Annotated in this window: 106 protein-coding genes and 1 riboswitch (2 of these 107 cut by a window edge); of the genes, 55 read left to right on the forward strand and 51 right to left on the reverse strand. The window is 67.3% G+C overall.

Annotated features, from left to right (window positions below):
* Positions 1-370 carry the end of a 2,3,4,5-tetrahydropyridine-2,6-dicarboxylate N-succinyltransferase gene (dapD, locus tag BMZ21_RS13180; RefSeq protein WP_091834750.1) on the forward strand. The gene continues 473 nt to the left of window position 1, outside the view, so 370 of the gene's 843 nt are visible here — the last part of the coding sequence; the start codon falls outside the window, past its left edge; the stop codon is at positions 368-370.
* 19 nt (positions 371-389) lie between these two features.
* Positions 390-983: a hypothetical protein gene (locus tag BMZ21_RS13185; RefSeq protein WP_091834751.1), complete on the forward strand. Its 594-nt coding sequence runs from the start codon at positions 390-392 to the stop codon at positions 981-983.
* A 9-nt stretch (positions 984-992) separates the two neighbouring features.
* Here the strand turns inward: BMZ21_RS13185 and BMZ21_RS13190 are convergent, their stop codons facing one another.
* Positions 993-1,547, reverse strand: a complete 555-nt coding sequence (locus tag BMZ21_RS13190) for a DUF1269 domain-containing protein (RefSeq protein ID WP_091834752.1) — start codon at positions 1,545-1,547, stop codon at positions 993-995.
* A gap of 85 nt (positions 1,548-1,632) precedes the next feature.
* Positions 1,633-3,126: an MDR family MFS transporter gene (locus BMZ21_RS13195; RefSeq protein WP_091834756.1), complete on the reverse strand. Its 1,494-nt coding sequence runs from the start codon at positions 3,124-3,126 to the stop codon at positions 1,633-1,635.
* A gap of 161 nt (positions 3,127-3,287) precedes the next feature.
* Here BMZ21_RS13195 and BMZ21_RS13200 point away from each other — a divergent pair, with 161 nt between their 5' ends.
* Together BMZ21_RS13200 and BMZ21_RS13205 are read left to right on the forward strand one after the other, a co-directional pair.
* Complete coding sequence (locus BMZ21_RS13200; protein ID WP_091834759.1) at positions 3,288-3,665, forward strand: hypothetical protein; 378 nt, start codon at positions 3,288-3,290, stop codon at positions 3,663-3,665.
* Complete coding sequence (locus BMZ21_RS13205) at positions 3,665-4,162, forward strand: hypothetical protein (RefSeq protein WP_143079704.1); 498 nt, start codon at positions 3,665-3,667, stop codon at positions 4,160-4,162. The genes BMZ21_RS13200 and BMZ21_RS13205 overlap by 1 nt, the downstream gene beginning before the upstream one ends.
* 98 nt (positions 4,163-4,260) lie before the next feature.
* Here BMZ21_RS13205 and BMZ21_RS13210 read toward each other — a convergent pair whose 3' ends face one another.
* Positions 4,261-4,731 carry a winged helix-turn-helix transcriptional regulator gene (locus BMZ21_RS13210; RefSeq protein WP_091834765.1) on the reverse strand — a complete coding sequence of 157 codons (471 nt, stop codon included), beginning with the start codon at positions 4,729-4,731 and terminating at the stop codon, positions 4,261-4,263.
* Between the two features lie 114 nt (positions 4,732-4,845).
* On the opposite strand from BMZ21_RS13210, the gene BMZ21_RS13215 reads away from it, so the two are divergent.
* Complete coding sequence (locus BMZ21_RS13215) at positions 4,846-6,123, forward strand: MFS transporter (protein ID WP_091834768.1); 1,278 nt, start codon at positions 4,846-4,848, stop codon at positions 6,121-6,123.
* A 58-nt stretch (positions 6,124-6,181) separates the two neighbouring features.
* Here the strand turns inward: BMZ21_RS13215 and BMZ21_RS30830 are convergent, their stop codons facing one another.
* Positions 6,182-6,391 (reverse strand): heme-binding protein, encoded by a 210-nt coding sequence (locus tag BMZ21_RS30830; RefSeq protein ID WP_244543835.1) that lies wholly within the window; start codon positions 6,389-6,391, stop codon positions 6,182-6,184.
* 113 nt (positions 6,392-6,504) lie between these two features.
* The gene (locus BMZ21_RS13225; RefSeq protein WP_167561632.1) at positions 6,505-7,479 is read right to left on the reverse strand and encodes a sensor histidine kinase; all 975 of its coding nucleotides are present in this window, start codon (positions 7,477-7,479) and stop codon (positions 6,505-6,507) included.
* 197 nt (positions 7,480-7,676) lie between these two features.
* Here BMZ21_RS13225 and BMZ21_RS13230 point away from each other — a divergent pair, with 197 nt between their 5' ends.
* From BMZ21_RS13230 to BMZ21_RS13265, 8 genes are all read left to right on the forward strand, one after another.
* Positions 7,677-8,480 (forward strand): DeoR/GlpR family DNA-binding transcription regulator, encoded by an 804-nt coding sequence (locus tag BMZ21_RS13230; RefSeq protein WP_091834774.1) that lies wholly within the window; start codon positions 7,677-7,679, stop codon positions 8,478-8,480.
* 100 nt (positions 8,481-8,580) lie between these two features.
* Positions 8,581-10,116: a glycerol-3-phosphate dehydrogenase gene (gene glpD, locus BMZ21_RS13235; protein ID WP_091834778.1), complete on the forward strand. Its 1,536-nt coding sequence runs from the start codon at positions 8,581-8,583 to the stop codon at positions 10,114-10,116.
* Positions 10,113-11,198, forward strand: a complete 1,086-nt coding sequence (locus tag BMZ21_RS13240; RefSeq protein WP_091834781.1) for an ABC transporter ATP-binding protein — start codon at positions 10,113-10,115, stop codon at positions 11,196-11,198. The genes glpD and BMZ21_RS13240 overlap by 4 nt, the downstream gene beginning before the upstream one ends.
* 1 nt (position 11,199) lies before the next feature.
* A complete protein-coding gene (locus BMZ21_RS13245; RefSeq protein ID WP_091834784.1) occupies positions 11,200-12,294 on the forward strand; it encodes an ABC transporter ATP-binding protein in 1,095 nt (364 codons plus the stop codon).
* The gene (locus BMZ21_RS13250) at positions 12,291-13,190 is read left to right on the forward strand and encodes a carbohydrate ABC transporter permease (RefSeq protein WP_091834788.1); all 900 of its coding nucleotides are present in this window, start codon (positions 12,291-12,293) and stop codon (positions 13,188-13,190) included. The genes BMZ21_RS13245 and BMZ21_RS13250 overlap by 4 nt, the downstream gene beginning before the upstream one ends.
* On the forward strand, positions 13,190-13,987 hold the full coding sequence (locus BMZ21_RS13255; RefSeq protein WP_091834791.1) for a carbohydrate ABC transporter permease: 798 nt from the start codon (positions 13,190-13,192) through the stop codon (positions 13,985-13,987). The genes BMZ21_RS13250 and BMZ21_RS13255 overlap by 1 nt, the downstream gene beginning before the upstream one ends.
* A complete protein-coding gene (locus BMZ21_RS13260; RefSeq protein WP_091834795.1) occupies positions 13,987-14,265 on the forward strand; it encodes a DUF2160 domain-containing protein in 279 nt (92 codons plus the stop codon). Before BMZ21_RS13255 ends, BMZ21_RS13260 begins: the two co-directional genes overlap by 1 nt.
* Positions 14,266-14,342: 77 nt before the next feature.
* Entirely contained in the window at positions 14,343-16,100 is a 1,758-nt protein-coding gene (locus tag BMZ21_RS13265; protein WP_091834798.1) for an ABC transporter substrate-binding protein, read from the forward strand.
* A gap of 85 nt (positions 16,101-16,185) precedes the next feature.
* On the opposite strand, the gene BMZ21_RS13270 is transcribed toward BMZ21_RS13265, so the two are convergent.
* Positions 16,186-16,590, reverse strand: coding sequence for a VOC family protein (locus BMZ21_RS13270; protein WP_091834801.1), 405 nt, complete (start codon positions 16,588-16,590; stop codon positions 16,186-16,188).
* Positions 16,591-16,657: 67 nt separating this feature from the next.
* Positions 16,658-17,122 (reverse strand): MarR family winged helix-turn-helix transcriptional regulator, encoded by a 465-nt coding sequence (locus tag BMZ21_RS13275; protein WP_091834804.1) that lies wholly within the window; start codon positions 17,120-17,122, stop codon positions 16,658-16,660.
* Positions 17,123-17,190: 68 nt separating this feature from the next.
* Between BMZ21_RS13275 and BMZ21_RS13280 the strand changes: the two genes are divergently transcribed.
* Positions 17,191-17,922, forward strand: a complete 732-nt coding sequence (locus BMZ21_RS13280; protein ID WP_091834807.1) for a DUF899 domain-containing protein — start codon at positions 17,191-17,193, stop codon at positions 17,920-17,922.
* A 129-nt stretch (positions 17,923-18,051) separates the two neighbouring features.
* Here BMZ21_RS13280 and rfbB read toward each other — a convergent pair whose 3' ends face one another.
* The 3 genes from rfbB to BMZ21_RS13295 all read right to left on the reverse strand — a co-directional run bounded on the left by rfbB (position 18,052) and on the right by BMZ21_RS13295 (position 20,880).
* Positions 18,052-19,107, reverse strand: coding sequence for a dTDP-glucose 4,6-dehydratase (rfbB, locus tag BMZ21_RS13285; RefSeq protein WP_091834810.1), 1,056 nt, complete (start codon positions 19,105-19,107; stop codon positions 18,052-18,054).
* Positions 19,104-19,682 carry a dTDP-4-dehydrorhamnose 3,5-epimerase gene (gene rfbC, locus BMZ21_RS13290; protein ID WP_091834813.1) on the reverse strand — a complete coding sequence of 193 codons (579 nt, stop codon included), beginning with the start codon at positions 19,680-19,682 and terminating at the stop codon, positions 19,104-19,106. The genes rfbB and rfbC overlap by 4 nt, the downstream gene beginning before the upstream one ends.
* A 67-nt stretch (positions 19,683-19,749) precedes the next feature.
* Positions 19,750-20,880, reverse strand: a complete 1,131-nt coding sequence (locus BMZ21_RS13295) for an anhydro-N-acetylmuramic acid kinase (RefSeq protein WP_091836017.1) — start codon at positions 20,878-20,880, stop codon at positions 19,750-19,752.
* A gap of 176 nt (positions 20,881-21,056) precedes the next feature.
* Here BMZ21_RS13295 and BMZ21_RS13300 point away from each other — a divergent pair, with 176 nt between their 5' ends.
* Positions 21,057-21,455 (forward strand): hypothetical protein, encoded by a 399-nt coding sequence (locus BMZ21_RS13300; protein WP_091834816.1) that lies wholly within the window; start codon positions 21,057-21,059, stop codon positions 21,453-21,455.
* Positions 21,456-21,457: 2 nt separating this feature from the next.
* On the opposite strand, the gene BMZ21_RS13305 is transcribed toward BMZ21_RS13300, so the two are convergent.
* The 3 genes from BMZ21_RS13305 to BMZ21_RS13315 all read right to left on the reverse strand — a co-directional run bounded on the left by BMZ21_RS13305 (position 21,458) and on the right by BMZ21_RS13315 (position 24,881).
* On the reverse strand, positions 21,458-21,640 hold the full coding sequence (locus tag BMZ21_RS13305; RefSeq protein ID WP_143079705.1) for a hypothetical protein: 183 nt from the start codon (positions 21,638-21,640) through the stop codon (positions 21,458-21,460).
* 137 nt (positions 21,641-21,777) lie between these two features.
* Entirely contained in the window at positions 21,778-23,361 is a 1,584-nt protein-coding gene (locus tag BMZ21_RS13310) for an ABC transporter substrate-binding protein (RefSeq protein ID WP_091834821.1), read from the reverse strand.
* On the reverse strand, positions 23,358-24,881 hold the full coding sequence (locus tag BMZ21_RS13315; protein WP_091834825.1) for a serine hydrolase domain-containing protein: 1,524 nt from the start codon (positions 24,879-24,881) through the stop codon (positions 23,358-23,360). Before BMZ21_RS13315 ends, BMZ21_RS13310 begins: the two co-directional genes overlap by 4 nt.
* A gap of 221 nt (positions 24,882-25,102) precedes the next feature.
* Between BMZ21_RS13315 and BMZ21_RS29925 the strand changes: the two genes are divergently transcribed.
* The gene (locus BMZ21_RS29925; protein WP_143079706.1) at positions 25,103-25,426 is read left to right on the forward strand and encodes a hypothetical protein; all 324 of its coding nucleotides are present in this window, start codon (positions 25,103-25,105) and stop codon (positions 25,424-25,426) included.
* Positions 25,427-25,438: 12 nt separating this feature from the next.
* Here the strand turns inward: BMZ21_RS29925 and BMZ21_RS13325 are convergent, their stop codons facing one another.
* The 5 genes from BMZ21_RS13325 to BMZ21_RS13345 form a co-directional block, all read right to left on the reverse strand.
* Positions 25,439-26,725, reverse strand: a complete 1,287-nt coding sequence (locus BMZ21_RS13325) for a four-carbon acid sugar kinase family protein (protein WP_091834831.1) — start codon at positions 26,723-26,725, stop codon at positions 25,439-25,441.
* A gap of 2 nt (positions 26,726-26,727) precedes the next feature.
* Positions 26,728-28,005, reverse strand: coding sequence for a ribulose-bisphosphate carboxylase large subunit family protein (locus BMZ21_RS13330; RefSeq protein WP_091834834.1), 1,278 nt, complete (start codon positions 28,003-28,005; stop codon positions 26,728-26,730).
* 65 nt (positions 28,006-28,070) lie between these two features.
* Positions 28,071-28,610, reverse strand: a complete 540-nt coding sequence (locus BMZ21_RS13335) for a VOC family protein (protein WP_091834837.1) — start codon at positions 28,608-28,610, stop codon at positions 28,071-28,073.
* A 25-nt stretch (positions 28,611-28,635) separates the two neighbouring features.
* Positions 28,636-30,513, reverse strand: coding sequence for a TRAP transporter large permease (locus tag BMZ21_RS13340; RefSeq protein WP_091834840.1), 1,878 nt, complete (start codon positions 30,511-30,513; stop codon positions 28,636-28,638).
* A 36-nt stretch (positions 30,514-30,549) separates the two neighbouring features.
* Positions 30,550-31,566 carry a TRAP transporter substrate-binding protein gene (locus tag BMZ21_RS13345; protein ID WP_091836020.1) on the reverse strand — a complete coding sequence of 339 codons (1,017 nt, stop codon included), beginning with the start codon at positions 31,564-31,566 and terminating at the stop codon, positions 30,550-30,552.
* A gap of 112 nt (positions 31,567-31,678) precedes the next feature.
* Between BMZ21_RS13345 and BMZ21_RS13350 the strand changes: the two genes are divergently transcribed.
* Positions 31,679-32,749 (forward strand): LacI family DNA-binding transcriptional regulator, encoded by a 1,071-nt coding sequence (locus BMZ21_RS13350; protein ID WP_091834843.1) that lies wholly within the window; start codon positions 31,679-31,681, stop codon positions 32,747-32,749.
* Between the two features lie 20 nt (positions 32,750-32,769).
* On the opposite strand, the gene BMZ21_RS13355 is transcribed toward BMZ21_RS13350, so the two are convergent.
* Together BMZ21_RS13355 and BMZ21_RS13360 are read right to left on the reverse strand one after the other, a co-directional pair.
* Positions 32,770-34,419 (reverse strand): acyl-CoA dehydrogenase family protein, encoded by a 1,650-nt coding sequence (locus BMZ21_RS13355; RefSeq protein ID WP_091834846.1) that lies wholly within the window; start codon positions 34,417-34,419, stop codon positions 32,770-32,772.
* Positions 34,416-35,948, reverse strand: coding sequence for a 4-hydroxyphenylacetate 3-hydroxylase family protein (locus BMZ21_RS13360; RefSeq protein WP_091834848.1), 1,533 nt, complete (start codon positions 35,946-35,948; stop codon positions 34,416-34,418). The genes BMZ21_RS13355 and BMZ21_RS13360 overlap by 4 nt, the downstream gene beginning before the upstream one ends.
* A gap of 81 nt (positions 35,949-36,029) precedes the next feature.
* On the opposite strand from BMZ21_RS13360, the gene BMZ21_RS13365 reads away from it, so the two are divergent.
* The 5 genes from BMZ21_RS13365 (at position 36,030) to BMZ21_RS13385 (ending at position 39,328) form a co-directional block, all read left to right on the forward strand.
* Positions 36,030-36,662, forward strand: coding sequence for a TetR/AcrR family transcriptional regulator (locus tag BMZ21_RS13365; RefSeq protein WP_091834851.1), 633 nt, complete (start codon positions 36,030-36,032; stop codon positions 36,660-36,662).
* 5 nt (positions 36,663-36,667) lie between these two features.
* Positions 36,668-37,198, forward strand: coding sequence for a hydrolase (locus BMZ21_RS13370; RefSeq protein ID WP_091836023.1), 531 nt, complete (start codon positions 36,668-36,670; stop codon positions 37,196-37,198).
* An 8-nt stretch (positions 37,199-37,206) separates the two neighbouring features.
* Complete coding sequence (locus BMZ21_RS13375) at positions 37,207-37,842, forward strand: 2-hydroxychromene-2-carboxylate isomerase (RefSeq protein ID WP_091834854.1); 636 nt, start codon at positions 37,207-37,209, stop codon at positions 37,840-37,842.
* 110 nt (positions 37,843-37,952) lie between these two features.
* The gene (locus tag BMZ21_RS13380; RefSeq protein ID WP_091834856.1) at positions 37,953-38,960 is read left to right on the forward strand and encodes a Vgb family protein; all 1,008 of its coding nucleotides are present in this window, start codon (positions 37,953-37,955) and stop codon (positions 38,958-38,960) included.
* A complete protein-coding gene (locus tag BMZ21_RS13385) occupies positions 38,957-39,328 on the forward strand; it encodes a c-type cytochrome (protein ID WP_167561633.1) in 372 nt (123 codons plus the stop codon). Before BMZ21_RS13380 ends, BMZ21_RS13385 begins: the two co-directional genes overlap by 4 nt.
* 9 nt (positions 39,329-39,337) lie before the next feature.
* Here BMZ21_RS13385 and BMZ21_RS13390 read toward each other — a convergent pair whose 3' ends face one another.
* The 6 genes from BMZ21_RS13390 to BMZ21_RS13415 all read right to left on the reverse strand — a co-directional run bounded on the left by BMZ21_RS13390 (position 39,338) and on the right by BMZ21_RS13415 (position 44,923).
* On the reverse strand, positions 39,338-40,330 hold the full coding sequence (locus tag BMZ21_RS13390; protein WP_091834862.1) for a branched-chain amino acid ABC transporter permease: 993 nt from the start codon (positions 40,328-40,330) through the stop codon (positions 39,338-39,340).
* A gap of 9 nt (positions 40,331-40,339) precedes the next feature.
* Positions 40,340-41,227, reverse strand: a complete 888-nt coding sequence (locus BMZ21_RS13395) for a branched-chain amino acid ABC transporter permease (RefSeq protein WP_091834865.1) — start codon at positions 41,225-41,227, stop codon at positions 40,340-40,342.
* Positions 41,228-41,304: 77 nt separating this feature from the next.
* Positions 41,305-42,510, reverse strand: coding sequence for an ABC transporter substrate-binding protein (locus BMZ21_RS13400; RefSeq protein WP_091834868.1), 1,206 nt, complete (start codon positions 42,508-42,510; stop codon positions 41,305-41,307).
* A 56-nt stretch (positions 42,511-42,566) separates the two neighbouring features.
* On the reverse strand, positions 42,567-43,325 hold the full coding sequence (locus BMZ21_RS13405) for an ABC transporter ATP-binding protein (RefSeq protein WP_091834871.1): 759 nt from the start codon (positions 43,323-43,325) through the stop codon (positions 42,567-42,569).
* Positions 43,315-44,079 (reverse strand): ABC transporter ATP-binding protein, encoded by a 765-nt coding sequence (locus BMZ21_RS13410; protein WP_091834874.1) that lies wholly within the window; start codon positions 44,077-44,079, stop codon positions 43,315-43,317. Before BMZ21_RS13410 ends, BMZ21_RS13405 begins: the two co-directional genes overlap by 11 nt.
* Positions 44,080-44,287: 208 nt before the next feature.
* On the reverse strand, positions 44,288-44,923 hold the full coding sequence (locus tag BMZ21_RS13415; protein WP_091834877.1) for a TetR/AcrR family transcriptional regulator: 636 nt from the start codon (positions 44,921-44,923) through the stop codon (positions 44,288-44,290).
* Between the two features lie 194 nt (positions 44,924-45,117).
* On the opposite strand from BMZ21_RS13415, the gene BMZ21_RS13420 reads away from it, so the two are divergent.
* The 3 genes from BMZ21_RS13420 to BMZ21_RS13430 are packed head-to-tail and all read left to right on the forward strand — an operon-like array spanning position 45,118 to position 48,379.
* A complete protein-coding gene (locus BMZ21_RS13420) occupies positions 45,118-45,579 on the forward strand; it encodes a (2Fe-2S)-binding protein (protein ID WP_091834880.1) in 462 nt (153 codons plus the stop codon).
* Positions 45,580-45,581: 2 nt separating this feature from the next.
* Positions 45,582-47,759, forward strand: a complete 2,178-nt coding sequence (locus BMZ21_RS13425; protein WP_091834883.1) for a xanthine dehydrogenase family protein molybdopterin-binding subunit — start codon at positions 45,582-45,584, stop codon at positions 47,757-47,759.
* Positions 47,759-48,379 carry an Isoquinoline 1-oxidoreductase subunit gene (locus BMZ21_RS13430; RefSeq protein ID WP_091834886.1) on the forward strand — a complete coding sequence of 207 codons (621 nt, stop codon included), beginning with the start codon at positions 47,759-47,761 and terminating at the stop codon, positions 48,377-48,379. The genes BMZ21_RS13425 and BMZ21_RS13430 overlap by 1 nt, the downstream gene beginning before the upstream one ends.
* Before the next feature lie 120 nt (positions 48,380-48,499).
* Here the strand turns inward: BMZ21_RS13430 and BMZ21_RS13435 are convergent, their stop codons facing one another.
* A complete protein-coding gene (locus BMZ21_RS13435) occupies positions 48,500-49,954 on the reverse strand; it encodes an AMP nucleosidase (RefSeq protein WP_091834889.1) in 1,455 nt (484 codons plus the stop codon).
* A 190-nt stretch (positions 49,955-50,144) separates the two neighbouring features.
* Here BMZ21_RS13435 and BMZ21_RS13440 point away from each other — a divergent pair, with 190 nt between their 5' ends.
* The 3 genes from BMZ21_RS13440 to BMZ21_RS13450 all read left to right on the forward strand — a co-directional run bounded on the left by BMZ21_RS13440 (position 50,145) and on the right by BMZ21_RS13450 (position 51,923).
* Complete coding sequence (locus BMZ21_RS13440) at positions 50,145-50,558, forward strand: VOC family protein (protein WP_091834893.1); 414 nt, start codon at positions 50,145-50,147, stop codon at positions 50,556-50,558.
* Positions 50,559-50,781: 223 nt separating this feature from the next.
* Entirely contained in the window at positions 50,782-51,441 is a 660-nt protein-coding gene (locus BMZ21_RS13445; protein WP_091834897.1) for a GntR family transcriptional regulator, read from the forward strand.
* Positions 51,441-51,923, forward strand: a complete 483-nt coding sequence (locus BMZ21_RS13450; protein ID WP_091834900.1) for an OsmC family protein — start codon at positions 51,441-51,443, stop codon at positions 51,921-51,923. Before BMZ21_RS13445 ends, BMZ21_RS13450 begins: the two co-directional genes overlap by 1 nt.
* Before the next feature lie 11 nt (positions 51,924-51,934).
* On the opposite strand, the gene BMZ21_RS13455 is transcribed toward BMZ21_RS13450, so the two are convergent.
* Together BMZ21_RS13455 and BMZ21_RS13460 are read right to left on the reverse strand one after the other, a co-directional pair.
* Positions 51,935-53,152, reverse strand: a complete 1,218-nt coding sequence (locus BMZ21_RS13455; protein WP_091834903.1) for a glycosyltransferase — start codon at positions 53,150-53,152, stop codon at positions 51,935-51,937.
* Entirely contained in the window at positions 53,101-53,586 is a 486-nt protein-coding gene (locus tag BMZ21_RS13460; protein WP_199777573.1) for a MarR family transcriptional regulator, read from the reverse strand. Before BMZ21_RS13460 ends, BMZ21_RS13455 begins: the two co-directional genes overlap by 52 nt.
* Before the next feature lie 459 nt (positions 53,587-54,045).
* Here BMZ21_RS13460 and BMZ21_RS13465 point away from each other — a divergent pair, with 459 nt between their 5' ends.
* The 16 genes from BMZ21_RS13465 (at position 54,046) to BMZ21_RS13540 (ending at position 75,350) form a co-directional block, all read left to right on the forward strand.
* Positions 54,046-55,785 carry a type I secretion system permease/ATPase gene (locus BMZ21_RS13465; RefSeq protein WP_091834909.1) on the forward strand — a complete coding sequence of 580 codons (1,740 nt, stop codon included), beginning with the start codon at positions 54,046-54,048 and terminating at the stop codon, positions 55,783-55,785.
* Entirely contained in the window at positions 55,782-57,137 is a 1,356-nt protein-coding gene (locus tag BMZ21_RS13470) for an HlyD family type I secretion periplasmic adaptor subunit (RefSeq protein ID WP_091834913.1), read from the forward strand. The genes BMZ21_RS13465 and BMZ21_RS13470 overlap by 4 nt, the downstream gene beginning before the upstream one ends.
* 313 nt (positions 57,138-57,450) lie before the next feature.
* Entirely contained in the window at positions 57,451-58,245 is a 795-nt protein-coding gene (locus tag BMZ21_RS13475) for a calcium-binding protein (protein WP_091834916.1), read from the forward strand.
* Positions 58,246-58,314: 69 nt separating this feature from the next.
* Positions 58,315-60,621, forward strand: coding sequence for a glycosyltransferase (locus BMZ21_RS13480; protein WP_091834921.1), 2,307 nt, complete (start codon positions 58,315-58,317; stop codon positions 60,619-60,621).
* The gene (locus BMZ21_RS13485; RefSeq protein WP_091834924.1) at positions 60,618-61,451 is read left to right on the forward strand and encodes a class I SAM-dependent methyltransferase; all 834 of its coding nucleotides are present in this window, start codon (positions 60,618-60,620) and stop codon (positions 61,449-61,451) included. Before BMZ21_RS13480 ends, BMZ21_RS13485 begins: the two co-directional genes overlap by 4 nt.
* Positions 61,448-62,701: a glycosyltransferase family 4 protein gene (locus tag BMZ21_RS13490; protein ID WP_091834927.1), complete on the forward strand. Its 1,254-nt coding sequence runs from the start codon at positions 61,448-61,450 to the stop codon at positions 62,699-62,701. The genes BMZ21_RS13485 and BMZ21_RS13490 overlap by 4 nt, the downstream gene beginning before the upstream one ends.
* Positions 62,698-63,465, forward strand: coding sequence for a hypothetical protein (locus tag BMZ21_RS13495; protein WP_091834930.1), 768 nt, complete (start codon positions 62,698-62,700; stop codon positions 63,463-63,465). Before BMZ21_RS13490 ends, BMZ21_RS13495 begins: the two co-directional genes overlap by 4 nt.
* Before the next feature lie 4 nt (positions 63,466-63,469).
* Positions 63,470-65,650: a glycosyltransferase family 2 protein gene (locus BMZ21_RS13500; RefSeq protein WP_091834933.1), complete on the forward strand. Its 2,181-nt coding sequence runs from the start codon at positions 63,470-63,472 to the stop codon at positions 65,648-65,650.
* Entirely contained in the window at positions 65,647-66,957 is a 1,311-nt protein-coding gene (locus BMZ21_RS13505; protein ID WP_091834936.1) for a glycosyltransferase family 4 protein, read from the forward strand. Before BMZ21_RS13500 ends, BMZ21_RS13505 begins: the two co-directional genes overlap by 4 nt.
* A gap of 32 nt (positions 66,958-66,989) precedes the next feature.
* Positions 66,990-68,195: a polysaccharide pyruvyl transferase family protein gene (locus tag BMZ21_RS13510; protein WP_091834940.1), complete on the forward strand. Its 1,206-nt coding sequence runs from the start codon at positions 66,990-66,992 to the stop codon at positions 68,193-68,195.
* Positions 68,192-69,394: a hypothetical protein gene (locus BMZ21_RS13515; protein WP_091834943.1), complete on the forward strand. Its 1,203-nt coding sequence runs from the start codon at positions 68,192-68,194 to the stop codon at positions 69,392-69,394. The genes BMZ21_RS13510 and BMZ21_RS13515 overlap by 4 nt, the downstream gene beginning before the upstream one ends.
* Positions 69,391-70,851, forward strand: coding sequence for a polysaccharide pyruvyl transferase family protein (locus tag BMZ21_RS13520; RefSeq protein ID WP_091834947.1), 1,461 nt, complete (start codon positions 69,391-69,393; stop codon positions 70,849-70,851). Before BMZ21_RS13515 ends, BMZ21_RS13520 begins: the two co-directional genes overlap by 4 nt.
* A 142-nt stretch (positions 70,852-70,993) precedes the next feature.
* Complete coding sequence (locus BMZ21_RS13525) at positions 70,994-72,028, forward strand: GSCFA domain-containing protein (protein WP_167561634.1); 1,035 nt, start codon at positions 70,994-70,996, stop codon at positions 72,026-72,028.
* Between the two features lie 121 nt (positions 72,029-72,149).
* Positions 72,150-72,431, forward strand: coding sequence for a hypothetical protein (locus BMZ21_RS13530; protein WP_091834954.1), 282 nt, complete (start codon positions 72,150-72,152; stop codon positions 72,429-72,431).
* A gap of 128 nt (positions 72,432-72,559) precedes the next feature.
* On the forward strand, positions 72,560-74,638 hold the full coding sequence (locus BMZ21_RS13535) for a protein-disulfide reductase DsbD family protein (protein WP_091836026.1): 2,079 nt from the start codon (positions 72,560-72,562) through the stop codon (positions 74,636-74,638).
* 73 nt (positions 74,639-74,711) lie between these two features.
* A complete protein-coding gene (locus BMZ21_RS13540) occupies positions 74,712-75,350 on the forward strand; it encodes a redoxin domain-containing protein (protein ID WP_091834957.1) in 639 nt (212 codons plus the stop codon).
* A gap of 190 nt (positions 75,351-75,540) precedes the next feature.
* Here BMZ21_RS13540 and BMZ21_RS13545 read toward each other — a convergent pair whose 3' ends face one another.
* From BMZ21_RS13545 to ugpB, 5 genes are all read right to left on the reverse strand, one after another.
* Complete coding sequence (locus BMZ21_RS13545) at positions 75,541-76,620, reverse strand: sn-glycerol-3-phosphate import ATP-binding protein UgpC (protein ID WP_091834960.1); 1,080 nt, start codon at positions 76,618-76,620, stop codon at positions 75,541-75,543.
* 7 nt (positions 76,621-76,627) lie between these two features.
* Entirely contained in the window at positions 76,628-77,476 is an 849-nt protein-coding gene (gene ugpE, locus BMZ21_RS13550; protein ID WP_091834963.1) for a sn-glycerol-3-phosphate ABC transporter permease UgpE, read from the reverse strand.
* Positions 77,476-78,234, reverse strand: a complete 759-nt coding sequence (locus tag BMZ21_RS13555; protein ID WP_091834965.1) for a creatininase family protein — start codon at positions 78,232-78,234, stop codon at positions 77,476-77,478. Before BMZ21_RS13555 ends, ugpE begins: the two co-directional genes overlap by 1 nt.
* Before the next feature lie 139 nt (positions 78,235-78,373).
* Positions 78,374-79,255 carry a sn-glycerol-3-phosphate ABC transporter permease UgpA gene (ugpA, locus tag BMZ21_RS13560; RefSeq protein WP_091836031.1) on the reverse strand — a complete coding sequence of 294 codons (882 nt, stop codon included), beginning with the start codon at positions 79,253-79,255 and terminating at the stop codon, positions 78,374-78,376.
* A 60-nt stretch (positions 79,256-79,315) separates the two neighbouring features.
* Positions 79,316-80,632 carry a sn-glycerol-3-phosphate ABC transporter substrate-binding protein UgpB gene (ugpB, locus tag BMZ21_RS13565; RefSeq protein WP_091834968.1) on the reverse strand — a complete coding sequence of 439 codons (1,317 nt, stop codon included), beginning with the start codon at positions 80,630-80,632 and terminating at the stop codon, positions 79,316-79,318.
* A gap of 204 nt (positions 80,633-80,836) precedes the next feature.
* Between ugpB and BMZ21_RS13570 the strand changes: the two genes are divergently transcribed.
* Positions 80,837-82,015, forward strand: a complete 1,179-nt coding sequence (locus tag BMZ21_RS13570; RefSeq protein WP_091834971.1) for a fumarylacetoacetate hydrolase family protein — start codon at positions 80,837-80,839, stop codon at positions 82,013-82,015.
* The gene (locus BMZ21_RS13575) at positions 82,012-83,043 is read left to right on the forward strand and encodes a proline racemase family protein (RefSeq protein WP_244543837.1); all 1,032 of its coding nucleotides are present in this window, start codon (positions 82,012-82,014) and stop codon (positions 83,041-83,043) included. The genes BMZ21_RS13570 and BMZ21_RS13575 overlap by 4 nt, the downstream gene beginning before the upstream one ends.
* Position 83,044: 1 nt before the next feature.
* Here the strand turns inward: BMZ21_RS13575 and thiE are convergent, their stop codons facing one another.
* The 15 genes from thiE to BMZ21_RS13650 form a co-directional block, all read right to left on the reverse strand.
* Positions 83,045-83,713, reverse strand: coding sequence for a thiamine phosphate synthase (gene thiE, locus BMZ21_RS13580; protein ID WP_091834974.1), 669 nt, complete (start codon positions 83,711-83,713; stop codon positions 83,045-83,047).
* A 2-nt stretch (positions 83,714-83,715) separates the two neighbouring features.
* Entirely contained in the window at positions 83,716-84,477 is a 762-nt protein-coding gene (locus BMZ21_RS13585) for a hydroxyethylthiazole kinase (RefSeq protein ID WP_091834977.1), read from the reverse strand.
* Positions 84,478-84,516: 39 nt separating this feature from the next.
* Positions 84,517-85,488, reverse strand: a complete 972-nt coding sequence (locus tag BMZ21_RS13590; protein ID WP_091834980.1) for a HesA/MoeB/ThiF family protein — start codon at positions 85,486-85,488, stop codon at positions 84,517-84,519.
* Positions 85,489-85,502: 14 nt separating this feature from the next.
* Positions 85,503-86,273 carry a thiazole synthase gene (locus BMZ21_RS13595; protein ID WP_091834984.1) on the reverse strand — a complete coding sequence of 257 codons (771 nt, stop codon included), beginning with the start codon at positions 86,271-86,273 and terminating at the stop codon, positions 85,503-85,505.
* A 4-nt stretch (positions 86,274-86,277) separates the two neighbouring features.
* On the reverse strand, positions 86,278-86,475 hold the full coding sequence (thiS, locus tag BMZ21_RS13600; protein WP_091834987.1) for a sulfur carrier protein ThiS: 198 nt from the start codon (positions 86,473-86,475) through the stop codon (positions 86,278-86,280).
* Positions 86,444-87,445: a glycine oxidase ThiO gene (thiO, locus tag BMZ21_RS13605; RefSeq protein ID WP_091834990.1), complete on the reverse strand. Its 1,002-nt coding sequence runs from the start codon at positions 87,443-87,445 to the stop codon at positions 86,444-86,446. The genes thiS and thiO overlap by 32 nt, the downstream gene beginning before the upstream one ends.
* A 5-nt stretch (positions 87,446-87,450) precedes the next feature.
* Positions 87,451-89,328: a phosphomethylpyrimidine synthase ThiC gene (gene thiC, locus BMZ21_RS13610; protein WP_091834993.1), complete on the reverse strand. Its 1,878-nt coding sequence runs from the start codon at positions 89,326-89,328 to the stop codon at positions 87,451-87,453.
* A gap of 78 nt (positions 89,329-89,406) precedes the next feature.
* A riboswitch (TPP riboswitch) is annotated at positions 89,407-89,511 on the reverse strand.
* A gap of 104 nt (positions 89,512-89,615) precedes the next feature.
* Complete coding sequence (locus BMZ21_RS13615) at positions 89,616-89,816, reverse strand: hypothetical protein (RefSeq protein ID WP_091834996.1); 201 nt, start codon at positions 89,814-89,816, stop codon at positions 89,616-89,618.
* A 69-nt stretch (positions 89,817-89,885) separates the two neighbouring features.
* Entirely contained in the window at positions 89,886-90,134 is a 249-nt protein-coding gene (locus BMZ21_RS13620; protein ID WP_143079707.1) for a hypothetical protein, read from the reverse strand.
* Positions 90,135-90,296: 162 nt separating this feature from the next.
* Positions 90,297-91,667, reverse strand: coding sequence for an OmpA family protein (locus BMZ21_RS30835; RefSeq protein WP_244543838.1), 1,371 nt, complete (start codon positions 91,665-91,667; stop codon positions 90,297-90,299).
* Positions 91,668-92,539: 872 nt separating this feature from the next.
* Positions 92,540-93,433: a polysaccharide deacetylase family protein gene (locus BMZ21_RS13630; protein WP_091835005.1), complete on the reverse strand. Its 894-nt coding sequence runs from the start codon at positions 93,431-93,433 to the stop codon at positions 92,540-92,542.
* Positions 93,434-93,449: 16 nt separating this feature from the next.
* Positions 93,450-95,156 (reverse strand): dipeptide ABC transporter ATP-binding protein, encoded by a 1,707-nt coding sequence (locus tag BMZ21_RS13635; protein WP_091835009.1) that lies wholly within the window; start codon positions 95,154-95,156, stop codon positions 93,450-93,452.
* Between the two features lie 127 nt (positions 95,157-95,283).
* Positions 95,284-96,162, reverse strand: a complete 879-nt coding sequence (locus BMZ21_RS13640) for an ABC transporter permease (RefSeq protein ID WP_091835012.1) — start codon at positions 96,160-96,162, stop codon at positions 95,284-95,286.
* The gene (locus BMZ21_RS13645; protein WP_091835015.1) at positions 96,162-97,133 is read right to left on the reverse strand and encodes an ABC transporter permease; all 972 of its coding nucleotides are present in this window, start codon (positions 97,131-97,133) and stop codon (positions 96,162-96,164) included. The genes BMZ21_RS13640 and BMZ21_RS13645 overlap by 1 nt, the downstream gene beginning before the upstream one ends.
* Positions 97,134-97,230: 97 nt before the next feature.
* Positions 97,231-97,932 carry a creatininase family protein gene (locus BMZ21_RS13650; RefSeq protein WP_091836037.1) on the reverse strand — a complete coding sequence of 234 codons (702 nt, stop codon included), beginning with the start codon at positions 97,930-97,932 and terminating at the stop codon, positions 97,231-97,233.
* 94 nt (positions 97,933-98,026) lie between these two features.
* Here BMZ21_RS13650 and BMZ21_RS13655 point away from each other — a divergent pair, with 94 nt between their 5' ends.
* The 9 genes from BMZ21_RS13655 to BMZ21_RS13695 all read left to right on the forward strand — a co-directional run bounded on the left by BMZ21_RS13655 (position 98,027) and on the right by BMZ21_RS13695 (position 108,176).
* Positions 98,027-98,578 (forward strand): MarR family winged helix-turn-helix transcriptional regulator, encoded by a 552-nt coding sequence (locus tag BMZ21_RS13655; RefSeq protein ID WP_167561635.1) that lies wholly within the window; start codon positions 98,027-98,029, stop codon positions 98,576-98,578.
* Positions 98,575-100,179 (forward strand): ABC transporter substrate-binding protein, encoded by a 1,605-nt coding sequence (locus BMZ21_RS13660; RefSeq protein ID WP_091835021.1) that lies wholly within the window; start codon positions 98,575-98,577, stop codon positions 100,177-100,179. The genes BMZ21_RS13655 and BMZ21_RS13660 overlap by 4 nt, the downstream gene beginning before the upstream one ends.
* A 174-nt stretch (positions 100,180-100,353) precedes the next feature.
* Entirely contained in the window at positions 100,354-101,301 is a 948-nt protein-coding gene (locus BMZ21_RS13665; protein ID WP_091835024.1) for an isoaspartyl peptidase/L-asparaginase family protein, read from the forward strand.
* Positions 101,298-102,338, forward strand: a complete 1,041-nt coding sequence (locus BMZ21_RS13670) for a ketopantoate reductase family protein (protein WP_091835027.1) — start codon at positions 101,298-101,300, stop codon at positions 102,336-102,338. The genes BMZ21_RS13665 and BMZ21_RS13670 overlap by 4 nt, the downstream gene beginning before the upstream one ends.
* Positions 102,311-103,066 (forward strand): SDR family NAD(P)-dependent oxidoreductase, encoded by a 756-nt coding sequence (locus BMZ21_RS13675; protein ID WP_091835030.1) that lies wholly within the window; start codon positions 102,311-102,313, stop codon positions 103,064-103,066. Before BMZ21_RS13670 ends, BMZ21_RS13675 begins: the two co-directional genes overlap by 28 nt.
* 268 nt (positions 103,067-103,334) lie before the next feature.
* Positions 103,335-104,543 carry an ABC transporter substrate-binding protein gene (locus BMZ21_RS13680; protein ID WP_091835033.1) on the forward strand — a complete coding sequence of 403 codons (1,209 nt, stop codon included), beginning with the start codon at positions 103,335-103,337 and terminating at the stop codon, positions 104,541-104,543.
* 108 nt (positions 104,544-104,651) lie between these two features.
* Positions 104,652-106,541, forward strand: a complete 1,890-nt coding sequence (locus BMZ21_RS13685) for an ABC transporter permease (protein WP_425285445.1) — start codon at positions 104,652-104,654, stop codon at positions 106,539-106,541.
* Positions 106,538-107,299: an ABC transporter ATP-binding protein gene (locus tag BMZ21_RS13690; RefSeq protein WP_091835039.1), complete on the forward strand. Its 762-nt coding sequence runs from the start codon at positions 106,538-106,540 to the stop codon at positions 107,297-107,299. The genes BMZ21_RS13685 and BMZ21_RS13690 overlap by 4 nt, the downstream gene beginning before the upstream one ends.
* Positions 107,300-107,462: 163 nt before the next feature.
* On the forward strand, positions 107,463-108,176 hold the full coding sequence (locus BMZ21_RS13695) for an ABC transporter ATP-binding protein (RefSeq protein WP_091835042.1): 714 nt from the start codon (positions 107,463-107,465) through the stop codon (positions 108,174-108,176).
* A gap of 275 nt (positions 108,177-108,451) precedes the next feature.
* On the opposite strand, the gene BMZ21_RS13700 is transcribed toward BMZ21_RS13695, so the two are convergent.
* Both BMZ21_RS13700 and BMZ21_RS13705 read right to left on the reverse strand, forming a co-directional pair.
* Positions 108,452-109,249, reverse strand: coding sequence for a MetQ/NlpA family ABC transporter substrate-binding protein (locus BMZ21_RS13700; RefSeq protein WP_091835045.1), 798 nt, complete (start codon positions 109,247-109,249; stop codon positions 108,452-108,454).
* A gap of 43 nt (positions 109,250-109,292) precedes the next feature.
* Positions 109,293-109,731, reverse strand: the 3' portion of a protein-coding gene (locus BMZ21_RS13705) for a methionine ABC transporter permease (RefSeq protein WP_091835048.1). It continues 227 nt past the right edge of the window; 439 of the gene's 666 nt are visible here — the last part of the coding sequence; its start codon lies off the right edge, out of view; its stop codon occupies positions 109,293-109,295.

Raw genomic sequence — 109,731 nt, forward strand, 5'->3', positions numbered from 1 at the left:
CGTCCACCTCTCGGGCGGCGTCGGCATCGGCGGCGTGCTCGAGCCGCTGCAGGCCAACCCGACGATCATCGAGGACAACTGCTTCATCGGCGCCCGCTCCGAGGTGGTCGAGGGCGTGGTCGTCGGCGAAGGTTCGGTACTGGCCATGGGCGTCTTCATCTCGGCGACCACCAAGATCGTCGACCGCGCCACCGGCCAGGTCCACGTCGGCAAGGTGCCGCCCTATTCGGTCGTCGTGGCCGGCTCGCTGCCGGGCAAGCCTCTGAACGACGGCACGCCCGGCCCCTCGCTCTACTGCGCCGTGATCGTCAAGACGGTCGACGCCCAGACCCGCGCCAAGACCGGCATCAACGAATTGCTGCGCGACTGAGGATGGCGGGGCGGAGCCGATGAAGACGCTTCTGAGCGCCGCTTTCCTCTCACTATTCTCGCTGGCATCGACAACTGCGCAGGCCGAACCGGTCGCGTTGACGCTGAAGCTCGTCGACGAAGCCGGCAAGCCGCTGGCCGGCCTCGGCGTGCGCGTCGCGATCGGCTCCGACGCCGAGATCAGCGCGCCCGGTGCAGGGCAGCAGCTCGCCACCGATGCGGGCGGCGTCATCCGCATGCGGGCCGAGGCGACGATCGATCGCCGCAGCGTCTCCTCGACCGGCATCTACACGCGTCACCCGGCCGAGCATCTCCTCGTCGGGGTCGAGCTCGACCTGATCGGCCGGCGCGCGCTCTACAGGGTCAGGCTCGACCAGACCAAGGCCGGCACGGTCGGCCAGATCAACGCCTTCCTGGCCAGTGCAGGCGGGCGCTTCGACCTGCCGCTGGCTTTCCATGCCGACACGCAGAGCTGGAGCCTGCCCGACGATCCCGCGGGCCTGCGCCTCACCGGCATCGGCGCCGAACTCGAGGCGCAAAGCATGACAGGTTCGGCCGAGACCGGCCGCGCCATCGCCCTCACCATCGCCAAGCAGAGCTTCAAGCGGCGGTGAGCAGAAGCCTCAGACGCCCGGCAGCGGATTCGGCGTCGGCTCGGTCGAACCGGTCGCCAGCTCCTGCCGCTGCGCAGCCGGCGAGGCGGCAAGCGCATCGCGCAGGGCCTGCTCCTGCGAATGGTCGAGCGAGGTCTTGAGCACGACGCCGCCGGTGCCCTTGATCGCCTCGAGCACCTTGTCGCCGGTCATCTTCTGGATCAGCACGAAGAGCGCGGCATTGCCCGGCTGCAGATTGGCGGCAAGCTCCTTCATGAAGCCGTCATTGACGCCGTAATCGGTCAGCGCCCCGCCGAGCGCACCGGAAGCCGCGCCGATCGCCGCGCCGAAGATCGGCATCAGGAAGATCGCGCCGATCAGCAGGCCCCAGAAGCCGCCGGAAGCCGCTCCGAGCGCGGTGGTATTGAGCAACTGGTTGAGCTTGACCTTGCCGTCCTCGTGCATCACCGCGATCGCGGCGTCGCTGATCTGGATCAGGTATTCCTTCTGCAGGCCGAAGAGCTTCTGCCGCATTTCCTCGGCCCTGGCTTCGGTCGGGTAGACGATGACGACGAGATCGGACATGGCGCACTCCTCTGACGCGACGAGACAAGCTGCCGCCGCTCTGTGACGGGCTTGCGGCAAACGCGCGACGAATGCGGGCGTTCCGCTACTCGCCCGCCACCTCCTTCGCAGCCGCGAGGGCAGAACCCCGCAGCGGCAGCTCCTTCATGCGTAGCAGGAAGATGAGCGCGAATGCGAATCCGGCGAAGGTCGCGGCGAAAACGTACTGGAAAAGGCGGATCATCGTCTCGCGATCGACCGCTCCGGCCTTGAGCGTCTCGGCCGAAAGGCCGGCACCGCTCGCGCCGATGCCCCCCAGCACGATCGCGCCGAAGATCGCGACGATCAGCGCTCCGCCGATCTGGCGGAAGAAGTTCGCAGTCCCGGTCGCGGTGCCGAGCTGGTGCGGAGCGACGGCGTTCTGAATCGAGACCGTGGCGACCGGCAGCAGCGTGCCGAAGCAGATGCTGATCAGGCCGAGCAACAGGGAAAAGGGTATCAGCGGCAGGCGGCCGGCGGTTGCGATCAGGATCGCGGTGCCGACGAGCGCCAGCGCAAGCCCGATCACCGGCACGCGCTTGTAGTGATTGAGCCGCGTCATCGCCCGCCCGGACGCCGTGGCGCCAAGCACCGTGCCGCAGGTCAGGGGAAGCAGGCCCATGCCGGAATTGGCTGCCGAGAGCCCGGCGACGGTCTCGAAGTAGAGCGGCAGATAGATGGTCAGGCCGATGAACGTGCCCATGCCGAAGCCGGCGGCGATGGTGCCGTCGCGAACCACGGGGTTGGCGAGCAGCGCCAGCGGGATGAGCGGCTCGGCAGCGGTGCGCAGGCGCCAGGCGAAGCAAAGCCAGAGCAGGACCGAACCGGCGACCAGCCCGAGAATCGGGGGCGAGCCCCACGGATAATGCGTACCGCCCCAGGACAGCGCCAGCAGCAAGGTCATCGTCGCGCTGGTCATCAAGAGCGCGCCGAGCACGTCGAGCTTGTGCGGCCGCTCATGCCGCGGCAGGCGTTTCAGCGCGGTATGCGTCATCCAGTAGGCGCCGAGACCCAGTGGCAGGTTGATCCAGAAGATCACCGACCAATGCAGCGCCTCCGAGATCACCCCGCCAAGCACCGGGCCGAGCAGCGAGGACGAGAAGAACACGCTGGCGATGTAGACCTGGTACTTGCCGCGCTCCTTGGGCGGGACCATGTCGGCGATGATGGTCTGCGCCATGGCGATCAGTCCGCCGCCGCCGAGCCCCTGCACGAACCGCGCGACCACCAGCAGCCAGAGCGACGGCGCGAGCGCGCAGGCGAGAGAGCCGAGTACGAAGATGGCGATTCCGCCAAGCAAGGTGACACGGCGTCCATGGATGTCGGCAAACTTGCCGTAGAGCGGCGTTACCGCGGTCGAGGCGAGCAGATAGGAGGTCACGATCCAGGGCAGGTGGGCGACGTCTCCGAGCTCGCGGCCGATCGTCGGCATCGCGGTCGCGACGATGGTCTGGTCGAGCGCCGCCAGGAACATGGCGAGCATGATTCCAATCAGGATCGACCGAATGTCGGCATGAGAAAGCGCCGCCTGCGTCGGCGGCGTCTCGACCCGCTTGTCCATCGGCACCTGTCCGTCCTGTGCTTGGGGAATGCCCGAGGATAAGGCTCGGCTTGGCCATGCGCCAGAGTCGGGGACGCAAGGCCGCCGCGAAGTGGGTGCAGCCCTGGATTGGCGCGAGCCGCAGGCTGCGGCTAGCATGGCGCCTTCCGCTGCGAGGGACCATGCGCGCGCATCTGCTCCTTGTCCTGCTGCCGATGCTGCCGACCGCGGCCACGGCGCTCGAGCTGACCGGCCGCTATGGCTATGCCGGCGAATGGGCGCTGACGGCGACACTCGCCGAGGCGGAGCCTTCCGCCTCCAAGCGCAAGCGCGATTTCGCCGGCCCGGTCAAACTGAAGCATCTCGCCTTGTGCGGGCCGGGTGAGGTCGCCGAGAAAACCGGCACCCTCAACCTGCGGCGCGATGGCCGGCGCTATGCCGCGATGCTGGCGATCGGCGAAGAGAATTGCGCGGTGACCGGCACCCTGACCGAGGACGGCGTCGCCTTCGCCGATTGCGGCAAGGCCGGAAAGATTCCGCTCAGGCTCTGGCTGAAATGATGCTTTCGCGCTTTCCGGCTGCCCTCCTCGCCACCCTCATCTGCAACGCCGCCCGAGCCGATACGCGTCCTTCGCTGTGCCAGGCTAGCGAGGTCGCGATCTTCTCCTGCGCGATCGGCAGCAAGATCGCCTCGCTCTGCGCTTCCCCAGACCTCGGCCCGAGCCAGGGCAGCCTCGCCTATCGCTTCGGCCGCAAGGGCGCGATCGAGCTGATCCATCCGGAGGCGCCCATGCCGCCGGACCAGGCCTTCAACACCGCGGTCGTCGGCGATGCCGGATTCGCCGGCGACATCGTCCGCTTCAGCCGCGGCGAGACCCGCTACACGCTCTACTCGATCATCGTCAGGGGCCAGGGTGACCGCGACGGCATCCTCGTCTCCAGAGCCGGCCGCAAGCTCGCCGACCTCAAATGCAAGGATTTCGCGCTCGGGACGGACGCCTGGAAGCTGCTCTACCGCGCCAAGCTGCCCCAGGCGGAGCCGGCCTCGCTCGACTAGATCAATTCCGCAATTCTTCGAATCGCAAAATTGCTCCAAGTCCTTGTTTTATAGCATTTTCTTCATGCGAGCCGATGTCCACTTCGCTCGAAAATGCTCTAGGATGGAGAGCGCTGCTTTTCCGACTCCGGCACCTTCAGGATCACCGCGCCATCGGCATCGATCGGGCGGCCATCGTCGGTCTGCACGGTCAGGGTGACCTTGCGGCCGCTGTCGCGCTCGATCAGCGAGGAGTGGCGCTCGCCGGGCCCGAACAGATGCTGCTCGCCCCATTGCCGAAGCGCCACCATCACCGGGAAGAGATCACGGCCCTTGGCAGTCAGCCGGTATTCCTGGCGCGCGCCTCCAGCCGCAGCCGGGACGGCTTCGAGGATGCCGCGGGCCGTCAGCGTGCGCAGCCGCTCGGACAGGATGTTGCGGGCGATGCCGAGGCTCTTCTGGAACTCGCCGAAGCGGGTCATGCCGTCGAAGGCGTCGCGCACGATCAGCAGCGACCACCAGTCGCCGATCGCATCCAGCGCCCGGGCGCTCGGGCAATAATCGCTGACCAGGCTGCGGCGCTTCACCATCGCTGCGCTGCTCTCCTCAAAAGCTTCGTGATCGACCTTTCAGTTGCAAGATAAAACCGATACCGCTACACCACAATAAGTTTCATTATGAAACTTATCTAGCGGAGCTTCGCCATGCGACTGGACCTTGAGGCGGCGCCGGCCGGCGCCGCGAGCGTTGACGCACGCCCATCGCCTCCCCCTCCGACAGCACCGCTTTCCGCCGGCATGATCCTGCTCTTTGCAGTGGCGAGCGGGCTCGCCGTCGCCAACGTCTATTTCGCGCAGCCGCTGCTCGACATTATCGCCGATGATCTCGGGCTCTCGCGGGCCACGGTCGGCCTGGTCATCGGAGCGACGCAGCTCGGCTACGGGCTCGGGCTGATCCTGCTGGTGCCGCTCGGCGACCTCCTCGACCGCCGCAAGCTCGTCGTGCTGCAATCGCTGCTTTCGGTCGCAGCACTGATCTGCGTCGCGTTCTCCGTCTCGGGCGCGATGCTGCTGGCGGCGATGGCGGCGATGGGCTTCCTCGCCGTCGTAACGCAGGCCTTCGTCGCCTATGCGGCGAGCCTGGCGAGGCCGGAAGAGCGCGGCCAGGTCGTCGGCTCGGTCACCAGCGGTATCGTGCTCGGCATCCTGCTGGCCCGCGCCATCGCCGGCGCGATGGCCGATCTCTCGGGCTGGCGAGCGGTCTATCTGCTGTCGGCGGGAGCGACGCTGGTCATCGCCATCGTCCTGTTCAGGGTCTTGCCAGCCGAAAGCAAGGCAGCGGCACAATTCTCCTATCCGCGCCTGATCGGCTCGCTCTTCACCCTGTTTCGCGACGAGAAGGTGCTGCGCATCCGGGCGGTGATCGGCATGCTGATCTTCGCCGACGTCACCACGCTGCTGACGCCCCTGGTATTGCCGCTCGCGGCCCCACCTTTCTCGCTGTCGCATACGGCGATCGGCCTGTTCGGCCTCGCCGGAGCTGCGGGTGCGCTGGGTGCGGCGCGGGCCGGCGCCTGGACCGATCGCGGCCATGGCCAGCGCCTCACCGGCATCGCGCTCGCGCTGATGCTCATCGCCTGGCTGCCAATCGGGCTTCTGCCGCAGTCGATCCTGTTCCTGATCGCCGGCGTGCTGATCCTCGATTTCGGCCTGCAGGCGGTGCACGTCACCAACCAGGCCATGATCTATCGCGTGCGGCCGGAGGCGCAGAGCCGGCTGACCGCCGGGTACATGGTGTTCTATTCGATCGGCAGCGCGCTGGGATCGTCGGGTTCGACGCTGGTCTATGCGCAAGCCGGCTGGACCGGCGTCAGCCTACTCGGTGCGGCGATCGCCGCGATCGCGCTGGCGTTCTGGGCTGCGACGCTGAAGGCGATGCCGAGCGAGGCAACACGTGCCGTCGCGACGAAACCTGCCGCCTGACACGATCAGGGCCGTTGCCTTGCGGCAACGGCCCTGAGGCCCCCTCACAGAAGACCGGTCACTTCCGCTTGGCGGCGAGCGCCTGCAGGCCGGCATTGGCGCATTCCTCGTCGAGATGGCCGCCCGGGGCGCCGCCAACGCCGACCGCGGCGGTGACCTCGTCACCGGCCTTAACCGGCACGCCGCCGCCGAGCAGCAGGAAGCCGGGGATGTGGACGAGATTGCGGGCGCCAGCATTGTTGTCAGCGGCCCTCGGCCATGGCGCCATTGTTGTTCTTGGCCGAAACCGAGGTGAAGGCCTTGGCCCGGCTGGCGTCGATGGTGTGCGGGCCGGCGCGGTCGGCAAAGCGCGGACCTGGGCGACCTCGGGGCCGCGGCTCGCTAGCTTTCCGACAGCGCCGCGGTCGGCGCATCGAGCGAAAGGATGATGCCATCGGGCGCGAAATCGATCTTCGCGGTGCCGCCCAGATAGCTGCCGAGCACCTTCTCGATCATCTGCGAGCCGAAGCCGCGCCGCTGTGGAGCGGTCACCGGCGGCCCGCCGCTTTCCTGCCAGCGGAAATGGAACTCGCCGCCCTGGTTGCTCCAGGAGACGTCGACATGGCCGCCATCCTGCGAGAGCGCTCCGTATTTCACGGCATTGGTCCCAAGCTCGTGCAGGGCCAGCGCCATCGCCAGCGCGCATTTCGAGGAGAGCGTCACCGAGGGGCCGTCGACTGCGAGCCGCTCGCCGGAGCGATGCGGCGACAGCACGACTTCGACCAGTTGCCTGAGATCGGCGCCGTGGCGGCTCGCCATCATCAGCACGTCCTGCGCCGCCGCCAGCGCCTGCAAACGGTCGGAGACGCGGCGCTTGACCATGTCCAGCGGCTCGTTGGAGCCGCGCATCGACTGGTTGACGATGCCGGAGACCATGGCGAGCAGGTTCTTGATGCGATGGTTCAACTCGCCGGCGAGCAGGCGATAGCGCTCCTCACCCGCATGCATTTGCGTGATGTCGCGCGAAACCGAGAGGATCGCTTCGGGCTTGCCGTCCGGCCCGACGATCGGCGAGACCTGAACGTCCCAATAGCGCGGATTGCCCGCAGCAGTATCGGCCGGGCCCTGGAAGCGGTAGCTGCGGCCTGCCCGCGCCGCGGCGAGCGCCGCCTCAGCATCGGCATGACCGTCTCCCTGCCAGAACTGAACCCAGGGACAGCCCCGAATCTTCTCGAAATCCTGGACTTCCATCACGCGTTGGCCGCCCTCGCTCATGAATTCGAGCGTGCCGTCGAGGCCGATGACCTTGATGCAGTCGTCCGACGCGGACAGCACGGCACTCAGGAAACGGGCATCCTTGTTGAGCTGTGTCGGCACAAGCGGGCTTTCGAGTCGGGATGAAGACGCTACAATTCGACCGCTAGCGCAGTGCCTGTCAAACGCCCATGTCTTTTGACATGCGCCCGGAGTCATGGCGGCGTCGAGTCCGCAGAAACCCTTAGCCGCCGAACCATGAGCGGTTGACGCTGTCGGGCAGCCCGGTCAGCTTGGCGCCACGTCACGAGGAGCCCGACATGGAGAGCATCACGCCACGCCAGCGCGAGATCGTGGCGCTGGCCCGGGCTCAGGGGCGGGTCAATGTCGAGGATCTCGCGGCGCGCTACGAGGTCAGCGCCCAGACCATCCGCAAGGACCTCAACCAGCTCTGCGACCAGCGCATCATGTCGCGCGTGCATGGCGGGGCCTTGGTCGCGTCCGGGGTCGAGAACCTCGCCTATGAGGCGCGCCGCTTCATCGCCCGCGAGGAGAAGGCGGCGATCGGCCAGGCCGCGGCGGCGCTGATCCCGAACGACGCCTCGTTGTTCATCAATATCGGCACGACGACCGAGGAGGTGGCGCGCGCGCTCTCCGACCATCACGGCCTGCTCGTCATCACCAACAACCTGCATGTCGCGACGCTGCTCTACCCGCACCAGAACATCGAGGTGATCGTCGCCGGCGGACCGGTCCGGCGCTCCGATGGCGGCGTGATCGGCGCCGCCGCCGTCGACCTCATACGCCAGTTCAAGGTCGACTATGCCGTGATCGGCACCTCCGCCATCGACGAGGAGGGGGCGCTGCTCGATTTCGACTATCGCGAGGTGCGCGTCTCGCAAGCGATCATCGAGAACGCCCGGCAATGCCTGCTCGTCGCCGACAGCACCAAGTTCGAGCGTTCCGCCCCGGTGCGTATCGGCCATCTGCGCGATGTCGACGTCTTCGTCACCGATCGGCTCGGCCCGCCGCCCTTGCGCGAGCTCTGCCGCAGCGAGGGCATCAGCGTGGTCGAAACCGAAACGCTGAATGGGGCAACCCTTCATGCCGAAAGTGAAAGCTAGGATTTTCGCTTTCGCTTTCGTTTTCCCGTTGCACGCAAGAAAATCACGCTCTACCGTACGTTGAAGAGGCACTCGCAGGAGTGCCTGCGGGAGGGATCGCGTGACGGCTCCGGTGTTCGACATCGCCATCATCGGCGGCGGCGTGAACGGCTGCGGCATTGCGCGCGATGCGGCAGGGCGCGGCGCCTCGGTCGTGCTGTTCGAGCAGGGCGATCTTGCCAGCGCGACCTCCTCGGCCTCGACCAAGCTGATCCATGGCGGGCTGCGCTATCTCGAGCACTACGAGTTCCGGCTGGTGCGCGAAGCGCTGACCGAGCGCGAGGTGATGTGGCGCGCCGCGCCGCACATCATCCGGCCCTTGCGCTTCGTCTTGCCGCATCATGCGGGCCTCAGGCCCTGGTGGATGCTGCGGCTCGGCCTCTTCCTCTACGACCATCTCGGCGGCCGCAAGCTGCTGCCGGCGACCCGCTCGCTCGACCTCAGGCACGACGCGGCCGGCGAACCCTTGCAGCCGCGCTTTGGGCGCGCCTTCGAATATTCCGATTGCTGGGTCGAGGATGCCCGCCTCGTCGTGCTCAACGCCCGCGATGCGGCCGAGCACGGCGCCAGGATCCTGCCGCGGACCAAGGTCATCGGCGCACGCCGCCAGGGCGATCTCTGGGTCGTGACGACGGAAGCTGCGGACGGAACACGAGCCGAGACCAGCGCGCGCGTGCTGGTCAACGCCGGCGGCCCCTGGGTCGCCGACGTGCTCAACGGCATCGTCGCCAGCAACCGCCCGGCTTCGGTGCGGCTGGTCCAGGGCAGCCATATCGTGGTGCCGCGCCTGTTCGAGCACGAGCGCTGCTACATCTTCCAGAACGCCGACGGCCGCATCATCTTCGCCATCCCCTATGAGGGCGACCTGACCCTGATCGGCACCACCGACAAGGATTATGACGGCGATCCGGCCAAGGTCGCCGCCAGCGAGGACGAGATCGCCTATCTCTGCGCCGCGGCGAGCGAATATTTCCGCAAGCCGATCCAGCGCGAGGACGTGGTCTGGACCTATTCCGGCGTGCGCCCCCTCTATGACGACGGCGCCAGCAAGGCCCAGGAGGCGACGCGCGACTATGTGCTGACGCTGGACGAGCCGGCCGGCTCGGCGCCGCTGCTCTCGGTCTTCGGCGGCAAGATCACCACCGCGCGGCGGCTTGCCGAGGCGGCGGTCGAGAAATTGTCCGCCGCGGTACCGGCGCTGCGCGCGCCCTCCTGGACGGCCGTAGCGCATCTGCCCGGCGGCGATTTCCCGGTCGAGGGCTTCGAGGGGCTGGTCGAGCGCATCGCCGCCGCCCGCCCCTGGCTCGACCGCAAGCTGGCGCGCCGGCTCGCCCGGGCCTACGGCACCCGTGCCGAGACGCTGCTCGAAGGCGCCAAGGCGATGGCCGATCTCGGCAGGGTCTTCGGCGCAGACCTGACCGAGCGCGAGGTCTCCTGGCTGATGAACCAGGAATGGGCGGTCAGCGCCGAGGATGTGCTGTTCCGGCGCAGCAAGCTCGGCCTGCGCTTTTCGCCCGAACAGCGTCGGGCGCTCGACGATTATATGGCCGCGAAGGCTGCGCCACCCGCTTCCGCCCGGATGGAGGTGCGAGGATGAGCCTGACCCTCGACAGTCTCAGCCTGACGCGCGGCGCGCAGACCCTGCTCGCCGACATCTCGCTGACGCTGGAGAAGGGATCGCTCAACGTGCTGCTCGGCGCGACGCTCGCCGGCAAGACCTCTCTCATGCGCCTGATGGCCGGGCTCGACGCACCCAGCAGCGGCAAGGTCGTGGTCGAGGGCCGCGACGTCACCGGACTGCCGGTCCAGAAGCGCAATGTCGCGATGGTCTACCAGCAGTTCATCAACTACCCCGCGCTGTCGGTCTACGAGAACATCGCCTCGCCCCTGCGCGTCGCCGGCCTGCCGGCGAGCGAGATCGACGCTCGGGTGAAGAGCGCGGCGGCGCTGCTGCGGCTCGAGCCCTATCTCCAGCGCAAGCCGCTCGAACTCTCCGGCGGCCAGCAGCAGCGCACCGCGATCGCCCGCGCCCTGGTGAAGCGCGCCGAGCTCGTGCTGCTCGACGAGCCGCTCGCCAATCTCGACTACAAATTGCGCGAGGAACTGCGCGAGGAATTGCCGCGCATCTTCGCCGAATCCGGCGCGATCTTCGTCTACGCCACCACCGAACCGAGCGAGGCCCTGCTGCTCGGCGGCAATACCGCCACCCTGTTCCAGGGACGGGTGACGCAGTTCGGCCCGACGGCGCAAGTCTATCGCCAGCCGCATGACCTTGTGACCGCGCAGGTCTTCTCCGACCCGCCGCTCAACACGCTCTCTGGGATCAAGCAGGGCAGCGAGGTCAGGCTCTCGACCGGCCAGCGCATCCCTGCGACGGGCGCCTTCGCCGGCGTGCCGGATGGCGCCTATACGATCGGCTTCCGTGCCCATCATCTCGCGCTCGACGCGCTGCCGGCGCCTGCGATCGAACTGCAGGCGAGCGTCTCGGTCTCCGAGATCACCGGCTCGGAATCCTTCGTCCATCTCGATGTCGGCGACCACCGGCTGATCGCGCTGGTGCCGGGCGTGCGCCGCCTGGAGCCGGGCACGACCGTGACCGCCTGGCTCGACCCTGCCCGAATCTTCCTGTTCGACGCCGCCGGCAGGCTGGCGGCGGCAGCTCCGGCAAAGGCGGCGTGACATGGCGAGGATCACGCTCGACAAGCTGGCCCATTCCTACAAGCCCGATCCGCAGGGGCCGCAGGACTATGCCCTGCGCGAGGTCGACCATGTCTGGCGCCAGGGCGGGGCCTATGCCCTGCTCGGCCCCTCCGGCTGCGGCAAGACCACGCTGCTCAACATCATCTCCGGCCTCGTCGTGCCGACGCGCGGGCGCATCCTGTTCGACGACAAGGACGTGACGCAGCTGCCGACCGAGGCGCGCAACATCGCCCAGGTCTTTCAGTTCCCGGTCGTCTACGACACGATGACGGTGCGCGAGAACCTCGCCTTCCCGCTGAAGAACCGCGGCGTCCCGAAGGCTCAGATCGAGCCCCGCGTCGCCGAGATCGCCGGCCTGCTCGATCTGACATCGGCGCTCGACCGCAAGGCGAGCCGTCTCGGGGCCGACGCCAAGCAGAAGATCTCGCTCGGGCGCGGGCTGGTGCGGCCCGACGTCGCCGCGATCCTGTTCGACGAGCCTTTGACCGTCATCGACCCGCATCTGAAATGGCAGTTGCGCTCGATGCTGAAGGAGCTGCACCGCAAGCTCGACCTCACCATGATCTACGTCACCCACGACCAGACGGAGGCGCTGACCTTCGCCGACACGGTGGTGGTGATGCATGATGGCGGCGTCGTGCAGACCGGCACGCCGGAGGAGCTGTTCCAGCACCCCGCCCACACCTTCGTCGGTCATTTCATTGGTTCGCCCGGCATGAACGTGCTGCCCTGCAAGGTCGAGGGCGCGCGGGCCAGTCTCGCCGGGCAGGAGATCGCATTGGCGAGGCACTATCCGGCCCTTGCCGGCAAGGTCGAGCTCGGCATCCGGCCGGAATACGCGACGCTTGCCCCGCGCGGCGCAGGGCTGCCGGTCAGGATCGCCCGCATCGATGATATCGGCCGCGCCCGCATCGCCCGCGTCGAGCTCGATGGCCTCAAGCTTGCCGCGAGCGTGCCGGAGGGCGCGAGCTTCGACGGCGATCAGGCCATGCTCGCGCTGCAGTCGGGCCAGATCCACATCTACAGCGACGGCCATCTGGTGAAGGGGCAAGCGCTGCCGGGAGGCCAGCCATGAAGCCGGTCAACCAGAAGGCCTGGCTGCTCGTCCTGCCGGTGCTGCTGATCGTCGCCTTCTCGGCGGTGATCCCGCTGATGACGGTGGTGAACTACTCCGTCCAGGATTCCTTCGGCAACAACCAGTTCTTCTGGAACGGCGTCGGCTGGTTCGCCGAACTGCTCGACCCGAAGAGCGATCTCGGCTCGCGCTTCTACGACTCGCTCTGGCGCAACCTCGCCTTCTCGGCGATCATCCTTGCGATCGAGATCCCGCTCGGCATCCTCGTCGCGCTGTCGATGCCGCGCCAGGGCTGGGCGGTCTCGGCGACGCTGGTGCTGATGGCGCTGCCGCTGCTGATCCCGTGGAACGTGGTCGGCACGATCTGGCAGATCTTCGCGCGCGGCGACATCGGCCTGTTCGGCGCGGCGGTGAACGGCCTCGGCATCGACTACAACTATGTCGCCAACCCGGTCGCTGCCTGGTTCACCATCGTCGTGATGGATGTCTGGCACTGGACCTCGCTGGTGGCGCTGCTCTGCTATGCCGGCCTGAAGTCGATCCCCGACGCGTATTACCAGGCAGCGCGCATCGACGGTGCCTCGCGCTGGGCCGTGTTCCGCACCATCCAGCTGCCGAAGATGAATCGCGTGCTTCTGATCGCCGTGCTGCTGCGCTTCATGGACTCGTTCATGATCTACACCGAGCCCTTCGTCGTCACCGGCGGCGGCCCCGGCAATTCGACGACCTTCCTCTCGATCGAGCTGGTCAAGCTCGCCCTCGGCCAGTTCGACCTCGGAAAGGCCGCGGCGCTCTCGATCGTCTACAACCTGATCATACTCGCGGTCTGCTGGGTGTTCTACACTGTGATGACCACCGCCGATGCGCGGGCCGACTCCGAAGCGGGGAGGGGCTGATGCGCGGCGGCCGGCTGATCCTTGCCCTTTACCTCATTGCGCTGATGTTGCCGATCTACTGGCTCGTCAACATGAGCTTCAAGACCAACACCGAAATCACCAACGCGCTGACGCTCTGGCCGCGGACCTTCACTCTCGACAACTACGCCAAAATCTTCACCGATCCGAGCTGGTACAACGGCTACATCAACTCGCTGCAATATGTGGCGCTGAACACAGCTCTCTCGCTCGCCTTCGCGCTGCCGGCCGCCTACGCCTTCTCGCGCTACCGCTTCCTCGGCGACAAGCACCTGTTCTTCTGGCTGCTGTCGAACCGGATGGCGCCGCCGGCGGTGTTCGCGCTGCCCTTCTTCAACCTGTATTCGGCGATCGGGCTGTTCGACACGCCGCTCGCGGTCGCCCTCGCCCATTGCCTGTTCAACGTGCCGCTGGCGGTCTGGATCCTCGAAGGCTTCATGTCCGGCGTGCCGCGCGAGATCGACGAGACCGCAGCGATCGACGGCTATTCCTTCCCGCGCTTCTTCGTGAAGATCTTCATGCCGTTGATCGCGTCCGGCATCGGCGTCGCCGCCTTCTTCTGCTTCATGTTCTCCTGGGTCGAATTGCTGCTGGCGCGCACGCTGACCAGCGTCAGCGCCAAGCCGATCGCCGCGACCATGACCAGAACAGTCTCGGCCGCCGGCATGGACTGGGGCGTGCTCGCGGCAGCCGGCGTGCTGACGCTGATCCCCGGCGCGCTCGTGATCTGGTTCGTCCGCAACTACATCGCCAAGGGCTTCGCCCTGGGGAGGGTGTGATGGAACTTAACTGGATGGCCTGGACCTGGCAGACCGGCGTCTTCTTCGCCGGCATCGCCAGCCTGCTCCTGGTCCTGACGCTGCTCGCGATCTTCCGGCCCGAGACCGAGCGCGTCGGCGTGCTGGGGATCGCCACCACCCGCGGCGACCGGCTCTTCATTTCGCTGCTCGGCAGCGCCTTCATTCACCTCGCCTGGCTCGGCATCGTCGGCCAGCCGCTGTGGTGGGCTTCCGGCCTCGCACTCCTCTATGCCGCGGCGGTGTTCCGCTTCGTCTGAGGAGGCAAGCCCAAGAACAAGAAACGACCGAACCCGGAGAACGGGCGGCATTCCAAAGGGAACATCGGAGGACAACGATGACGACGCTCAAGACACACCTCTCCTGCCTCGCCGGCGCCAGCCTGTTCGCGCTGACGCTCGCCGCCGGACCGGCCCTCGCCGGCCCCGAAGAGGCACGCAAATGGATCGACAGCGAGTTCCAGCCTTCGACGCTCTCCAAGGACGAGCAGATGAAGGAGATGGAATGGTTCATCAATGCCGCGAAGCCCTTCGCCGGCATGGAGATCAACATCGTCTCGGAGACGATCACCACGCATGAATACGAGGCCAAGACCCTGGCCAAGGCCTTCAGCGAGATCACCGGAATCAAGCTGACGCACGACCTGATCCAGGAAGGCGACGTGGTCGAGAAGATCCAGACGCAGATGCAGTCCGGCAAGAACATCTATGATGGCTGGATCAACGATTCCGACCTGATCGGCACGCATTTCCGTTACAAGCAGGCGACCAACCTGACCGACTGGATGGCCGGCCCAGGCAAGGACGTCACCAACCCGAACCTCGACATCGACGACTTCATCGGTAAGTCCTTCGGCACCGGGCCGGACGGCAAGCTCTACCAGCTGCCGGTGCAGCAGTTCGCGAACCTCTACTGGTTCCGCTACGACTGGTTCCAGCGCGCCGACCTCAAGGAGAAGTTCAAGGCCAAATACGGCTACGATCTCGGCGTGCCCGTGAACTGGTCGGCCTATGAGGACATCGCCGAGTTCTTCACCAACGACGTCAAGGAGATCGACGGCACCAAGGTCTTCGGCCATATGGACTATGGCAAGAAGGACCCCTCGCTCGGCTGGCGCTTCACCGACGCCTGGCTCTCCATGGCCGGCAATGGCGACAAGGGCATCCCGAACGGCCTCCCCGTCGACGAATGGGGCATCCGCATGGAGGGCTGCCGTCCGGTCGGCTCCGCAGTCGAACGCGGGGGCGACACCAACGGCCCGGCAGCGGTCTACTCGATCACCAAATATGTCGACTGGCTGAAGAAATATGCCCCGCCGCAGGCGCAGGGCATGACCTTCGGCGAGTCCGGACCAGTGCCGGCGCAGGGCACGATCGCCCAGCAGATCTTCTGGTACACCGCCTTCACCGCCGACATGGTCAAGCCCGGCCTGCCGGTGATGAGCTCGGACGGCAAGCCGAAATGGCGCATGGCGCCCTCGCCCAAGGGTGCCTACTGGAAGGACGGGATGAAGCTCGGCTACCAGGACGCGGGATCGGCGACCCTGCTGAACTCGACCCCGGTCGAGCGCCGCAAGGCGGCCTGGCTCTATCTGCAGTTCATCGTCTCGAAGACGGTCAGCCTGAAGAAGAGCCATGTCGGCCTGACCTTCATCCGCGAGAGCGACATCTGGGACAACAGCTTCACCGAACGCGCTCCGCAGCTCGGCGGGCTGATCGAGTTCTACCGCTCGCCGGCGCGCGTGCAGTGGACCCCGACCGGCAACAACGTCCCGGACTATCCGCGCCTCGCCCAGCTCTGGTGGCAGAACATCGGCGACGCCTCCTCCGGCGCCAAGACGCCGCAGGCGGCGATGGATGCGCTGGCAGCGGCGCAGGACTCCGTGATGGAGCGCCTGGAACGCTCCGGCGTGCAAGGCGATTGCGGGCCGAAGCTCAACCCGCGCACCACGGCGGAAGAGTGGTTCGCCAAGGCCGAGAAGGCCGGCACGCTGGCGCCGCAGCGCAAGCTCGCCAATGAGAAGCCGAAGGGCGAGACGATCGACTACGACACGCTGATCAAGAGCTGGCCAGCGTCTCCCCCCAAGCGCGGCTGAGCCCCCTCCTCCCGGCTCGGACGTGCAAAAGGGGCGCGGCAGCAATGCCGCGCCCCCGATTGTTTGATGGGCCTTGCCAGACGGGTTATTGCTGCGTCGCGCTCTCGTCCATCCACATCACCTCCCAAACATGGCCGTCGAGATCCAGGAAGCCATGGGCGTACATGAAGCCGTAATCCTTCGGCTCGCTGAAGGTCGTGCCGCCGGCCCCGAGTGCCGCCGCGACGATCGCATCGACCGCCTCGCGACTGTCCCGGGAGAGCGCGATCAGGACCTCCAGCGACTGGCTGGTATCGGCGATCGGCTTCGGCGAGAAGCTCGCGAATTTCTCATGGGTCAGCAGCATCGCGAAGATCGTGTCGCTGATAACCATGCAGGCGGCGGTCTCGTCCGTGAATTGCGGATTGAAGGAAAAGCCGAGCGCCGTGAAGAACGCCTTCGACGCCTCGAGGTCCTTCACCGGCAGGTTGACGAAGATCATCTGGGGCATGCCTTGCTCCTTGCGTCGGGATCATCTGTCGGAAGGCCCGCCATTGAGCCGGGGTGATGTGGCCCGGCTATGACACGGCCTGAAGCGCCTGCCTGAGCCTGGCCGGTTCGAAGTCGCCGAGACGGGCATCGACCTCGTCATGCGTGCGCTGCCAGATCGGCATGGCTCTCGCGAGCAGCGCAATTCCCTCCGGCGTAATTGCCAGGAGCCGGCTGCGGCGGTCCTTCTCGCCGGCGGTCACGACGACGAGGCCGCGACGCTCCAGCGGCTTCAGCGCCGCGGTCAGCGTCGTCCGGTCCATGCCGAGCAGATTCGCGACCGGGCCGAGCGGCGGCGGCTCCGGCCGGTTCAGCGACATCAGGAGGGAGAATTGCTGATTGGTCAGATCGACCGGCCGCAGCGCCTCGTCGAACAATCGCGCCAGCGTCCGCGCCGCGCGCTGGATGTGCAGGCACAGGCAATGGTCGCGCACATGCAGCGTCGTGGCGAAGGGGACGAGGGATTCGATGGGCGCTTCCGTTGATTTTGACATCGTTCAGATATGTTGATATCAACTCATTAAGAATAGGCTGAAGGGTTGGGTGCTGCAAGGAGGCGATGATGGAGCATCAGGTGGTTTCCCGGTCCGACTGGCTGGATGCGCGCAAGGCCCTGCTCGCCCGCGAGAAGGAGTTCACGCGGCTGCGCGACGAGATCAATGCCGAGCGGCTGGCCCTGCCCTGGGTCAGGGTCGACAAGACTTACGTCTTTGACACGCCCACGGGCCAGAAGACACTGGCCGAGCTGTTCGACGGCCGCAGCCAGCTGGTTGTCTACCATTTCATGTTCGGGCCGGACTGGGAGGCGGGATGCCCCGGCTGCTCCTTCATGGCCGATCATCTCGGCGGTACGCTGGCGCATCTCAACAACCACGACGTCACGCTGGTGATGATCTCGCGGGCGCCGCTTGCCAAGATCGAGGCCTACAAGACGCGCATGGGCTGGAGCGTGCCGTGGGTCTCGTCCTTCGGCGGCGATTTCAACTTCGACCACCACGTCTCCTTCACCCAGGAAGAGCTGGCCGAGGGCGCGGTGCTCTACAACTTCACACAGACACCGTCGGAGCAGGCCCATGACGAATTGCCCGGCCTCAGCTCCTTCATCCGCAACGAGGCGGGCGAGGTGTTCCACACCTATTCGGGCTACGCTCGCGGCGGCGAGGAGATGCTGGCGACGCTGATGATCCTCGACCGCGCGCCGAAGGGCCGCAACGAGACCTCGACGCTGAGCTTCGTCAAGCGCCACGACGAATACGAGGACAAGCCGAAGGCTCACGCCTGCTGCGCTGCATAGGCGCAACAGGCCACACCACGCGCATAGGGTCGGTGGGATGCCCGCTTCCGTAAGGAGCCGGGCTTGGGGCGCGTGTTTTTCCGATGATTGCCGCGGGCCGGTTCCAGGGGCCGGCCCGGCGCGCAAATCTCAACCGGCGCCGAGCCGCTCGCCGCGATAGACGCCGGAGCGGATCCGGCCCCACCAGTCACGATTCCCAAGATACCAGGCGACCGTGCTGCGCAGCCCGCTCTCGAAGCTCTCCTGTGGCCGCCAGCCGAGCTCGCGCCCGATCTTGCTGGCATCGATCGCATAGCGCTGATCATGGCCGGGACGGTCGGCGACGAAACGGATCAGGTTGTCGCGCGAGCCGAGCGCGGCATCGGGCGCAAGCTCGTCCATCAGCGCGCAGATCGCCTTGACCACCTCGAGATTGCTGCGTTCGGCCGAGCCGCCGACATTGTAGCTCTCGCCGACCCGCCCGCTTTCGGCGATCAGGGCGAGCGCGCGGGCATGGTCCTCGACATGCAGCCAGTCTCGGATCTGGGCACCGGAGCCGTAGACCGGCAGGTCCTTGCCCTCGAGCGCGTTGAGGATCATCAGCGGGATCAGCTTCTCGGGGAAGTGATAGGGCCCGTAATTGTTCGAGCAGTTCGAGAGCACGACCGGCAGGCCGTAAGTGTGGTGCCAGGCTCGCACCAGATGATCGGAGGCTGCCTTCGAGGCCGAATAGGGCGAGTTCGGCTGGTATGGCGAGGTCTCGCTGAACAGCCCGTCCTCGCCGAGCGAGCCGAAGACCTCGTCGGTCGAGATCTGATGAAAGCGGAAGCTGGCCTGCTCGGCAGGCGGCAGGGCGCGCCAGTGCCGCAGCGCCTCCTGCAACAGCACGAAGGAGCCGACGACATTGGTCTCGATGAAGGCGGCCGGCCCATCGATCGAGCGGTCGACATGGCTCTCGGCCGCCAGGTGCATGACGATGTCGGGTCGGAACTCGGCAAAGGCCTGCCGCATCGCCGCGACGTCGCCGATATCGGCCTGGAGGAAGGTGAGCCGCGGATCGTTCGAGACCGGTTCGAGATTGTCGCGATTGCCTGCATAGGTCAGCTTGTCGACGACCAGCACCTGGTGCGGCGTCTGCCGGATCAGGTGGCGCACCACGGCCGAACCGATGAAGCCGGCCCCGCCGGTGACGAGATAGCGCTTCACGGCCGGGCCTCGTAGCGGAACGGGCTGGCAAAACCGGCAAAGCCGGGCAGGGCGGCGTCTTTGCCGGAGAGCTGCGCCTCGGCGGCTGCGACCGGCCAATCGATCGCGAGATCAGGGTCGTTCCAGGCGATGCCGCCCTCGGTCTCCGGCGCATAGGGTCCGTCGACCTTGTAGACGACCTCGGTATTGGGCTCGAGCGTGCAGAAGCCATGCGCGAAGCCACGCGGCACTAAGAGCTGCTCCGCGCCTTCGGCGGTGAGCGTCGTCGCGCACCATCTGCCATAGCTCGGCGAGCCCACGCGGATATCGACGGTAACGTCGAAGATCGCGCCCCTCAGCACCCGGATCAGCTTGGCCTGCGGTGCCGGCGGCCCCTGGAAATGCAGGCCACGCACCACGCCACGTGTCACCGAAAGCGACTGGTTGTCCTGGACGAAGACAGCATCGATGCCGGCGGCCGCGAAGGCCTCGACGCTATAGGTTTCCAGGAAGTAGCCGCGCGCATCGCCGAATTTCTTCGGCTTGATCAGCACGACGGCCGGGATGGCGAGGGGCTCGAAGGCGAACTTGCTCATGCCGCCCTTGAACCCTCGCTGGCGCGCGCCGTCAACGCCCGCGGGAGTGCGTTGCAATCAGATTGCTTCAATCCGGGCCGGATCCGGCTCTTGCGATCCGCCCGCCCGTCATCGGCTCCGAGACGCCGGTGGTGAGCGGGAAGGAGATCGGCAGGCCGGCCTTGCGGCGCATGGCCAGGAAGGCGAAGCACTCCGCCTCGATCGCATCGCCGCGCCAGCCGACCGCCTCGGCTGGAACCGCCTGCGTGCCCGTGCGGGCATTGAGCGCCGCCATGATCGCCGGGTTGCGCCGCCCGCCGCCGCAAACGATCAGCCTCCGTGGCCTGACCGGCAGCAAGTCGAGCCCACGCCCGACGGCACCGGCAGTGAAGGCGGTCAGCGTCGCCGCCCCGTTCTCAAAGGTGAGGCCGTCGGCCATGGCCGCGGTGAAGTCGTAGCGATCGAGCGATTTCGGGTAGGGCGCGAAGAGATAGCGGTGCTCGAGCAGCAGCGCGAGCCTGGCCTCGTCGACAGTGCCCGCAAGCGAGAAGGCGCCGTCACGGTCCATCTCGCCCTTGCCGTGCCGCTTGATCCAGTCGTTGAGCGGCGCATTGCCAGGCCCGGTATCGAAAGCGAGGACACGTTCGGCATCGGCGAAGGCGCTGAGATTGCCGACACCGCCGAGATTGAGCACGGCCGTCTCCTGCCCGGCCCCGATGCTGGCCATCAGCGCAGCATGATAGCTTGCAACCAGCGGCGCGCCCTGGCCTCCGGCGCGGACATCGGCGGTGCGGAAATCGTAGACGACGTCGATACCGAGCTGCCGTGCCATGAGCGCCCCGTCGCCGAGCTGACGGGTGTCGCCCTTGCGCTCCCTGGTCGGGGCGCGGTGCAGCACCGTCTGACCATGGAAGCCGATCGCTGCGACTTCGCTCGAAGCGATGCCCTCAGAGGCAAGGAACTCGGCAACGGCTTCGCCTTGCGCCAGCGTCAGGGCACGCTCGGCCTCAGCGAAAATCGCAGGCTCCGGCCCTTCGAAGCGCCAGGCCAGCGCCGCCTGGACCGCCTCAGCCAACAGGTCGCGGACCTCCTGGCGATAGGGCGAGAGGCGCCACGGTCCGAACTCGGCGACAACAGTGCCATCGGTGCGGATCGCGGCGATGTCGATATTGCCGTCGAGGACCGTTCCGGTCATCAGGCCGATCGCCCAGGCTTGCATGCGCCGCATCTCCCTCTCGTCCCGCAATCTCACGCAATTGCGGACGCGAAACCGCTGCACGCACTTGCTGGACTGGCTTTGGCGATGCCTGTCACAGGCCAGCTTCGCCCGCAATCCCGTCCCGATTCCGACCCAATCGCCGCTTACGCAAGGCAAGCCTCTTCTGGAGATCGGCCATGCTGACCCGTCGCTTCGTCCTAACCGCCTGCCTCGGCCTCGTTCCGACGGGATCGGTGATGGCTCAGGCTCTGAGCGGCGGTATCGGCGCGCCGCCGCGAGCCGTTCCCCCGCCCGGGCCTGGACCGGGGCCGGGACCCGCTCCGGCGCCCGATCTTGCTCCGCCGCCACCGCGCGCGCCCCGGCCGCCCGCGCCCGCCTATGACGACGATGACGGCGACTACGGCATCAGCCGGCGCGACGCGGTGCGCATCGCCCGCCGCCGCGGCGTGGTCGATGTCGAGAACGTCAGCCGCCGCCGCGGCGTCTGGATCGTCTCGGGCATCGACGATGAGGGCGACGGTATCCGCGTCGTCGTCAACGACGAGGGCTATGTCGTCGATGTCAGGCGCGACTGAGCTCAGCCGGCCTGCAGTGCGGCGTCGAAAGCGTCCTGCAGCATCTGCCGGCACTGCCGCGCCTGCTCGCGGCTCGGCTCATGCAGGATATGCGGAGTGATGTCAGCGAGGTCACGCAAGGCGAAGTCGATCGCCGACATCAGGTCGAGCGCATCGCCATCGCCCATGACGGCTGGCGGCTTCAAGCGGAACTGCAAAACCTGACCCATCAGGACCTGACCCATTACGCGTCTCACGAGACTAGGAAGGCGAATCGTTCTCCCGAGTCTCGCCCGCAATCGGTCAGGAACCGGTTAACGCCCGATCTGTCGACCTTGGGCACTCACTTCTTCTCGACGTTCCAGAACAGCATCACCGGCGCCGCCAGCACGCCCGAGACCGTGCTGCGCCTGGCATAGGGCTGCTCGAACTGGCCGAGCACGCGATAGGGCTGCACCTCGGCCAGGCGCTTGTGCAATGCCTCGACCGCCGCCTTGCGGGCGGCATCGTCGGGCGCATCGACCACGGCGCCGCGCAGCTTCTCGGCTTCGGCATCGCAAGGCCAGCCGGCCCAGGCCTTCTCGCAGGCCATGTTGGTGCCGATATTGGTCATCGGCGACTGCATGGTCGCGCCCGAGGCATAGGTCACGAACAGGTTCCAGCCGCCCTGGTCCGGCGGGCTCTTGTTCTGCTGGCGGGTGGTGACGGTGCCCCAGTCGGAGAACTGGACGTCAACGTTGATTCCGACCTTCTTGAGCTGCGCGGCAGCGACCTCGGCCATCCGGCCGATCGCGGCGATGTCGTTGCTGGTGGTCAGGACCAGCTTCTCGCCCTTGTAGCCGGCCTCCGCCAGCAATTGCTTCGCCTTCTCCAGATCGGGCTTGGAATAGCCCTCTGTGCCGGCTTCCGTGCCGTTCGGCCCGCCGCAGATGAAATAAGCGGCGCAGCGCTTCCACCAGTCCTCGTCGCCGAAGCCGCCGGCCAAAAACTCGGCCTGGTCGGTGGCATAGGCAAGAGCGAGCCGCGCCTTGGGGTTATCGAAGGGCGGATGCAGGCTGTTGGGCCGCAGCATCACCTGGTTGGCGAGATTGGAATAGCGTTCGACCTTGACGTCCCTGGCCGCGGCGACCACCGGGATCAGGTCCTGGCTCGGCTGCTCCCAGATGTCGATCTCGCCGGTCTGCAGCGCGGCCGCTGCCGTCGCCGCGTCCGGCATGATCAACCACTCGACGCGGTCGACCTTGACGATCCGCCCGCCGGCGAGCCCGTCGGCCGGCTCCGAGCGCGGCACGTAATCGGGGTTCTTGTCGTAGACGACCTTGGCGCCGCTGCGCCATTCGGCGCGGTTGAACCTGAACGGGCCGGAGCCGATCGTCTCGGTCACCGGCTTCATCGGGTCGGTCGCGGCATCCGCCTCGCGCATGATCACCGGGATCTGGCCCACCGCCGAGCCGAGCGCGAACGGCACCAGCGCCATGGGCCGCTTCAGCTTGAGCACGAAGGTCCGCTCGTCCTTCGCCTCCATCCCTTCGGTGTACTCGCCGAGCTTGCCGCCGATCGTGTCGCGCTTCATCCAGCGAGCCAGCGAGGCGATGACGTCGCGCGTGGTCACCGACTGGCCGTCATGGAATTTCAGGCCCGGCCGCAAGGTGAAGGTCCAGGAGAGCTTGTCGTCCGAGGTCGAGAAGCTCTCGACCATCTGCGGCTTCGGCTGGAGATTGGCGTCCCAGGCGAACAGGGTCTCGTAGATCATCAGCCCGTGCATGCGGGTGATGACGATCGAGGCGGCGACGGGATCGAGCGTCTTGAGATCGGCATGCGGCGCGATCCGCAGCACGTTTTTCGGTGCCGGCTGTGCCTGCGCTCCAGCGGCGAGCAGCAGCGCGGTCGTGCCGAACAGAGCAGCGACAAGGCGGGATCGGGTCATGACTGGCCTCCCTCGATACGTTGGAAATGCAGGATGCGTGAACGATGGCTGGCGAGCCGCAGGCTGCCGTCCGGCTGCAGCCAGAGGCAAGGCCGATGCCGCCACGGGCCATGCTTCAGGTCGGCAAGCGCCCGCCCGCCGGGCAGCGGCGTCAGCGGGGTTGTGAGGCCGACCGTCCCGGCCCAGGGCCAGGATGCGGTGCCGTCGGCACTGATCGTGATCTCGACCTCGAGCCGTTCATCGCGCCAGCGCCCGACGAGGCGCTCGTCGAGCATCGTCTCGGGCGGCACCGGCAGCAGCCGGCGCGCGACACCGCCGATCCGGCCGCTGAACGCGCCGTCGGGATCGGGCTTCAGGGCAATGTCGAGATAGGCCGGCAGGCTGCGCAGGCCGCCGTCGCCATCCGAGACCAGCTTCTCATAGCCGCCCATGACGCTGATCGCGCCGGCAGCGAACTCGGCCCAGAACGGCCCGTCCTCGGCCGCGTATAGCCCGGCCGGAACATGCTCGGGATCGTCAGGCAGCGCTTCACCGAGCAGCGCCGCCAGCACGCGCAGCGCCGGCCAGAGCGCATCCTCTTCGCGATTGGTCAGCACGACGACGCCGACGCCCAGCTCCGGCGCCATCAGCATGTGGTTGCGATAGCCCGTCAGCGAGCCGCCATGACCGATGATGTGCGTCTTGCCGAGCCGGCTCGCGACCAAGCCGAGCCGGTAGCCGCTTTGGCTGGCATCGGCGAACTGGCGCGGCGCGGCGAGCCGGTCGAGCAGCCCGGCATACGGCTCGCGCCCGGCCATCAGCCCCGCCGCCCAGCGCGCCAGCCCGGCCGCGCTGCCGGCCATGCCGCCCGAAGCCGAGAAATTGAAGCCGTAAAACCCGCGCCGCCAGCCCTGCCCGTCATGCCAGTAGCCGGTAGCGAGCCCGGGGACGACCTCGCTCTCGTCGGAGACGAAGCGGATCGGCAGCGTGGCCGGCGCCATCAGCTCCTCGACCAGTTGCGCGGCGCCCTTGCCGGTCCGACGTTCCAGGATCGCCTGCGCCAGGCGCCAGCCGGTGTTCGAGTAGGCCATCTCGCTGCCTGGCTCGCCGTTGAGCCCGGGCAGGCGGCAGGCAGCGGCGAAGATCTCGGAGGCGGCCAGACTCGCGGTGAACGGCGTTCCCTGCTGCCAGAGCGCCTCCATCATGTCCGGCAGCGCGCCGGTCATGTCGAGCGCCCGGCCGAGCGGCACGGCGCCAAGTGCCTGGGGTAGCTCAGGGATGAAGCTGGCGAGCGGTTCCTCCAGCGATACCCCCTCACGCAACAGGAGGGCGCCGCAAATGTGCTTGCTGATCGAGGCCAACCGGTTCTGGGTGTCGGGCGTGAACGGGAGGCGGTGCTCGATCACCGCGAAGCCGCCGCTTGCGCTCTCGCGCACTCCCTCGCGATCGAACAGCACGATCGCCCCGCCCGGTCCGCCTTGCCGCGTCCATGGCTCGGCGATCGCCTGTGCCTCGCCGCGTCCCTTCGTCCAGTCGACCATGCGCTGTCCTGCTCCGCCGTTCCGTCCCGGTTGGAACTGTCGCGGATGAGAGGGCGATCAGGCAATCCTCTCAGCCATGCGCTGACGTTCAACCCCTATCGTCATGAAAGCGGCACATTCGCTGGACGATCCTGCCACGCGCGCGGCGGCGCGCTGGACCGGAGCCCGGCCCTGTCGGAGACTGCGGATTTGATGAAGTGATATTGAGGAGGCGGATTGGGATGAAACGTGCGTTTATTGTGGCCGGGGCGATTGGTCTTACCGGTATCGTGGCAGGTTGCTCGCAGCCGCAGCGCTTCGGCGCCCCGCCTCCCGGCCTGGCCCCCAGCCCCGCGCCCGGCACCACCGTAATGACCAAGCGCATCGTCAGCGACGGCGCTGGTGGCCTGCAACTGCCTGATGGAACGCGCGTCCAGACCGACCAGAGCGGCGGCTTTTCCCTGCCCAACGGCGCCTATGTCCGCCGCGATCGCTCCGGCGCCCTCAACCTGCCCAACGGCTCGCGCTGCGTGCCCGACAATCAGGGCGGCTACGTCTGCCCGTAGGCCGAGACCGGCTCAGGCCGTCTCTGCGACGCGGTTGAAGAAATCGGGTGTGCCCATCTGGCCGCCCTTCAGCACGATATCGAGGCCATCGAGCCGGGGATCATCGCTATGGGCGCGGCAGAGCGGCGCGCCCGGCGTGCAGGGCGAGCGATAGGACAGGCCCCAGAGGTCGAGCGCGCGGATCGCCAGCGTCGAGGTGTCGCCGCCGGCGACGACCAGCCGTTTGATCCGCGCGTCGCTCATGATCGCTCGCAGCAGCGCTCCGGTCGCGGCCGCGACCTTCCCGGTCTCGGCCGGTACGCCGGCCGGCTTGTCGGTGATCAGCATGACGTTGCTCTGTTCCAAGCTGGCCAGGGCTTCGATGCGGAGCGCTTCCAGATAAGCGGGTTCGCGAGTGAGTCGCGCCGGATCGATCGCGATCCGCTCATAGCCTTGGGCGAGCTCGACCTGGGCGCGGGTCACAGGCGACAAGCTGCCGACTAGAGCGAGCAGATTGCCACCGGAAGCGGAGCGAGCGAGCTTTGGCATCTCGGCCTTGGGGGTCTGCGGGAAGCCGGCAATCGCCTGTGCCACCGAGCTGGCGCCGATTGCAAGCATCGGCCCCGCACTTATGCGCTCGCGCAGCAGGGCGCCGATCGCGGCGAGGTCGGACGGGCGCGAGACGTCGAAAAGGACGGCTTCGGGCGCTCCAGCGAGCGCAGCGTCCAAGGCCCGTCGCCCGCCCTCGCCTTCATGGCTGCGGTAATCGACGAGCGCGGCGCGCTCCAGCCCCTGCGCCTGGAGATGCCGCCGCAGATCCGCCTCGCCCATCGGCGTCACCGGATGGACGCTCATCGTCGGGTGGCGGTCGATTCGGTGAACGACGCCGCCCGCGCCCGCCGCAGCGAAGAGAGTGCCGAACAGACAGTAGCGCCCGAGATTGGGCTGGCCGCCGATCACCGGCAGACATGGATTGGGAAAATGCGGCCGCAAGGCCCGTGCCGCCGCGCCAAGGCTGCCGACATCCGGAGCGCTGTCGAAGGTCGAGCAGCATTTGTAGTGCAGCAGGCCGATACCGAGCGTGGCGAAGAAGCGCCCCGCTTCTTCCAGCTCCCGCGCCATAGCCTCGGGCGCCATCGCTCGTGTCGCCCCCGCAATGCCGACGGCGTCGAGCGATCCGGCGCGCGCAAGCTGCTGGGCCGTCGGGATTTGCAGGAACAGCAGAGCGCGCTGTCCGGCCTCCGCCAGCGTTGCGAGCGTGTCGGTCGCACCGGTGAAGTCGTCGCCATACCAGCCGTAGCAGGGTGCCGCCTCAGCCATGCTCAGCCGCCGCTCTTGCCAAAGAAGGCGAGCGCCTGCGCGAGCTCGTCATGGCTCTTCGCCGCTTCGCTCAGCGGCACGCCGGCCGCGACCGCAGCCCAAGCCTGGCGGATGCTGGCGACGCCGGCCGCCGGCCCGCCGGGATGGGCGAGGATGCCACCGCCCGCCATGAACAGCAGATCGTCATGGCCGATCGCGTCCCAGGTCGGCTGCGCCGTGCCGGCCCATTGCCCGGAGGAGAAGGCGGGTAGCACGCGATCGTCGATGCCATCCGCCAGCGGCGTCACGCAATCCCTGGCGGAGGTCACGACCTCCCCGTCCTCCTGTGCAAACTTCCCCTGCAAGCCGTGGACATGCATGTGGTCGACGCCGGCGAGCCGCCAAAGCGTCTGGTAGGCCTGGAAGCCGATGCCGAGCAATGGATGGCGCGAGAGCGCGCCAAAACCGTTACGGTGGCCGTGCAGGGCAAGGCTGGTCGAGCGACGCAGCGTCTCGACCGCCGAAAAGCCGCACCAGTTCAGGCTGACCATCACGCAGGTGCCGCCCTCGCGTTCGACCAGCTCGGCATGGCGGCGCATCTGGTCGGTTTCGGCGGTGATGTTGAAGGCGACCATCACCGCCTTGCCGGTGCGGTCCTGATGACGGCGCACCGCGGCCATCACCGCAGGCACGCGCTGGGCCAGCGGCGCATGCACGGGATCAGCCGAGATCTCATCGTCCTTGATGAAGTCGAGCCCGGCGGCGCAGAGCCGCCCGACGAGCTCGGCGGTCTCGAAGGGACGCAGGCCGACATTGGGCTTGATGATCGAGCCGATCATCGGGCCATCCATGACGCCGGTCGCCCGGCGGGTGCCGGCGATGCCACGCGTCGGCAGCGGGAAGAGGCGGCGATAGGCAACCGGCAGGGCCATGCTTTCGAGCCTGAGCCCGGTGACCTCGCCGAGATCGAACAGATTGCCGGCGACGATCGAGGCCAATGTCGGCAGGTTGGGACCGACATTGTCGACCGGGAAGGAGAGCGTGATCCGGGCGCGACGCCACGGCCCCTCGACGCCTTTCCGCGCCAGCCAGGCATTGGGCAGGCTCGGTTCGGCAGCGCTATCGAGGTCCTCGACCGAGATGACGACGGCGCGGGTGCGGTCGCGCAGTTCGTCGGTCTCGCCGGCAACGCGGGTGAAGGTGCCGCTCGACTGCTCGCCGGCCATGATTTCCGCGACCTTGCGCGGATCGAGCGGCGTCTCGATCAGATAGGTGGCCGTGAAACGGTCGGCAGCGGACATGTCGCGATACTCACCATGGCGGTCGTCCCGGACAAGCCGCCTTTGGCGGCGCCGAGGCGAAAGCGTCAGAGCTTGCTGAGGTCGGGGAAGGGGCGCACCGGGTCCTCGCCGTCCCAATTCTCGCCCGCCTCGCGGATCAATCGGAACATCTCGCCCTTGGGGCCGGCGACTTCCGAGAGCTCGATCACCGTGCCGGGATGGTAGTGCGTGTCGAAATAGATGAAGCGGCCGCGCTCGCCGACTTCGCCGGACATCACCGGCTTGAAGCCTTCCGCCAACAGCCGCTCCAGGTCGGCATCGTAGTCCGAGGTCCAGTAGGCGACATGCTGCAGGCCGCTATGGCCGGCATCGGTGAAGTCCTTGTACATGGACGGCACCGCGTTGCGGCATTGGATCAGCTCGATCTGCAGCGGGCCGGAATTGGCGAGCGCCACAGAATTATGCGGCTCGTAGGCTTCGCCCTTGTAGCGGTAGTTCCTGATCGGGACCTTCGGGTTGTAGAAGAACGGCCCGACGCCGAGCACCCGGCTCCAATAGTCCATTGCCGCCTCGATATCGGGGACGACATAGCCGGCCTGACGGATCTGGCCAAAATGACGGCTCATGGCGGGTGCTTTCCTGCAACGATGACTAGAGGAAGCCGATGGAGAACCACGGCACGGCGGCGACGATGACGAGGCCGACCAAAAGGGCCGCGACATAGGCCCAGATGTATTTCAGCCCCTCGTCGGGATTGATCTTCGAGATCGCGCAGGCGCCGTAATAGCCGACGCCGAAGGGCGGGGCGAAAAGCCCGATGCCCATCGCGAAGATCACGACCATCGAATAGTGGACGTCGTGCACGCCGATCTGCTTGGCGATCGGGAAGAGCAGCGGGCCGAACAGCACGATCGCCGGAATGCCCTCGAGCACGCTGCCGAGGATGACGAAGGCGACGATCGAGATGGCGAGGAAGCCCCAGGTGCCGCCCGGGACGGCCGCCATCACCTTGGCGAGGTCCTGCGAGAAGCCCGATTGCGTCAGGCCCCAGGCCATCGCTGTGGCGCAGCCGATGATGAAGATGATCGCGCCGGTGAGCGAGGCCGTGTCGACCAGCATGCGCTTGAGCCGGCGCCAGTCGAACTGTCGGTAGATCAGGATGCCGGCCAACACTGCATAAGCGATGCCGATGGTCGAGACCTCGGTCGCGGTGGCGACGCCCTCGACGACGGCGGCGCGGATGACGAAGGGCAGTGCGATGGCGGGCGCCGCGATCAGGCAGAGCCTGCCGATCTCGCGCTTCGAATATTTGGTGACCTGGCTGAGATCCTCGCCCCGGTTGCGCCACCAAACCACAAAGCAGAGCGCGATGCCGAGCACGACCGCCGGCAGCATGCCGCCGGTGAACAGGGCCGCGATCGAGACGCCGGTGACCGAGCCGATCGTGATCAGCACGATCGAGGGCGGGATCGTCTCGGTCTGCGCGCCCGTCGCCGAGAGCAATGCGACGAGGTCGCCGGGCTTGGCGCCGCGCTTCTGCATCTCCGGGAACAGGACAGGGGCGATCGCCGCCATGTCGGCGATCTTCGAACCGGAGATGCCGGAGACCAGATACATCGCGCCGACCAGCACATAGGACAGTCCGCCGCGGACATGGCCGAGGAGCGAGGCCAGGAACTGGATCATGGCGCGGGCCATGCCGGTCATCTCGATCAACGCGCCGAGGAAGATGAACAGCGGCACGGCGAGCAGGATGAGATGGCTCATGCCCTCGTCGAGCCGGCCGACCATGACGACCATCGGCGTGGACGTGGTCAGCGCGAGATAGCCGAAGGTGGCGAGCGCGAAGGAGAAGGCGATCGGCACCCCGGCGAAGACATTGGCCGCGACGACGCCGACGAAGAAGATCACCAGATTGAGCTTGCCGAGCGGCTTCAGGACCGGCCCCGCGAGATAGAACAGGCCGATCAGCGCCACGGTGATCCCGAGAGCCAGCGCGACGGTCTTCCAGGAGCCGAAGCGCAGCAGCCGGCAGAAGGCGGCGAACAGCATCAGGACGATGCCGATCGGCAGCGCCGCGGCGCGCCAGGAGTTGGCGATCTCCAGCGCCGGCGTGACGATCAAGCGCTCGTCCTCGGCATAATCCAGCGCATCCGGCAGGATCATCACCAGGAAGGCGATCGCGGCGGTGATGGCGAGCGCCTCAAGCAGGAGGCGCGCCTGCGGGCCGACGCGGGTGACGAGCCCGGTCATGCGCATATGTTCGCCGCGGCGCAGCGCCACCACCGCGCCGAGCATGGAAAGCCAGAGGAACAGGATCGAGGCGAGCTCGTCCGACCAGACCAAGGGCGCGTGGAAGGCGTAGCGGGCGGTGACGCCCGCTCCCAAGATGACGATCTCGGCAAGGACGAGCACGGCCGCGACAAGCTCGACCACCGTGCCGACGGCGCGGTCGAGCCTGTCGGCGAGGCGACCGAGGCCGGTCGCCGGCATGACCGGTGGCGGCAAAGTGGCGGCGTGAGCGTCCATGGCGTTTCCCCGAGAATTCGGCTGCGGCTCACTCGCTCAGGCGAGTTTGCCGACCGCTCCCTCGAGCAGGCCCCAGGCTTCGGCGCCGAAGCGCTCCTGCCATTCCTTGTAGAACCCGCCGTCGCGGAGCTTGGCCCGGAAGCTGTCGGGGTTGGTCTTGTTGAAGGCAAGCCCCTTCGACTGCAGATCGGCCTGCACGGTTTCGTTGAGGCTCTTGATGTCGCCGCGCTGGGCGACGCCGGCATCGTTGATCGCGGACGCCACGATCTTCTGGATATCCGGCGGCAGACCCTTCCAGGCGCGGCCATTGGCGATGAACCAGAAGCCGTCCCAGATATGGTTCGAGACCGCGCAGCTCTTCTGGACCTCGTAGAGCTTGGCGACCTGGATGATCGGCAGCGGGTTCTCCTGTGCATCGACGACTTTGGTCTGCAGCGCCGAATAGACCTCGGAGAACTGCAGGCTGGCGGGCGCTGCGCCGAGCGCCTTGAACATCGAGATCGAGAGCGGCGAGACCGGCACGCGGATCTTGAGCGAGGCCATGTCGGCTGCCTGCTCGATCGCCTTGCCCGAGGTGGTCATCTGGCGGAAGCCATTGTCCCACATCTTCTCGAAGGCATAGAGATTGACCTTCTCGATGGCGGCGCGGACATGCGCGCCGACCGGCCCGTCCATCGCCTTCCAGACCTGGTCATAGTCGGCGAAGGCGAAGCCGACCGCGTTGATCGCCGCGACCGGCACCAAGGTCGCAATGACCAGTGCCGACGGGGTGAAGAAGGTGATTCCGCCATTGCGGACCTGGCTCAGCATGTCGGTGTCGCCGCCGAGCTGGTTGTTCGGGAAGATCTTGATCTCGACCCGCCCGTTCGTCTCCTTGGCGACGCGCTCGGCCGCCTGCTGGGCGCGGATGTTGAGCGGGTGGCTGAGCGGCAGGTTGTTGCCGTATTTCAGCTCGATCTCAGCGGCGCGCGCGATCATGGGCATGCCGATCAGCGATGCGGCGGGGGCGGCGGCTAGGCCCTTGATGAGCGTGCGGCGGCTCGGTCCGGTCATGATGTCCTCCCTGCGGACTTGATGCGATTTGATCGCTCTTGAGTGCTTGACGCTCAGCATAGAAATCGCATCTGATGGTCTTCAAGCTCATTTTCTGATGGTTTTTGATTGAATGAATGCGCCGATCCGCAATCCTGACGAGGAGACCGCGCTACCGCGCCGGCGCCAGATGGCGCGCGTCGAGGATGTCGCGCGCCTGGCAGGCGTCTCGACCGCGACGGTCGACCGGGTGCTGAACCAGCGACCGGGCGTCAGGCCGGCGACGGTGCAGCGCGTGCTGAAGGCCGCTGGCGAGCTCGGCTATGTCATGGAGGGGGCGCTGCCGGCGAGCGCGCTCAGGCCCCTGCGCCTGGGCTTCCTGCTGCCGGCGGGCAACAACCGCTTCCTCGGTATGCTCGGGCGGCTGATCGCGGGATCGCAGGACCAGCTGGCGTCCTTCAACATGCGCGCAAGGGTCGAGCATATCGAGAGCTTCAAGCCGGAGCTGCTCGCCCATGAACTGCGACGGATAGGCCGCGAGGTCGACGGCGTCGCCTTCATGGCGCTGGAGCATCCGACCGTGCGCGAGGCGGTCGATGCCCTCGCAGAGCGCGGGGTGCCGAGCGTGACGCTGATCTCCGACATCGCCAACACCGCTCGCGCCGCCTATGTCGGGCTCGACAACCGCGCCGCCGGCCGCACCGCCGGCCAACTCATCGCCCGCTTCATCGGACCGCGCCGGGCGAAGGTGGCGATGATCGCCGGCAGCCTGAGCTACCGCGCCCATGAGGAGCGCGAGATGGGCTTCCTGCACCTGTTCGAGGAGCTTTATCCCGAGATAAAAGTGGTCGGCCTGCGCGAGGGCCATGACGACGAGGCCAAGAATTATCGCCAGACCAAGACCCTGCTCGGCCAGCATCCGGATCTCGCCGGCATCTACAATATCGGCGGCGGGCCGGAAGGCATTGCCCGGGCGCTGAAGGAGGCCGGGCGGCAGGATGTCGTCTTCGTCGGCCATGGGCTGACGCCGGAGACGCGCGGCTTGCTCGTCGACGGCACCATGGACGCGGTGATCACCCAGCAGCCGCTGGCGACGCTGATGAGCTGCGTCGCGATCTTCGCAAACTTACGCGCCGGGCGGCCGGCGGCGGAGGGTACGGCTCGGCCCGGCATCGAGATCGTGCTGCGCGAGAACCTGCCCTGAGCGGCGGCGATGGCCGCGCTTCAGCTCTGCGCCACCGTCGCCCGCCTGACGATCCCCGCCAGCTCCGGCGACGGCTCGAGCGTGCCGAAGACATAGCCCCAGTCGGCGTCGAGCCGTGAGCGGCAGAAGCTCTCGAATACGGCCTCGTCGGCGTGCTTCCGCAGCTCCGAGGCCTGCAGCGCATAGGCCATCAGATTGGCGAGCCGGCGGCCATGGCCGTCATCGTTGCGGGGCTTCGCTGCCTCGTCACCGAGCCGGTCGAGCCAGCGGTCGAGGGCGCGGTTGGCGCCGCGCGCCTGGCCGACCTCGGCCATGAAGGCCTCCCTTGTGCGCGGCTCGCGGTTGAAGGCGCGCAGCACGTCCATGCACATCATGTTCGAGGTGCCCTCCCAGATCGCATTGAGCGGCGCCTCGCGATAGAGCCGCGCCATCGGGTTCTCCTCGATGAAGCCGTTGCCGCCATGGCACTCCAGCGCCTCGACGACGAAGGCGGCGGCGCGCTTGCAGTTCCAGAACTTCGCCAGCGGGGTGGTGACGCGGGCGAGATGGCGCTCTTGCTCTGATGTCTCCATCGCATCGGTCGCAGCGGCGACGCGGAAGGCCATCAGCGTCGAGGCTTCGGAATCGATGGCGAGATCGGCGAGGATATTGGTCATCATCGGCTGCTCGGCCAGAGATGAGCCGAATCCCCGGCGCGACTGGGTGTGGTTGAGCGCCAGCGTCAGCGCCTGGCGCATCAGCCCGGCCGAGCCGACGGCGAAGTCGAGCCGGGTCAAATGGGCGTGGCTGAGGATTTCCTTGATGCCGGCGCCCTCCCCGCCGACGAGCCAGCCCAGGCAGTCGCGGAATTCTACTTCGGAGGAGGCGTTCGAACGGTTGCCGGCCTTGTCCTTGAGGCGCTGGATCTGCAGGCGGTTGCGGCTGCCATCGGGCAGGAAGCCCGGGCAGAACAGGCAGGAAACGCCACTTTCCGTCCGTGCCAGGGTGAAGAACCCGTCCGATTGCGGCACCGAGAAGAACCATTTGTGCCCGGTGATCAGATAGACCCGGCCTTCCGGCGTATCCTCGAGGAAGCGGGCGGTGGTCTGAGTCTGGCGCAGGTCGGAGCCGCCCTGTTTCTCGGTCATCGCATAGCCGATGCTGGCGCCCTCTTTAAGCGCCACCGGCAGCGGGCGCCTGTCGTAGCGGCCCGAGGTAATCTTCTCCCGCCAGAGCGAAAACTCCGGCTGGGCGAGACCAGGAAAGGCGGCATAGGTCATGCCGGTCGGGCACCCCGTCCCGTGCTCGACCTGGTTCCAGAGATAGGACAACACCGCGCGGGCGAGATGGCCATTCGGCTCGCTCGTGGTCCAGGCGAGCGAGGGAACTTCATGGGCGAAGGCGAGGCGCATCAGCTCGTGCCAGGCCGGATGGAATTCGATCCAGTCGATGCGATTGCCGTAGCGGTCGTGGGTCCTGAGTTCCGGCCCGTGCCGGTTGGCGAGACGGGCGAGGTCCTGGATCTCGGCATCGCCCGCATGGGCGCCGAGTGCCGCCGCCTTGTCAGCGACCCAGGGCGCGCCGCGCGCGACGATGCCCTGCAGCACAGCATCGCCGGAGAAAGCGTTCCAGCCGGTCGCCGGACGGGCCTGGTTGAGGACCTGATGGGTGGCGTGAGCGTGAATGGTCATTCCGCCGCCTCCTGCGTCGTGACGCGCTCGGGCACCTCGCAGCCGGTGACGCAGCAGCGGCCGGGCTGCTTCGACACCCGCGAGCCGTCGGCGAGCACGCCGCGGTCGAGCAGACTCTCGACCAGCGCGACCTTCTCCATGACCGGGTAATTCCGCCAGATCTCGCGCTTCATCGCTTCCGGCGAGCCGCCGCCATGCAGCGAGATCACCGAATACCAGCCGGCCTCCTTGGACACTGTGAGGTCCTCGATGAAGCGGGCAACTTCGGCGCGCTGCTCATAGGGGATGTCCGGCCGCCCTGTGAGCACGGCCGCGAGCGAGGCGGCGGTCTCGGGGTTATGGTCCTCATCCGGGCCGGGCAGCGCCACGATCAAGCCTCCCGAGACGTAATGAGCGATGCGGTGCATGTCATAGATCTTGGTAGCGAGAAGCAGCTTGCCGATATTGGCGAAAACTGCGTCGGGCATCGCCACGCCCGAAGCGTCCTTGCTGCAATAGACCGAGGCCGCGACGCCGCAGGCGAAGAAGCTCTCGGTGATGGTGATCAGCTCGACCAGTTGCTCGCGGACATGGGAGTGCCTGTCGGCATCGAGCCCGTTGGCTTCGACGATCAGCGCGCCGGCGCCGATCAGCAGGTCGCCGAAGCCGGCCCGGGCGGCGATGCAGCTATGGCGATGATGGGTGGCGTAGCTGGTGGTGAGATAGCCGGCCTCCTCGGTCTCGCCGGCCATGAAGACCCGGTCCCAGGGCACGAAGACGTCGTCGAACATCACGGCGCCGGTCGACTGGCCGTATTTCGCCGAGAACTTCGCGGCGGGATCACCCGGCCGCCCGGCCGGACGCGCGACGATGGTGATGCCCTCGGCATCGCAGGGCACGCCGCAGCAGAGGGCGAAATCCTCGTCGCCTTTGGCATGGGTGCGGCAGGGCATGACCAGGAATTCGTGGACGTAAGGCGCGCCCGTGACGATCGCCTTGGTGCCGCGGATGACGATGCCGTCCGGCCGGCGCTCCTTGATGTGAACATAGGAATCGCGATTGGCCTGCATTCCGGGCCGCAGCGAGCGATCGCCCTTGGCGTCGGTCATGGCGACGCCGCAGGTCAGGTCCTCGTCCTGGATCCGATGCATGTAGGCGAGGAAGCGTTGCGTGTAGTCGGTGCCATGATTGGCATCGGCCCTTATCGTCGCCTGCAGGATGCCGTTGAAGGCGTCATGCGTCAGGTAGCGCTGGGCGCAGCCGGAGATCTTGCAGACCAGGCGGACCGCTTCGAGCTTGCCGAGCAGGTCGCTCGACGAGGCGTCGATATGGAGCATGCGGTTGACGGTCTTGCCGGAGGAGCCCTGCACCGCCGTCATGATCGGCTGGTAGGCCTCGTCATGGGCGAGATCATAGGTCACGCCGATGCCGTTTATCCCGGGCAGCAGCAATTTCTCGTCGGCGACACTCTCGACGCGTTGCCCGCCGACGAAGACGCGCGGTTGGTAGGCGCGCAGGGATTCGCGATAGCCGGCGGCATCCATCAGCATGATAGCCTCCTCCCGAACGATTGTTGCCGTTAAAATTGAACGGCGTTAGATTTTCGTCAAGAGGATTGGAGGCGTTCCAGAGTGGGCGAGGAAGCAGCACGCCGCAAGCGCGGCCGCTATGCCGCGACGGACGCAAAGCGCGAGGGCATCATTGCCGCCGCGCGCACCGTGTTCGAGCGCGAGGGGCTGGACGGCGCCTCGTTGCGGGCGATCGCCGCCGAGGCTGGCTACACGCCGGCAGCGCTCTACTTCCATTTCGACTCCAAGGAAGCGCTTTATGCCGAGGTGCTCGGCCGGTCGATTGCCGCGTTGCAGGCCGCAGTCGATGCCGCGGTCGCAGCCGTGGACCCACCGGCAGAACGTTTCTCGGCGGCCGCCCTCGCCTTCTTCGACTTCTATGCGGAGAATCCGCGCGATCTCGATCTCGGCTTCTACCTGTTCCGCGGCGGCATGCGCCCGCACGGCCTCGGCCGCGAGCGCGACAAGACGCTGAACGAGGCGCTGGAAGCGACCTTGGCACCGATCCGCGCGGCGGCGCTGGCGCTCGGTGCCGATGCCGCGCAGGCCGACTTGATCATGACCGACGCCTTCGCCCATGCTTCCGGTGTGCTGCTGCTGGCGCATACGCGGCGCATCCGCATGTTCGGCGCGTCGCCGCGCCTGCTGATGGAGCGCCATGTCGAAACCGAGCTCGACCGGCTCCTGCGGAGATGATGCCGATGCACCTGATGAACGCCAAGCGCTCTCGCCTCGTCATCATCGATTTCCAGGCGCGCCTGATGCCGGCAATCCATGACGGGCCGCGCCTCGTCGCCAATGCCGGCAAGCTGGTGGCGGCGGCGAGGTTGCTGGACGTGCCGATCGTGATGACCGAGCAGAATCCAGCCGGGCTCGGAACGACGGTGCCGGAGCTGGCCGAGGCCGCGCCCGCCATCGCCAAGATGAGCTTCGATTCCTGCGGCGCGCCCGACTTCATCGACGCCATCGCCGGCGACGAGGACCTCATCCTCTGCGGCTGCGAGGCGCATGTCTGCGTCGGCCAGACCGCGCTCTCGCTGCTGGAGAACAAGCGCCGCGTGCTGGTGGTGCAGGACGCGGTCGGTTCGCGCACCCCGGAGAACAAGGAGGCGGCCTTGCGCCGGCTGGAGCGGAGCGGCGCCGAGATCGTCACCACCGAGATGGTGGTTTTCGAGTGGCTGCGTACAGCCGAGCACCCGCAGTTCCGCCCCGCCGCCAGGCTGATCAAGTGAGCCTATCTGTGCCCCAGCCCGCCCTCTGGTATTTCGACATCATCTCGCCCTTCGCGCATCTGGCGCTGATGCGGCTGGGTGCGATCCGGGAGCAGCGGCCGGTCGTGCTGAAGCCGATCGTCTTCGGCGGGGTGCTCAAGGCCTGGGGCCAGCTCGGGCCGGCAGAGGTCGCACCGAAACGCGTCCATACCTACCGCCTCTCGACGCATCTGGCGCAGGCGATGGGCGTGCCCTTCCGTTTTCCGCCGGCCCACCCGTTCAACCCGCTCGCGATGCTGCGGCTGCTGACGGCGCTCGACGGCAGCGAGGCGGCGGTCACTGCCGCCTTCCGTCTCGTCTGGGGCGAAGGACGCGACGCCAATGATCCCGCCGTGCTGCAGGAGGTCGCCGATACCGCCGGCCTTCCCGATGCGCTGGCGCGGATCGGAGAGCAGGAGGTGAAGGACCGGCTGCGCCAGGCGACCGAGGACGCGGTTGCCGCCGCTGTCTTCGGCGTGCCGAGCCTTGTGATCGACGGCGAGATCTTCTGGGGTGTCGATGCCATGCCGATGGCGCTGGACTATCTCGCCGATCCCGCAGCGTTCCGCAGCGGCGAGATGGCGCGCGTCTCGACGCTGCCGGAAGGCGTCCAGCGGCAGCGCTGAACACGAGCGAAGGGAACCGCACGGCCGCAGCCACAGTTTCATGATGTTGTCGGTTTACGCCTCTCGCCGGGAGGCGGATGATCCGCCGCCGACTACGAAAGGAGACGCCGATGCTGCGCCGTTCGTTCCTGAAATTCGGTATCGCCGGCCTCGCCGCGCCGAACCTCATCCTGCGCAGCGCGCAGGCGACCGGGCAAACCCAGCCCGGCAGCCCGTTCATTGTCACCTATTTCGAGGTGCCGGAGATCAAGGGCTCGCGCGATGTCACCGATGCCGGCGACGGCACGATCTGGGTCTGCGGCCAGCGCAACGGCGTGCTCGGGCGCTTCGATCCGCGCACGAGCCAGACCAAGGTGATCCCGCTCGGGGATGGCGCCGCGCCGCATGGCGTTGTGCGCGGGCCCGACGGTGCAGCCTGGGTCACCGAGGGCGGCCAGAATGCTATCGCCCGCATCGACGACAAGACCCACAAGGTCGAGCTGTTCAAGCTGCCGGCCGGGCGCGAGCGCGCCAATCTCAACACGCCGGTGTTCGACAAGGCCGGCATGCTCTGGTTCACCGGCCAGAACGGCATCGTCGGCCGGCTCGATCCCACATCCGGCAAGATGGACATTTTCGACGCGCCGCGCGGCGCCGGGCCCTACGGCATGACCCGCACGCCCGCGGGCGAGATCTGGTTCGCCTCGCTCGCCGGCAACTACATCGCCCGGATCAATACCCAGAGCGGCAGCTTCACCGTGATCGACCCGCCGACCGAGGGCCAGGGCGCGCGCCGGGTCTGGTCGGATTCGAAGCACCGGATCTGGGTCAGCGAGTGGAATTCGGGCCAGGTCTCCGCCTATGACAGCGAAAGCGGCAGCTGGAAGGGCTGGAAATTGCCGGGCAACAAGCCGCGCACCTATTCGGTCTATGTCGACGACGCCGACAAGGTCTGGCTGACCGATTTCGCACTGAACAGCGTCGTCCGCTTCGACCCGCTGACCGAGGAGTTCAACAGCTTCCCGAGCGACAAGCCCGGCGCCAATGTCCGCCAGATGGACGGACGCAGCGGCGAGGCCTGGGGCGGCGAGAGCGGCACCAACCGGCTGGTGCGCATCCAGACGGTGAAGCCGGCGTGAGGGCGGCCTCGGCTGCGCTCATCGCGTTTGGACTGATTGCCGGCGGTGCAGTGCAGGCGCAAGAACCGGCTGGGGCCACCGTCTTCAAGACCTGCCAGTCCTGCCACAGTCTCGATACCGCCAAGGCCGGCATGGCGGGGCCGCATCTTGCGGGACTGAACGGACGGGTGCTCGGCTCGGCCGAAGGATTCGACTATTCGCCAGCGTTCAAGGCGGCGAAGGCAAAAGGCCTCGCCTGGGACCGCGAGCGACTGCTCGGTTATCTCACCGATCCCGATGCGATCGTGCCCGGCGGCTGGATGAGCCCGCCCGCCGGCCTCAACGCGGCGGATCGGGCTGCCGTAGTGGACTATCTGCTCAAGCAGTAGCCGCCGCCGTCACAGGGGCTTCTTGATCCATTTGGCGATGACGCCGACGATGCCCTCGCGGAAGAGCAGCACGCAGATCACGAAGATGATGCCCTGAACGACGGTGACCCATGCGCCGAGCGTCGCCAGGAAGTTCTGCATGGAGACGATGACGAGCGCACCCGCGATCGGGCCGAAGACCGTGCCAAGGCCGCCGACCAGCGTCATCAGGACGACCTCGCCCGACATCGACCAGTGCACGTCGGTGAGCGACGCCAGCTGGAAGACGATCGCCTTGGTCGCGCCGGCGAGGCCGGCGAGCCCGGCCGAGAGCACGAAGACGGCGAGCTTGTACTGGCTGGCGCGGTAGCCGAGCGAGATGGCACGCGGCTCGTTGTCGCGGATTGCCTTGCAGACCTGACCGAAGGGCGAGTGGATGATCCGGTAGATCAGCAGGAGGCCGCCCATGAAGACCGCCGCGACGAGCCAGTAGAGGGCGCGATCGTCGGCGAGGCTGACCATACCGAGCAGTTTGCCCCGCGGCACGGCCTGGATGCCGTCCTCGCCGCCGGTGAAGCGCGGCGTCTGCAGCGAGAAGAAGAAGGCCATCTGCGCCAAGGCCAGGGTGATCATGGCGAAATAGATGCCCTGGCGGCGGATCGCGAGCGAACCGAAGGCGAGCCCGAGCAACGCGGCGATCCCCGTGCCGGCCAGGATGGCGAGCTCCGGCGTCAGCCCCCAGTGCTTGGCGGTGTAGGCGCTGACATAGCTCGCCATGCCGAAATAGGCGGCGTGGCCGAAGGAGAGCAGGCCGCCATAGCCGAGCAGAAGGTTGAAGGCGAGCGCGAACAGCGCAAAGCACAGAACCTTCATGACGAAGACCGGGTAGGCGACGAAGGGCGCGATGACCAGGACGACGGCGATGCCGATCATCAGGTTGCGGTGCAAGCGCGCCGTGCCGTCGTCGGTCTCGGCGATGGTGAGGCCGGCGGCGGAAGCGTCGGTGGAAGCGATGTCTGCCATCTCAATTCCTCACGCGGCGCGGCCGAACAGGCCGGCCGGCTTCACCAGAAGCACGACCGCCATGATGATGAAGATCACGGTCGCCGAGGCTTCCGGATAGAACACCTTGGTCAGGCCCTCGACCAAGCCGAGCGAGAAGCCGGTGACGATCGCGCCCATGATCGAGCCCATGCCGCCGATCACCACGACGGCGAAGACGACGATGATCAGGTCGGCGCCCATGTTCGGGTTGACCGAGTAGATCGGCGCAGCCAGCACGCCGGCGAAGGCTGCCAGCGCGACGCCGAAGCCATAGGTCAGCGTCACCAGCAGCGGCACATTGATGCCGAAGGCCTGGGTCAGGGTCGGGTTCTCGGTCGCGGCGCGCAGATAGGAGCCGAGCTTGGTCTTCTCGATCACGAACCAGGTGGCGAGGCAGACGATCAGCGAAGCGATGACGACCCAGCCGCGATAGGTCGGCAGGAACATGAAGCCGAGATTGTACCCGCCGCGCAGTTCGGCCGGGATCTGGTAGGGCAGGCCGGAGGAGCCGTAGCCGTTGCGGAACAGCCCCTGGATGATCAGCGCCAGGCCGAAGGTCAGCAGCAGCCCGTAGAGATGGTCGACATGGGCGATGCGTTTCAAAAGGAAGCGTTCGATCACCACGCCGGTGAAACCCACCACGATCGGAGCCAGCAGCAGCGCCGCCCAGTAGTTGATGCCGAGATAGTTCAGGCACATCCAGGCGACGAAGGCGCCCATCATGTACTGCGCGCCATGGGTGAAGTTGATGATGTTGAGCAGGCCGAAGATCACCGCCAGGCCAAGCGACAGGATCGCGTAGAACGAGCCGTTGATCAGACCGAGCAGAAGCTGGCCGAACAGGGCTTGCGGCGGGACACCCAGGAGCTCGAACATGCGATCGACCGTTCCGAAAAAGCTTGTCCGGGGCCATCTGCGGCCCCGGAACGACGCATTGGGACAGGCTCAGCCCGTCACTTCTTGACGAGCGGGCACTCGCTCTCGGCCAGCGGCTTGAAGGCGTCGTCCGCCTTCAGCACCGCGACCTGCTTGTAATAGTCCCACGGGCCCTTCGATTCGGAAGGCTTCTTGACCTCGTATAGATACATGTCGTGCATCTTGCGGCCGTCGGCGCGGACCGTGCCCTTGCCGAACAGCGGATCGTCGGTCGGCAATTCCTTCATCTTGGCCATGACGGTGGCCGAATCCTTGCTCTTGGTCGCCTCGACCGCCTTCAGATAGTGCAGCATGCCGGAATAGACACCGGCCTGGACCATGGACGGCTTCTTGCCGCCATTGAGCTTGGCGAAGCGCTCCGACCAGGCGCGGGTTCCGTCGTCCTTGTCCCAGTAGAAGGATTCGGTGAGGACGAGGCCCTGCGCCGTCTGCAGGCCGAGCGCGTGCACGTCGGTCGCGAAGACGAGCAGTCCGGCGAGCTTCTGGCCCCCGGCGACGATGCCGAACTCGCCGGCCTGCTTGATCGAGTTGATCGTGTCGCCGCCGGCATTGGCGAGGCCGATGACCTTGGCCTTGGAGGCCTGCGCCTGCAACAGGAAGGACGAGAAGTCCGTGCCGGGGAACGGCGTGCGCACGGCGCCCAGCACCTTGCCGCCGGCCTTGGTCACCACCGCCGAGGTATCGCGCTCGAGCGCATGGCCGAAGGCGTAGTCGGCGGTGAGGAAGAACCAGCTGTCGCCGCCGGCCTTGGTCATGGCGCCGCCGGTGCCTTGGGCAAGGGCATAGGTGTCGTAGGTCCAGTGCACCGTATTCGGCGAGCAGGCCTTGCCGGTGAGATCCGAGGAGGCTGCGCCGGAGTTGATGTGGACCTTGTTCTTCTCGCGCGTGATCTGGTTCACTGCCAGCGCGACCGAGGAGGTCGGCACGTCGAGGATCAGGTCGACGCCGTCCTGATCATACCATTGCCGGGCGATGGTCGAGCCGACGTCCGGCTTGTTCTGGTGGTCGGCCGAGACGATCTCGACCTTGATGCCCTTCTCCGCCGCCTTGAAATCCTCGACCGCGAGGCGCGCAGCGATCACCGAGCCTTCGCCCGAAAGGTCGGCGTAGAGGCCGGAGCGGTCGTTGAGCACGCCGGCCTTGACCGAGATCTGCTGCGCCAGCGCCGGCGAGACCATCAGCGTACCGAGCGCCGTGGCCGCGAGCAATGTCTTGAGCTGCATGTTCTTATCTCCCTGAGATGTCTGATGTCCGTACGGTTCTTGTTGGACGCCCTGCGTCAGACGCCGAGATAGGCGTGAAGCTTGTCGATATTGGCGTCGAGTTCGGCATTCGGGATCATGTCGACGACCTTGCCCTGCTCGACGACGTAGTGGCGGTCGGCGACGGTCTGGGCAAAGCGGAAGTTCTGCTCCACCAGGACGATGGTGAAGCCCTTCTGCTTCAGCATGCGGATGGTGGCGCCGATCTGGTCGATGATGACGGGCGCGAGCCCTTCGGTCGGCTCGTCGAGCAGGAGCAGATTGGCGCCGGTGCGCAGGATGCGTCCGATCGCCAGCATCTGCTGCTCGCCACCCGAGAGCTTGGTGCCCTGGCTGCGCAGCCGCTCCTTCAGGTTGGGGAAGAGCGTGAAGATCTGCTCGACCGGCAGGCCGCCCGGCTTCACCTGCGGCGGCAGCAGCAGGTTCTCCTCGACCGAGAGGGTCGAGTAGATGCCGCGCTCCTCCGGAACATAACCGATGCCGAGCCGGGCAATGGCGCGCGACGGAAGCCCGATCGTCTCCTGCCCAGCAAAAGTGACCGAACCCTTGCGCTTGCCGATCACGCCCATGATCGACTTCAGCGTCGTGGTCTTGCCGGCGCCGTTGCGGCCGAGCAGCGTCACCACCTCGCCCTCGCCGACATGAAGCTCGATGCCATGAAGGACATGGCTCTCGCCATACCAGGCCTCGAGCCCGCGCACCGCGAGCAGCGGCTTGCCGCCAGCCACGGCCGGGCGCTCCAGCACCGCTCCGGTGGCCGGTCCTTCAGTGGCCATGGCCGACTCCCGATCCGATATAGGCTTCGACCACGCGCGGATCCTTCGAGACGGTGGCGTAGTCGCCCTCGGCCAGGACCTGGCCGCGGGCAAGCACGGTGATGCGGTCGCAAAGCGCGGCGACGACCGAGAGATTGTGCTCGACCATCAGGATGGTGCGGTCCTTCGAGACCTTGCGGATCAGGGCCTCGATGCGCTCGATATCCTCGCGGCCCATGCCGGCCATGGGCTCGTCGAGAAGCAGCATCTCGGGTTCCAGCGCCAGCGTGGTCGCGATCTCCAGCGCGCGCTTGCGACCATAGCTGAGCTCGCCCGCCGGCAGCTCGGCGAAGGCCGAGAGGCCGACGGCGTCGACGAGCCGCAGCGCCTCGGCATCGAGCGAGGACAGGACCCTTTCCGAACGCCAGAAATCGAACGAGTCGCCGCGCTTCCTCTGCAGCGCGACGCGGACATTGGTCTTGACCGAGAGCTGCGGGAACACAGCCGAGATCTGAAAGGAGCGCACCAGCCCGAGCCTTGCGATCTCCGCCGGCTTCTCGCGTGAGATGTCGCGACCGTTATACACGATCTGGCCGCGCGTCAGCGGCAGGAACTTGGTCAGCAGATTGAAACAGGTCGTCTTGCCTGCACCGTTCGGGCCGATCAAAGCGTGAATCGAGCCACGACGAACCTTCAGATCGACGCCGTTGACAGCTGTGAAGCCGGCAAATTCTTTCGTAAGGCCTGATGTCGATAGAATAATATCCTCAGACATCCGCCCTTAACCTTAGTCATTGCTGGATTGTTCGTTTCCCCGGGCGGCATGCTGCACCGCGCATATCGCCCATGTCAACGGCGCAGGTGTGCGCAGAACCCCATACCGAGCCCCCGAAACTCCCGCCGCTAGACAAAAGGCTTAGACCCTCCAACCCGAGCAGCTCTTGTCAGAGGCTCTCAGACCCACGGGCCGGCTTGGACCCGGGTCAGCTTCGTGCGGATGCGGGCGGCGCGACCGCAGCCGCAAATACCGTCGCGACCTCACGCAGCCGGACGAGATAATGTTCGCAGGAGGGCTGATCGCCATATTTCGCGCCGGCGGCGGCGCGGGTCAGCGTCGCGATCAAGGTCTCCAGCGCAAGGCCGCTGCGCGCGATCGCGATCTCGCCGCGCGCCTCTGCCTCCTCGAAGAGCTGCCGGGCGAAGCTGACGAAGGTCGCCTCGAACGCGGCAAGCTCGGCTCCCGCGATGGCGACCATCACCGCTTTCAATTCGCCGAGATGTTCGCCGGCGCTGAAGGCGGCGAAGGCGGTGCCGTGATGAGCTTCCATCAGCGCAGCCAGCCGCTCCGAGAACGGGCCGGGCGTCGCCAGCGCCTCGCGGCAACGTGTCTCGACACGGCCGCCGAGGCCCGCGAGCATGGCGCGGAAGACGTCGTCCTTGCCCTTGAAGTGGAGGTACAGTGTGGCGCGGGCGACCCCGGCCTCGCGCGCGATGTCGTCCATCGAGGTGCGCTTGTAGCCATAGCGGGCGAACAGGCGCAGCGCCGCTTCCGCGATCTGCTCGATGCGGCCCTTGCTGTCCTCGCCGGACGTTACGGAAGTTTCGCTGCGGTCGCTCATTTGCAGTCTTGACAGAATCCAAACTGTCGGCGACCATTCTAGTTAGACGCAAAACGTCTAACTCGTCTAGTCGCGCGACCCAAGACGACGGATCACCGCCCGCCTTCTGATATGTCAGAACGGGCCTTCGAGCGAGCCTCGATCCGGCAGCCCTGGTGCCGCGCTGTGTCATGCCCAGCGCCAGAGAGGCAGCCATGGCCCATACCATCACAGTCAACGGAACGCGCCACAGCGTCGATGTCGACGACGACACCCCACTGCTCTGGGTGCTGCGCGACAATCTTGGCCTGACCGGCACCAAATTCGGGTGCGGAGTCGCGCAATGCGGCGCCTGCACCGTCCATATGGACGGCCAGCCGCTGCGCTCCTGCTCCATGCCGGTCTCGGCGATCGGCGAGGCGAAGATCACCACGATCGAGGCGCTCGCCGGCAAGGAAGCGGAAGCCATCCAGGCCGCCTGGGTTAAGCACGACGTGCCGCAATGCGGCTACTGCCAGTCCGGCCAAGTGATGAGCGCGATCGCCCTGCTCAAGGAGATCCGCAAGCCGACCGACCGCGACATCGACCTCGCAATGAACGGCAATCTCTGCCGCTGCGCGACCTATGTCCGTATCCGCGCCGCGATCCACGACGCCGCACGCACGTTGGAGGGTTGATCATGACCGCGCACGACATCTCCCTTTCGCGCCGCAACCTCCTGAAGGGCGCCGGCGCGCTCGTCATCGGCATGAGCCTGCCGCAGGCCGGCCGGGCGCAATCGGGTGCGGCGCAGGCCTTCCGGCCAGGCGGAAACGCGACCTTTGCGCCGAACGCGTTCATCCGGATCGCGCAGGACGACACCGTCACGGTGCTGGTCAAGCATATCGAGTTCGGCCAGGGGCCCTTCACCGGGCTGGCCACGCTCGCAGCCGAGGAACTCGACGCCGACTGGAGCCAGATGCGGGCCGAGCATGCCCCCGCCGACGTCAAGCTTTACGCCAACCTTGCCTTTGGCGTGCAGGGCACCGGCGGCTCGACGGCGATCGCCAATTCCTACGAGCAGATGCGCAAGGCCGGCGCCACCGCCCGAGCCATGCTGGTGCAGGCTGCGGCCGAGGCCTGGAAGGTTCCGGCAGCCGAGATCAGCGTCGAGAAGGGCGTGCTCAAGCATGCCTCCGGCAAACAGGGCCGCTTCGGCGAGTTCGCCGAGGCCGCCTCCAAGCTCCAGGCTCCGGCCGAGGTCAAGCTCAAGGACCCTGCGCAGTTCCGGCTGATCGGCAAGGAAGGTGCGGTCAAGCGCCTCGACAGCCCGGGCAAATCCACCGGCAAGACGCAGTTCACCATCGACATCCGCACGCCGGAGATGCTGACGGTCGTCGTCGCCCGGCCGCCACGCTTCGGCGGCAAGGTCGCTTCCTTCGACGCAACCGAGGCGAAGAAGATCAAGGGCGTCGTCGACGTCCTTCAGATCGGCTCGGGCGTCGCCGTCTACGGCACCGGCATGTGGCCGGCGCTGAAGGGGCGTGAAGCCCTGAAGGTGACCTGGGACGAGAGCGGCGCCGAGAAGCGCGGCAGCCGCGAGCTGATCGCCGAATATCGCAAGCTCGCCCGCACGGAAGGCAAGCTCGCCGGCAAGCATGGCGACGCCGAGGCGGTGCTCGCCAAGGCCGACAAGGTGGTCGAGGCGGAATATGTCTTCCCCTATCTGGCGCATGCGCCGATGGAGCCGCTCGACGGCTATCTCGAATGGAATGCGCAGGGCGCGCTGGCCCGCTTCGGCAGCCAGTTCCAGACCACCGAGCACCAGACCATCGCGACGATCCTCGAGCTGCCGCCGGAGAAGGTGCAGCTCGAGACGATGCTGGCCGGCGGCAGCTTCGGCCGGCGCGCGCAGGTGAGCCAGCATCTTGCGGCGGAACTCGCCATGGTCGGCAAGGCGATCGGCCCGAACCGGCCGGTCAAGCTGGTCTGGACCCGCGAGGACGATCTTTCCGGCGGCTATTACCGGCCGCTCTTCCTGCATCGCATGCGCGGTGCGGTGAAAGACGGAAAGATCACCGCCTGGAGCAACGCGATCGTCGGCCAGTCCTTCTTCTTGGGCACGCCGTTCGAGGCGATGACGGTGAAGGACGGCATCGACGCCACCATGGTCGAGGGCGCGAACGATCTCCCCTATGAAGTCGCCGATTTCCGCTGCGAGGTCCACACGACCAAGGTCGGCGTGCCGACCCTGTGGTGGCGTTCGGTCGGCCACACCCATACCGGCTATGCGGTCGAATGCTTCATCGACCAGCTGCTGCAGGCGGCGGGCCAGGACCCGGTCGCCGGGCGGCTCGCCCTGATGGGCAAGGAGCCGCGTCTGGCAAACGTGCTCAAGGCCGTCGCGGACCTCGCCAAATGGAACGGTCCCGGCCCCGCCAACGGTCGCGCCCGCGGCGTCGGCGTGGTCGAGAGCTTCGGGTCGTATGTGGCGCAGATCGCCGAGGTCTCGCTCGGCGAGGGCGGCGAGCCCAAGGTTCACAAGGTCTGGTGCGCGATCGACTGCGGCGTGGCCGTCAATCCCGACATTATCCGGGCCCAGATCGAGGGCGGCATCGGCTTCGGCCTGGGGCATGCCCTCTACGGCGAATTGACGCTCGACCAGGGCAGGCCCGTCCAGACCAATTTCGACAGCTATCGCTCGCTGCGCATCCACGAGATGCCGGAGGTCGAGGTCCGGATCGTGCCATCCGCCGAGAAGCCGACCGGCGTCGGCGAGCCGGGCGTGCCGCCGATCGGGCCGGCGGTCGCCAATGCGCTGGCGCGGCTCGGGCGCGAGCGGCCGCTGTCGCTGCCTATGGTCGGAGGGACCGTGTGATGCGTTCGATCGCTCTCGCCACGGCGGCTGCCGCCGTCACCTTGCTGCTCGGCAGCGCGCTCTCCCTGGCGCAGACTGCTCCGCAGCAAGATGCCGCGACGCTCCGCCCGGCCGCCAGCTTCGCCGGCATCGCCAATCAACGCGACCGCTCGGTCGCGCTGTTCACCGAGATCGGCAAGGTGCTGCAGCACCCGCGCTGCATGAACTGCCACCCGGCGACGGAACGGCCGCGCCAGAGCGATGCCAGGCAGCTGCACCAGCCCATGGTGGTGCGCGGCAAGGACGGGCATGGTGCGCCCGGCCTCGCCTGCACCACCTGCCACGGCAAGCAGAACTTCGACCCGGCCGGCATCCCCGGCGACGGCCACTGGGCGCTGGCCCCGGCCTCGATGGCCTGGGAGGGCAAGACGCTCGGCCAGATCTGCGAGCAGCTCAAGGACCAGAACCGCAATGGCAGCCGCGACCTCGCGGCGATCGTCAAGCATGTCACCTCGGACACGCTGGTGCTCTGGGGCTGGAACCCCGGCAAGGGCCGCCAGCCGGCACCGGGGACGAATGCGCAGTTCGGCGAACTGATGCAGGCCTGGGCCGATAGCGGAGCGGCCTGCCCGGCGGGGTAGTCCCTGATTGCCATATCGTCGTCATGGTCGGACTTGTCCCGACCATCCACGTCTTCGCATCAATGATCGCGGGCAGAGTTCAAGACGTGGATGCCCGCCATGAGGGCGAGCGTGACGGCACTACCTGAAAGGCGGCTCGTCGAAGCTCCTGAGCTTGCGCGAATGGATCGATGAGCCGGCTTCCTTGAGCTTTTCCAGCGCGGCGAGGCCGATCTTGAGGTGCTCGCCCACGGCGCGCTCATAGAAGGCGTTGGCGGCACCCGGCAACTTGATCTCGCCGTGGAGGGGCTTGTCGGAGACGCAGAGCAAGGTCCCGTAGGGCACGCGCAGGCGATAGCCCTGCGCCGCAATCGTACCGGACTCCATGTCTACTGCGATGGCGCGCGACAGGTTGATGCGCTTGCGCTCCTTGCTCCAGCGCAGCTCCCAATTGCGATCGTCCTGGGTGACGACCGTGCCGGTGCGCAGCCGCTGCTTCAGCCGGTCGCCTTTTTCGCCTGTGACCTCGGCCGCCGCCTCCTGCAAGGCAACCTGGACCTCCGCCAGCGCCGGGACCGGCACATCGGGCGGCACCAGCTCGTCCAGGATGCCATCCTGGCGGAGATAGGCGTGGGCGAGGACATAGTCGCCGATGATCTGCGTCTGGCGCAGGCCGCCGCAATGGCCGACCATCAGCCAGCAATTGGGCCTGAGTACCGCGAGATGGTCGGTGATGTTCTTGGCGTTGGAGGGGCCGACGCCGATATTGACCAACGTGACGCCCTCGCCGCTCGACCGGATCAGGTGATAGGCCGGCATCTGGAAGCGGTGCCAGGGCGCCGACATCACCCGTTCGGCGGCGCTGACATCGATGCCGTCGCGATCGATTCGGATACCGCCCGGCGCAACGAGCGCCTCTGCCGTCCCAGCCTCGATCTCGGCCAGGGCCAGCCGGACGAACTGGTCGACATAGCGATGGTAGTTGGTCAGCAGCACCCAGGGCTGCACGGCGCGCCAGTCGGTGCCGGTGTAGTGAACCAGCCGGCGCAGCGAGTAATCGACCCGGACCGCATCGAACAGCGCGAGCGGGCGCGGCTCGCCCTCGACGATCTCATAGGTGCCGTCGGCGATCTCGTCGCCGACCAGTGCCAGGAGGGGCGTCGGGAAGTAACGGGCGAGCTCGGCGGCCGTGACCGTGCCGCGGCCGAGCTCGTCCCCACCGTCGAGAGCGTAGGGGTAGGGTATCTCCTGGCTGCTGATGCCGGTCTCGATCGTCGCACCATACTCCTCGACCAGCGGCTGGAGCTGGTCGAGCAGATAGGCCCGGAACTCGCCCGGCTGCGTCACCGTCGTCGAATAGATGCCCGGCGTGGCGAATTTCGCATAACCGCGCCGCGTTGCGGCCGGCAGCTTCGAGGGCTCGTAGGTAACGCGCAGCATCGGGTAGCGATAGAGCGCCCGCTCCTCCGGCGTCGGCGGCTCGGCGGTGGTGAAGAAGCGCTGCAAATCGTCGCGCAACGCCGTCCGGGCCTGCTCGTAGAGCAGCTCCAGCCGGTCGACGGCCTCCTGCGGGGTGGCGGCGATCTCGAATGTCATACCCGAACGATCCTCTCGTTCGGGGTGCTTGTAACTGCGCCACCATGGCCCTGACAACAGCGCCCCGGACACGGAGAGCCCGCAGGATGGCTGTGAGGCGGCGATCGTCCTGACCGAAGCTGTCGAAGCGCCCTGCTGGAGTGGACATGCCGCCTGACAGGCGTGGCCACAAACTTGAGGAGAAGCAGCGATGAAGCTCGCGCCCTATCTGTTCTATGACGGTCGATGCGAGGCTGCCTTCACCGCATACCAGTCGATTCTCGGCGGCAAGATCGAGGCGATGCTCCCGTATGAGGGCTCACCCTCCCCGGTCGGCCCGGATTGGGCCAGCAAGATCATGCATGCTTGCCTGGTCCTGCCCGGCGGGCAGATGCTGATGGCGTCCGACGCGCCGCCCGAGCAGAGCAACGGCCCGATGCAAAGCGTATCGGTCAGCATAGGCGTCGAGGATAATGCGCAGGCCGAGCGCATTTTCGCCGCCCTTGCCGAAGGCGGGACCGTCCATATGCCGATCGCAGAGACATTCTGGGCCGAACGCTTCGGCATGCTCACCGACCGCTATGGCGCGCATTGGATGGTGAGCGGTGCGGCCAAGGCGATGTAGACCGCGCCTCGCCGGGCCCGTGCAGAGGGATCGACCTCGCCGGTTCGCCGGCACATCACGCCGTCCCGACCGGGCATGGTCAGTCGCGCGGCCCCGGAATTCATTGTAAATTTGTCGCGCTGGCGGCCGATCGCGGCGTTCAGCCGTGATCAGGTCGCAACGGCCGTCAAGGACGAAGCTTCAGGGGCATTGCGGTCAGTCTGTTTTTGGATACAATTATCCTATGATTCTCATCCCGCTCGCCCCTGCAACGACCGCGTCTGTCCTCGCCCAGCGCCTGCGCGAGGCGATCGATGCCGGGCGCTGGCGTCCGGGCGAACTGGTGCGGCAGGAGCAGATCGCCGCCGAATACGGCGTCAGCCGCATCCCGGTGCGCGAGGCGCTGGCGCAGTTGCAGAGCGAGGGCCTGCTCGAGATCGCGCATTACCGCGGCGCCCGCGTGAGCCGGCCGCGGGCCGTGGAGATCGACGAACTGTTCGACCTCCGGCTGCTGGTCGAAGGCGACCTCCTGGCGCGAGCGCTCGGACGGCACGACCAGCGCTCGCTGCGTGAGCTGACGCGGCTGCAAGACAGGCTGGAGGACGCCGACGACCGGCTCGGCTGGATTTCCGGCGACATCGCCTTCCACGAGGCGCTTTACGGGCCGGCGGAACGGCCGCGCAGCCTTGCGCTCTTCCGGCAGTTGCGCGCCCCGATCGACCGCTTCAGCGTCCAGGCGCTCGGCCCCGGGACGCGCAAGCAGGGCTGGGCCGACGAGCACCGCCAGCTGATCGCCGCGGTTGCAGCCAGCGATGCGGCCGCAGCCCAGGCGATCCTCGAACAGCATCTGCAGGCGACGCGGGCTGTGGTGCTCGCGGCCTGCTCGGGAGACGGAGAAAACTGATGGCGACGCATGGCGCGACGATCACCTGGCAGCGCGGCGAGGACACCTTCCTCGATAACCGCTACAGCCGCGCCCATCTCTGGCGCTTCGATGGCGGGCTGGAGGTGCCGGCCTCGAGCTCTCCGCATGTGGTGCGCGTGCCGTTCTCCAATCCGGCCAATGTCGATCCGGAGGAGGCTTATGTCGCGGCGCTGTCGAGCTGCCACATGCTCTGGTTCCTCAACCTCGCGGCCATGCGCGGCTACCGGGTCGACCGATATGCCGATGCCGCCGAAGGCGTGATGGAAAAGAATGCCGACGGCAAGGAGTGGGTCGCGACAGTGACGCTCAGGCCGCATGTCGTCTTCAGCGGGCCGAAGGCGCCGGACGAAGCCGCCGTCGAGGCGCTGCATCACGACGCCCACGCCAACTGTTTCCTGGCCAATTCGGTGCGCTCGGCGCTGGCGACGCAGGGCAGCTGGGCCTATCAGAGCGCAGCCTGAGGCATGCGCCCTTATTGCGCCGCGAGCAGATCGTCCTCGGCGACGAGCCGGCCGATGAAGCCGAGCTGCCGGTCGACGCACGCCTCGCGCTCATAGCGCGCGACGACGGTCCGGCGTGCGGCGGCGCGCAGCGGCGCCAGCTCGTCTTGCCTGTCGAGCGCGGCGACCACCGTCCTTGCCAGCTTCGTCTCGTCGAAGAAGGGGGCGAGCAGGCCGTTGGTGCCGTGGCGGATCACCTCCTGCACCGGCGGCGTCGCCGAGCCGACGACCAGCGCACCGCAAGCCATCGCCTCCAGCATCGACCATGACAGGACGAAGGGGACGCTCAGATAGACATGGGCGGCCGAGACCTGGAACAGCCTGACGAGATCGGCATGGGCAAGCCACGGGATATGGACGATGCGATCGCCCAGGCCGGTCTCCTCCAGCATGACCTCGCGCCAGGGCCGCCCGTCCGGACGCGGGCGGCCATAGCCCGGCCCGTCGCCGCCGACCGCAACGAAGAGCACGTTTGGCCGCTCCTGCGCGATCCTGGCCGCCGCCCGCATGAATTGCGGATAGCCGCGATAGGGATCGAGATCGCGGGCGGCGAAGGTGACGACGGGATCGCCGGGGCGGAGCACGCGGCCGTCGGGCAGCGTGAATGCCGCCTGCGCGTCGGGCCGGCAGAACTGGATGTCGATGCCGTCATGGCAGACGGCGATGCGCTGCTGCAGGGCCCGGGGATATTGCAACTGCTGCCAGCGCGTCGGTGCATAGGCGAAGTCGAGCGCCTGCAGCGTCACCAGCTGGGCAGCATTGCGCATGCGGATGCGCCGCCGCTCGGCTTCCGGTACGGGGATGCCTGAGTCGAAGTCGAGGTCGGAGCCGGTCGCGTTGTAGAAATACTCGCAATAGCCGATCAGCGGCACGCCCGGCATCGCGTCCTTGGCGAAGAGCATGCCGCCCCAGCCGACATGGCCGAGGATCGCATCCGGCCGGTCTTGCCGGTGCAATCTGCTCAATGCGGCGGCAACCGCCTCGCCAGTGCGCACATGATAGTCGGTGGCGGCCAACGTCGCATGCGCAGTCGCCGGCTCGCCTACCGAATAGGCGATCTGCCTCACACCCGGGCGATCCGGCTCAGGCTTCTCCGTCACCAGCGTGACCTCGCCGCCCTCGGCGACGAGGCGCCGGATCAGGTGAGCGAACTGACCAGATCCTGAACGATGAACGAATAGGACGTGCATGAAGCCAGCAGGATCCCGCCATAGCGCAAAGCGTCGCTCCACCACTGCTCGAGGCGGCGCAGCGTGTCGTGGGTAGCCTGAAGATCGGCGACGAGATCGTTGTCGAGTCCCTGGCTGAATTGACTGGTCTCGTCGAGCAGCTTCAGGCGCTCGACCAGAAGCTGACCCTTCGGCGAGAGCGAGATGCGAGCGAGACGGCGGTCGCGCGGGGACGCCCCGCGGTCCAGATAGCCGCTCTCGACCAGTTGCTTGAGGTTGTAGGAGGCGTTCGAGCCGACATAGTGGCCGCGGTCGAGCAGATCGCGCACCGCGATCTCGCCGGAGCCGATGGTGAACAGCACCATCACCTGCGAAGGCGAGATGTCGTCGACCCCGAGCTTGGTAAGCTCGAGCCTGAGATAGTCGAGAAAGCGCCGGCTGACCCGTTCGACCATGCGAGCGAGGTCGAGCTGCGAGACCGGCACCCTCGCAGGGCCTGATTCGGCTTCGAGGCGACGGATGCCGTCGGGCGGATCTCCATTGAAACCATTGCCTAAGAATCGAGCGCCGTCATGGGGTTTTAGATGCATTCCCTACTCCGCCTGATCTCGAAATGAGCAGTCAGCCCTCCGGGCCCCTTCGGCTGACGAATAGCCTATACGCAAAGCACATGCCACCCTGAACCCATGGATGTTAAGATTTTATCGAAATCAACATAGTCATGAAGTGTTTCAAATTTTGAAATGTAGCACGCTTCTGCCATATTCTCGGTAATTGTCGTTATTTCATAAGGCTTCATCTGTCATATTATAGACACGGCTTATGTGTCAGGCTTTAATAACACTCAGAGACTGCCGTATCGTCATAGGCGTCAGCGGCGCCATCTGATGGCCAGCCACCGTTCGGAGACCTGCATGAAGGTTGCGACCCAGCCTGCCGACGTCCTGATTCGCGGCCTGCAGCGCGGCTTTGCCGGAGGGCTGGCCTATGCCGCCTTCCTCAGCTTCTGCGTCAACATCCTGCTGCTGACCGTGCCGATGTTCATGCTGCAGGTTCAGGACCGCGTCATCGTCAGCCGCAGCTATGACACGCTGACCATGCTGCTGGTGATCGCGGTCGGGGCGCTGGCGCTCTACGGCACGATCGAATTCATCCGCTCGCTGACCTTCCAGGCGATGGCGAGCATCCTCGCCCGCCGGCTCAACCTGCCGGCGCTGCAGGCCGCCGTCTCGACCTCGCTGGAGAAGGGCTCAGGCCAGGCGACGCAGGCGATCCGCGATCTCAACGAACTCCGCTATTTCATCGCCAGCTCGGCGATCGCGACACCGCTGGAGGCGATGTGGTCGCCGATCTTCCTGGCCGTGCTGTTCGCCTTCCACTGGATCTACGGCCTGGTCGGCCTGGCCTCCCTGCTGATCCTGCTGCTGCTGGGCGTCGTCTCCGACATGCTGACGCGGCGGGCGCTGAAGGAGGCGAACGAAGAAGGCGTCGCTTCGATCAACGAGATCAGCGCCACCTTGCGCCATGCCGAGACGATCGAGGCTATGGGCATGCTGCCGGCCCTCTCCAGCCGCTGGCGGGCCAAGCAGATCGCCATGCTCGAGCATCTCGATCTCGGCACGCGCCGCGGCAAGTTCATCGCCGCCATCACCCGCGCCAGCCGCATGACCATGCAGCTTTCGATCTATGCGACGGGCGCGGTGCTGATCATCCGGCACGAGGTCTCGGCCGGCACGCTGATGGCGGCGAGCATCCTGCTCGGGCGCCTGCTGGCGCCGTTCGATTCGATGATCACCGACTGGCGGCAATGGGTGCTCGCCGCCGCGGCCTGGAAGCGCGTCCGCGAGCTCCTGCAATCGCAGAGCTCGCAGCGTCAGAGCGTGCCGACGCCGGCGACGCAGGGCGACCTCGTCATCGACCGGCTGGTCTACGCGCCGAAGGGCGGCGAGCAGACGGTGATCAAGGGCGTCTCCTTCACGCTCGAGCCGGGCGAGGTGCTCGGCCTGGTCGGGCCATCGGGAGCCGGCAAATCGACGCTGGCGCGTCTGATCGTCGGCGTGCTCAAGCCGAATGTCGGCGGCGTCTATCTCGACGGCCACAACACCTATCTGTGGGAGCGCGGCTCCTTCGGCGACATGGTCGGCTACCTCCCGCAATCGGTCTCGCTGCTCGACGGCACCATCGCCGAGAACATCGCCCGCATGCGCAAGCCCGATCCTCACGCCATCCTGGAAGCGGCGCGTATCGCCGGCGTGCACGAGCTGATCGGCCGCCTGCCGCTCGGCTACGACACCAATGTCGCCGACAGCGATTTCAAATTGTCCGGCGGCCAGCGCCAGCGCATCGGCCTGGCGCGGGCGCTCTACGGCATGCCGCGCCTTGTCGTGCTCGACGAGCCCAATGCCAATCTCGACACCGAGGGCGAGCAGAGCCTGATCCGGGCGATCAACGCCGCGCGCGAGAGCGGCGCGATCGTGATCCTGATCGCGCATCGCCCCTCGGTGATGCAGATCGTCGACAAGATCCTGGTGCTGCGCGAGGGCCGCGTCGCCCAGTTCGGCCCGCGCTCGGCGATCTCCGGCATGATCACGCCGGCCGGCGTCGTCGAGCTCGAACCGTCGAAACCAGTCCCCGCCCGCGAGGTAAGCGCATGAGCGAGCTGCCGATGTTGCGCCGGCCGGACCGCGCGCTCCTGCCGGTGACGATTGAGGCGGAGCCCGAGGAGCGCATGCCCTCGCTGCGCAATCTCGTCCTCGCCGGCGTCGCCGCGGTGGCGATCGGCTTCGGCGGCTTCGGCGCCTGGGCCGTGACGGCGCGGCTCGACAACGCCGCGGTCGCGCAAGGCACGGTGATCGTCGACAGCCGCCGCAAGACCGTGAGCCACCTCGAAGGCGGCATCCTCAAGACCCTGCTCAAGGCCGAAGGCGAGCGCGTCTCGCAGAATGAGCCGCTGCTCAGGCTGGAGGACGCCCGCGCACGCGCCGAGCTGCAGCAGCTCGAAGGCAAACGCGTCGGCCTCGACGCCAGGCTCGCCCGTCTGCGTGCCGAGCAGAGCGATGCGACGCAGATCGACTTCCCGGACGACATCGAGAATGCACGGACGCCGATCGCACGCGAGGTGATCAATGCCGAGCGAGCGCTCTTCCGCGCCCGTGCCCAGGTCTATGACGGCAAGACCCGCATCCAGCAGCGCGTGATCGAGCAGCATCAGGCCGAATCCGAGGCGTTGCAGGCGCAGATCGACGCGGTGCGCAACCAGCGCACCCTGATCGACGATGAGGTGAAGACGATCGCCGAGCTCTATGAGAAGCGCTACGCCAAGCGCTCCCAGCTCGTTGAGCTGCAGACCCGCCAGAGCGAGCTCACCGGACGAGCCGGCGAGATGAAGGCCCGCAAGGCCAAGGCCGAGCAGGCCGTCGCCGGCGCCGAACTTGAGATCAAGGCGATCAGCCTCGATCGCCAGAGCGAGATCGCCAAGGACCTGCAGGACAGCCAGCTCCAGCTCTCGGAGGTGGTCGAGCGCATCGTCCAGGCGCAGGACGTGCTGCGCCGGCTGGTGGTGACTGCGCCACAGGAAGGCATCGTCGCCAATATCCGCATGCGCACGGCCGGCAGCGTCGTCGCCGCGGGCGAGGCCATCCTCGACATCGTGCCCGAACAGGAGCCGCTCGTCGTCGAGGCCAAGGTCGATCCGCGCGACATCGATTCGGTCCGGGTCGGCGCCGACACGCAAGTGCGGCTCACCGCCTTCAACGCCCGAATCATGCCCCCGCTTCTGGCGAAGGTCAGCTATGTCGCTGCCGACCAGCTGGTCGACGACAAGACCGGAAATGCCTTCTTCATCGTCCGCGCCGAGATCACGCCGCAGAGCCTGAAGGAGAACAAGGTGACGCTGCATGCCGGCATGGCGGCTGAGGTCCTGATCGTCAACGGCCGCCGTTTTGCGGCCGATTACCTGCTTTCGCCCATCCGGGACAGCTTCAATCGCGCCTTCAGGGAGGATTGAGCCCGGTCGATCCGGCCGCCGAAATCGGATCGCATCCCGGGCCGATTCCAAATCAAAACAATATACTTCGAAATCCGTATCAAACTCTCAGTATAATGCTCGCCTGAACAATATATAAAATGACTTAAACTTTGCTGCACCGCAAAATAGTCATAATATATTGCTTGATATCAAGCTCTTCTAGGCTACTCTCATGAGCGTCGCACGATGGCGAGCCTCCGGATCGCTATCGAAATCGCACCGTGACCCAGAACGAGCGGCGGACGTTCTCCGCATATCTGGTGGTGCTCTCTGATCACCGAGGAGGTGACGAATGGCCACGATCGAAGGCAGTGCATTCGACGATTTCTTGATTGGGACACGCTTCAGTGACGTGATCCTCGCCGGCGCCGGGGACGACATCGTCCATGGCGGCAACCAGGTGGATTCCCTGTTCGGCGAAGAGGGTGACGACCTGCTTTACGGCGATGCCGGCAACGACTTCCTGTCCGGCGGCGAGGGCAACGACGCCCTTTTCGGCGGCCTGGATGACGATGTCCTCTCCGGCGGCGAAGGCAATGACAGCCTGTTCGGCGGCGAGGGCGACGACGTCCTCGACGGCGGCACAGGCGACGACATCCTGCGCGGCAACAACGGTGACGACGTGCTGCGCGGCGGCGACGGCGACGACCTGCTCCAGGGCGGGCCGGGCGACGACATCCTGCTCGGCGGCACCGGCAATGACGTGCTGCAGGGCGGCATCGGCAGCGACGTGCTCGAAGGCGGCGCCGGCAACGACGTCCTTCAGGGCGGCGCGGGCGACGATCTGCTCTTCGCCGGCGCGGGTGACGACATCCTCTCCGGCGGCGCCGGCGACGACATCTTCATCTTCAATGGCGGCGGCGGCAACGACGTCGTGCTCGACTTCGATGCCGGCCACGACCTGCTGCAGATCTCCAGCGGCATCAACGGCACCGACATCGGCTCGGCCGAGGACGTGGCGGCGCGCGCCACCACCGTCGGCGGCAACGCCGTCGTCGATCTCGGCAATGGCGACACCGTGACCATCGTCGGCGTCACCGCCGAAGACATCCAGGCCGACCCGAACTCCTACTTCTCGGTCGCCTGACGACAGCTGGCGCCGGCCGGGCCCAGGTCCGGCCGGCGCCTCCCCCTGCCCTTTCGGAACAGGTTCCTCATGCTCTCTCTTGCGCCCGCGCCGGCCACGGACGGCCTGAGCCCACAGCTGCATCTCTCCCGGCTGAGCGGCACGGTCTTTCTGCTGAGCTGGACCATCGACGCTCCCGTGCTGTCGCGGCCACGCATCGCGCTGGCGGCAGGGGAGAAGCGTCTCGGCTCGGCCTCGGTCGTCCTGCCGCTCGGCGACGGGCGCCTGCGCGTCGTCGTCGTCTTCCGCCATGGCGGGCCGGGAGAGGTCGTCGCGGCGCTGTCCGACGATCATCCGGGTGGCGACACCACCGCGCGTTTCGATCCCGATCTGGTCCATGGCATGGCCGATGCGGAGGATCTCGTCCGCGACGCGACGCCCGATGCACGCCGCATGCTCGCCAACGCGCTGGTCGGCCATTGGCCGACGCTGTTTGGGCTGAGCCAGGCTGCCGGCTATCTCGGCTTCCTGCGCCAGTTCCTGCTGGTTCTCGCCCGCAAGCCCACGGCGGCGTCTCCGGTCGCCCGGCTCACCGAAGGCAAGGTCCTGCTGGAAACGACGGTGCCCGGCCGGCTCCCAGGTGTCCGCACCGCCTATCGGCTCGATGCCGGCGGCCTCTCCCGCCAGCCCGGAAAACCGCGGCTCGGCCGTGCCGATCGCGCCGGCAACCGGCCGCTGCACCTGATCATCGACGAATTCCCGCCACAGGCCGGCGGGCTGCTGATCCTGCAGGCCGAATCCGGCCTGATCGTCAGAACGGTCGCTGCCCGCCAGGACATCCCGTCGCTCGGACGCTGGTGGGCCGGCAAGGCCAGCCAGCGCGACGGATTGCGGAGCTGGCTGGTCGAGCAGCTCTCCGGCCTGTCAGAGCAGGGCCGCCTGCTGGCGATCGAGATGCAGAGGCGGCTGCCGCTCGCCGCCCAGACCGTGCGCCGCAATGACGACCTGCCCTCGGCCGAGCTCGATCTCGCCGTCACCACCCCGGCGGGCCTGCTGCTCGGCGGCTGGTACCGCGATGCCGAGGGGCTGCTCGACGAGATGCTGCTGCATCGCTCCGAGGGCGAGCCGACGCCGGTGCTCGAGCGGCTGGAGAACTTCCCTGCGCTGCTGCCGGCCGGCGCCAATGGCGACGTCAAGCGCGCCACCGGCTTTGCTGCCCTGATCCCCGGCTATGCCGGCGGTGCGCCGGTGCTGCAACCACGGGTCGAGCTCAAGCTGAAATCCGGCACCGTGCTGTCGCTGCGCCCCAATGCGCAGCCCGCAGACGCTCTCGCCATCCGGGCCCGGGCGCTGGCCGCGATCCCGCCACAGCACCTGACCGCGCAAATGCTGGAGCGGACGATCGCGCCGGTCCTCGCAGACTGCCAGGCGGCTTTGCGCCAGACCCTGCCGGAGCCCCGCATCAAGAGCTTCGGCAAGGGCCCCGCGCATCCCGCGGTCTCGGTGGTGATCCCGCTCTATCGCGTCTACGATTTCCTGCGCATCCAGGTCTCGGCTTTCGCCGCCGATCGCTGGTTCGCCGAGAAGGCCGAGCTGATCTACGTGCTCGATTCACCCGAGCACGAGGGCGAGGTCGCCCATCTCCTCGGTGGTCTCTTCCTCGCCTATAGGTTGCCGATGCAGCTCGTGGTGATGGGCCGCAATGGCGGCTTCTCGGCCGCCTGCAACGCCGGCGCGGCCGCCTCTCGCGGCCAGGCGCTCGCCATGGTCAATTCCGATGTCATCCCCGACAGCGAGGGCTGGCTGCCGGCGTTGTTGCAGCGCATCGAGCCGCATCGGCGCACCGGCGCGGTCGGCCCCAAGCTGCTCTATGACGACGGCTCGCTGCAGCATGCCGGGCTCTACTTCAAGCGCGACAGTAAAGGCACCTGGCTCAACCATCATTACTTCAAGGGCATGCCGAGCGGCTATGCGCCGGCCAATGTCGAGCGGCCGGTGCCGGGCGTCACCGGCGCCTGCATCGTGATGCCGCGGGCGCTGTTCATGGAGATCGGCGGCTTCGACGACGCTTACGTCATCGGCGACTACGAGGACAGCGATCTCTGCCTCAAGATCGCGCGGGCCGGGCTCGGCATCGTCTATGTCCCGAGCGTGTCGCTCTACCATCTCGAGCGCCAGTCGATCTCGAAGAGCCTCGACTACACGCGTGGCGTCGCCTCGCAGCACAATTCCTGGCTCCAGACCAAGCGCTGGGACAGCGCGATCGCGGCGCTGATGGCCGCGATCGACAAGCCGGCGACCCAGCAGCACCCCGCGCCGTCGCGGGCGCCGTCCTTGAGCCTCGATCCGGAATTCCTCCTCTCCCGCGCCAACCTCAGAAGGGCGACAGCGGCATGACGGCGACCCTCGCCCTGCGACAGACCACCTCGGAAGCAGCGCCCGCGATCGGATCGATGACGCCCGAGCTCGCCTGGCTGATGGCCCATGTCCAGACGAACCGGTTCCTGCCGCATCCGCCGCCGGATTCGATCTTCGTCGGCGATGGCGACTACCGTGCCATCGGCGCCGAGTTCCTCGGCCATTTCGTCCGGATCGGCCGGCTGCAGCCGCATGAGCGCGTCTTCGACATCGGCTGCGGCATTGGCCGCATGGCGGTGCCGCTGACCCAATATCTCGACCCCGAGCGCGGCAGCTATGACGGCGTCGATCCCGTGATGGACGGCATCCTCTGGTGCGCCCAGACGATTTCTCCGGCCTATCCGCGCTTCCGTTTCCAACGCCTCGATATCGCCCATCCGCTCTACAACCCGCAGGGCTCGCTGCCGGGCAACGAGGTCCGCTTCGGCTTTGCCAACCAGAGCTTCGACTTCATCACCATGACCTCCGTGGCGACGCATCTGCCGCCGGAAGAGCTCGTGGTCTACCTGCACGAGGCGGCGCGCCTGCTCGCCCCAGGCGGACGGCTCTTCCTCACCGCCTTCGCGCTCGACGGCCAGAGCACCGGCCAGGAGCGCCTGAAGTTCCGGCGCTGGGGCGAGGGTCCCGGCTGGTACGCGATCGAGGAGGCGCCGCTGGCCGCCGCCGGGATCGACGCCGGCTTCCTGCTGGAGCACGCCACTCAGGCCGGGCTTGCGGTCGAGCGGCTCGACCCCGGCCATTGGCGCGGGCACAGCGCGGCCCATTACCAGGATCTGCTGGTCGCGGTGAAACCGGGGGCCCAGCGATGAACCGGCGCATCCTCGTCGTCGCCCACAACCACCCGGACCTGCATCCGGGCGGCACCGAGATCTTCGCCCATGACCTGGCGAGCGCCTATCGTGGCGAGGGCTGCGAGGTGCTCTTCCTCGGCGCGACCAATACGATCCACCGCCAGCCGCACCCCGGCACCGCCTTCCAGGCGACCGGAGCGGATGGCGACCTCTTGCTGTGGAGCGGGCATTTCGACCGCTTCCATCTCAGCCAGATCGACCACTACGGCACCTTGCAGGATCTCGGCTCGCTGCTGACCGAGTTCCGGCCGGACGTGATCCACATCCATCATCTCGTGCTGATCGGCGCCGAGTTCCTGGCGCTGGCGCGACGTCTGCTGCCGCAGGCCTCGATCGTGATGACGCTGCACGACTACTATTCGATCTGCCATCACGACGGGCTGATGGTGCGCACCGGCGACAAGCAGCGCTGCACCGGTGCTTCGCCGGCAAAATGTCATGGCTGCTTCCCCGAGATCGGCCCCGACCGCTTCCTGCTGCGCGAGCGCTTCCTGAAGACGCATCTGTCCGCCGTCGACCGCTTCGTCTCCCCGAGCCGCTTCCTGCGCCAGCGCTATATCGACTGGGGCCTGCCAGGCGAGAAGATCGAGGTCGTCGCCAATGCCCGGCCAGTCCAGATGCCGGTGCCACACCGGCATACCCATGGCCCTCGCAACCGCTTCGGCTATTTCGGCAACCTCAATCCCTGGAAGGGTGCACTGCCGCTGCTGCAGGCGGCGAGGCTTCTGCGCGACGAGGGCGCTGACGGGTTCGAACTGCGCATCCATGGCGGAGCGCCGTTCCAGAGCGAGGCTTTCACCACGGCGCTCGACAAGGCGCTCGCCGAGGCCGGCTCCGAGGTCGTGCATTGCGGCCCTTATCGCCGCGACGAGATGCCGGCGCTGATGGCCGAGGTCGACTGGGTGGTGATGCCGTCGCTCTGGTACGAGAACGCCCCCCTCGTCATCCAGGAAGCCTTCCAGCACCTCAGGCCCGTGATCGCCAGCAATATCGGCGGCATGGCCGAGATGGTGAGCGACGGCGTCGATGGCCTACACGTCCGCCCCGGCGACCCCGGCCAGCTCGCGCGGGTGATGGCCCGCGCCATGAGCGAGGACGGGCTCTGGCACCGCCTCGTCGGCGGCATAGAGCCCGGGGCTGGCATGGACGCCTGCGCGCAGGCGCATCTGGCCCTGTTCGATCAACTCAAACTGGCGGAGGCGGCATGACCAGCATGACGACGATGCACAGTCCGGACGGTACCGTGAGCGACGCGAGTGAGACCCCGGCAAAGCTCAACGGGCGCGTCGATGCGCTCGACGGCAACCGGCTGCATGGCTGGATCTGGGACGAGGCGCGCCCCGAGGAACGGCTGATCGTGCGTCTGATGCGGGGCGGCCTCAAGGTGCAGGAGGCGGTGGCCGACCAGGGCCGCATCGACCTGCGGCGCAACGGCATCGGCGATGGCAGGCACGCCTTCGCCATGGAGCTCGACGACCGCACCGCTGCGGCGCGCGAGGCGCTGACCGTCGTCGGCATCTCGCCGAGCACCGGCGCGCAGCTCGAACTGCGCCTGCCGCCGGCGGCGGAGCTTGCGGCCGAGGCGGCGATCGCCGTGCCGCTGGCCCGCTTCTTCGACCGGGTCGAGGCACTGATCGCGCTGCAGCGGCGCTCGCAGCTGACCCAGAAGGAGTTGCTCGACAAGGTCGGCGAGCTCGGCGTGCAGCTGGCGCAGCATCGCCAGCGCGAGGCCGAAGTGAGGCAATCCGAGGAGGTCGAAGGCAATGGCGCGATCGCGTCCCGTCTCGGTGAGATCGACGTCTTTCAGATGCGCTTCGACCAGACGCTGCGGGCCTTCGACGACCGGCTGGTCGCGATCCGCAAGGAGGCCAAGGCGCCGCTCCGGCAGGTCACCGTCGTGCTCGGCTTCCTCTCGGGCCTGTCGGCGCTGCTCTCCTTCGTCACGCTCACCGTCATGCTGATGGGCAGGTGAGGCGATGAACGAGGTCATCATCCCCGAGCGGACCATGATCAGCCCGGCGCCGACCGTCGCCTGGACTCCGCTCGGCGAGAACGCGATCCTGGTGATGAGCGCCTGCGATGCGCTGCCCGGCAAGGTGCCGGTCGCGGTCGACGGCAACCCGCGCAACCGCGTCGAGACGATGGCGCTGACCTGGCGCCGGCCACAGGCCGACGCCGCGCACGCCACCGGCTTCCTCTGCCTCGCCCCCGCCCCGTCGCCCGATCGTGCCGGCTCCGGCGCGATCCTGCTCGGCCGGCCCGGCCGACCCTTGCGGCTGATCCTGGCGCCGAAGCCGATGCCGCTGCAGGCCTTCCTCGCGGCGCTCGCCGACGAGGCCGGGCAGTCCTTCCCGACCGTCGTCGACGGCCTCCTCGAAGTGCTGCTCGCCGGCAAGTCGAATCCGCGCCGCCTGCGCGCCGTCGGCATGCTGCTGCAATCGGTCGCCAAACCCGGTGGTTTCGTCGAGGTGATGGGCCCGCTCGACGAGGGCATCTTCCTGCAGGGCTGGACCTCGAATTTCGCCGCCGGGCGTACCAAGCTGCTGATCGCGCATGGTGGGCTCTCGCCGGCCGTGCTGGAAGCGGGAACCTTCCAGCGCGACGATCTCGGCGAAGGCGCCTGCGGCTTCTTCGGCCTGCTGGAAGAGTGCGCAATCCGCCATCCCAGCGAGATCGAGCGACTGTTCTTCCGCGCCAATGACGGCTGGCGCGCGCTCGAAGTCTATGACCGCCACGTCCTGCTCGAGCAGATCACGGTGCCCGGGCATCTGCGCGACGGGCTGCAGCGCGGCATGGCGCCGACGGCGACCGCTGAGAAGCTGAAGCAGGCCTCGCAACGCTTCGACGGGCGCGACACCATCTCCTTCCTGGAGCAGCCGGTGCGCGCCGGCATCGACGACGCCACCATCGTCGAGGGCAGTGGAGTCCTCGTCATCGGCTGGCTGTTCGACCCGGACCGCCTCACCGGCACTGTCACGCTGCGCAGCGGCAGCCAGTCCTGCGTCGTCGATAAACTCTGGACGCGCGCCGCACGGCCGGACGTCACCGCCGCCTTCGCCGAGGATCCGCGCTTCGGCCCGGCGATGGCGAGCCGGCGCAACAGCCACGGCTTCATCGTCTTTGCGCCGAAGCTGCTGCCGGAGCCCGGCCAGCCGCTCTATCTCGAATTCGAGGTCGAGGGTCACGGGCCGGCCTTCCTGCCGCTTTCGCCCGGACGCAATCCGCCCCGGCGCGCGCTGGAGCGGGTCTTCGGCCTGCTCGACCCGCGCTCCTCGACCGCGGCCGCGGTGGTCGAAAGGCAGATCGCGCCCGCCTTGCAGGCCGCCGAGATCGCCCCGCCCAAGGCGATCGAGACGCACGATATCGGCCGCTTCAACGCCGATGCGGCGCTCGGCCTGGTGATCGGCCTCGACCAGCGCCAGCGCGAGCTCTCCAGCCTGTTCGCCCTGCTCGCGATCGATCCGGAGATCAGGCCACTGCCGATCGTCGTCGCCGCCCCCGGCGAAAGCTTCGACCGGCTTGGAGCGGAGGCGCGCCGGCTGGCGAAGTTCTACGGACTCCAGGTCCGGCTCGTGCTGGTCGAAGGCGTCGAGGACAGCTGCGATGCGCTGGAGGCGGGCGTGCGCGCCTGCCGCTTCCAGACGGTGGCGCTCCTCTCCGGCGCAGCCCAGATCCGGATGCCGGGCTGGCTCGGACGCCTGGAGCGCGCCTATCGCGGCCGCGGCGGGCACTGCGTCGCAAGCCCGACCCTGCTGTTCGAGGACAATTCGATCCGCTGGGCCGGCGCCTGGCTCGAAGGCGAAGGCGCCAATCGGCGCGTCTACAACCGCTTCGTCGGCTATCCGCTCGATGCGATCGGCAGCCTCGGGCCGATGGAGGTCGCCGCCGGCGCAACCGAATGCTGCGTGATGTCGCGCAACGCCTTCCTCGAGGCCGACGGCTTCTCGCGCAGCTACTTCACGCCCAGCGAGAAGGGCCTCGATCTCTGCCTGAAGCTCAGAATGAACGGCGTGCCGTCGCTCTGGGTGCCCGAGGTCGAGATCTATGTCGTCGAGGACGCCGAGACCCGGCCGCATGTCGGCGCGCTGATCAATCTCGCCGACCGTACCAGTTTCGACCGGCGCTGGGCGCTGGCCATTTCCAACATGAGAGGATGAGCATGCGTATCCTCGTCGTCTCGCACGGCCACCCTTCCTTCTCGCTCGGCGGCGCCGAAATCGCCTCCTACAACCTGCACAAGGGCTTCCAGGCCAAGGCGGAGCTCGACACGCACTATCTCGCCCGGGTCGGCGCACCGACACCGCGCCATGGCGGCACGGCGCTGATGAGCCTGCGCCAGCGCGGCGGCGAACTGCTCTACTATGCCGAGGAGTACGACCACTTCCTGCTGTCGAACCGCGCCACCGACGAGATCGAGCGCGACTTCGTTCGCGTGCTGCGCGACCTCAAGCCCGACGTGGTGCACTTCCACCATTTCATCGGGCTCGGGCTCGAATGCATCTTCGCCGTGCGCGACACGCTGCCAGACGCGCTGATCGTGGTGACCTTCCACGAATATCTCTCGATCTGCCACCATCACGGGCAGATGGTGAAGACCGGCGCCTTCAAGCTCTGCTACCGGGCTTCGCCGAGCGACTGCAACGCCTGCTTCCCGGACATCTCTCCCGCACGCTTCCTGGCGCGCGAGACCTTCATCAAGGGCATCCTCAACCTAGCCGATCATTTCGTCTCGCCGAGCCGCTTCCTCGCCGAGCGCTACCAGCAATGGGGACTGTCGGCCGATCGCTTCTCGGTGATCGAGAACGGCATCGACATCGCCGAGGTTGCGCCGCCACGGCCATTGCCGGAGGCCGAAAGCCGGCGCTCGCGCTTTGCCTATTTCGGCCAGCTCACCCCCTACAAGGGCGCCGACGTGCTGCTCGACGCCGTCACCCGCATCCCGGATTCGGTCTGGGGCGAGGACGGCGTGCTGCTCGTCTATGGCGGCAACCTCGACAGGCAACCGGAGGCCTACAAGCAGAAGTTCGCCGATCTGGTCGAGGCGGCCGGGCGGCGCGTGCGCTTCTGCGGCGCCTTCCAGAACCACGAGATGCCGAACCTGATGCGCTCGGTCGACTGGGTGGTGATGCCCTCGGTCTGGTGGGAGAACTCGCCGATCGTGATCCAGGAAGCCTTCTTCCACGGCCGCCCGATCCTCTCCAGCAATCTCGGCGGCATGGCCGAGAAGATCACCGACGAGGTCGACGGGCTGCATTTCCGCTCCGGCAGCCCGGAGGACCTCGTCGACTGCATGACCCGGGCGCTGAGCGAGCCCGGGCTATGGGAGCGCCTGCGTGCAGGCATCAAGAAGCCGCTCAGCCATGTCGACTGCGCCGATCAGCATCTGGCGCTCTACCAGCGCCTGATCGCCGAGCGGGGCGTGCCGGCTCCGGCCAATCGCGACGCCACGCCGATGATCGCGTGAGCTGCGCGCAGACAAGAAGGGAGAACGCAACCATGGCCCGCATCCTCGTGATCAGCCCTTCGGGCGAAGTCTACGACCACGACAATGTCCGCTGGTACCGGCACGCCGACCTGCAGAGCCACATCAACCACTATCACAATATCGGCGACGCCTTCGTCTTCGATTCCTCGCTGAAGCTGCTCAACTTCGTGACGCTCGAGGAATTGCCGATCACCAGCATCGACCCGGCCCGGATCGACCGCTTCAACGCCGAGTTCGACTATGTCTTCCTGCGCGGCTCGAACTACGTCCACGCCGGGATGAACTGGAGCCGCACCGCCGAGGTGCTGCGCCGGCTGAAATTGCCGGTGCTCGCCTTCGGCATCGGCGCGCAGGCGCCGGTCAGCGGCAAGCTCGAACTCAGCGAGGACAGCAAGACCGTCCTCAAGCTGATCGCCGATTCCACCGCCTCGGTCGGCGTGCGCGGCACCTATTCCGCCGAGGTGATGCACGAGCTTGGCATCAAGAACGTTCGTATCATCGGCTGCCCGACTGCCTTCCGCAACAACCGGCCGGACCTTGCCATCCGCCTGCCGGCGCTCGATTCGGTGAAGCAGGTCGGCGTCACCCTGCGCCGCGAGGTCTCCAAGCACTACGCCAAAGACATCAAGCGCTACCTGACCTTTCACCGCGACCTGGTGAAGGCGATGGCGGATCGCTTCGAGGTCACGCTGATGTCGCAGGGCGAGGTCGAGGAGAAGAAGCTCGCGCTCGGCACGCCCGAGCAGAAGCTCGAGGGCATGGCCGCCCTGCGCGAGAACGGCTGGGCGACCCAATGGTATCTCGATGAGCAGATGGAAGCGCTCTATCGCGACCGGATGTTCTATTCGGATGTCGTCGCAGGCTACGAACAACTCGTGCGCAAGCTCGATCTCGTGCTCGGCTACCGGCTGCACGGCAATCTGATGGCGCTCGCGAACGGCACGCCCTCGATCTACTTCACCTATGACAGCCGCACCGTCGAGTTTGCCGAGACCTTCCAGATCCCGAGCGTCGACGTCTTCGGCGACAAGCCGTTCAGGCTGGAAGAGTACTGGGACCAGGCGCTCTTCGACCGCTTCAACGCGGCCTATGCCCGGACCTATGGCGCGATGAGCGCCTTCCTCAGCGAGAACAAGGTCGACCACAAGATGGTGAGACCCGCGGCCGCTGCCCCGTCCGCGCCGCCGGCTCCCGAGCCGGAAAGGAAGGTGGCATGAGGACGCTTCGCAGCGCCTTTGCCTGGCTGCCGGCGGCCGTGCTGGCAGTCACAATTCCTGTCGCTGGCCTTGCTCAGCAGGCGCCGGGTCTTAAAGGGCCCGGCTACCGGCTTGAGATCGCGCCCGACGCGAAGGAGGAGACGGTCGTTTCCTGGGCACGCGAGCGCTGCGAGGAATGGGACCTGCCGGACGCGCCGCTGCGGGCCTTCCGAAATGGCAAGGGCGAGGTCGTCGCCTTCGCCAGCCATTATCGCAGCCGGCCGCTGATCGGCGCCAATCTCGGCGCGATCCGCAAGAGTTGCGCGGTCTCCTTCGAGGCGAAGAGCAGCGCCGACCCCAGCCAGTTCAGCGACAAGAGCTGGATCGCCGCGACCTGGACCGGCGATGGCCGCAATATCGAGGCGCTGGTCCACGCCGAGTACCATGCCGACAAGCATCCCGGCGCCTGCCGCTTCAAGGATGCGATGAGCTGCTGGTACAATGTCGTCACCGCCGCCCATTCCAGCGATGGCGGCCTCAGCTTCAAGACCGACGAGCCGCGTCCGCTGGTGGCGGCGCCGGGCTTTCCCCAAGAGGTCGGCCAGGGCCGGCATCGCGGCTTCTTCAATCCCTCCAACATCGTCCAGAAGGACGGCGCGTGGTATGCGCTGATCATGACGACCGGCGGCGAAGGCCAGAAGAACGGCGTCTGCCTGTTCCGCTCGACCGACATCAAGGACCCGACCTCCTGGCGCGCCTATGACGGGCAGGACTTCACCATCCGCGCCGTCGATCCCTATCGCGACGATCTCAGCCAGGCGCGGCCCTGCCAGACGCTCAAGCCGCTGCCGACCAATGTGGGATCGCTGACCCGGCACGAGCCGAGCGGAAAATGGCTCGCCCTGCTGCATCTCGGCCCCGACCCGAGCCAGAACATCGCCGGCGGGCGGGTCGCCTATAGCTGGTCCGACGACCTGATCCGCTGGTCGCCGCTGCAGACCCTGATGGTGCAGCCGACGATGTGGAGCAAGAACTGCAGCGACCGGCTGCGCTACGGCTATGGCGCCCTCGCCGACCCCGCCTCGCGCTCGCGCAATTTCGAGACGACCGGCGACGAGGCCTATCTCTTCATGACCAGGATGAAGGTCGCCGACTGCAAGCTGGGTCCCGACCGGGATCTGGTCCGTCTCAAGGTTCAGTTCGTCAAGGAGGGGTCATGAACGCGCCCGTGCTCAATCTCGGCTCCGTGGTCTCGGCCGAGAACGCCATCAAGATCCTGCGCGCCACCACCGGCGAGGTCGTCGTCGCCATCGGGCGCCGGCCCGACCGGAGCTGGCCGGCGCTCAAGCTGCTGCTCGACGGGCAGGACTACGCCACCATTCACCCCGGCGCGATCGTTACGGCTGAGGCCGATGTCGCCGAGCTGACGATCCCGCTGCCAGCTATGCCCAATGGGCGCCCGCACTCGATCGCGATCGCCGACGCGGCCACAGGCACGCTCGCCCCGGGCTCGAACCTGCGCCCGATCGCGACCGAGACGAAACTGCGCGCGCTGGTAATCTATCCGGCCGGCGAGGTGCATGAGCACGACAAGGTGCGCTGGTACCGCGCGCCGATGGAGAAGCTGCTCAGCGACTATTTCAACATCGGCGACATGATCGTCTACGATTCGACGCTGAAGCTCCTGCGCTATGCGCATCTGGAGCCGATGAAGATCATGTCCCCGACCGAGGCCGACATCGAGCGCTATGCCAGCGAGTTCGACTTCGTCTTCGTGCGCGGCTCGAATTTCATCCACGAGAACATGGAATGGTTCCGCGCCGTCGAGGTGCTGGAGCGGGTCAAGCTGCCGGTCTACGCCATCGGCGTCGGCGCCCAAGCGAGCCAGAACCGCAGGATCGAGTTGCCCGAACCGTCCCGCCGCTTCTGGTCGATCGTCTCCGAGCGCTGCGCCTCGATCGGCGTGCGCGGCGCCTTCAGCGCCGAGACCCTGCGCCAGAACGGCATCAAGAATGTCGAGGTCGTGGGCTGCCCCTCGATCTTCCGGACCCGCAATCGCGAGCTGAAGATCCGCATCCCCGATCAGCGCGAGATCCGCAAGGTCGCCTTCAGCCTGCGCCGCGAGGCCGACAAGAGCTACACCGCCGACCCGGAGGCCTATCTGCGCAACCAGAAGGCCGCGCTGCTCAAGGTCGACAGCCAGAGCGAGATGGTGATGTCCTCGCATGGCGAGCAGGAGGAGAAGGCCTTCTTCCTGCGCGACGCCACGGCGAAGGACAAGGCCGTCGCCGAATTCGTCAGGACCAAGTGGTGGGACGGCCCGGACGATACCGCCATGCGGCGCATCTACGAGAAGCAGCTGTTCTCCTTCTTCGACGTCGAGCGCTATGACGAGTTCGCCAGGTCGATCGACCTCGCCGTCGGCTACCGCGTCCACGGCGTTCTGCCGGCGGTGGCACAGGGCGTGCCCGGCGTCCTCGTCGCCTATGACACGCGCAGCCAGGAGCTGGCCGAGACGCTCAAGATTCCGGTCGTGCCGGAAGCGGCGCTGGCCGAGGGCGGCTGGCGCGCCGTCTACCAGGAGGCGGCGCTCAACAATCTCGCGAAGAGCTATGCCGCTTCCTACGACCGGATGCGCGGCTTCCTCGACCGCAACGGCATTCCCCATCGCATGTGAGAGATGCGGCGCGGCACAGATCGCGCCGGTCGGAGGAAACGCCCGGAGGTCACCGGGCCATCTGCAAACGCCCGGTGCTTACGAGACTGACCGAAGTCCGCAGCGTCGAGCCGAGAGGTTTGCACGAACCAGGAGACGATCGATGAAGATCGAATACGATGCCGGCACGGCCCTTACCATCATGCGCGGCAATCCAGTGCGCGGCTGGACCTCGGGCAAGCCCGAGAAGATGGCCAAGGAGCGGTTGACCACCGGCAACTACCTCGCCGTCCAGCACAAGCCGAAATTCAAGATCGACCCGGACTGGCCGATCTTCACCATGGGCTCCTGCTTCGCGCGCGAAGTCGAGAACATCCTGATGACGCGCGGCCTGCCTCTGCTGCTGCGCGGCCACGGCGTGCCGGCCGAGCATTTCGAGAGCTGGGACGAGGCGACCGGCCGCGGCGGCGGCGCCGATCGCGGCCAGCTCAGCCGCGGGGCGCTCAACAAGTACTCGGTCCGCTCGATGACGCATGAGCTCAAGCGCGTGCTGCGCGGCGAGAGCTACCCCGATGACGGGCTGATCGAGCTTGCGCCAGGACAATGGTTCGACCCGCATGCCAGCGGCCTCAGGCTGCTCGACCGCGAGACCGCCTTTGCCAATCGCAGGCGCCTCACCGAGGCGACGGCGACGATCAAGCAGGCCAAGATCTGCTTCTTCACGCTCGGCCTGACCGAGACCTGGCTCGATGCGCATACAGGTATCGCGATGAACGCCCATCCCGGGCCGAGCTGGCTGCAGCGCATGCCGGAGCGCTTTCGCTTCGTCGACTACGGCTATGATGCGACATTGGCCGACATGCTCGACATCATCGGCCTGATCCGCGAGCACTGTAACCCGGAGATGCGCTTCGTCGTCACCGTCTCGCCGGTGCCGTTCGGCGCGACCTTCAAGGACGCCGACGTGATCGTCGCCAACAGCGCCTCGAAATCGTTGCTGCGGGCCGTCGCCGAGGAGTTGTTCCGGCGCTTCGACTATATCGACTACTTCCCGAGCTACGAGATCGTACTCAATTCGCCGCGGGCGATTGCCTTCGAGGACGACCAGCTGCACATCGCCCGCGAAATGGTGGCGCATGTGATGACGACCTTCCAGGGCGCCTATCTGCCGCCGGTCGAGCAGCCGCAGGCGGCCTGACCATAAGCCGGTCGCCCCGAGCGGCCTGCCATGCCAAGATGCGCCGGGCGCCGACGAACGGCCCCCGGCGCAGGCTTGTCCGGTGGCCGTCCGACCGCCCGATCAGAATCGGGAGGACGAGATGAACGTCGCCAATCTCCAGCTCGAAGGCATGCTGCTGGCCCTCACCGCCGTGCTGCGCTCGCTGGTCAATTCCGGCGCCCTGAGCGAAGCCGAGCTCAAGGCCGCGCTGGCGCAGGCCGAGCAGACCGGGCTCGGCGACCGACAACGGTGCGACCAGCTCAGCCCGAGCCAGCGCGACTCGCTCGCCTTCGCCGCCCGCTTCCTCTCGATCGCGACCCGGCCCGACAGCGGCATGCGTCCCTTCTCGGATGTTGCGCGCGAGGTCGGGCGCACCACCTGACCCTGCGACCTCGCGCCGCCCTCACCCGCTTGTCATTGGCTTTTCGCGGCATAAGCGGGCATCTGATCGGGATGATCGCGACGAGCCTCCCGCGCCGGACCGCTTTCCGGCTTTTGCAGCGCGCCTCCATGGCGCTGGCTCTGCTCGCGCCTGTGCCTGTGATCGCCGCCGAATCAACGCCCGTGACCTCGGCGCGCGTCACCGCGACGCTGCTGTCGAGCCGCGATGCCGTCGCGCCCGGCGAACGCTTCCAGGTCGCCCTCACCCAGAAACTTGCGCCGGGCTGGCACAGCTACTGGCAGAACCCCGGCGATTCCGGCGAGGCGACGCGGATCGAATGGACGCTGCCGGAAGGCGTGAGCGCCGGCGCGATCCAGTGGCCGGCGCCCAAGGCGATCCGGGTCGAGCCGCTGGTCAATTTCGGATTCGAGGACCATGTCCTGTTGCCGGTCGAGATCTCGGTCCCGGCAAGCGCCAAGCCGGGCGAGACGCTGACGCTCTCGGCCAAGGCGACCTGGCTGGTCTGCGAGAAGATCTGCATTCCCGAAGACGGCGCCTTCACGCTCGACTTGCCGATCGCGCCGGCCGGCATTGTCGACACCGCGGCGGAAGCGCGGATCGATCAGGCCCGCGCCGCCCTGCCGAAACCGGCTGGATTCCCCGCCAAGCTGACGGCGCAGGGCGAAGACAAGCTTGCACTCACCCTGCCCGGCCTGCCCGCAGGCGCCAGCGATGTCCGTTTCTTTCCGGTCTTGGACACGCTGATCGAGCATGCGGCCGAGCAGCCGCTCGCCAACGGCGCGCTTACCCTCACTCGCTCGACCGCCTTCAAGATCGGCACGCCGACGACCGATGGCGTCGTCACCTTCGACGACAGCGGCGTGAAGCGCGCTCTCGCGCTGAATGCCGAGGTCGAGCCAGCCTTGTTGCAGGCTGCGGCGGCGCCGGCGCAAGCGCCGGCGAAGGTCGTGCTGCCGCCGCCTCCGGCCGAGGACCTGACGCTCCTTCTGGCGCTGGCCTTCGCCTTCGCCGGCGGCCTGATCCTCAACCTGATGCCCTGCGTTTTGCCTGTGCTGTTCATCAAGGCGCTCGGCTTCGCCCAGGTGGCGCAGGCGAGCCGCGGCGAGGTCCGCCGGCACGGCCTGCTCTTCCTTGCCGGCGTGCTCGCGACCTTCTTCGCGCTCGCCTCGGCGGTGATCGCGCTCGGCGCCGGCTGGGGCTTCCAGTTGCAATCGCCGCCGCTCGTCATCCTGCTCGCCGTGCTGATGACGCTGATCGGCTTCAACCTGATCGGCGCCTTCGAGATCGGCGGCAGGCTGCAGGGTGTCGGCGACGGGCTCGCCAGCCGCAGCGGCCCGGTCGGCGCCTTCATGACCGGCGCGCTCGCCGTCGTCGTCGCGACGCCCTGCACCGCCCCGTTCATGGGCGCTGCGATGGGCTATGCGCTGACGCAGCCGCCGGCCGCGGCGCTGTCGATCTTCATGGCGCTGGCGCTCGGCTTCGCAGCGCCCGTCGTCGCCCTCTCTTTCGCGCCCGGGCTGCTGCGGCTGCTGCCCAAGCCGGGCCGCTGGATGATCGTGCTGAAGCAGGCCTTCGCCTTCCCGATGTTCGCCACCGCGATCTGGCTCACCTGGGTCGCGACCATGCAGGCCGGTGCCGATGGCGCGCTCGCCGCGCTCGTCGCGATCCTGGTCGCCGGCTTCGCGCTCTGGCTGGTCGGCGTCACCCGCGGCAGCGGCCGGGCCTTGCGCGCGGTCGCGGCTGCGGTGGCCGTCCTGCTCGTCGGCGCGACCTCGGCCTTCGTCATCGAAAGCGCGACGCCTTCGGCCCAGCCGACAGTCCAGGCTGGTACCGATGGCCCCGGAGTCTGGTCGCCGGCGCGGGTCGCGGACCTGCAGGCGCAAGGCAAGCCGGTCTTCGTCAACTTCACCGCCGCCTGGTGCATCACCTGCCTCGCCAATGACAGGGTCGCTCTGTCGCGGCAGGAGGTGAAGGACGCCTTCGCCAAGCTCGGCGTCGCCTATCTCAAGGCCGACTGGACCAATCGTGACGCGACGATCGCCGCGACACTGACGGAGTACGGCCGCGCCGGCGTGCCGCTCTATCTGTTCTATCCGGGAACGAAGGGCGCGCAGGCCGAGGTGCTGCCGCAATTGCTGACGCCCGAGACCGTGGTCAGCGCCGCCCAGCGCGCCGCCGGCAAATAGGTGAAGACCGCCACCGCACGATAACAGAGCACTGCCCACGCCAACCCTCTGCCACCGAAGAATGGAGACAGACATGACAGACGTGACCAGACAGCTTTTCCTCGCCGGCCTCGCCGCCACCGCACTGACGCTCGCCTCCGGCGCCGCCTTCGCCCAGAGCGCGGCGAAACCCGGTGCCAAGGCGCCCGACTTCTCGGTCGTCGATGTCGACGGCAAGCTGCAGAAGCTGTCGGACTATGCCGGCAAGACGGTGATCCTCGAATGGACCAACCATGACTGCCCCTATGTCCGGAAGCACTACAACAGCGCGACGATGCAGACGCTGCAGAAGGACATGGCCAAGGACGGCATCGTCTGGCTCTCGGTGATTTCCTCGCCCGCCGGCGAGCAGGGTCACGTCGACGCGGCCAAGGCCAAGGAACTCACGAAGACGCGCGACGCCGCCCCCGCCTCGATCCTGCTCGACCCGAAGAGCCAGCTCGCCCGCGCCTATGGCGCCCAGACGACGCCGCACATGTACATCATCGATCCCAAGGGGACGCTCGCCTATGCCGGAGCGATCGACGACAAGCCCTCGTCGAGCGCCTCCAGCCTCGACGGCGCCAAGAGCTATGTCCGCCAGGCGGTGGCCGAGCTCAAGGCCGGCAAGGCGGTCTCGGAGCCGGCGACCAAGGCCTATGGCTGCGTGGTGAAATACGCACCGGTGAGCTGAATCGTCTCACGAAGACAGCCAAAAAGGGGCGCTGGGAACCCTTCTCCCGTGTGGGAGAAGGGCATGGATGAGAGCCTGCCCTAACCGATCGACGTCGCAGGGGCGCCGTAGCACCCCAGTTATCAGCGGCGGTCCCTCACCCCTGCCCTCTCCCATCCGGGAGAGGGGTTCTACGTTACGGCTCCCGCGCTCAAACCTTCCCCAGCCGAACCCCGCTTTCGGCATCGAAGACGTGGACCTTGTCGGGATCGACCGAGATCCAGAGCCGCCCGGGCTGCGCCGTAACCTCGCCGGTCGCCGCCTGCATGACGAAGGGCTTGCCCGCAAGCTGGCCATGGAACAGCTGGGTCGCGCCGAGCTCCTCGATGAACTCGACGTCGAAGGGCAGCGAGCCGGCAGCCCCCTCCGAAGCGATCTCGATGTCCTCGGGCCGCAAGCCGACCTCGACAGCCGTGCCGACGGCCAGGTCCTCGCGCAGATCGCGCGCCTGCAGCAGGGCATCGCCGAGCGCGATGATGCCGTGCCCGTCGACCTTGGCCGGCAGCAGGTTCATCGGCGGCGAGCCGATGAAGGTGGCGACGAAACGGCTCGCCGGCTTGCGATAGACCTCGGCCGGCACGCCGATCTGCTCGACCTGGCCGCCATTCATCACCACCAGCTTGTCGGAGAGCGTCATCGCCTCGACCTGGTCGTGGGTGACGTAGATCGCGGTGACGCCGAGCGCGCGCTGCAGCTTCTTGATCTCGACGCGCATCTGCACGCGCAGTTTGGCGTCGAGATTGGAGAGCGGCTCGTCGAACAGGAAGACCTGCGGCTTGCGCACGATGGCGCGGCCCATGGCGACGCGCTGGCGCTGGCCGCCGGAGAGCTGGCGCGGGCGGCGCTGCAGGAAGGGCTCGATGGCGAGGATGCGCGCGGCCTCGGCGACGCGCTTCTCGATCTCGTCCTTGGGCGTGCCGCGATTGCGCAGGCCATAGGCCATGTTGTCGTAGACGCTCATATGCGGATAGAGCGCGTAGTTCTGGAAGACCATGGCGATGTCGCGGTCGGCCGGCTCGATCTGGTTGACGACGCGGCTGCCGATCGCGACCTCGCCGGCCGAGATCGTCTCCAGCCCGGCGACCATGCGCAGCAAGGTCGACTTGCCGCAGCCGGAGGGACCGACCAGGACGCAGAAGCCGCCATCGGGGATGTCGAAGGAGACGCCCTTCACCGCCTCGACGCCGCCGGCATAGATCTTCTTGACGTTGTTGAGCGTGACCTGAGCCATTGGCGGGCTACTTCTCTGTCTCGACGAGGCCCTTCACGAAGAGCCTCTGCATGGCGATGACGACGAGGACCGGGGGCAGCATGGCGAGCATGGCGGTGGCCATGGCGAGCTGCCATTCGGTCAGGGCGTCGGAGGTGGTGATCATCTTGCGGATGCCGATCACGATGGTCTGCATCGAGTCCTTGGTCGTGATCAGCAGCGGCCAGAGATACTGGTTCCAGCCATAGATGAACTGGATGACGAACAGCGCCGCGATCGTCGTCAGCGAGAGCGGCAGCACCGTGTCCTTGAAGAACTTGAACGGGCCGGCGCCGTCGATCTTCGAGGCCTCGAGCAACTCGTCGGGGATGGTCATGAAGAACTGCCGGAACAGCAATGTGCCCGTCGCCGAGGCGATCAGCGGCACGGCCAGGCCCTGATAGCTGTCGAGCATGCCGAGATCGGAGACGACCTTGAAGGTCGGGAAGATGCGGACCTCGACCGGGAGCATCAGGGTGACGAAGATGATCCAGAACGCCGCCATCCGGAACGGGAAGCGGTAATAGACGATGGCGTAGGCCGAGAGCACCGAGATAAAGATCTTGCCCAGCGCGATCGTCATCGCCATCACGAAGGAGTTGAACATCATGCTCGCCACCGGCTCGCGGGTCGAGCCCGAGGTGCCGACGAAGAGGATGCGGTAGTAGTTCTCGAAGAAATGCGGGCCCGGATAGAGCGGCAACTGCCCGTTGATGATGGTGGCGTTGTCCCAGGTCGAGGCAACGAAGGTCAGCCAGACCGGAAAGGCGCAGATGAGCACGCCGATCGTCAGGATGATGTAGGCGATCGCATCGCCCAGGCGGCGGTCCTCGACCATCAGCCATGTCCTCCGCGGTCACTCAGGAGCTTCGCCAGCGCATCCGCCGAAGCGTCGAGGAAGGCCTGCCCCTTTGCCGCAGTGGCCCTGCGGGCATCGCCGATCACACCGGTATCCGTCATCTCGCGGAAGGGCTTGTACTGGCCGACGGTCGGGCGGGTCAGCGCCGTCAGGTCGGCATCGAGCATGCCGTAGGCATCCGGCAGCCGTTCCTGCCTGACTGTCTCCGGCGCCAGCACCATCATCATCGAGGTCTCGACCTCGCAGGCGTGCAGCACGCTGACCTGATCGTCCATGACGGGCGCCATCGCCTCCTGCGCCAGCAGGAAATACGTGGTGGCACGGATCGACAGCGAGGTCTCGCGGGCAAAGTCCGGCAGGAAGGCGCCGAGCGCGGCGATGTTGCCGCCATGGCCGTTGACGATGACGACGCGGTGGAAGCCGTGGCGCTCCAGGCTCTTCAGCAGAGCGAGCAGGACGGCGCGATAGGTCGGGATGTCGAAGGTGAAGGTGCCGCCGAAGGCCATGTGATGCTCGGCCATGCCGCACCACAGGGTCGGTGCGACGACGACCTCGACATCTCCCGCCCGCTCGGCTGCGAGCTTGCAGACGCCGCCGCACAGGATGGTGTCGACGCCGACCGGCAGATGCGGGCCATGCTGCTCCATCGAGGCGACCGGCAGCACGACGACGGCATCCCTGGCCGCCTTCTCGCGCAATTCCTCGGCGGTGAGCTCCTGCCAGAGTACCGAGGCCATCAGAGCGAGCCTCCGCTCGTCCAGCCGTCATGCTCGCCCTTGTGGCGAGCATCCACGTCTTGGACGCAGCCTTGACCGAGGGAAGACGTGGATGGTCGGGACAAGCCCGACCATGACGGAAGGATGAGCACCGAGGCCATCAGTAGTTCACCTTCCGCTCGATGAAGCGGAACTGGAAGGCGGTCATGGCGATGACCATGGCGAGCAGGATCACCGATTGCGCCGCCGAGCCGCCGAGATTGGTACCGCCCTTGCCGTCGGAATAGACCTTGTAGACCAACGTCTCGGTCGCGCCCGAGGGGCCGCCGCCGCTGACCGTGTCGATGATGCCGAAGGTGTCGAAGAAGACGTAGACGAGGTTGACGACCAGCAGGAAGAAGGTCGTCGGCGAGAGCAGCGGGAAGACGATGGTCCAGAAGCGCCGCATCGGCCGGGCGCCGTCGATCACCGCCGCCTCGATCACGCTTTTGGGGATCGACTGCAGGCCGGCGAGGAAGAACAGGAAGTTGTAGGAAATCTGCTTCCAGGTCGCGGCGAGGATGACCAGCGTCATCGCGTCATTGCCGTTGAGGCGCGGATTCCAGGCGACGCCCAGCGATTGCAGACCGCGGGCGAGCATGCCGAGGGAGGGATCGAACATGAAGATCCAGAGCACGCCGGCAATGGCGGGCGCGACGGCATAGGGCCAGATCAGCAGGGTCTTGTAGATCTCGGCGCCGCGGATGGCCCGATCAGCCATCACCGCGAAGAGCAGCGCCAGCGAGAGCGAGAGCAGCGCGACGAAGACCGAGAAGATGCCGGTGTTGATCAGCGCCTTGTAGTATTCGGGCTTGGCGAACAGGTCGCGATAGTTCTCGAACCAGACAAATTCGGTCGAGATGCCGAAGGCATCCTGCAGCAGGAAGCTCTGCCAGACCGCCTGGCTCGCCGGCCAGTAGAAGAAGACGACCGTGATCGCGAGCTGCGGTAGGAGGAGCAGCAGCGGGATCGTCAGCCCCTTGAAGTGAGCGTATTTCTGCATCGGCCAGCCCGGCGGCAAGGAAGGCCGGGACAAGCGCCCCGGCCTTCGATCAGTCTTGTCTTACTTGGCGGTGCGCTCGAACTGGCGCAGCGCCTGGTTGCCACGCTCATTGGCCGCGTCGAGCGCCGCCTTCGGCGTCTTCTGGCCGTTCAGGGCCGCCTCGATCTCCTCCGACCAGATGTCGCGGATCTGGACCAGGCCGCCGAAGCGGACGCCGCGGGAGTTCTCGGTCGGCTCCTTGTTGTTGAGCTCGAGCAGCGGGGTCTCGAGATAGGGGTTCTGCTTGTAGAAGCCCGATGCCTTGACCTTCTCATAGGCCGCCTTGGTGATCGGCAGATAGCCCGACTCGGTGTGCAGCTTCACCTGACGGTCGACGTCGGAGAGGAAGGTGAAGAATTTGGCGACGCCCTTGTACTCGTCGGCCTTTTTGCCGCCCATGACCCAGAGCGAAGCGCCGCCGATGATCGAATTCTGCGGCGCGCCGGCGACATCCGGATAGTACGGCATCGGCGCGTTCGACCAGTCGAACTTGGCGTTGGCCTTGACGTTGCCGAAGAAGGCCGAGGAGGTCAGGAAGAGCGGGCATTCGCCCGAGGTGAAGCGGCCCTCGCCGGTGTTGGTACGGCCGGAATAGGAGAACACGCCTTCCTTCTGCAGGTTGGCGAGATTGGTCAGATGCTTGACGAAGAGGTCGCTGTTGATGCGGAACTCGGTGTCGAAGCCGTCGAAGCCGTTGGCCTTGGTACCGACAGGCACGTTGTGCCAGGCGCCAAGCTGCTCGATATTGGCCCAGGTCGTCCAGGCCGTGGAAATGCCGCACTTGTCCCAGCCGGCGGCCTTCAACTTCCTGGCGGCTTCGAACGCTTCCGGCCATGTCTTCGGCGGCGTTTCCGGCAGGCCGGCCTTCTTCAGCGCGTCCTTGTTGTACCACATCACCATCGAGGACGAGTTGAACGGGAAGGAGAGCATCTCGCCCTTCGTCGTCGAATAGTAGCCGGTGATCGCCGGCAGATAGCTCTTGGGATCGAACGTCTCGCCGGCGTCCTTCATCACGTCGGCGACCGGCTTGATCGCGCCCTTGGCCGACATCATCGTCGCGGTGCCGACTTCGAAGACCTGCATGATGTGCGGGGCATTGCCGGCACGGAAGGCGGCGATGCCGGCGTTCAGGGTGTCGGGATAAGAACCCTTGTAGGCGACGACAACCTTGTAGTCCTTCTGCGAGGCGTTGAACTCCTCGGCCAGCTTGACGACGACGTCGTTGTTGGCGCCGGTCATGGCGTGCCACCACTGGATTTCGGTCTGCGCCAAAGCCGGCGAAGCGGCGGCCAGCGCGAATGCGCCAACGGCGGTCAGGGTCTTGAATTTGAAGGTCATGATCAGCTCCCTCTCAGCCCCCGATACGCGCGGGCGTTCTTGTCGTTGGTGCGCAAGCTAGCATGAAGCCGGGGCGACAGTTCAATGACAAAACGATGACATTTCCGCCTCGCTGTGGACGCGCATCCGCGCACTTGCGATTTCCCGCGGAAGCGGCTGTTCTTCGCAGCCCGTCCTGTACACTGCACACAAGCTGGATCAGCCATGCCCTCGCTCTCGCTCACGCCCGCCAACACCCTGCCGGCCGATGCCGACCGCGCCGCTCTGGCCGGGCGTGTCTGGCGCCCGGATCTTGCCGGGCCGTCGGTTGTCAAGCTGCAGGGCAGCGAGGTGGTCGACGTCACCGCCACCTTCCCGACCATGCGCGATCTCTGCGAGACCGCCGATCCGGCAGTAGCGCTGCGCGCCGCTGATGGCGAGAGCCTCGGCTCGCTCGCCGATCTCCTCGCCAACAGCTCGGCCGCCAGCCGCGATGACGGCAAGGCCTGGCTGCTCGCTCCGGTCGACCTGCAGGCGGTCAAGGCGGCCGGCGTCACCTTCGCCGTCTCGATGCTGGAGCGCGTCATCGAAGAGAAGGCGCGCGGCAATCCCGCAGCGGCTGCCGCGATCCGCACCGAGATCGGCAAGCTGATCGGCGACGACCTTTCAAAGCTCAAGCCCGGCTCCCCGGAGGCTATGAAGCTGAAGGAGGTGTTGATCGCCCAGAACAGCTGGAGCCAGTATCTCGAGGTCGGCATCGGGCCGGATGCCGAGATCTTCACCAAGGCGCCGCCGATGTCTGCGGTCGGCACCGGCGCCGACGCCGGCCTGCACCCAGCCTCGAGCTGGAACAATCCCGAGCCCGAGATCGTGCTGGTCGTCGCCTCGGATGGTCGCATCGTCGGCGCCAGCCTCGGCAACGACGTCAACCTGCGCGATGTCGAGGGCCGCTCGGCCCTGCTGCTCGGCAAGGCCAAGGACAACAACGCCGCCGCCGCGATCGGCCCGTTCATCCGCTTCTTCGACGGCGATTTCTCGCTCGACCATGTCCGCAAGACGACGGTGAGCCTGACCGTCGCGGGCGAGGACGGCTTCACGCTGGAAGGCTCGTCCTCGATCGCCAGGATCAGCCGCGACCCGGCCGATCTCGCCGCGCAGATGATCGGCCCGCACCACCAGTATCCGGACGGGGCGGTGCTCTATCTCGGCACCATGTTCGCGCCGATCAAAGATCGCGATGCGCCGGGCGGCGGCTTCACCCACAAATACGGCGACGTCGTCACGATCTCGGCGCCCGAGCTCGGCGCGCTCGTCAACCGCATGCGGCGCACCGACGAATGCGAGCCCTGGCGCTTCGGCACCTCGCATCTGATGCGCAACCTGGCGAAGCGCGGGCTGCTGTGACGCGCCTGAGCTATATCGACTACCACACCTGCGGCGAGCCGGTGCGCATCGTCACCAGTGGCTACCCTGCGCTCACCGGCGCCGGCATCCTCGACAAGCGCCGGCAGGCGCGCGAGCAACATGACCATCTTCGCCGCGCGATGATGCTGGAGCCGCGCGGGCATGACGGCATGTATGGCGTCATCCCGATCGCGGCGAGCCATCCGGACGCGGCTTTCGGCGTGCTGTTCACGCATAACGAGGGCTATTCGACCATGTGCGGCCACGCGACCATCGCGCTCGGCCGCTATGCGATCGAACAGGGACTTGTGAAGGCGAGCGAGCCGGTCACCCGTTTCGCCATCGAGGCGCCCTGCGGGCTGGTGCGCCTAGCCTGCGAGGTCAAGGGCAGCCAAGGTAATTGGAAAGTCGGTAACGTCAGCTTCGAGAGCGTGCCGGCCTTCGTCGAGGCCCGCGACCTCGTGGTCCTCGTGCCGGGCTATGGCGATGTCGTCACCGACATTGCCTATGGCGGCGCCTATTATTGCATCCTGCCGGCCTCGCGTTTCGGGCTCGACCTGATGCAGACGCCGGTGGAGAAGATCGTCGCGGCCGCCGGCGCGCTGACCGACCAGGTCCGGGCGAGCCGCAGGATCACGCATCCGACCGAGCCCGATCTCGGCTTCCTCTATGGCACGATCGTCACCGACCAGGCCGGGCCGGGTGAGGACAGCTTCAATCTCTGCGTCTTCGCCGAGCGCCAGATCGACCGCTCGCCCACCGGATCCGGCGTCACGGCCCGGATGGCGCTGGACCATGCCAAGGAGCTGATTCCCGCCGGCCAGGGCCGCCGAATCCGCAGCATCACCGGCGGCACCTTCATCGGCAAGGTCATCGGCCCGGTCGACTTCCCGGCTGCGGGCGCGGTCACGGTCGAGGTCGGCGGCCGCGGCCATCTTTCCGGCGAAGGCAGCTTCGTCATCGAGGCGGATGACCCGCTCGGCCACGGATTTGCCCTGCCGAAGCGCTTCGCGGAGATCGTGGGCTAGATCAGGCGCTCGCGGCGCCCCGCTCCGACAGGGCGGTCTCGATCGCGAGCCGGAGGTCGCGCGCCGCCTCGCGGACGTCGTCGCCGGCGAAGAGCGCGCCGATCACCGCGACGCCATCGGCGCCCGCAGCGATCACCGAGCCGGCATTTGCGGCGGTGATGCCGGCGATGGCGCCGACTGGCAGGGCGCCGAGCACGCGCGCTGCCGCCTGGCGCAAGGCTTTGAGCCCGTCGACGCCGAGCGCCGCGCCGGCATTGTCCTTGTGCGTGGTCGCAAAGACCCCGCCGATGCAAGCATAGTCGATCTTCGCCGAGGCCAGCTCGGGCAGCTCGCTCTCATGCTTCAGCGTTGCGCCGATGATCGCGCGCGGGCCGAGCAGGCGGCGAGCGTCGACCAGCTTCATGTCGTCGGCGCCGAGATGGACGCCGTCGGCGCCGGACGCGAGCGCGACGTCGACGCGGTCGTTGATCAGCAGCGGCACATTGGTGCCGTGCAGGGCCGAGCGGATGGCGCGCGCCTCGCGCACCATTTCGCGCGTCGTCTCGGTCTTGGCGCGCAGCTGGATCAGCGTCGCGCCGCCCTCGACTGCCGCGCGCGCCATGTCTGCCATGGAGCGGCCCTTGGCGATCTGCGGATCGACGATGCCGTAGAGGGTGATATCGACGCTCATCGTCAGGTTCCCATCCGCGCAGCCAATGTCGCCGCGTCCATCGCCGCGACCGCGTCGATCAGCTCGACCTCGAAGCTGCCGGGGCCGCGGCAGCGCTCGGCGGCGATTTCGCCGGCAATGCCATAGGCGGTCAAGGCCGCCGCCGCCGCGACCGCCTTGTTCGCCTCGACCGCGCAGCAGGCTGCGATCAGCGCACCGGCGGCGCAACCGATGCCGGTGACCCTGGTCATCAGCGGATGGCCATGCGCAACGGAAAAGCTCGCCGACTCGTTCTCGATCCGGTCGACCTTGCCGGTGGTGACGCGGGTCACGCCCTTTGCGGCCTCGAGATCGACGGAGAGCGCCGCCATCTCGGTGGTGTTGCCGCGCACCAGGATGTCGGGCAGGCGCAGCACCTGCCCGGCGATGTGCCGGCGAAGCGGCGAGAGCTCGACGAAGACCGGGTCGAAGACTACAGGCTTCCCATGATCACGCGCCACTTCGAGCAGCTTGGGGATGGCGAGCTCGCTCTCCGCGTTGATCGTGCCGATATTGATCAGGATCGCGCCGGCGCCCTCCGCCATCGCCGCGACCTCGTCGACATGGATCGCCATCGAGGGGATCGCGCCGAAGGCGAGCAGCATGTTGGCGGTGAGGTTCTGCGCCACCGTGTTGGTCAGGCACTGCACGCGCGGGCGGATCTCCGCCACGCGCGTGAGAACGGAGGCGACCTCCTGCGGCTGCAGGGTTCGCGCCAGCGCGATCTCGGTGGTGTCGCTCGTCATCTTGTCTCCATCGGGCTCGCTAAGGGATATGGACAGAATCTAGCCCAGCGCCATCAGGGCAAGGTCGGTGGTGCCGCGCGCGGCGAGCCGACCGGCCGCGCGCGCCGCCCTGATACCACTGCGACAGCAGAGCACAACGCGCCGGCCCTCAGCGTCATTCAGCGACAGCCGGTCTATCTCATCGACCGTCAGCCTGATCGCATCCGGAGCGGCCGCAACCGGTGCCTCCTCGACACCGCGTAGCTCGACCACGATATCATCGGCCGACAGCTGCGAGGGCGCGATGAAGGGAAAAGAACCCGAAAGCGGCTCCGGCGCCCCGGCGAAGCAGAAGCCGCCGAAGCCCAGGCGGCGTGCGTCGAAGCTGATCACGCGACCGAGCGGTGACGGCTCCAGCCCAAGCGCCAGCAGCAAGGCCATCTGCGCCTGCAGCAGGCCGAGGGTGGCGACGGCCGGGCCGAGCACGCCTGCCGTGGCGCAATCGGCGGCGCGGGCCGGCATTTCCGGGAAGACGGCGCGATAGCTCGGCCCGCCACCGCAGAAGGCGCCGACATAGCCGGCGGTGCCGACGATCGAAGCGCTGATCAGCGGCTTGCCGGCCTCGCAGCAGGCGTCGCTCAGAACATAGGTCGCAGCGAAACTGTCGGCGGCGTCGACGACGATATCGGCACGCGCCACCAGTTCCGTGACGTTGTCGGGCGCGAGCCTGAGCGCCAGCGCTTCGACCGCTACGCCGGGATTGTATGCGGCGAGCGCGTCGCGCGCCGCCTCGACCTTCGGCCGTCCGACGTCGCCCATACGGTAGAGCGGCTGGCGGTGCAGATTGCTCTCCTCGACGCGGTCGGGATCGGCCAGCAGCAAGCGGCCGATACCGGCGCCGACGAGATAGGACGATACGGGACAGCCGAGGCCGCCTGCGCCGACGACGAGGATGCGCGTGCGCGCCAGCCGCGCCTGCCCCTCGGGGCCGATCTCCGGCATGACGATCTGGCGGGCATAGCGTTCGGTCATGACTCCCTCCCCAGTCAGCCGAGCAAGGCGCGGCCGAGCACCGGCGTGGATGGCGCAGCCATGTCGCGCGGCTCCATCGGCCCGGCTTCGAAGGCGAGGCGTCCGGCCTCGACGGCGCGGGCGAAGGCGGCTGCCATCGCGGCGGGATCGCCGGCCTTGGCCACGGCGGTGTTGAGCAGCACCGCGTCGTAGCCGAGTTCCATCGCCGCGGCCGCATGCGAGGGCAGGCCGATGCCGGCGTCGACGACGAGCGGGACATCGGGGAAATGCGCCCGCAGCGCCCTCAGGCCGTAAGGATTATTCAGGCCCTTGCCGGTGCCGATCGGCGCCCCCCAGGGCATCAGCACCCGGCAGCCGGCCTCGACCAGCCGCTCGGCCACGACGAGGTCCTCGGTCATATAGGGGAAGACCTCGAAGCCCTCGGCGCAGAGGATGCGGGCCGCCTCGACCAGTCCGAAGACATCCGGCTGGAGCGTGTCGGCCTCCCCGATCACCTCCAGCTTGATCCAGGGCGTACCAAAAACCTCGCGCGCCATCTGCGCCGTCGTCACCGCTTCCTTCACCGAGTGGCAGCCGGCGGTGTTCGGCAGAACCCTGACGCCGAGGCTGCGGATCAATGCCCAGAAATCCTGGCCGCCGCCGAGTCGGCCGGCCTCGCGGCGCAGCGAGACCGTGACAACGTCGACGCCGGCCGCTTCGACAGACTTTTGCAGCACGGCCGGCGAAGGATATTGCGCCGTGCCCAAAAAGAGGCGCGAGCGCGGGGTGAAGCCGTAGAAATCCATCGCCTCAGCCTCCCTGCATCGGCGCGAGGATCTCGAGCCGGTCACCGTCCGAGAGAATCGTCCGCGCCCGCGCACCGGTGGGCACGAAAGACTCGTTCACCGCGGTGGCGACGACCGCGTCGGCATAGCCCAACTCGGCCAATGCCTCGGCCAGAACGGAGGCGGCGACCTCACGCGTGTCGCCGTTGACGATGATGCGCATCGGGCAGCTCCCTTGATGCGAGAAGACGATCGGCCACCTGCCCGGCCAGAGCCGGCGAGAGCAGGAAGCCATGGCGGAACAGGCCGTTGACGCGTAAGGTCCGGCCATCCTCGACGATCCCCGGCAGGTTGTCGGGAAAGGCCGGGCGGACATCGGCGCGCAATTCGACGATCTCGGCCTCACCGAAGGCCGGATGCAGCGCATAGGCGGCGCTGAGCAATTCGATCGCCGAGCGGGCGCTGACGCGGCGGCGATCATCGCTCTCGATCATCGTCGCGCCGATCATGAAATGCCCGTCGGAGCGCGGCACGACATAGAGCGGAATGCGCGGATGCAGCAGCCGGACCGGGCGGCTCAGCCTGATCTCGTCGGTGCGCAGCACCAGCATCTCGCCGCGGACCCCACGCAATGCGCCCAGACGGTCGCGTGCCGTGAGGCCACGGCAATCGATGATGCGGTCGGCATCGAGTTCCGTCTCGTCTGCCTCGACGCCGTAGTGGAATGGCACGCCGGCCGCCTGCAGCGCCTCGACTAGAGCCGCCATCGCGCGGCGCGGATCGAGATGAGCCTCCTGCGCGAAGAACAGGCCCTGCCGGAAGCGGCCGGCGAGATCGGGCTCCAGCGCAGCGACGCCCTCGGCGTCGAGCCGCGCGAAACCGCTCGTCCGCGCCGCAAAGCGGGTCAGCTCGCCGGCATCGCGCGCCGGAGCGAGCACGAGCGTGCCTTGGGCGAGCGTGCCGGCATAATGGCGCGGCCACCAGTCGAGCGCCTGCCGGCCCAAAGTGACGACAGCCTCTTCGGCGCTCTCGCGCTCGCACCAGGGTGCCAGCATGCCGCCGGCTGCCCAGGAGCAGGCCTGCTCGCCGAGCGCTGCACTGCGTTCGAACACGTCGACCGCAATGCCCCGCTTGGCCAGCTCAAGCGCCGTCACGAGGCCGGCGACGCCGGCCCCGATCACAGCGACGCGCATGGTTTCTACTCCGCCGCCGGCAGATAGAGATTGCCGCCCTGCTTCAGGAACTCCTGCGACTTTTCCGCCATTCCTTGAGTGGCCATCGCTTCGAGCGCCGCCCGCTCATTGTCGCCCATGGCCTGCACCTCGGCGCGCAAATCCTGGGTGATCTTCATCGAGCAGAATTTCGGGCCGCACATCGAGCAGAAATGCGCGACCTTGTGGGCGTCCTTCGGCAGCGTCTCGTCATGGAAGGCGCGGGCCGTGTCGGGATCCAGCGCCAGGTTGAACTGATCCTCCCAGCGGAAGTCGAAGCGGGCGCGCGAGAGTGCGTCGTCCCTGAGCTTGGCCGCCGGATGGCCCTTGGCGAGGTCGGCGGCATGGGCGGCGATCCGATAGGTGATGACGCCGGTCTTGACGTCGTCGCGATCGGGCAGGCCGAGATGCTCCTTCGGCGTGACATAGCAGAGCATGGCGCAGCCGAACCAGCCGATCATCGCCGCGCCGATGCCCGACGTGATGTGGTCGTAGCCCGGCGCGATGTCGGTGGTCAGCGGGCCGAGCGTATAGAACGGCGCTTCGCCGCATTCGCGCAACTGCTTGTCCATGTTCTCCTTGATCTTGTGCATCGGCACATGGCCGGGGCCCTCGATCATCACCTGGCAGCCCTTGTTCCAGGCGACCTTGGTGAGCTCGCCCAGCGTCTCCAGCTCGGCGAACTGGGCGCGGTCGTTGGCGTCGGCGATCGAGCCGGGGCGCAGGCCGTCGCCGAGCGAGAAGGAGACGTCGTAGCGCCGCATGATCTCGCAGATCTCGTCGAAGCGCTCGTAGAGGAAACTCTCCTTGTGATGCGCCAGGCACCAGCGCGCCATGATCGAGCCGCCGCGCGAGACGATGCCGGTGACGCGGCTGGCAGTCAGCGGCACATAGGGCAACCTTACGCCGGCATGGATGGTGAAATAGTCGACGCCCTGCTCGGCCTGCTCGATCAGCGTGTCCTTGAACACCTCCCAGTCGAGCTTGATCGGGTCGCCGCCGACCTTCTCCAGCGCCTGGTAGATCGGCACGGTGCCGATCGGGACCGGCGAGTTTCTGAGTATCCAAGAGCGGATGTTGTGGATGTTGCGCCCCGTGGAGAGATCCATGACCGTGTCGGCGCCCCAGCGGATCGCCCAGACCAGCTTCTCGACCTCCTCGGCGGCGCCCGAGGTCACGGCCGAATTGCCGATATTGGCGTTGATCTTGACCAGGAAATTGCGGCCGATCGCCATCGGCTCCAGTTCGGGGTGGTTGATGTTGGCGGGGATGATGGCGCGGCCGCGGGCGATCTCGTCGCGGACGAATTCCGGCGTGACGAATTCCGGGACCGAGGCGCCGAAGCTCTCGCCGTCGGCATGGCGCTCGCGGGCACCGTCCAGCATGGCGGCGCGGCCGAGATTCTCGCGATGGGCAACGTAGATCATCTCTGGGGTGACGATGCCGGCTTTGGCGAACTCGTACTGGGTCGCCATCTGGCCGGACCTGGTCTTGAGGATCGGGCGCTGCGCCGGGCAGGCGGGAACGAGCTGCTCGGCCGAGATGTTGCCGTTGTCGGCGGCAGTGACGGCGCGGCCGGGCACCGTCTCGAAGCCGCGCGCATCGAGCCAGTCGCGGCGCGGCTGCACCAGGCCGGCGTTGAGGTCGATTTTCGCATCGGTCTCGGTATAGGGGCCTGAGGGGTCGTAGATGCGCACCGGCGGCTCGGCGTCGGTGGTCAGCACGACCTCGCGGAAGGGCACGCGCATGTCGGGATGCTCGGGCGCGGCAACATAGATCTTGCGCGAGCCGATGATCGGGCCGGTGGTCACCGTCTGCGGTGCGGCCTTGACGCTGTTCTTCTGCGGCTTGGTGTGGGCGTTCATCTTTAGGATCTCCTCCCTCTCAGGTTCAGGAGATCCGGGGCGTCTGACGGTCCAGTCGCTGTCTGCGGATGCACTTGTGGCGCAGCCGCGTTCCAGTCCCTCCGCCGGTATGACCCGGATCAGGTTCGATGGGTTCGGCCGTCAGGCCATCTCAGCTCTTGTCGAGCACCCCTCGGAACGAGACGGAGGTTAGAACCGTCGTGACCTCGGCGCAACCGGCAAAGGAGCACGATCAAGCGCCGCGCTGCCATGCGCAGGAGACAACACAGCTGGCGGGATCGAAAAAGTCAGGCGGTGATGTCGAGATTGCCGCCCTGGCCGGCAGGGAGCATCGCCTGCTGCTGCTCGGAGGCCTGCTGCAACATGGCGACCAGCGCCTGGTCGGAATCGGCGTTCTGCTTGACCATCTCCAGCTGCAGCGCCTGCTGCGTCGCAGCCGACTTCATGCTGATCAGGCTCTGGGCGATCGCGACCGACATCTCGCTCATGGGCATGGCTCCTCGTCGCGGACCATAGGCGGCGAGCCTTACCCGAATCTAAACCCGAAGCGGCGGGCTCTAACGAGTCGGTGCAATGATCGAAGGTACCGGCTTCGGCATCGGAATCTCGCGGTTCGGTTCCGGCGGGCCGGAACGATCGCGTGCAAGCTGCTGCCGCTCGCGCCGCGCCTCGACGCGATCGGAGCGCGGCTCGAGCTTCTGAACCTCGCCCGCATTCGGCGACATCGGCACGCCGGGTGCGCGCTGACGCTGCGTCTCCGACGGAACGGACTGAGCGGCAGCGGCTTCCGCCGCCAGCAGCCCCATGGCGAGCAATCCGAGCAGAATCCATGAGTTCTTGCGCATGGCATTCCTCCAGTCAGGCAGGCGCGAGGCGAGCCCGCCTGCGGGAGGAACAGGAGCGACGTGGGGATTGTTCCGGGTTGCCGATCACAAAAGACGGAGCGGCCAGAGCCGCCCCGGCCTGCGTCACTGCTGGTTCTGTCCAGTGAGCAGCGGCGTGATCCGGCGCAGCGTCACGCGCCGGTTTTCGCGGGAATCACCCTGTGTCTGGATCTTCAGGTACTGCTCGCCATAGCCCTGCGTCGTCAGGTTCTCGGCCGGGATGCCGAAATCGCGCGTCAGTATCTCGGCGACGGATTGCGCCCGCCGGTCAGACAGCGAGAGGTTGTCGACATCGGAGCCGACCGCGTCGGTATGGCCCTCGACCAGGAAGACCTCGTTGGGCGCGCGCTCGACCGCCTGGCGTACCGCGTCGGCGATGACCCGCAGGCGCCCGGCCTGGTCTGGTGTGACCGTCCAGGAGCCGGAGTCGAAGTTGATCGTATCGATGTCGACGCTGCGCATATGGGCGCGCAGGTCGGGCGAGTAGCGCACCTCGTCCAGCGTATAGCGGCGCGGCACCGGCGCGACCGGCGGCGCGGTGATCGTCTCGTAGATCAGCCGCTCGTCGGCACGCTCGGCATCGACGATGTAGCGCTCGCGCGGGATGCGCAGCGGCGGCGGCGGCAACTCGACGACCTCCTCGGCGAAGCGGGCCTGCGGACCGTCGCGGCGGACATTGTCGATGATGACGAATTCGCCGCCGTCGCGCTCGCGCCGCGAGCGGCGGATCAGCCGGCCCTCGGCATCGGTCACCGTGACGATCTGCGTGCCGTCCGGGCGATCATAGACCGTAACGGTCTCCTCGCCGCGTCGCTCGCTGCGGGTGTCGAGGCCGAGATCGCGGAAGCGCTGCGTCTCGTCGCGGCGGATGATGACGCGATCGTCGTCGCCGCGGATGATGGTGCGGCCGGGCTCGCGGATGATGGTGACGTCGCCCTCGCGCGTCTCCTGCCGCCGGCTGCGGATGTCGTCGAGCCGATTCGCGCCCTGCGTCGCCATGATGCCGCCGATCGCGGCGGCGCCGAGACCGATCGCGGCCGCGCCGCCAAGGCCGATGCCGCCGCGCCGGCCCTGCCGGTCAGGCGCGGGCTGGCCCGGCGCACCGGGCTGCGGCTGGACCTGTCCGGGCGCGACGCCCGGCTGGGACGGGGCGCCCGGCGCGCGGCCGGCGTTTGGAGCGGGAGCAGGCTGGCCCGTCGCAGGCTGACCGGCGCCGAGAGCACCTTGGCCGGGCGCGGGCTGGGTTGGGGCAGGCTGCGTGGGCGCAGCCTGTCCGGGTGCGGTCTGGCCAGGCTGGCGGCTGAGGCCGGAGGGCTGCTGCGGCTGGGCCGGCGCCGGCTGCGACGGAGCGGTACCGGGTTGTGACAGCGCGCCTGGCGCACGGCCGGCATTCGGTGCGGTCGCCGGCTGGCCGGGTGCGGGCTGGCTCGGCGCCTGCCCAGGCTGACGGCTCAAGCCGGGTTGCTGCTGCGAAGGAGCCGGCTGGGCCGGGGCCGTACCCGGCTGCGACAGCGCGCCGGGCGCCCGACCGGCTGGCGGTGCAGCGGAGGGCTGGCCGCTGCTGCCTGGAGCGGCCTGTCCGGGCGCGGGTCGAGCGGGTGCCGAGGGAGCGGCCGCGGGCGGCTGGCCGGGAGCCGTCTGGGAAGGCGCGGGGCGGCGCTGACCGTCACCAGAGGGTGCTCCCGATGCATTGGGCTGGGCCGGCGGCGCGCTCGGCCGGGCTGGCGAAGCCGGGGGCGCGATCTGCCCCGGGGCCGGACGCTGCGGCTCGCTCGGCGCGGTCGAAGGCGCACGCGGCGCCCCTTGCGGTGCAGAAGGCGCGATCTGGCCGGGCGCCGCGCCAGCGGGCGGTGCCGGACGGCGCGGCTGCTCGGGCTCGGCCCGGTTGGCCGGAGGCGCGGCCTGTGGCGCAGACGGTGGGCGCGGGGCGCTCGGGGGCGCTCCGGCCGGACGCTCGGGGGCGGCGGGGCGGGCGGCAGGTGGCTGGCCCGGAGCGGGGCGAGCGCCGGGACGTTCCTGGCCACCCGGCGCCGGGCGCTCCTGGCCGCCCGGCCGCTGGCGGCGCTGGTCCGGCCGGTCGTCATCGCCGGATTGCGCCTGCGCAAGCTGGAGCGATGGAGCGGCGAAACTGCCCTGCGACAACACGATGGCGGGAATGATGGTGCCGATCAGAAGCAGGTTTTTCGTGCGCGTCATGACATCCGTTTCCAGTTGTTCTTCCGGAGATGAACGCCTCCGCGCCCTGAATTCCGAATGAACCGAAAACGGCCGAAATCGGGCACGGTTCCGCTGACGCGGGGGCAACCGGCCCGAAAATCACGCCCGCGTCAGAGCCCCGCCTGCGCCTTCACATAGGCCGCGATCTCGGCATGCGTCGCGAACCAGACATCGCCCTTGGCCTTGGCGTGGCGCACAAGCTCCTCGAGGATCCAGAAGCGCGACCGGTAGGTGATGACATGCGGGTGCATGGTCAGCAGGAAGAGCCCGCCCTCGGCGTGAGCGCCGTCGAACTCGCGCTTGAAGATGTCGAACACCGCCTCGGGCGAGGTGTAGGGCCGCAGCGCCTGGAAGCGGTTCATGTTGAAATAGACCGCGTCGTCGCGGATCCACTCGACCGGGAGCTCGACCATGCCGGTCGGCTCGCCCTTCTCGATCAGCTCGTACGGATCGTCATCGGCGAAGAGCGAGGAATCGTAGATCAGCCCGAGTTCGCGCTCGACGGCGAGCGTCACCTCGGAAAAATCCCAGGACGGGGTGCGCATGCCGACCGGCCTGACACCCGTGACTTTCTCCAGCGTATCGGCCGAGCGCAGGTGCAATTCGCGCTCCGCCTCGGGCGGCACAGCGGTGTTGACCTCGTGGATCCAGCCATGGAGGCCGATCTCGTGGCCTTCGGCGATGATGCGGCGCTGTTCGTCGGGATAGAGCAGTGCGGTCACAGCCGGCACGAAGAAGCTCGCCTTGATCTCCTCGCGCGCCAGCATGGAGAGGATGCGCGGCATGCCGGCGCGATTGCCGTACTGGCCCCAGGACAGCCGGCCGACCGATTTGCCGCCGTCGCGCAGTTCATTGGTCTCGTGATCGACGTCGAAGGAGAGCGCCACGGCGCAACGCGCCCCGCCCGGCCACACCTTCGGCTTGAGGTTGCGGCCAGCGCGGACCTGCTCGACCTTGCCGCGCCAAATCTCCTCCGGCCATTGCCAGGGCTTCAGTTCGGTCATGGCGTTCCTCCTGATCTTACGCTGCCGCCTCGGGCAGCACCGGTACGGCCGCGAGCAGCCGCCTGGTGTAGTCGTGCTGCGGGTTGTCGTAGACCTCGCCTGCCGGCCCCTCTTCGACGATGCGGCCGCGATACATCACCGCGACGCGGTCGCAGAGATGCCGGACCACCGAGAGGTCGTGCGAGATGAAGATCAGGGTCAGGCCGAGCTCGGCCCGCAGCCGCATCAGCAAGTTGATGATCTGCGCCTGGATCGAGACGTCGAGCGAGGCGACCGGCTCGTCGCAGATGACGAGATCGGGCTGCATGGCGAGCGCACGGGCGATGGCGACGCGCTGGCGCTGGCCGCCGGAGAACTGGTGCGGGTAGCGCTCGGCGAAGGCGGGGTCGAGCCCGACCGCGGCGAGCCAGTCGCGGACGTAAGCTCCGCTGGCGGACTTGTCGACCAGCCCATGGGCGAGCGGACCCTCGGCGATGCCGTCGCCGATGCGCATGCGTGGGTTGAGCGAGGCGAATGGGTCCTGGAAGATCGTCTGGACCCGGGTGGTCAGCTTCTTCGGCTCGGCCCCCTCGCTCATCACCGGCAGGCCCTCGAGGCGAACGGTGCCCGAAGTGGGCGCGTAGATGCCGGCCGCCATGCGCCCGAGCGTCGACTTGCCCGAACCGGATTCGCCGACGAGCCCGAGCGCCTCGCCGCGTGGGACAGTCAAGCTGACCTCGTCGACCGCCATCACCGCCGGCGGCGGTTGCAGCATGCCCAGCTTCTGGCCGAGTGCGCGCAGGGCGCGGGGCCGCGACTCGAAGCGCTTGCTGACGCGATCGGCGACGAAATAGGGCGCGCCCTGTACCGGCGCGGCAGCTGCCGCCGGCTTGCGGGCGGGCGGGGCGGCATCGGGAACGCCGCCGCCGCGCAGCAGGAACTCGCCAGGCCTGGCACGCGAGGGCAATGCGTCGAGCAGAGCACGGGTATAGGCGTGCTGCGGGCGCGTCAGCACATCGAGCGTCGGGCCGGCCTCGACGATCTTGCCGAGCCGCATCACCGCAACGTGCTGGGCGATCGAGGCGACGGTGGCGAGGTCGTGGCTGATCCAGATCAGCGCCGTGCCGAGCTCGGCGACGAGCTCCTTCATCTCGGCGAGTATCTCGGCCTGGATGGAGACGTCGAGCGCCGTCGTCGGCTCGTCGCAGATGATCAGCTTCGGCCGGTGCAGCAGCGCGATCGCGATGGCAACGCGCTGGCGCATGCCACCTGAGAGCTGGTGCGGATAAAAGTCGACGGTCGCCTCGGGGCGTGGGATGCGGACCTGGGCGAGGCCGGCGATGGCGCGCCGGCGCGCCTCGGCAGCGGACATGGATCGATGCGCCTCGATCGCCAGCCTGATCTGCTCGCCGATGGTCAGCACCGGGTTCAGCGTCATCAGCGGGTCCTGGAAGACCATCGAGACGACCCGGCCGCGCAAGCTGCGCAACTCGTCTGCCGGCAGGCCGACAAGCTCGCGGCCATCGAGCTTCACCGAACCACTCGCAACGCGGCCGGGCGGGTCGATCAGGCCGATGATCGAGAAGCCGGTCACGCTTTTCCCCGAGCCGGATTCGCCGACGAGCCCCATCACCTCGCCGCGACGCAGGCAGAACGAGACGCCGTCGACCGCCCTCACCACGCCGGCGCGGGTGAAGAATTGCGTGGTGAGGTCACGGACCTCGAGAAGGGGGGCGTCTGTCATGAGCGCACCTCCCCCGTCATGCTCGGCCTTGTGCCGAGCATCCACGTCTTGAACACAGCCCTCGACCTACGCAGGCGTGGACGGTCGGGACAAGCCCGACCATGACGGAGCGTGCTCGCACCCTCCCTCATCGCTTCAGCCTCGGATTGACCTGGTCGCGGATCTGGTCGCCGACCAGGTTGATCGCGACGATCAGCAGGATCAGCGCGAGGCCCGGATAGATCGAGATCCAGTAGCGGCCCGACAGCATGTACTGGAAGCCGTTGGCGATCAGCGAGCCCAGCGAAGGCTCGGTCACCGGCAGGCCGACGCCGAGGAAGGAGAGCGTCGCCTCCAGCGCGATGGCATTGGCGACCTGCACGGTCGCGACCACGATCAGCGGCGGCAGGCAGTTCGGCAGGATGTGCCGCCAGATCACCTGCCGGGCCGGCAATGGCGTCGACAGCGCCGCCTCGACATAGTCCTTGCCGCGCTCGGCCGAGGCGGCGCCATGGGCGGTGCGGGCGAAATAGGCATATTGCGCGGCGACCAGCGCGGCGATGAGCTGCGCCTTGCCCTGGCCGAGCAGGGCCGAGATCACCAGCGCCAGCAGGATCGCCGGGAAGGCGAGCTGCAGGTCGATCACGCGCATGATGAAGGCCTCGCGCCGGCCGCCGAGATAGGCGGCGGCGATGCCGAGCGTGACGCCGATGGCGAAGGCGAAGGCGCCGGCGACCAGCCCCATCTGCAGGGAGATGCGCAGGCCATAGAGGATGGCCGAAAGCAGGTCGCGCCCCTGCGCGTCGGTGCCGAGCCAATGGGTATAGCCGCTGGAGCCGACATAGCCCGGCGGACGGCGGGCGTCGGACAGAACGAGATTGGCGAGGTCGTAAGGGTTCTGCGGCGCGATCAGCGGCGCGAGCACGGCGACGCCGATCATCAGGACGACGACGACGAGCGCGGCAACAGCGATGCGGCTCTCGCGGAACTCGCTCCAGAAGCGGGCGATGGGCGTTTCGGTCCGCATCACGCCCGGCCCTTCCGCAGTCGCGGATCGAGCGCGAAATAGGTCAGGTCGACCAGGAAGTTGATCATGATGAAGACGAAGGCGACCAGCATGAGATAGGCGACCATCACCGGCCGATCGAGCGACTGGATGGAGTCGATGATCAGCTTGCCGATGCCGGGCCAGGAGAAGATCGTCTCGGTCACCACGGCGAAGGCGAGCGTCGAGGCGAATTCCAGCCCGAAGACGGTGACCAGCGGGATCGAGATCAGGCGCAGGACATGCCGGCGCAGGATGACGCTCTCCGGAATGCCGGCGGCGCGGGCGAATTTCACGGTGTCGGTCAGCATGACTTCGCGCGTGCCGGCCCGCGCCAGCCGAGTCATCAGCGCGAGCTTGAAGAAGGCGAGGTTCAACGCCGGCAGCAAAAGATGCGACAGGCCGTTCGGCGTCAGGAAGCTCCATTCGACGCCGAAGAGCCGGGCGGTCTCGCCGCGCCCGCCGGCCGGCAGCCATTGCAGCTCGACGGCGAAGGTCATGATCAGGACGAGGCCGATCCAGAAGGTCGGCACCGAGAAGCCGAGGATCGAGAGCGCCATGATCAGCTTCGAGAGCGGGCTGTCGGGCCGGTAGCCGGCATAGATGCCGGCTGGGATGCCGACCAGCGCCGCCCCCAGAACGGCCGCCAGCGTCAGTTCCAGCGTCGCCGGCAGGCGCGACAGGATCAGTTCCAGCACCGGCATGCCGAAGACGAAGGAGCGGCCGAAATCGCCGTGCAGGACGCGATCGAGAAAAGTGAAATACTGCTCCCACAGCGGCTTATCCAGGCCATAGCGGGCGATGGTGTCGAGCCTGATGTCCTGGCTGACATCGGGGCCGATCAACACGTCGATCGGGTTGCCGATCGCGTAGACGCCGACGAAGACAAGCGCCGACATGACCAGCATGACGGCCAGCGCCTGCAGGATACGCTCGATGACATGGGTCAGCATCGGAGGGACATTCGTCGCCGTTGCTTCGCAACCTCCATGCCAAGGAGAGGGGATTCGTTGCCGCTCTCCTGGATAGGGACAGCGGCAGGATAGGTCATCACGGCCAGCTCTCGACCATCACCGCGCGGGTTTCCTCGACGCCCACGGCCCAGAGCGCCAGCATCTCCTCGTCCGGCCGCTGGTAACGGCCATGGAAATTGCCGTCGCCGAGGATCTCGCGCTTCCGCTGCGGACTGGCGGCCTGGTAGAGCGCGGCATCGAAGGGTGGCTTCACCCCATCGGGCAGGGTCACGCCTTCGAGGCGCGTCCAGGGGAAATTCTCCATCCAGGAGGCATGCGAGGCTGCAGGGTCGGTCGCCTTCACCGCCTGCTGGAAGCGCGGCCCTGCCCACCAATTGTGCATCTTGACGCTGGCGTCGGGGCGCCGGCCCATCCATTCGGTCACCGCCGTCATCACCGGCGTATTGCCGCCATGGCCGTTGACCAGCACGATGCGGCGGAAACCGGAGCGGTAGACCCCTTCGAGCAGGTCCTCGAGCAGGGCGATATAGGTGGTCATCCGCAGCGAGATCGTGCCGGGATAGGCGGTAAAGCCTGGTGTCATGCCATAGGCCTGAACCGGGAAAACCGGGATGCCGAGCGGCTCGGCCGCCTCGGCGGCGATACGCTCGGACAGGATCGCATCGGTGGCGAGGCTCAAATAGGCGTGTTGTTCGACGCAGCCGAGCGGCAGCACGCAGCGATCGTCGCGCTTCGCCTGTTCCTCGATCTGCATCCAGTTCATCCGGGCGACGAGCACGGCCTGATCCTTGCGTTTCGGCGAAACCGCGTCATCCTTGACAGCGGTATACGGGACCGTCAAGTTCCATATGGAACTAAATTGGATGTCCGAGATGGCACGCGCCCCGACTTCCTTGTCCAAGCTCGACCGCGACCGCGAGGCGGCGCTGCGCGAGCTTGACCCGCTGACCGTCACCAAGCTCTGGGACAATCCCTGCTGGCTGTCGTTCCGGCTCAATTTCATCGCCTTCCGCTTCAACGACCCGGTCTATCGCTGGATCGAGACGCGCTACGGACTGGTACGGCCGGAATTCGTCGCGCTCTACGCTGTCGGGCTCAAGGGCGGCGTCGCGGCCAAGAACATCGTCTCCTCCGCCGGCCTGCCCAAGAACACGCTCTCGCGCGCGATCCAGAAGCTGCTGCAGCGGCGCCTGCTCAAGCGCGAGACCGATCCGGCCGATCTGCGCAGCTATGTGCTGGCGCTGACGCCGGCGGGGCGCGCCATCTTCGACGAGACCATGCCGATGATGGTGGGACAGCAGACTGCGATGCTCGCAGTGCTGACCGAAGCCGAGCAGAAGCAGCTGTGCGAATTGATGGACAAGATGGTGATCGCCTCACCAGCGTGGCCTGCCGATCTCGAACCCGAAGGGACCTCAACATGACCAAGCCTTTGCCGCACCGGTCCCCGTTATGGCGGACCGTGGCCCTCGCCGCCCTGATCGGGCTGCCGCTCTCCGGCGCCGCGATGGCGCAGACGCTGACGATCGGCGTCCGCGCCGGGCCGGAATCGATCGACCCGCATTTCACCGCGACCGGCACGCATGCCGAGGCGCTGAAGCATGTCTTCGACACGCTGACCTGGTCGGGCGACAAGCTCCAGATCGAGCCGCGCCTCGCCTTGAGCTGGAAGGCGATCGAGCCCGCCGTCTGGGAGTTCAAGCTGCGTCCCGGCGTCAAGTTCCATGACGGCTCCGACTTCACCGCCGAGGACGTCAAGTTCTCGATCGAGCGCATCCCGGTCGTCGCCGGCCCGAATCCGACGACGATCTATGTCCGGCGCGTCAAGGAGGTGAAGATCGTCGATCCGCTCACCGTCCACATCGTCACCGACGGGCCGGCGCCGAACCTGCCGAACGATTTCATCCGCCTGTTCATCGTCTCGCACAAGGCCGCGGCGGGACTGACCAAGGACAATGCCAACGACGCCTTCAACACCGGCAAGGCGGCGATCGGCACCGGCCCCTACAAGTTCGTGTCCTGGACGCCGAAGGACCAGCTCGTGCTCGAGCGCTTCGACGGCTACTGGGGCGAGAAGGAGCCATGGCAGCGCGTGCTGCGCAAGGAGTTGCCGAACGATGCCGCCCGCGTCGCCCAGCTCAAGGCCGGGCAGGTCGACATCATCGTACGCGCCCCGGCCTCCGACGTGCCGACGCTGAAGCGCGACGCCAAGCTCACCGTCGCCACGATCGACACGGTCTATGTCTTCAACATGGAACTCGACATGCGGGACAAGTCCCCGCAGATCAGCGCCAAGGACGGCTCGGCCCTGCCCAAGAATCCGCTGCAGGACGCCAAGGTGCGCGAGGCGATCGACCTCGCCATCGACCGGCCGGCGCTGGTGGAGATCGCGATGGAAGGGCTCGGCGCACCGGCCAACCAGCTAGTGACACCCGATATCGCCGGCTTCAACAAGAGCCTGCCGCCGCTGAAGCCGGATCTCGCCAAGGCGAAGAAGCTGATGGAGGAGGCCGGCTATCCCAACGGCTTCAAGGTCTCGTTCTCCTTCACCAATGACCGCCTGCCGGGCGACCGCCAGGTCGGTACCTCGATCGCACAGATGCTGGCGCGGATCGGCATCGAGGTGAACGCCAACGCCCAGCCCGGCGCCGTCTTCTTCCCGGCCCGAACCCGCGGCGAGTTCTCGCTGGCGATGTCCGGCTGGGGCACGCTGACGGGCGAGGCGAACTACACGCTTTCCTCGGTCGTCCACTCGAACGACCCGGCCAAGAAGCTCGGCGCCTTCAACGTGCTCGGCTACAAGAACGCCGAGCTCGACAAGCTGATCGAAGACGCCGCGATCGAGATGGACGAGGCCAAGCGCAACGACCTGCTCTCGCAGGCTAACGCCATCGTCGCCAAGGACCGGCCGCGCCTGCCGATCCTCGCCGTCGGCTCAGCCTGGGCGATGCAGAAGGCCAAGGTGACGATTCGCCCGCGCGTCGACGAGGACACCCTCGCGATGGATATCAAGCCGGCGAAGTGAGGCTCTAACCCTTCTCCCCTTGGGGGAGAAGGTGTCTGCGAAGCAGACGGATGAGGGCAGCGCGACCGGGTGAGGCGGCAGCCGACTTGCCCGTCCTTCCCTCATCCGTCAGCGCTTCGCGCTGCCACCTTCTCCCCCGAGGGGAGAAGGGATTGCACCTGAGGATGTTTCAGCATGACCATCGCCCTCGCCATCCATGGCGGCTGCGGCACCTTGCCCAAGGCCGAGATGACCGACGCCGAATGGGCCGAGGCCAAGGCCCATCTCGCCAAGTCGCTGCGGGCCGGCTGGGCTGTTCTCGCCAAGGGCGGCAGCGCGGTCGATGCGGTCGAGGCCGCCGTGCTGGTGATGGAGGATTCCGTCCATTTCAACGCCGGCCATGGCGCCGCCTTCAATGCCGATGGCGAGCATGAGCTCGACGCCTCGATCATGGACGGCTCGACGCTGGCCGCCGGCGCGCTCTGCGCGGTCAAGCGCATCCGCAACCCGGTCAGCGCCGCCAAGGCGCTGATGCATCGCGGCGATCCGCTGCTGCTGACCGGCCCGGCCGGCGACGCCTTCGCCCAGACCGAGGGACTCGACATCGTCGAGAACGAGTATTTCTCGACGGAGCGGCGGCGCAAGAACCTGGCCTCGATGAAGATCCGCGAGCTCGTCGGCACCGCCGGCGAGGCGAGCGAGGCCGAAAAGCACGGAACGGTCGGTGCGGTCGCGCTCGACGCCAACGGCCATCTCGCCGCCGCGACCTCGACCGGCGGCTACACCAACAAGCCCCCGGGACGCGTCGGCGATTCCCCGATCATCGGCGCCGGCACCTATGCCCGCGACGGGCGCTGCGCGGTCTCGGGTACGGGCAAGGGCGAGTTCTTCATCCGCTACTGCATCGGCCACGAGATCGCGTCGCTGATCGGCTATGCCGGCCTCTCGCTGAAGGAGGCGGCCGATCGCGCCATCGCCGAACTGACCCAACACAAGATCGGCGCCGGGCTCGTCGCCGTCGGAGCCGACGGCACGATCGTCGCGCCCTATAATTCCGAAGGCATGTATCGGGGCTGGGTGACGCCGGACGGGCTCGTCCATGTCGCAACCCATGCCGATGTCGAGGTGATGGGGCAGGTATGACGACCGAACCCATCCTGATCTGGGGCGCCGGCGCGATCGGCGGCACGCTCGGTGCCTATTGGGCAAGGGCCGGGGTGCCGGTGCTGCTGGTCGATATCGTCGCTGACCATGTCGTGGCCTGCCGGACCACGGGCCTTGCGATCACCGGCCCGGTCGAGGACTTCCGTCAGGTCGTGCCGGCGGTGACGCCGCAGGAATTGACCGGCACCTATTCGCGCATCGTGCTGGCGGTGAAGGCAGGCGCTACCGAAGCTGCGCTTGCCGCCCTGAAGCCGCATCTCGCCGCCGATGGCTTCGTACTCTCGGCCCAGAACGGGCTCAACGAGATCACCATCGCCAAGACGGTCGGTGAAGCGCGGACGATGGGCTGCTTCGTCAATTTCGGCGCCGACTGGCATGGGCCGGGCGAAATCCTCTACGGCAATCGCGGCGCCGTGGTCGTCGGCGAGCTCAATGGGGCGATGAGCGAGCGCGTGCGGGAGATGCACCGTTTGCTCGCGATCTTCGAGCCGGACGCGGTCCTGACCGACAACATCTACGGCTATCTCTGGGGCAAGCTCGCCTATGGCGCGATGCTGTTCGGCACCGCTCTCACCAACGACTCGATGTCGGCGAATTTCGCCGACCCGCAGCGCCTGCCGGTCTGGCTGACACTGGGGCGCGAGGTCGGCGCGGTCGCGGCGGCGCGCGGCGTCACCTCGCTAGGCTTCGGCGAATTCGACCCTGCCGTGTTCGCGCCGGGCGCACCGGACGGCCCGCAGGTCGAAACGATCGCCTGGCTCGCCGACTACACCTCGAAGACGGCCAAGACCCATTCCGGCATCTGGCGCGATCTTGCCGTGCGCAAGCGCAAGACCGAGGGCCAGGCGCAGATCGGCATCATCTCGCGGCTCGGCCGCGAGGTCGGCGTCGCCACGCCGGCCCTGGAACTGTTGGTATCCCTGATCCAGGACATCGAGGACGGCCACCGCCCGATGTCCCTGGGCACGCTGAAGGTCCTTATCGAGCAATGCAGATCCGCTTCGACGACCGCGTAGCCCTCGTCACCGGCGCAGCCCAGGGCATCGGCCGCGCCATCGCCGCCGCGCTGGCGCAGGCCGGCGCGAAGGTCCATCTCGCCGATCTCGATGCGGAGGGCGTCGCCGCCAGCGCAGATGCGCTCGGCGCGAGCGCCCATGTCGCCGATCTCGGCAGCCCGGAGGCCGCCAAAGACCTGGTGGGCGCGATCCTCCCCGCCGAGGGCCGGCTCGACCTGCTGGTCAACGCCGCCGGCGGCGTGCGCGGCCAGACCGGCCGGCCGATCGAGGAGATTTCCGAGAGCGACTGGCGCGCCATCTTCGCCGCCAATGTCGATGCCGCCTTCTTCCTGTCGCAAGCTGTGGCCCCGGCGATGAAGCGGGCCGGGTACGGCCGTATCGTCAACATCTCCTCAGGCGCCGGCCTGCGCCCGAGCCTGACCGGCATCCAGGCCTATGCCAGCGCCAAGCATGCTCTGGTCGGCCTGACAAGGCAGCTCGCCTGGGAGTTCGGGCCCGATGGCATCACCGTCAACTCGGTCGCTCCCGGCTTCGTCCGCTCCAATCCCGCGACCGAGCGGCAATGGGAATCCTATGGGCCGGATGGCCAGAAGCGGCTGATCGACGGCATCCACACCCGCAAGCTCGGCACGCCCGAGGATATCGCCCATGCCAGCCTGTTCTTCCTCTCCGAGCAGGCAGGCTGGGTGACCGGCCAGATCCTCTCGGTCGATGGCGGGCGCTCCTAGAACGACCAGACCCGCACGACACGGCTGACGCAAATCGGCCGACCTGACAGCCCACCCGCATCGCCCGACCGCGCGCTGCTCAAGCCGGTGGCAACCCCGCCTGTTTTTCGACGATTGACAAACTGCAAAACGCAGTCGAGATTTCATACGCATACAAACGAATTTTCACCCCGGCTTGTTGCAGTGCGCTGCACTGGCCTAGGGTAGGAAATCGCGCAGCGAGGGGCTGTGGATGCGTAAGACGTGCGATCAACGGGAGAGCCACCAGATGGACCGTCGCCAATTCGTCAGCGGAGCTGCGCTCGGCGCCGTCGCGCTGACCACGCCGTCGCTGCTGCGCGCCCAGGGCGCGCCGATCAAGATCGGCGAGATCAACAGCTACACCTCGCAGCCGGCCTTCCTGAAGCCCTATCGCCAGGGCTGGGAGCTGGCTCTGGAGCAGGTCAATGCCGCCGGTGGCGTGCTCGGCCGCAAGGTCGAGACCCTGTTCCGCGACGATGCCGGCAAGCCGGAGGATTCGGTGCGCCTCGCCGGCGAGCTGATCAACGCCGAGAAGGTCGACCTGCTCTCGGGCGGCTTCCTCTCCAATGTCGGCCTCGCCATCGCCGACTACGCCCTGCAGAACAAGCGGCTCTATGTCGCCTCAGAGCCGCTTTCGGACGCGATCGTCTGGGCCAAGGGCAACCGCTACACCTTCCGCCTGCGCCCTTCGACCTACATGCAGGCGGCGATGCTGGTCGAGGAAGCGGCCAAGCTCCCCGCCAAGAAATGGGCGACGGTGGCGCCGAACTACGAGTACGGCCAGTCGGCGGTGAAGTGGTTCAAGGAACTGCTGAAGAAGGCCAAGCCCGACGTCGAGTTCGTCGCCGAGCAGTTCCCGGCGCTCGGGCGCATCGATGCCGGCGCCACCGTGCAGGCGCTCGAAGCCGCCAAGCCCGATGCGATCTTCAACGTCACCTTCGCCGCCGACCTCTCGAACTTCGTGCGCCAGGGCAACACCCGCGGCTTGTTCGAAGGTCGGACGGTGGTCTCGATGCTGACCGGCGAGCCTGAATATCTCGACCCGCTCGGTGCCGAGGCGCCGGTCGGCTGGATCGTGACCGGCTATCCGCATGCCGACATCCAGACGCCGGATCACGTCAAGTTCCGCGATGCCTACAAGGCCAAGTACAACGACTATCCGCGCCTCGGCTCGGTCGTCGGCTTCGACACCATGAACGCCATCGCCGCCGGCCTCGCCAAGGCGGGCACGACGGACAACGAGAAGCTCATCGACGCCATGAAGGGGCTGAAGTTCACCTCGGCCTTCGGCCCGGTGGAGTTCCGCGCCTCCGACCACCAGGCGACGCTCGGCGCCTATGTCGGCAAGACCGCGGTCAAGGACGGCAAGGGCGTGATGGTCGACTGGCGCTATGCCGACGGCGCCAAATACCTGCCGTCCGATGCAGAGGTGAAGACGCTTCGCCCGGCGGGCTAAGCGCCAGCTCCGACCTGATCTAGACTATGGCTGACCCGGCCGCGGCGGAAAGCTGCGGCCGCGGGAGAATTGCGCCCTTTTTCGGTTGTTTCGACGGAACCTCGCATGATCGATCTGATCTTCGCGCAGACGCTCAACGGCTTGGCCTCGGCCTCGTCGCTCTTTCTCGTCGCCTGCGGGCTGTCGATCATCTTCGGCGTGACGCGGATCGTGAATTTCGCGCACGGCTCCTTCTACATGCTGGGCGCCTATCTCGCCTTCACGCTGGTTTCGCGCTTCGGGCCGGCCGATGCGCTCGGCTTCTGGGGCGGCGTGCTGCTGGCGGCTGTCATCGTCGCGGCACTCGGCGCGCTCGTGGAGATCGTGATCCTGCGCCGGATCTACCAGGCGCCGGAGCTGTTCCAGCTGCTCGCCACTTTCGGCCTGGTGCTGATGGTGCAGGACATCGCGCTCGGCATCTGGGGGCCGGAGGACAAGCTCGGCCCGCGCGCGCCCGGCTTCAAGAGCTTCGTCGTGCTGATGGGCAGCCGCTTCCCGAGCTACGAGCTCTTCCTGATCGTGGTCGGGCCGATCATGCTCGGCCTGCTCTGGTTCCTGTTCCAGAAGACGCGCTGGGGCACGCTGGTCCGCGCCGCGACGCAGGACCGCGAGATGGTCGGCGCCCTCGGCGTCAACCAGCGCCTGCTCTTCACCTCGGTCTTCGCCTTCGGCGCCGGCCTTGCCGCCCTCGGCGGCGCGCTGCAGCTGCCGCGCGAGGCCGTGAACCTGCACATGGACCTCTCGATGATCTCGGAGGCCTTCGTCGTCGTGGTGGTCGGCGGGCTCGGCAGCGTCACCGGCGCCTATCTCGCAGCCGTGCTGATCGGCATCATCCACGCCTTCGGCATCCTGGTCTTCCCGAAGATCACGCTGGTGCTGGTCTTCCTGGTGATGGCCGTCGTCCTGGTGATCAAGCCCTACGGGCTGATGGGCAAGCGCCCGGTCGGAACCGCCCATGCCCATGGCCCGGTCGAGCCGCTGCTGCTGCCGGCCAGCGCGAACGTCAAGCTGATCGGCCTCGCGGCGCTCGCCGTGCTGCTGCTCGCCCCCTTCATCGTCGCCGACCACTGGCTGCTGACGCTGACCGAGCTCTCGATCTTCGCGCTGTTCGCGGCGTCGCTGCACTTCATGATGGGCCCCGGCGGCATGGCTTCCTTCGGGCACGCCGCCTATTTCGGGCTGGGTGCCTATGGCGCGGCGCTGGCGGTTAAATGGCTGGGCATGCCGATGCTGCCGGCGCTCGCCTTCGCGCCCTTCCTCGCCGGCATCGCCGGCTTCGTCTTCGGCTGGTTCTGCGTGCGGCTGTCGGGCGTCTATTTGGCCATGCTGACGCTCGCCTTCGCCCAGATCGCCTGGGCGACCGCCTTCCAATGGGTCGACGTCACCGGCGGCGACAACGGTATTCTCGGTGTCTGGCCGGCGGCCTGGGCGAGCTCGAAACTGGTCTACTACTATCTCGCGCTCGCGATCTGCGTCGCCGCGATCCTCTGCCTTCGCGTCGTGGTCTTCGCGCCCTTCGGCTATGCCTTGCGGGCCGGCCGCGACAGTCCTCTCCGGGCCGAGGCGATCGGCCTGCCGGTGATGCGCATCCAGTGGATCGCCTTCATCATAGCGGCCTTCGCTGCCGGCATCGCCGGCGCCTTGTTCGCCTTCTTCAAGGGCTCGGTCTTCCCGACCTATCTGGCGATCCCGCGCTCCGTCGACGGCCTGCTGATGGTGCTGCTCGGGGGCGTCCAGACCGTGTCGGGCCCGATCGTCGGCGCCTTCGCCTATATGGGCCTGCAGGAGCAGTTGATGAAGGCGACGATGTACTGGCGCTTCGTGCTCGGCGCCTCGATCGTCCTGCTCGTCATCCTGTTCCCGCGCGGGCTGGTCGGCACCGCCCTCGCCTTCGCCGAACGGCGGCGCGAGGCCGAGCCTGCCACGCACGTCGCCGCCACGCCGGAGCCCGCCCGATGAGCCCGGTTCTCGAAGTCCGCAATCTCGGCAAATCCTTCGGCGGCGTGCGCGCCGTCGACGATGTCAGCTTCTCGGTCGAGGCCGGTAAGCTGCTGGCGCTGATCGGCCCGAACGGCGCCGGCAAGACCACCTGCTTCAACATGCTGAACGGCCAGCTCCCCTCCGACCGCGGCGAGGTGATCTTCGACGGCAAGACAATCACCGGCCTCAAGCCGCGCGAGGTCTGGCGGCTCGGCGTCGGCCGTACCTTCCAGATCACCGCGACCTTCGCCTCGATGAGCGTACGCGAGAACGTGCAGATGGCGCTGATCTCGCATGCCGGCGAGACCTGGACACTGTTCGGCCGGGCCAAGGACCGCCATGTCGCCGAGGCGGACGCGCTGCTTAGCCAAGTCGGCATGCTCGACCAGGCCGAGCGTGCCTGCGGCGTCCTCGCCTATGGTGACCTGAAGCGGGTCGAGCTCGCGGTCGCGATCGCCAACAAGCCAAAGCTTCTGCTGATGGACGAGCCGACCGCCGGCATGGCGCCGCGCGAGCGCATCGCGCTGATGGCGCTGACCGCCGAGATCGCCCGGGAGCGCGGCATCGCCGTCTTGTTCACCGAGCACGACATGGACGTGGTCTTCGCCCATTCCGACGCGATCCTGGTGCTCGACCGCGGCAAGCTGATCGCCAAGGGCCGTGCCGAGGAGGTCCGCAACGATCCGGCCGTGCGCGCGGTCTATCTCGGCTCCGGCGCGACCTCGGGAGGCCACTAGGAATGATCGTTTTCATTCATTCGCGCCGTCATCCCGGACGGAGCGCAGCGGAGATCCGGGATCCATTCCGGAGCTTAGCCGAGAGAGGTTCCGGAATGGGTCCCGGGTCTCCCTACGGTCGCCCGGGACGACCAAGCTTGTTTCGAACGGTGAGAAGCGAGCGATGACCCAACCCATGCTCGAGATCGAAGGCCTCAACGCCTATTACGGCCGCGCCCATATCCTGCACGGCGTCGGCTTCTCGATGGGGCGCGGCGAGGTGCTGGCCCTGATGGGCCGCAACGGCGCCGGCAAGTCGACCACGATGAAGGCAGTGATGGGGCTGGTGCCGCCGCAAGCCGGCCGCGTCACCTTCGAGGGGCACACCATCGTCGGCCGCGAGCCGTTCGAGATCGCCCGCCTCGGCATCGGCTATGTCCCGGAGGAGCGCCGCGTCTTCTCCGAACTCAGCGTGATGGAGAACCTCTCGGTGGCGCAGCGGCCCAAGCGCGAGGGTGCGCCGCACTGGACGCCGGAGCGGCTGTTCCAGCTCTTCCCCAATCTCGGGCGCATGCGCGACCGGCCGGGCGGGGCGATGTCGGGCGGGGAGCAGCAGATGCTGACCATCGCCCGTACACTGATGGGCAACCCCAAGCTCGTCCTGCTCGACGAGCCCTCGGAAGGCCTCGCCCCGGTCATCGTCGAAGAGATGGCCAAAACCATCCTGGCGCTGAAAGGCGAAGGGCTCTCGGTGCTGATCTCAGAGCAGAACCTGCACTTCGCCGGCTCGGTCGCCGACCGCGCCACCATCATCGAGAAGGGCCTGATCCGCTTCACCGGCACGATGGACGAGCTCAAGGCGGATGAGGCGGTCAGGGCGCAGTATCTGTCTGTGTGAGCGACCGAGCTGGCGGCGGCCCGCGCTGGCTCCTCCCTTCCCCCTTGTGGGGAAGGGTTTGGGATGGGGGTGGTGCCGCTTGGTGACCGGGGGCAGGAAGGAGGCTGGCAGCAGTGGTCGCGCTGTCAGCTCCTATCGATCGCTCCGGCTTTGCGACCCCCACCCCTGCCCCTCCCCACAAGGGAGGGGGGTAGCGCTCGCCCAAACGAAAAACCCCGGAAGCTTGCGCTTCCGGGGCAGGTGCCCGGCCGTGACGACGGCCTGGGGGAGGAGCCTTACCAGCCGGCGAGGACCGAGCCCTTGAAGCGCTCGGCGACGAAGGCCTTGATCTCGGGGGTGTGATAGGAGGCGAGCAGCGCCTTGACCCAGGGCTTGTCCTTGTCGGCCTCGCGCACCGCGATCAGGTTGACATAGGGACCCTTCGGATCCTCGCGCAGGATCGCCGAGGTCGGCTCGATCTTGGCGTCGACGGCATAGTTGGTGTTGATCGCGGCGGCAGCGACGTCGGCGAGCGAACGCGGCGTCTGGGCGGCCTCGATCTCGATGATCTTCAGCTTCTTCGGGTTGCTGACGATGTCGGCGACGGTCGGCTTGAAGCCGACGCCGTCCTTGAGCTTGATCACGCCCTTGTCCTGAAGCAGCAGCAGCGAGCGGCCGCCATTGGTCGGGTCGTTCTGGATCGCGACGGTGGTGCCATCAGGAACCTCGGCCCAGCTCTTGTACTTCGACGAGTAGATGCCGAGCGGGAAGTTCACGGTCAGGCCGACACTGACGATCTTGAAGCCGCGATCCTTCACCTGGTTGTCGAGATAGGGCTGGTTCTGGAAGGAGTTTGCCTCGAGCTCGCCGGCGGCCAGCGCCTGGTTCGGCACGACATAGTCGGAGAACTCGATGATCTTGAGGTCGAGCCCGTTCTTGGCGGCGATCGGTTTCACCTTCTCGAGAATCTCGGCATGCGGGCCGGGCGAGGCGCCGATGCGGACGACCTGGTTCTGCTGGGCGAGCGCCGGGGCGGCGATGACGAACGAAGCGGCAAGGCCGAGCGCGATGCGGCGGCTGACGAAGATGGACATAGTGGCTCCTTGGTGAACTGAACGGGTTGAAAAAGGAAAGCAATCAGGCGTGGCGCAGGCGCTTGTTGAGGCGGCGCGAAAGACGATCGCCGACGCTCTGCACGGTCTGGACGAGGACGATCAGCACGGCGACGACGATCGCCATCACATCCGGCATGAAGCGCTGATAGCCGTAGCGGATGCCGAGATCGCCCAGCCCGCCGCCGCCGACGGCGCCGACCATGGCCGAGAAGCCGAGCAGGCTGACCAGCGCCAGCGTCAGGCCGAGCACGATCGCCGGCAGCGCCTCGGGCACCAGCACCTTGCGGACGATCTGCAGCGGCGTCGCGCCCATCGAGCGGGCGGCCTCGACCAGGCCCTGATCGACCTCGCGGATCGCCGCCTCGATCAGGCGGGCAATGAAGGGCGTCGCTGCAACCGTCAGCGGCACGGTCGCGGCGAAGGTGCCGATCGAGGTGCCGGCGATCAGTCGGGTGAAGGGG

It is taken from the genome of Allobosea lupini (genome assembly GCF_900109525.1).
Classification (GTDB): domain Bacteria; phylum Pseudomonadota; class Alphaproteobacteria; order Rhizobiales; family Beijerinckiaceae; genus Allobosea; species Allobosea lupini.

What these genes read in the sequence shown, in the direction of transcription:
- BMZ21_RS13185 (WP_091834751.1), top strand. Translation starts at nt 390, where the DNA reads ATGAAGACGCTTCTGAGCGCCGCTTTCCTCTCACTATTCTCGCTGGCA.
- BMZ21_RS13190 (WP_091834752.1), bottom strand. Translation starts at nt 1,547, where the DNA reads ATGTCCGATCTCGTCGTCATCGTCTACCCGACCGAAGCCAGGGCCGAG.
- BMZ21_RS13195 (WP_091834756.1), bottom strand. Translation starts at nt 3,126, where the DNA reads ATGGACAAGCGGGTCGAGACGCCGCCGACGCAGGCGGCGCTTTCTCAT.
- BMZ21_RS13200 (WP_091834759.1), top strand. Translation starts at nt 3,288, where the DNA reads ATGCGCGCGCATCTGCTCCTTGTCCTGCTGCCGATGCTGCCGACCGCG.
- BMZ21_RS13205 (WP_143079704.1), top strand. Translation starts at nt 3,665, where the DNA reads ATGCTTTCGCGCTTTCCGGCTGCCCTCCTCGCCACCCTCATCTGCAAC.
- BMZ21_RS13210 (WP_091834765.1), bottom strand. Translation starts at nt 4,731, where the DNA reads ATGGTGAAGCGCCGCAGCCTGGTCAGCGATTATTGCCCGAGCGCCCGG.
- BMZ21_RS13215 (WP_091834768.1), top strand. Translation starts at nt 4,846, where the DNA reads ATGCGACTGGACCTTGAGGCGGCGCCGGCCGGCGCCGCGAGCGTTGAC.
- BMZ21_RS30830 (WP_244543835.1), bottom strand. Translation starts at nt 6,391, where the DNA reads ATGGCGCCATGGCCGAGGGCCGCTGACAACAATGCTGGCGCCCGCAAT.
- BMZ21_RS13230 (WP_091834774.1), top strand. Translation starts at nt 7,677, where the DNA reads ATGGAGAGCATCACGCCACGCCAGCGCGAGATCGTGGCGCTGGCCCGG.
- BMZ21_RS13240 (WP_091834781.1), top strand. Translation starts at nt 10,113, where the DNA reads ATGAGCCTGACCCTCGACAGTCTCAGCCTGACGCGCGGCGCGCAGACC.
- BMZ21_RS13245 (WP_091834784.1), top strand. Translation starts at nt 11,200, where the DNA reads ATGGCGAGGATCACGCTCGACAAGCTGGCCCATTCCTACAAGCCCGAT.
- BMZ21_RS13250 (WP_091834788.1), top strand. Translation starts at nt 12,291, where the DNA reads ATGAAGCCGGTCAACCAGAAGGCCTGGCTGCTCGTCCTGCCGGTGCTG.
- BMZ21_RS13255 (WP_091834791.1), top strand. Translation starts at nt 13,190, where the DNA reads ATGCGCGGCGGCCGGCTGATCCTTGCCCTTTACCTCATTGCGCTGATG.
- BMZ21_RS13260 (WP_091834795.1), top strand. Translation starts at nt 13,987, where the DNA reads ATGGAACTTAACTGGATGGCCTGGACCTGGCAGACCGGCGTCTTCTTC.
- BMZ21_RS13265 (WP_091834798.1), top strand. Translation starts at nt 14,343, where the DNA reads ATGACGACGCTCAAGACACACCTCTCCTGCCTCGCCGGCGCCAGCCTG.
- BMZ21_RS13270 (WP_091834801.1), bottom strand. Translation starts at nt 16,590, where the DNA reads ATGCCCCAGATGATCTTCGTCAACCTGCCGGTGAAGGACCTCGAGGCG.
- BMZ21_RS13275 (WP_091834804.1), bottom strand. Translation starts at nt 17,122, where the DNA reads ATGTCAAAATCAACGGAAGCGCCCATCGAATCCCTCGTCCCCTTCGCC.
- BMZ21_RS13280 (WP_091834807.1), top strand. Translation starts at nt 17,191, where the DNA reads ATGGAGCATCAGGTGGTTTCCCGGTCCGACTGGCTGGATGCGCGCAAG.
- rfbC (WP_091834813.1), bottom strand. Translation starts at nt 19,682, where the DNA reads ATGAGCAAGTTCGCCTTCGAGCCCCTCGCCATCCCGGCCGTCGTGCTG.
- BMZ21_RS13295 (WP_091836017.1), bottom strand. Translation starts at nt 20,880, where the DNA reads ATGCAAGCCTGGGCGATCGGCCTGATGACCGGAACGGTCCTCGACGGC.
- BMZ21_RS13300 (WP_091834816.1), top strand. Translation starts at nt 21,057, where the DNA reads ATGCTGACCCGTCGCTTCGTCCTAACCGCCTGCCTCGGCCTCGTTCCG.
- BMZ21_RS13310 (WP_091834821.1), bottom strand. Translation starts at nt 23,361, where the DNA reads ATGACCCGATCCCGCCTTGTCGCTGCTCTGTTCGGCACGACCGCGCTG.
- BMZ21_RS13315 (WP_091834825.1), bottom strand. Translation starts at nt 24,881, where the DNA reads ATGGTCGACTGGACGAAGGGACGCGGCGAGGCACAGGCGATCGCCGAG.
- BMZ21_RS29925 (WP_143079706.1), top strand. Translation starts at nt 25,103, where the DNA reads ATGAAACGTGCGTTTATTGTGGCCGGGGCGATTGGTCTTACCGGTATC.
- BMZ21_RS13325 (WP_091834831.1), bottom strand. Translation starts at nt 26,725, where the DNA reads ATGGCTGAGGCGGCACCCTGCTACGGCTGGTATGGCGACGACTTCACC.
- BMZ21_RS13330 (WP_091834834.1), bottom strand. Translation starts at nt 28,005, where the DNA reads ATGTCCGCTGCCGACCGTTTCACGGCCACCTATCTGATCGAGACGCCG.
- BMZ21_RS13335 (WP_091834837.1), bottom strand. Translation starts at nt 28,610, where the DNA reads ATGAGCCGTCATTTTGGCCAGATCCGTCAGGCCGGCTATGTCGTCCCC.
- BMZ21_RS13340 (WP_091834840.1), bottom strand. Translation starts at nt 30,513, where the DNA reads ATGGACGCTCACGCCGCCACTTTGCCGCCACCGGTCATGCCGGCGACC.
- BMZ21_RS13345 (WP_091836020.1), bottom strand. Translation starts at nt 31,566, where the DNA reads ATGACCGGACCGAGCCGCCGCACGCTCATCAAGGGCCTAGCCGCCGCC.
- BMZ21_RS13350 (WP_091834843.1), top strand. Translation starts at nt 31,679, where the DNA reads ATGAATGCGCCGATCCGCAATCCTGACGAGGAGACCGCGCTACCGCGC.
- BMZ21_RS13355 (WP_091834846.1), bottom strand. Translation starts at nt 34,419, where the DNA reads ATGACCATTCACGCTCACGCCACCCATCAGGTCCTCAACCAGGCCCGT.
- BMZ21_RS13360 (WP_091834848.1), bottom strand. Translation starts at nt 35,948, where the DNA reads ATGCTGATGGATGCCGCCGGCTATCGCGAATCCCTGCGCGCCTACCAA.
- BMZ21_RS13370 (WP_091836023.1), top strand. Translation starts at nt 36,668, where the DNA reads ATGCACCTGATGAACGCCAAGCGCTCTCGCCTCGTCATCATCGATTTC.
- BMZ21_RS13380 (WP_091834856.1), top strand. Translation starts at nt 37,953, where the DNA reads ATGCTGCGCCGTTCGTTCCTGAAATTCGGTATCGCCGGCCTCGCCGCG.
- BMZ21_RS13390 (WP_091834862.1), bottom strand. Translation starts at nt 40,330, where the DNA reads ATGGCAGACATCGCTTCCACCGACGCTTCCGCCGCCGGCCTCACCATC.
- BMZ21_RS13395 (WP_091834865.1), bottom strand. Translation starts at nt 41,227, where the DNA reads ATGTTCGAGCTCCTGGGTGTCCCGCCGCAAGCCCTGTTCGGCCAGCTT.
- BMZ21_RS13400 (WP_091834868.1), bottom strand. Translation starts at nt 42,510, where the DNA reads ATGCAGCTCAAGACATTGCTCGCGGCCACGGCGCTCGGTACGCTGATG.
- BMZ21_RS13405 (WP_091834871.1), bottom strand. Translation starts at nt 43,325, where the DNA reads ATGGCCACTGAAGGACCGGCCACCGGAGCGGTGCTGGAGCGCCCGGCC.
- BMZ21_RS13410 (WP_091834874.1), bottom strand. Translation starts at nt 44,079, where the DNA reads ATGTCTGAGGATATTATTCTATCGACATCAGGCCTTACGAAAGAATTT.
- BMZ21_RS13415 (WP_091834877.1), bottom strand. Translation starts at nt 44,923, where the DNA reads ATGAGCGACCGCAGCGAAACTTCCGTAACGTCCGGCGAGGACAGCAAG.
- BMZ21_RS13420 (WP_091834880.1), top strand. Translation starts at nt 45,118, where the DNA reads ATGGCCCATACCATCACAGTCAACGGAACGCGCCACAGCGTCGATGTC.
- BMZ21_RS13425 (WP_091834883.1), top strand. Translation starts at nt 45,582, where the DNA reads ATGACCGCGCACGACATCTCCCTTTCGCGCCGCAACCTCCTGAAGGGC.
- BMZ21_RS13430 (WP_091834886.1), top strand. Translation starts at nt 47,759, where the DNA reads ATGCGTTCGATCGCTCTCGCCACGGCGGCTGCCGCCGTCACCTTGCTG.
- BMZ21_RS13435 (WP_091834889.1), bottom strand. Translation starts at nt 49,954, where the DNA reads ATGACATTCGAGATCGCCGCCACCCCGCAGGAGGCCGTCGACCGGCTG.
- BMZ21_RS13440 (WP_091834893.1), top strand. Translation starts at nt 50,145, where the DNA reads ATGAAGCTCGCGCCCTATCTGTTCTATGACGGTCGATGCGAGGCTGCC.
- BMZ21_RS13445 (WP_091834897.1), top strand. Translation starts at nt 50,782, where the DNA reads ATGATTCTCATCCCGCTCGCCCCTGCAACGACCGCGTCTGTCCTCGCC.
- BMZ21_RS13450 (WP_091834900.1), top strand. Translation starts at nt 51,441, where the DNA reads ATGGCGACGCATGGCGCGACGATCACCTGGCAGCGCGGCGAGGACACC.
- BMZ21_RS13455 (WP_091834903.1), bottom strand. Translation starts at nt 53,152, where the DNA reads ATGCACGTCCTATTCGTTCATCGTTCAGGATCTGGTCAGTTCGCTCAC.
- BMZ21_RS13460 (WP_199777573.1), bottom strand. Translation starts at nt 53,586, where the DNA reads ATGGTCGAACGGGTCAGCCGGCGCTTTCTCGACTATCTCAGGCTCGAG.
- BMZ21_RS13465 (WP_091834909.1), top strand. Translation starts at nt 54,046, where the DNA reads ATGAAGGTTGCGACCCAGCCTGCCGACGTCCTGATTCGCGGCCTGCAG.
- BMZ21_RS13470 (WP_091834913.1), top strand. Translation starts at nt 55,782, where the DNA reads ATGAGCGAGCTGCCGATGTTGCGCCGGCCGGACCGCGCGCTCCTGCCG.
- BMZ21_RS13475 (WP_091834916.1), top strand. Translation starts at nt 57,451, where the DNA reads ATGGCCACGATCGAAGGCAGTGCATTCGACGATTTCTTGATTGGGACA.
- BMZ21_RS13480 (WP_091834921.1), top strand. Translation starts at nt 58,315, where the DNA reads ATGCTCTCTCTTGCGCCCGCGCCGGCCACGGACGGCCTGAGCCCACAG.
- BMZ21_RS13485 (WP_091834924.1), top strand. Translation starts at nt 60,618, where the DNA reads ATGACGGCGACCCTCGCCCTGCGACAGACCACCTCGGAAGCAGCGCCC.
- BMZ21_RS13490 (WP_091834927.1), top strand. Translation starts at nt 61,448, where the DNA reads ATGAACCGGCGCATCCTCGTCGTCGCCCACAACCACCCGGACCTGCAT.
- BMZ21_RS13495 (WP_091834930.1), top strand. Translation starts at nt 62,698, where the DNA reads ATGACCAGCATGACGACGATGCACAGTCCGGACGGTACCGTGAGCGAC.
- BMZ21_RS13500 (WP_091834933.1), top strand. Translation starts at nt 63,470, where the DNA reads ATGAACGAGGTCATCATCCCCGAGCGGACCATGATCAGCCCGGCGCCG.
- BMZ21_RS13505 (WP_091834936.1), top strand. Translation starts at nt 65,647, where the DNA reads ATGAGCATGCGTATCCTCGTCGTCTCGCACGGCCACCCTTCCTTCTCG.
- BMZ21_RS13510 (WP_091834940.1), top strand. Translation starts at nt 66,990, where the DNA reads ATGGCCCGCATCCTCGTGATCAGCCCTTCGGGCGAAGTCTACGACCAC.
- BMZ21_RS13515 (WP_091834943.1), top strand. Translation starts at nt 68,192, where the DNA reads ATGAGGACGCTTCGCAGCGCCTTTGCCTGGCTGCCGGCGGCCGTGCTG.
- BMZ21_RS13520 (WP_091834947.1), top strand. Translation starts at nt 69,391, where the DNA reads ATGAACGCGCCCGTGCTCAATCTCGGCTCCGTGGTCTCGGCCGAGAAC.
- BMZ21_RS13525 (WP_167561634.1), top strand. Translation starts at nt 70,994, where the DNA reads ATGAAGATCGAATACGATGCCGGCACGGCCCTTACCATCATGCGCGGC.
- BMZ21_RS13530 (WP_091834954.1), top strand. Translation starts at nt 72,150, where the DNA reads ATGAACGTCGCCAATCTCCAGCTCGAAGGCATGCTGCTGGCCCTCACC.
- BMZ21_RS13535 (WP_091836026.1), top strand. Translation starts at nt 72,560, where the DNA reads ATGGCGCTGGCTCTGCTCGCGCCTGTGCCTGTGATCGCCGCCGAATCA.
- BMZ21_RS13540 (WP_091834957.1), top strand. Translation starts at nt 74,712, where the DNA reads ATGACAGACGTGACCAGACAGCTTTTCCTCGCCGGCCTCGCCGCCACC.
- BMZ21_RS13545 (WP_091834960.1), bottom strand. Translation starts at nt 76,620, where the DNA reads ATGGCTCAGGTCACGCTCAACAACGTCAAGAAGATCTATGCCGGCGGC.
- ugpE (WP_091834963.1), bottom strand. Translation starts at nt 77,476, where the DNA reads ATGGTCGAGGACCGCCGCCTGGGCGATGCGATCGCCTACATCATCCTG.
- BMZ21_RS13555 (WP_091834965.1), bottom strand. Translation starts at nt 78,234, where the DNA reads ATGGCCTCGGTACTCTGGCAGGAGCTCACCGCCGAGGAATTGCGCGAG.
- ugpA (WP_091836031.1), bottom strand. Translation starts at nt 79,255, where the DNA reads ATGCAGAAATACGCTCACTTCAAGGGGCTGACGATCCCGCTGCTGCTC.
- ugpB (WP_091834968.1), bottom strand. Translation starts at nt 80,632, where the DNA reads ATGACCTTCAAATTCAAGACCCTGACCGCCGTTGGCGCATTCGCGCTG.
- BMZ21_RS13570 (WP_091834971.1), top strand. Translation starts at nt 80,837, where the DNA reads ATGCCCTCGCTCTCGCTCACGCCCGCCAACACCCTGCCGGCCGATGCC.
- thiE (WP_091834974.1), bottom strand. Translation starts at nt 83,713, where the DNA reads ATGAGCGTCGATATCACCCTCTACGGCATCGTCGATCCGCAGATCGCC.
- BMZ21_RS13585 (WP_091834977.1), bottom strand. Translation starts at nt 84,477, where the DNA reads ATGACGAGCGACACCACCGAGATCGCGCTGGCGCGAACCCTGCAGCCG.
- BMZ21_RS13590 (WP_091834980.1), bottom strand. Translation starts at nt 85,488, where the DNA reads ATGACCGAACGCTATGCCCGCCAGATCGTCATGCCGGAGATCGGCCCC.
- BMZ21_RS13595 (WP_091834984.1), bottom strand. Translation starts at nt 86,273, where the DNA reads ATGGATTTCTACGGCTTCACCCCGCGCTCGCGCCTCTTTTTGGGCACG.
- thiS (WP_091834987.1), bottom strand. Translation starts at nt 86,475, where the DNA reads ATGCGCATCATCGTCAACGGCGACACGCGTGAGGTCGCCGCCTCCGTT.
- thiO (WP_091834990.1), bottom strand. Translation starts at nt 87,445, where the DNA reads ATGCGCGTCGCTGTGATCGGGGCCGGCGTCGCCGGCCTCGTGACGGCG.
- thiC (WP_091834993.1), bottom strand. Translation starts at nt 89,328, where the DNA reads ATGAACGCCCACACCAAGCCGCAGAAGAACAGCGTCAAGGCCGCACCG.
- BMZ21_RS13615 (WP_091834996.1), bottom strand. Translation starts at nt 89,816, where the DNA reads ATGAGCGAGATGTCGGTCGCGATCGCCCAGAGCCTGATCAGCATGAAG.
- BMZ21_RS13620 (WP_143079707.1), bottom strand. Translation starts at nt 90,134, where the DNA reads ATGGGGCTGCTGGCGGCGGAAGCCGCTGCCGCTCAGTCCGTTCCGTCG.
- BMZ21_RS13630 (WP_091835005.1), bottom strand. Translation starts at nt 93,433, where the DNA reads ATGACCGAACTGAAGCCCTGGCAATGGCCGGAGGAGATTTGGCGCGGC.
- BMZ21_RS13635 (WP_091835009.1), bottom strand. Translation starts at nt 95,156, where the DNA reads ATGACAGACGCCCCCCTTCTCGAGGTCCGTGACCTCACCACGCAATTC.
- BMZ21_RS13640 (WP_091835012.1), bottom strand. Translation starts at nt 96,162, where the DNA reads ATGCGGACCGAAACGCCCATCGCCCGCTTCTGGAGCGAGTTCCGCGAG.
- BMZ21_RS13645 (WP_091835015.1), bottom strand. Translation starts at nt 97,133, where the DNA reads ATGCTGACCCATGTCATCGAGCGTATCCTGCAGGCGCTGGCCGTCATG.
- BMZ21_RS13655 (WP_167561635.1), top strand. Translation starts at nt 98,027, where the DNA reads ATGGCACGCGCCCCGACTTCCTTGTCCAAGCTCGACCGCGACCGCGAG.
- BMZ21_RS13660 (WP_091835021.1), top strand. Translation starts at nt 98,575, where the DNA reads ATGACCAAGCCTTTGCCGCACCGGTCCCCGTTATGGCGGACCGTGGCC.
- BMZ21_RS13665 (WP_091835024.1), top strand. Translation starts at nt 100,354, where the DNA reads ATGACCATCGCCCTCGCCATCCATGGCGGCTGCGGCACCTTGCCCAAG.
- BMZ21_RS13670 (WP_091835027.1), top strand. Translation starts at nt 101,298, where the DNA reads ATGACGACCGAACCCATCCTGATCTGGGGCGCCGGCGCGATCGGCGGC.
- BMZ21_RS13675 (WP_091835030.1), top strand. Translation starts at nt 102,311, where the DNA reads ATGCAGATCCGCTTCGACGACCGCGTAGCCCTCGTCACCGGCGCAGCC.
- BMZ21_RS13680 (WP_091835033.1), top strand. Translation starts at nt 103,335, where the DNA reads ATGGACCGTCGCCAATTCGTCAGCGGAGCTGCGCTCGGCGCCGTCGCG.
- BMZ21_RS13690 (WP_091835039.1), top strand. Translation starts at nt 106,538, where the DNA reads ATGAGCCCGGTTCTCGAAGTCCGCAATCTCGGCAAATCCTTCGGCGGC.
- BMZ21_RS13695 (WP_091835042.1), top strand. Translation starts at nt 107,463, where the DNA reads ATGACCCAACCCATGCTCGAGATCGAAGGCCTCAACGCCTATTACGGC.
- BMZ21_RS13700 (WP_091835045.1), bottom strand. Translation starts at nt 109,249, where the DNA reads ATGTCCATCTTCGTCAGCCGCCGCATCGCGCTCGGCCTTGCCGCTTCG.